This is a genomic window from Xanthomonas translucens pv. cerealis (assembly GCF_006838285.1).
In the GTDB taxonomy this organism is placed as follows: Bacteria; Pseudomonadota; Gammaproteobacteria; order Xanthomonadales; family Xanthomonadaceae; genus Xanthomonas_A; species Xanthomonas_A cerealis.
In genome coordinates this window covers 1,253,894-1,368,429 of the sequence record NZ_CP038228.1, presented here as the reverse complement: position 1 = coordinate 1,368,429, position 114,536 = coordinate 1,253,894, and the positions used below count along the sequence as shown (strand labels likewise).

Annotated in this window: 93 protein-coding genes and 3 pseudogenes (2 of these 96 running past the window's edge); 51 read left to right on the top strand and 45 right to left on the bottom strand. The window is 68.3% G+C overall.

All coding sequences use genetic code 11. The features are described 5' to 3' along the window. Positions 1-510, bottom strand: partial view of a formimidoylglutamate deiminase gene (locus tag E4A48_RS06065; RefSeq protein ID WP_142742047.1) — the 5' portion only. It extends 888 nt beyond the left edge of the window; the window shows 510 of its 1,398 coding nt (coding positions 1-510); its start codon is at positions 508-510; its stop codon lies off the left edge, out of view. A gap of 63 nt (positions 511-573) precedes the next feature. Here E4A48_RS06065 and hutI point away from each other — a divergent pair, with 63 nt between their 5' ends. The 7 genes from hutI to E4A48_RS06030 all read left to right on the top strand — a co-directional run bounded on the left by hutI (position 574) and on the right by E4A48_RS06030 (position 7,848). Then, complete coding sequence (gene hutI / locus E4A48_RS06060; protein WP_142743110.1) at positions 574-1,776, top strand: imidazolonepropionase; 1,203 nt, start codon at positions 574-576, stop codon at positions 1,774-1,776. Further along, entirely contained in the window at positions 1,773-3,314 is a 1,542-nt protein-coding gene (gene hutH, locus E4A48_RS06055; RefSeq protein WP_142742046.1) for a histidine ammonia-lyase, read from the top strand. Before hutI ends, hutH begins: the two co-directional genes overlap by 4 nt. Before the next feature lie 49 nt (positions 3,315-3,363). Next, positions 3,364-4,212 carry an N-formylglutamate deformylase gene (hutG, locus tag E4A48_RS06050; RefSeq protein WP_142742045.1) on the top strand — a complete coding sequence of 283 codons (849 nt, stop codon included), beginning with the start codon at positions 3,364-3,366 and terminating at the stop codon, positions 4,210-4,212. Further along, a complete protein-coding gene (hutU, locus tag E4A48_RS06045) occupies positions 4,209-5,876 on the top strand; it encodes a urocanate hydratase (RefSeq protein ID WP_142742044.1) in 1,668 nt (555 codons plus the stop codon). Before hutG ends, hutU begins: the two co-directional genes overlap by 4 nt. A gap of 233 nt (positions 5,877-6,109) precedes the next feature. After that, positions 6,110-6,841 (top strand): aldehyde dehydrogenase family protein, encoded by a 732-nt coding sequence (locus E4A48_RS06040; protein ID WP_039009704.1) that lies wholly within the window; start codon positions 6,110-6,112, stop codon positions 6,839-6,841. Between the two features lie 123 nt (positions 6,842-6,964). After that, the gene (locus E4A48_RS06035; RefSeq protein ID WP_039009703.1) at positions 6,965-7,222 is read left to right on the top strand and encodes an acyl-CoA-binding protein; all 258 of its coding nucleotides are present in this window, start codon (positions 6,965-6,967) and stop codon (positions 7,220-7,222) included. Next, on the top strand, positions 7,222-7,848 hold the full coding sequence (locus E4A48_RS06030; protein WP_142742043.1) for a TetR/AcrR family transcriptional regulator: 627 nt from the start codon (positions 7,222-7,224) through the stop codon (positions 7,846-7,848). Before E4A48_RS06035 ends, E4A48_RS06030 begins: the two co-directional genes overlap by 1 nt. 450 nt (positions 7,849-8,298) lie before the next feature. On the opposite strand, the gene E4A48_RS06025 is transcribed toward E4A48_RS06030, so the two are convergent. After that, complete coding sequence (locus tag E4A48_RS06025) at positions 8,299-8,706, bottom strand: hypothetical protein (protein ID WP_039009699.1); 408 nt, start codon at positions 8,704-8,706, stop codon at positions 8,299-8,301. Between the two features lie 143 nt (positions 8,707-8,849). Here E4A48_RS06025 and E4A48_RS06020 point away from each other — a divergent pair, with 143 nt between their 5' ends. Next, positions 8,850-9,704 (top strand): tetratricopeptide repeat protein, encoded by an 855-nt coding sequence (locus E4A48_RS06020; RefSeq protein ID WP_039009697.1) that lies wholly within the window; start codon positions 8,850-8,852, stop codon positions 9,702-9,704. Positions 9,705-9,918: 214 nt separating this feature from the next. Here E4A48_RS06020 and gyrA read toward each other — a convergent pair whose 3' ends face one another. The 5 genes from gyrA to ligA all read right to left on the bottom strand — a co-directional run bounded on the left by gyrA (position 9,919) and on the right by ligA (position 18,521). Beyond that, positions 9,919-12,753 carry a DNA gyrase subunit A gene (gyrA, locus tag E4A48_RS06015; protein ID WP_142742042.1) on the bottom strand — a complete coding sequence of 945 codons (2,835 nt, stop codon included), beginning with the start codon at positions 12,751-12,753 and terminating at the stop codon, positions 9,919-9,921. A 211-nt stretch (positions 12,754-12,964) separates the two neighbouring features. Next, positions 12,965-14,029 carry an S-methyl-5-thioribose-1-phosphate isomerase gene (mtnA, locus tag E4A48_RS06010; protein ID WP_039009693.1) on the bottom strand — a complete coding sequence of 355 codons (1,065 nt, stop codon included), beginning with the start codon at positions 14,027-14,029 and terminating at the stop codon, positions 12,965-12,967. Between the two features lie 120 nt (positions 14,030-14,149). Continuing rightward, positions 14,150-14,857: a DUF3011 domain-containing protein gene (locus tag E4A48_RS06005; protein WP_039009692.1), complete on the bottom strand. Its 708-nt coding sequence runs from the start codon at positions 14,855-14,857 to the stop codon at positions 14,150-14,152. 147 nt (positions 14,858-15,004) lie between these two features. Next, positions 15,005-15,964 carry an EF-P lysine aminoacylase EpmA gene (epmA, locus tag E4A48_RS06000; RefSeq protein ID WP_039009690.1) on the bottom strand — a complete coding sequence of 320 codons (960 nt, stop codon included), beginning with the start codon at positions 15,962-15,964 and terminating at the stop codon, positions 15,005-15,007. Positions 15,965-16,004: 40 nt separating this feature from the next. Beyond that, entirely contained in the window at positions 16,005-18,521 is a 2,517-nt protein-coding gene (gene ligA, locus E4A48_RS05995; RefSeq protein ID WP_058196359.1) for an NAD-dependent DNA ligase LigA, read from the bottom strand. A 250-nt stretch (positions 18,522-18,771) separates the two neighbouring features. On the opposite strand from ligA, the gene E4A48_RS05990 reads away from it, so the two are divergent. Then, positions 18,772-19,896, top strand: coding sequence for a pyridoxal phosphate-dependent aminotransferase (locus E4A48_RS05990; RefSeq protein WP_142742041.1), 1,125 nt, complete (start codon positions 18,772-18,774; stop codon positions 19,894-19,896). A gap of 194 nt (positions 19,897-20,090) precedes the next feature. Here the strand turns inward: E4A48_RS05990 and zipA are convergent, their stop codons facing one another. The 5 genes from zipA to rpsF form a co-directional block, all read right to left on the bottom strand. After that, entirely contained in the window at positions 20,091-20,828 is a 738-nt protein-coding gene (gene zipA / locus E4A48_RS05985) for a cell division protein ZipA (RefSeq protein WP_039009685.1), read from the bottom strand. Positions 20,829-20,887: 59 nt separating this feature from the next. Next, complete coding sequence (smc, locus tag E4A48_RS05980) at positions 20,888-24,391, bottom strand: chromosome segregation protein SMC (protein ID WP_039009684.1); 3,504 nt, start codon at positions 24,389-24,391, stop codon at positions 20,888-20,890. A 221-nt stretch (positions 24,392-24,612) separates the two neighbouring features. Then, a complete protein-coding gene (rplI, locus tag E4A48_RS05975) occupies positions 24,613-25,062 on the bottom strand; it encodes a 50S ribosomal protein L9 (protein ID WP_039009682.1) in 450 nt (149 codons plus the stop codon). A 115-nt stretch (positions 25,063-25,177) separates the two neighbouring features. Next, positions 25,178-25,408: a 30S ribosomal protein S18 gene (gene rpsR, locus E4A48_RS05970; RefSeq protein WP_003473336.1), complete on the bottom strand. Its 231-nt coding sequence runs from the start codon at positions 25,406-25,408 to the stop codon at positions 25,178-25,180. Between the two features lie 11 nt (positions 25,409-25,419). Further along, positions 25,420-25,854, bottom strand: coding sequence for a 30S ribosomal protein S6 (gene rpsF, locus E4A48_RS05965; RefSeq protein ID WP_039009680.1), 435 nt, complete (start codon positions 25,852-25,854; stop codon positions 25,420-25,422). A 430-nt stretch (positions 25,855-26,284) separates the two neighbouring features. Here rpsF and E4A48_RS05960 point away from each other — a divergent pair, with 430 nt between their 5' ends. Then, on the top strand, positions 26,285-27,067 hold the full coding sequence (locus tag E4A48_RS05960) for a 4'-phosphopantetheinyl transferase family protein (RefSeq protein ID WP_052235159.1): 783 nt from the start codon (positions 26,285-26,287) through the stop codon (positions 27,065-27,067). A 15-nt stretch (positions 27,068-27,082) separates the two neighbouring features. Here the strand turns inward: E4A48_RS05960 and E4A48_RS05955 are convergent, their stop codons facing one another. Beyond that, complete coding sequence (locus E4A48_RS05955; protein ID WP_039010098.1) at positions 27,083-27,436, bottom strand: HesB/IscA family protein; 354 nt, start codon at positions 27,434-27,436, stop codon at positions 27,083-27,085. Positions 27,437-27,577: 141 nt separating this feature from the next. On the opposite strand from E4A48_RS05955, the gene asnS reads away from it, so the two are divergent. The 4 genes and pseudogenes from asnS to E4A48_RS05935 all read left to right on the top strand — a co-directional run bounded on the left by asnS (position 27,578) and on the right by E4A48_RS05935 (position 30,263). Beyond that, positions 27,578-28,978, top strand: a complete 1,401-nt coding sequence (gene asnS / locus E4A48_RS05950; protein WP_039009678.1) for an asparagine--tRNA ligase — start codon at positions 27,578-27,580, stop codon at positions 28,976-28,978. Positions 28,979-28,997: 19 nt separating this feature from the next. Further along, entirely contained in the window at positions 28,998-29,303 is a 306-nt protein-coding gene (locus tag E4A48_RS05945) for a hypothetical protein (protein ID WP_039009677.1), read from the top strand. After that, the gene (locus E4A48_RS05940) at positions 29,300-29,614 is read left to right on the top strand and encodes a hypothetical protein (protein WP_039009675.1); all 315 of its coding nucleotides are present in this window, start codon (positions 29,300-29,302) and stop codon (positions 29,612-29,614) included. The genes E4A48_RS05945 and E4A48_RS05940 overlap by 4 nt, the downstream gene beginning before the upstream one ends. 18 nt (positions 29,615-29,632) lie before the next feature. Further along, a pseudogene (locus E4A48_RS05935) lies at positions 29,633-30,263 on the top strand (FMN-binding negative transcriptional regulator). A 259-nt stretch (positions 30,264-30,522) separates the two neighbouring features. Here the strand turns inward: E4A48_RS05935 and E4A48_RS05930 are convergent. From E4A48_RS05930 to E4A48_RS05890, 9 genes are all read right to left on the bottom strand, one after another. Then, entirely contained in the window at positions 30,523-31,233 is a 711-nt protein-coding gene (locus E4A48_RS05930; protein WP_058196874.1) for a response regulator, read from the bottom strand. 327 nt (positions 31,234-31,560) lie between these two features. After that, positions 31,561-32,466 carry a hypothetical protein gene (locus E4A48_RS05925; protein WP_221887399.1) on the bottom strand — a complete coding sequence of 302 codons (906 nt, stop codon included), beginning with the start codon at positions 32,464-32,466 and terminating at the stop codon, positions 31,561-31,563. Between the two features lie 208 nt (positions 32,467-32,674). After that, entirely contained in the window at positions 32,675-33,454 is a 780-nt protein-coding gene (locus E4A48_RS05920; protein ID WP_142742039.1) for a hypothetical protein, read from the bottom strand. A gap of 41 nt (positions 33,455-33,495) precedes the next feature. Further along, positions 33,496-33,690 carry a hypothetical protein gene (locus tag E4A48_RS05915; protein ID WP_039009668.1) on the bottom strand — a complete coding sequence of 65 codons (195 nt, stop codon included), beginning with the start codon at positions 33,688-33,690 and terminating at the stop codon, positions 33,496-33,498. Beyond that, positions 33,683-34,141, bottom strand: coding sequence for a hypothetical protein (locus E4A48_RS05910; RefSeq protein WP_039010097.1), 459 nt, complete (start codon positions 34,139-34,141; stop codon positions 33,683-33,685). Before E4A48_RS05910 ends, E4A48_RS05915 begins: the two co-directional genes overlap by 8 nt. Then, entirely contained in the window at positions 34,141-34,401 is a 261-nt protein-coding gene (locus E4A48_RS05905; RefSeq protein WP_003471826.1) for a hypothetical protein, read from the bottom strand. Before E4A48_RS05905 ends, E4A48_RS05910 begins: the two co-directional genes overlap by 1 nt. Positions 34,402-34,440: 39 nt before the next feature. Beyond that, entirely contained in the window at positions 34,441-35,070 is a 630-nt protein-coding gene (locus E4A48_RS05900; RefSeq protein WP_039009665.1) for a DUF2589 domain-containing protein, read from the bottom strand. Between the two features lie 12 nt (positions 35,071-35,082). Further along, complete coding sequence (locus E4A48_RS05895; protein ID WP_052235158.1) at positions 35,083-35,682, bottom strand: DUF2589 domain-containing protein; 600 nt, start codon at positions 35,680-35,682, stop codon at positions 35,083-35,085. 121 nt (positions 35,683-35,803) lie between these two features. After that, positions 35,804-36,343: a glycoside hydrolase family 108 protein gene (locus tag E4A48_RS05890; protein WP_058196872.1), complete on the bottom strand. Its 540-nt coding sequence runs from the start codon at positions 36,341-36,343 to the stop codon at positions 35,804-35,806. A 289-nt stretch (positions 36,344-36,632) separates the two neighbouring features. Between E4A48_RS05890 and can the strand changes: the two genes are divergently transcribed. From can to E4A48_RS05850, 8 genes are all read left to right on the top strand, one after another. Continuing rightward, a complete protein-coding gene (gene can / locus E4A48_RS05885; protein ID WP_058197164.1) occupies positions 36,633-37,295 on the top strand; it encodes a carbonate dehydratase in 663 nt (220 codons plus the stop codon). Positions 37,296-37,336: 41 nt separating this feature from the next. Further along, entirely contained in the window at positions 37,337-37,861 is a 525-nt protein-coding gene (locus E4A48_RS05880) for a 3-hydroxyanthranilate 3,4-dioxygenase (RefSeq protein WP_039009659.1), read from the top strand. 32 nt (positions 37,862-37,893) lie between these two features. Further along, positions 37,894-40,029 (top strand): FUSC family protein, encoded by a 2,136-nt coding sequence (locus tag E4A48_RS05875; RefSeq protein ID WP_142743109.1) that lies wholly within the window; start codon positions 37,894-37,896, stop codon positions 40,027-40,029. 30 nt (positions 40,030-40,059) lie between these two features. Continuing rightward, positions 40,060-41,331, top strand: coding sequence for a kynureninase (gene kynU, locus E4A48_RS05870; RefSeq protein ID WP_142742038.1), 1,272 nt, complete (start codon positions 40,060-40,062; stop codon positions 41,329-41,331). Between the two features lie 49 nt (positions 41,332-41,380). Continuing rightward, on the top strand, positions 41,381-42,745 hold the full coding sequence (locus E4A48_RS05865; protein ID WP_039009655.1) for an FAD-dependent oxidoreductase: 1,365 nt from the start codon (positions 41,381-41,383) through the stop codon (positions 42,743-42,745). Positions 42,746-42,860: 115 nt separating this feature from the next. Beyond that, positions 42,861-44,300, top strand: coding sequence for an exodeoxyribonuclease I (gene sbcB / locus E4A48_RS05860; RefSeq protein WP_039009653.1), 1,440 nt, complete (start codon positions 42,861-42,863; stop codon positions 44,298-44,300). Further along, positions 44,297-44,983: a DUF2461 domain-containing protein gene (locus tag E4A48_RS05855; RefSeq protein WP_142742037.1), complete on the top strand. Its 687-nt coding sequence runs from the start codon at positions 44,297-44,299 to the stop codon at positions 44,981-44,983. The genes sbcB and E4A48_RS05855 overlap by 4 nt, the downstream gene beginning before the upstream one ends. A gap of 275 nt (positions 44,984-45,258) precedes the next feature. Next, positions 45,259-45,795, top strand: a complete 537-nt coding sequence (locus tag E4A48_RS05850) for a DUF2939 domain-containing protein (RefSeq protein ID WP_142742036.1) — start codon at positions 45,259-45,261, stop codon at positions 45,793-45,795. A gap of 353 nt (positions 45,796-46,148) precedes the next feature. Here E4A48_RS05850 and E4A48_RS05845 read toward each other — a convergent pair whose 3' ends face one another. From E4A48_RS05845 to E4A48_RS05835, 3 genes are all read right to left on the bottom strand, one after another. After that, positions 46,149-46,967, bottom strand: a complete 819-nt coding sequence (locus E4A48_RS05845) for a spermine/spermidine synthase domain-containing protein (RefSeq protein WP_039009648.1) — start codon at positions 46,965-46,967, stop codon at positions 46,149-46,151. Continuing rightward, complete coding sequence (locus tag E4A48_RS05840; RefSeq protein WP_039009647.1) at positions 46,964-47,929, bottom strand: 5'-nucleotidase; 966 nt, start codon at positions 47,927-47,929, stop codon at positions 46,964-46,966. Before E4A48_RS05840 ends, E4A48_RS05845 begins: the two co-directional genes overlap by 4 nt. A gap of 158 nt (positions 47,930-48,087) precedes the next feature. Beyond that, entirely contained in the window at positions 48,088-48,858 is a 771-nt protein-coding gene (locus tag E4A48_RS05835; RefSeq protein ID WP_141696350.1) for an NAD kinase, read from the bottom strand. Between the two features lie 9 nt (positions 48,859-48,867). On the opposite strand from E4A48_RS05835, the pseudogene E4A48_RS05830 reads away from it, so the two are divergent. Both E4A48_RS05830 and avrBs3 read left to right on the top strand, forming a co-directional pair. Further along, positions 48,868-49,506, top strand: a pseudogene (locus E4A48_RS05830) (IS5 family transposase); the annotation flags it as partial. A gap of 247 nt (positions 49,507-49,753) precedes the next feature. Beyond that, complete coding sequence (gene avrBs3, locus E4A48_RS05825) at positions 49,754-53,095, top strand: type III secretion system effector avirulence protein AvrBs3 (protein ID WP_039009646.1); 3,342 nt, start codon at positions 49,754-49,756, stop codon at positions 53,093-53,095. Positions 53,096-53,649: 554 nt separating this feature from the next. Here avrBs3 and E4A48_RS05815 read toward each other — a convergent pair. After that, positions 53,650-58,710 (bottom strand): NAD-glutamate dehydrogenase, encoded by a 5,061-nt coding sequence (locus tag E4A48_RS05815; RefSeq protein ID WP_185910723.1) that lies wholly within the window; start codon positions 58,708-58,710, stop codon positions 53,650-53,652. A gap of 304 nt (positions 58,711-59,014) precedes the next feature. Here E4A48_RS05815 and E4A48_RS05810 point away from each other — a divergent pair, with 304 nt between their 5' ends. From E4A48_RS05810 to E4A48_RS05800, 3 genes are read left to right on the top strand one after another with little or no spacing between them, the layout of a single operon-like run. Continuing rightward, positions 59,015-59,674, top strand: a complete 660-nt coding sequence (locus tag E4A48_RS05810) for a TetR/AcrR family transcriptional regulator (protein ID WP_039009643.1) — start codon at positions 59,015-59,017, stop codon at positions 59,672-59,674. Beyond that, complete coding sequence (locus E4A48_RS05805; protein ID WP_142742035.1) at positions 59,671-60,948, top strand: efflux RND transporter periplasmic adaptor subunit; 1,278 nt, start codon at positions 59,671-59,673, stop codon at positions 60,946-60,948. Before E4A48_RS05810 ends, E4A48_RS05805 begins: the two co-directional genes overlap by 4 nt. Before the next feature lie 12 nt (positions 60,949-60,960). Further along, on the top strand, positions 60,961-64,134 hold the full coding sequence (locus E4A48_RS05800) for a multidrug efflux RND transporter permease subunit (RefSeq protein WP_142742034.1): 3,174 nt from the start codon (positions 60,961-60,963) through the stop codon (positions 64,132-64,134). A 179-nt stretch (positions 64,135-64,313) separates the two neighbouring features. Here the strand turns inward: E4A48_RS05800 and E4A48_RS05795 are convergent, their stop codons facing one another. Continuing rightward, the gene (locus E4A48_RS05795) at positions 64,314-65,495 is read right to left on the bottom strand and encodes an acyl-CoA dehydrogenase family protein (RefSeq protein ID WP_176717193.1); all 1,182 of its coding nucleotides are present in this window, start codon (positions 65,493-65,495) and stop codon (positions 64,314-64,316) included. 93 nt (positions 65,496-65,588) lie between these two features. On the opposite strand from E4A48_RS05795, the gene E4A48_RS05790 reads away from it, so the two are divergent. The 3 genes from E4A48_RS05790 (at position 65,589) to metH (ending at position 70,606) form a co-directional block, all read left to right on the top strand. Beyond that, on the top strand, positions 65,589-66,572 hold the full coding sequence (locus E4A48_RS05790; RefSeq protein ID WP_039009636.1) for an ArsR/SmtB family transcription factor: 984 nt from the start codon (positions 65,589-65,591) through the stop codon (positions 66,570-66,572). Then, the gene (locus tag E4A48_RS05785; protein ID WP_142742033.1) at positions 66,569-67,717 is read left to right on the top strand and encodes a homocysteine S-methyltransferase family protein; all 1,149 of its coding nucleotides are present in this window, start codon (positions 66,569-66,571) and stop codon (positions 67,715-67,717) included. The genes E4A48_RS05790 and E4A48_RS05785 overlap by 4 nt, the downstream gene beginning before the upstream one ends. A 108-nt stretch (positions 67,718-67,825) precedes the next feature. Then, a complete protein-coding gene (metH, locus tag E4A48_RS05780) occupies positions 67,826-70,606 on the top strand; it encodes a methionine synthase (RefSeq protein ID WP_039010089.1) in 2,781 nt (926 codons plus the stop codon). A gap of 152 nt (positions 70,607-70,758) precedes the next feature. Here metH and E4A48_RS05775 read toward each other — a convergent pair whose 3' ends face one another. The 7 genes from E4A48_RS05775 to E4A48_RS05745 form a co-directional block, all read right to left on the bottom strand. Next, entirely contained in the window at positions 70,759-71,562 is an 804-nt protein-coding gene (locus E4A48_RS05775; RefSeq protein ID WP_039009632.1) for a transporter, read from the bottom strand. 33 nt (positions 71,563-71,595) lie between these two features. Further along, complete coding sequence (locus tag E4A48_RS05770; protein ID WP_409976362.1) at positions 71,596-73,740, bottom strand: acyltransferase family protein; 2,145 nt, start codon at positions 73,738-73,740, stop codon at positions 71,596-71,598. A gap of 2 nt (positions 73,741-73,742) precedes the next feature. Continuing rightward, a complete protein-coding gene (locus E4A48_RS05765) occupies positions 73,743-74,537 on the bottom strand; it encodes a DUF2058 domain-containing protein (RefSeq protein WP_142742032.1) in 795 nt (264 codons plus the stop codon). A gap of 21 nt (positions 74,538-74,558) precedes the next feature. Next, on the bottom strand, positions 74,559-74,822 hold the full coding sequence (locus E4A48_RS05760) for a SlyX family protein (protein WP_052235175.1): 264 nt from the start codon (positions 74,820-74,822) through the stop codon (positions 74,559-74,561). Then, entirely contained in the window at positions 74,785-76,128 is a 1,344-nt protein-coding gene (locus E4A48_RS05755) for a UDP-glucose dehydrogenase family protein (RefSeq protein WP_039009627.1), read from the bottom strand. The genes E4A48_RS05760 and E4A48_RS05755 overlap by 38 nt, the downstream gene beginning before the upstream one ends. Positions 76,129-76,144: 16 nt before the next feature. Next, the gene (locus E4A48_RS05750) at positions 76,145-77,092 is read right to left on the bottom strand and encodes an FKBP-type peptidyl-prolyl cis-trans isomerase (protein ID WP_039009625.1); all 948 of its coding nucleotides are present in this window, start codon (positions 77,090-77,092) and stop codon (positions 76,145-76,147) included. Between the two features lie 87 nt (positions 77,093-77,179). Continuing rightward, positions 77,180-77,746: a glutathione peroxidase gene (locus E4A48_RS05745; RefSeq protein WP_039009623.1), complete on the bottom strand. Its 567-nt coding sequence runs from the start codon at positions 77,744-77,746 to the stop codon at positions 77,180-77,182. Between the two features lie 131 nt (positions 77,747-77,877). Between E4A48_RS05745 and E4A48_RS05740 the strand changes: the two genes are divergently transcribed. Genes E4A48_RS05740 through E4A48_RS05710 form a run of 7 tightly spaced genes read left to right on the top strand, consistent with a single transcriptional unit; the run spans position 77,878 to position 82,305 of the window. Continuing rightward, on the top strand, positions 77,878-78,114 hold the full coding sequence (locus tag E4A48_RS05740; protein WP_039009622.1) for a hypothetical protein: 237 nt from the start codon (positions 77,878-77,880) through the stop codon (positions 78,112-78,114). Between the two features lie 2 nt (positions 78,115-78,116). Beyond that, entirely contained in the window at positions 78,117-78,479 is a 363-nt protein-coding gene (locus E4A48_RS05735) for a GntR family transcriptional regulator (protein WP_039009620.1), read from the top strand. Next, entirely contained in the window at positions 78,476-79,357 is an 882-nt protein-coding gene (locus E4A48_RS05730) for an ABC transporter ATP-binding protein (RefSeq protein WP_039009618.1), read from the top strand. Before E4A48_RS05735 ends, E4A48_RS05730 begins: the two co-directional genes overlap by 4 nt. Then, the gene (locus E4A48_RS05725; RefSeq protein WP_142742031.1) at positions 79,354-80,334 is read left to right on the top strand and encodes an ABC transporter permease; all 981 of its coding nucleotides are present in this window, start codon (positions 79,354-79,356) and stop codon (positions 80,332-80,334) included. Before E4A48_RS05730 ends, E4A48_RS05725 begins: the two co-directional genes overlap by 4 nt. A gap of 53 nt (positions 80,335-80,387) precedes the next feature. Continuing rightward, the gene (locus E4A48_RS05720) at positions 80,388-81,212 is read left to right on the top strand and encodes a DUF4097 family beta strand repeat-containing protein (protein ID WP_039010087.1); all 825 of its coding nucleotides are present in this window, start codon (positions 80,388-80,390) and stop codon (positions 81,210-81,212) included. 38 nt (positions 81,213-81,250) lie between these two features. Continuing rightward, the gene (locus E4A48_RS05715; RefSeq protein WP_058196163.1) at positions 81,251-81,811 is read left to right on the top strand and encodes a DUF2884 family protein; all 561 of its coding nucleotides are present in this window, start codon (positions 81,251-81,253) and stop codon (positions 81,809-81,811) included. 53 nt (positions 81,812-81,864) lie between these two features. Next, positions 81,865-82,305 (top strand): hypothetical protein, encoded by a 441-nt coding sequence (locus E4A48_RS05710; RefSeq protein WP_039009611.1) that lies wholly within the window; start codon positions 81,865-81,867, stop codon positions 82,303-82,305. Positions 82,306-82,645: 340 nt separating this feature from the next. On the opposite strand, the gene E4A48_RS05705 is transcribed toward E4A48_RS05710, so the two are convergent. Beyond that, positions 82,646-84,058 (bottom strand): class II fumarate hydratase, encoded by a 1,413-nt coding sequence (locus E4A48_RS05705; protein WP_039009609.1) that lies wholly within the window; start codon positions 84,056-84,058, stop codon positions 82,646-82,648. Positions 84,059-84,507: 449 nt separating this feature from the next. After that, the gene (locus E4A48_RS05700; RefSeq protein ID WP_142742030.1) at positions 84,508-85,488 is read right to left on the bottom strand and encodes a YiiG family protein; all 981 of its coding nucleotides are present in this window, start codon (positions 85,486-85,488) and stop codon (positions 84,508-84,510) included. A gap of 228 nt (positions 85,489-85,716) precedes the next feature. Between E4A48_RS05700 and purB the strand changes: the two genes are divergently transcribed. From purB to E4A48_RS05660, 8 genes and pseudogenes are all read left to right on the top strand, one after another. Beyond that, positions 85,717-87,084 (top strand): adenylosuccinate lyase, encoded by a 1,368-nt coding sequence (gene purB / locus E4A48_RS05695; RefSeq protein WP_142742029.1) that lies wholly within the window; start codon positions 85,717-85,719, stop codon positions 87,082-87,084. A gap of 160 nt (positions 87,085-87,244) precedes the next feature. Further along, positions 87,245-88,483, top strand: a complete 1,239-nt coding sequence (locus tag E4A48_RS05690) for a ribosomal protein uL16 3-hydroxylase (RefSeq protein WP_039009603.1) — start codon at positions 87,245-87,247, stop codon at positions 88,481-88,483. 10 nt (positions 88,484-88,493) lie between these two features. Then, complete coding sequence (locus tag E4A48_RS05685; RefSeq protein WP_142742028.1) at positions 88,494-89,390, top strand: GNAT family N-acetyltransferase; 897 nt, start codon at positions 88,494-88,496, stop codon at positions 89,388-89,390. A gap of 182 nt (positions 89,391-89,572) precedes the next feature. Then, the gene (locus E4A48_RS05680) at positions 89,573-92,398 is read left to right on the top strand and encodes a 2-oxoglutarate dehydrogenase E1 component (protein WP_039009600.1); all 2,826 of its coding nucleotides are present in this window, start codon (positions 89,573-89,575) and stop codon (positions 92,396-92,398) included. Positions 92,399-92,442: 44 nt separating this feature from the next. Beyond that, positions 92,443-93,659, top strand: a pseudogene (sucB, locus tag E4A48_RS05675) (dihydrolipoyllysine-residue succinyltransferase). A gap of 176 nt (positions 93,660-93,835) precedes the next feature. Then, a complete protein-coding gene (lpdA, locus tag E4A48_RS05670; RefSeq protein WP_142742027.1) occupies positions 93,836-95,272 on the top strand; it encodes a dihydrolipoyl dehydrogenase in 1,437 nt (478 codons plus the stop codon). A gap of 81 nt (positions 95,273-95,353) precedes the next feature. Beyond that, a complete protein-coding gene (locus tag E4A48_RS05665; RefSeq protein WP_039009594.1) occupies positions 95,354-95,542 on the top strand; it encodes a hypothetical protein in 189 nt (62 codons plus the stop codon). Positions 95,543-95,576: 34 nt separating this feature from the next. Further along, positions 95,577-96,170, top strand: coding sequence for an LOG family protein (locus E4A48_RS05660; RefSeq protein WP_039009592.1), 594 nt, complete (start codon positions 95,577-95,579; stop codon positions 96,168-96,170). Positions 96,171-96,432: 262 nt separating this feature from the next. Here E4A48_RS05660 and E4A48_RS20935 read toward each other — a convergent pair whose 3' ends face one another. Together E4A48_RS20935 and E4A48_RS05650 are read right to left on the bottom strand one after the other, a co-directional pair. Beyond that, a complete protein-coding gene (locus tag E4A48_RS20935; RefSeq protein ID WP_160292297.1) occupies positions 96,433-96,798 on the bottom strand; it encodes a helix-turn-helix domain-containing protein in 366 nt (121 codons plus the stop codon). A gap of 79 nt (positions 96,799-96,877) precedes the next feature. After that, positions 96,878-99,751, bottom strand: coding sequence for a bifunctional diguanylate cyclase/phosphodiesterase (locus E4A48_RS05650; protein WP_039010085.1), 2,874 nt, complete (start codon positions 99,749-99,751; stop codon positions 96,878-96,880). 217 nt (positions 99,752-99,968) lie between these two features. On the opposite strand from E4A48_RS05650, the gene E4A48_RS05645 reads away from it, so the two are divergent. From E4A48_RS05645 to E4A48_RS05625, 5 genes are all read left to right on the top strand, one after another. Beyond that, a complete protein-coding gene (locus E4A48_RS05645; protein WP_039010083.1) occupies positions 99,969-100,523 on the top strand; it encodes an RNA polymerase sigma factor in 555 nt (184 codons plus the stop codon). 628 nt (positions 100,524-101,151) lie between these two features. Further along, positions 101,152-101,628: a hypothetical protein gene (locus E4A48_RS05640; RefSeq protein ID WP_142742026.1), complete on the top strand. Its 477-nt coding sequence runs from the start codon at positions 101,152-101,154 to the stop codon at positions 101,626-101,628. Between the two features lie 262 nt (positions 101,629-101,890). Beyond that, positions 101,891-102,484: an IMPACT family protein gene (locus E4A48_RS05635; RefSeq protein WP_039010081.1), complete on the top strand. Its 594-nt coding sequence runs from the start codon at positions 101,891-101,893 to the stop codon at positions 102,482-102,484. Continuing rightward, the gene (locus tag E4A48_RS05630; RefSeq protein WP_142742025.1) at positions 102,481-104,247 is read left to right on the top strand and encodes an ABC transporter transmembrane domain-containing protein; all 1,767 of its coding nucleotides are present in this window, start codon (positions 102,481-102,483) and stop codon (positions 104,245-104,247) included. Before E4A48_RS05635 ends, E4A48_RS05630 begins: the two co-directional genes overlap by 4 nt. A gap of 127 nt (positions 104,248-104,374) precedes the next feature. Next, positions 104,375-104,587 (top strand): hypothetical protein, encoded by a 213-nt coding sequence (locus tag E4A48_RS05625; RefSeq protein WP_058196417.1) that lies wholly within the window; start codon positions 104,375-104,377, stop codon positions 104,585-104,587. Between the two features lie 204 nt (positions 104,588-104,791). Here E4A48_RS05625 and E4A48_RS05620 read toward each other — a convergent pair whose 3' ends face one another. The 6 genes from E4A48_RS05620 to hrcA form a co-directional block, all read right to left on the bottom strand. After that, a complete protein-coding gene (locus E4A48_RS05620) occupies positions 104,792-105,904 on the bottom strand; it encodes a prephenate dehydrogenase (RefSeq protein WP_142742024.1) in 1,113 nt (370 codons plus the stop codon). Further along, a complete protein-coding gene (gene pdxY / locus E4A48_RS05615) occupies positions 105,901-106,809 on the bottom strand; it encodes a pyridoxal kinase (protein WP_142742023.1) in 909 nt (302 codons plus the stop codon). Before pdxY ends, E4A48_RS05620 begins: the two co-directional genes overlap by 4 nt. Positions 106,810-106,856: 47 nt before the next feature. Further along, positions 106,857-107,984, bottom strand: coding sequence for a molecular chaperone DnaJ (dnaJ, locus tag E4A48_RS05610; RefSeq protein ID WP_058196418.1), 1,128 nt, complete (start codon positions 107,982-107,984; stop codon positions 106,857-106,859). Positions 107,985-108,155: 171 nt separating this feature from the next. Beyond that, on the bottom strand, positions 108,156-110,072 hold the full coding sequence (gene dnaK, locus E4A48_RS05605; protein ID WP_058196419.1) for a molecular chaperone DnaK: 1,917 nt from the start codon (positions 110,070-110,072) through the stop codon (positions 108,156-108,158). Positions 110,073-110,221: 149 nt separating this feature from the next. Further along, positions 110,222-110,743 (bottom strand): nucleotide exchange factor GrpE, encoded by a 522-nt coding sequence (grpE, locus tag E4A48_RS05600; RefSeq protein ID WP_039009575.1) that lies wholly within the window; start codon positions 110,741-110,743, stop codon positions 110,222-110,224. Positions 110,744-110,934: 191 nt separating this feature from the next. Beyond that, complete coding sequence (gene hrcA, locus E4A48_RS05595) at positions 110,935-111,993, bottom strand: heat-inducible transcriptional repressor HrcA (protein ID WP_039009573.1); 1,059 nt, start codon at positions 111,991-111,993, stop codon at positions 110,935-110,937. A 112-nt stretch (positions 111,994-112,105) separates the two neighbouring features. Between hrcA and recN the strand changes: the two genes are divergently transcribed. Then, positions 112,106-113,776, top strand: coding sequence for a DNA repair protein RecN (recN, locus tag E4A48_RS05590; RefSeq protein ID WP_039009571.1), 1,671 nt, complete (start codon positions 112,106-112,108; stop codon positions 113,774-113,776). A gap of 369 nt (positions 113,777-114,145) precedes the next feature. On the opposite strand, the gene fur is transcribed toward recN, so the two are convergent. Continuing rightward, positions 114,146-114,536, bottom strand: the 3' portion of a protein-coding gene (fur, locus tag E4A48_RS05585) for a ferric iron uptake transcriptional regulator (RefSeq protein ID WP_039010079.1). 32 nt of this gene lie beyond the right edge of the window; 391 of the gene's 423 nt are visible here — the last part of the coding sequence; its start codon lies off the right edge, out of view; its stop codon occupies positions 114,146-114,148.

The window sequence follows — 114,536 nt, the reverse complement described above, 5'->3', positions numbered from 1 at the left end:
CACCGGCAGCAGGGTCAGGCCGATGCCGCTGCTCTGCGCGGCGGCGGCCAGGCGCTGCGCCATCTCCGCACGGTCGGCATACGGCCGGCCGTCGGCGGCATGGTGCAGGTAATGGAATTCGCCGACGCGGGTGAAACCGGCCTCGAGCATTTCCACGTAGGCCTGTTCGGCGATGGCCTGCATGCTGTCCGGGTCCAGCCGCTGCAGGAAGCGGTACATCAGCTCGCGCCAGCTCCAGAAACTGTCGCCGCTGCGGCCACCGACCTCGGTCAGCCCGGCCATGCCGCGCTGGAACGCGTGGCTGTGCAGGTTGCCCAGCCCGGGCACGGCGATCGCCAGCGCCTGGTCGCCGGACATCGCGGCCACGCCGGACTGCACCGCGGCGATGTGCCCGTCACGCACCTCGATCCGCACGTCGCGCGCCCAGCCCTCGGGCAGCAGCGCCTGCGCACACCAGAAACCGCTCGTCCTCTCGTTCCCGCCAGCCTGTTGCTGCGCCAGGGTCTGCACTGGACACCCTCCGTCGACCACAATATTGTATATACAAAATAACCGACGAGCCCGCTCGTGACCATGCCCTGCGACACGCTCTGGCACAACGCTCACCTGATGACCCTGGACGCCGACGACGGCGGGCTGGGGCAAGTCCGCGATGGCGTGGTCGCCTGCCGCGACGGGCGCATCGTCTATGCCGGCGCCGCCGCGGCGCTGCCGGCACCGTTGGCTGCGCAGCACAGCGTCGACTGCGGCGGGCGCTGGATCGGCCCGGGCCTGATCGATTGCCATACCCACCTGGTCTACGCCGGCAACCGCGCCGGCGAGTTCGAACAGCGCCTGCTCGGCGCGAGCTATGCCGACATCGCCCGCGCCGGCGGCGGCATCGTCGCCACCGTGCGCGCCACCCGCGCCGCCGACGAGGCCGCGCTGCTCGCCGCCAGCCTGCCGCGGTTGGATGCGCTGCTGGCCGAAGGCGTGACCACGGTGGAGATCAAGTCGGGTTACGGACTGACCCTGGACGACGAACTGCGCATGCTGCGCGTGGCGCGGCGCCTGGGCGAACTGCGCCCGGTCGCGGTGTCGCCCACCTTTCTCGGCGCGCACGCGGTGCCGCCCGGCGCCGAGGCGCAAGCCTACATCGACGAGGTCTGCGAACGGATGATTCCCGAAGTCGCCGCGCAAGGCCTGGCCGAGGCGGTGGACGTGTTCTGCGAGCACCTGGCCTTCACCCCGGCGCAGACCGAGCAGGTGTTCCAGGCCGCGCAACGGCACGGCCTGGCGCTGAAGATCCATGCCGAGCAGTTGTCCAACCAGGGCGGCGCGGCGCTGGCGGCGCGCTACGGCGCGCGCTCGGCCGACCACGTCGAGTACCTGGACGATGCCGGCGTCGCCGCGATGGCCGCCGCCGGCACCGTCGCGGTGCTGCTGCCTGGCGCGTTCTACTTTACCCGCGACACCCAGCTGCCGCCGATCGCCGCGCTGCGCGCCGCCGGCGTGCCGCGCGCGCTGGCCACCGACTGCAACCCCGGCACCTCGCCGCTGACCAGCCCGCTGCTGGCGATGAACCTGGCAGCGACGCTGTTCCGCATGAGCGTGGCCGAATGCATCGCCGGCTTCACCCGCGAGGCGGCGCGCGCGCTCGGACGCTACGAACAGGTCGGCCGGCTGCGCGCCGGGTTGCAGTGCGACCTGGCGATCTGGGACATCGAACAACCGGCCGAACTGGTCTACCGCATGGGCTTCAACCCGCTGCATGCGCGCATCTGGAGGGGACTATGAGCAACGAGATCGTGCTGCGCCCGGGCGCGGTGAGCCTGGCGCAGTGGCGCGCCGTGTACCGCGGCGCCGGCGTGCGCCTGGATCCCGGCTGCGCCGAAGCGGTGCTGCGCAGCGCGCAGACGGTGGAGGCGATCGTCGCCAGGGGCGCGCCGGTGTACGGCATCAACACCGGCTTCGGCAAGCTGGCCAGCGTGCGCATCGAGCGCGAGGACCTGGACACCTTGCAACGCAATATCGTGCTGTCGCATGCGGCCGGGGTCGGCGAGCCGATGCCGGTGCCGGTGGTGCGGCTGATGCTGGCGCTGAAGCTGGCCAGCCTGGCGCAGGGCGCGTCCGGTGTGCGACCGGCCACGCTGGCGCTGCTGGAAGCGCTGCTGCAGCACGACGTGGTGCCGGTGGTGCCGTGCCAGGGCTCGGTCGGCGCCTCCGGCGATCTGGCGCCGCTGGCGCACCTGGCCACGGTGATGATCGGCGTCGGCGAGGCCTTCGTCGGCGGCGAGCGCATGCCGGCCGCGCAGGCGCTGGCGCAGGCCGGGCTGCAGCCGCTGGCGCTGGGCGCGAAGGAAGGCCTGGCGCTGCTCAACGGCACCCAGTTCTCCACCGCCTACGCGTTGGCCGGGCTGTTCGAGATCGAACGCGTGTTCCATGCCGCGCTGGTCGCCGGCGCACTGTCCACCGAGGCAGCCAAAGGCTCGGATACCCCGTTCGATTCGCGCATCCACGCGCTGCGCGGCCAGCACGGGCAGATCGCCACCGCCGCGGCGCTGCGCGCGCTGATGCAGGGTTCGGCGATCCGCGACTCACACCGTGACAACGACGTGCGCGTGCAGGATCCGTACTGCCTGCGCTGCCAGCCGCAGGTGATGGGCGCGGCGCTGGACGTGATGCGCCAGGCAGCGACTACGCTGGCGATCGAGGCCAACGGCGTGTCCGACAATCCGCTGGTGTTCAGCGACACCGGTGAGGCGCTGTCCGGCGGCAACTTCCACGCCGAGCCAGTGGCCTTCGCCGCCGACATGCTGGCGCTGGCGATCTGCGAGATCGGCTCGATCAGCGAACGCCGCGTGGCCATGCTGGTGGATCCGGCGCTGTCCGGGCTGCCGGCGTTCCTGACTCCGAAGCCGGGGCTCAATTCCGGTTTCATGATCCCGCAGGTCACCGCCGCCGCACTGGTGTCGGAGAACAAGCAGCGCGCCTACCCGGCCAGCGTCGATTCAATCCCGACCTCGGCCAACCAGGAAGACCACGTATCGATGGCCGCGCACGGCGCGCGACGGCTGCTGGCGATGGCCGAGAACGCGGCCAACGTGGTCGGCATCGAACTGCTGGCCGCCGCGCAGGGCTGCGACTTCCACGCGCCGCTGACCTCCAGCGCCGCATTGGAAGCGGCACGCGCGCTGCTGCGCGCACAGGTGCCGGCGCTGCAGGACGACCGCTATTTCCATCCGGACATGCTCGCCGCCACGGCGTTGGTACGCGCTGGCGCGCTGGCGGCGGCCGTCGATGTGTCCCTGCCCGATGCAACGTACGGATCATGACCCTGTAGGCGCGGCCGAAGCTGGTCCTACAAAAAACGTGAGGCTCTGCATGACCACCCTGCCCGACTGGCTCACGCTGCACCGTGGCGATGCGCCCCTGATCGTCAGCTTCCCGCATACCGGCACCGAGCTGCCGGACGCACTAGCCGAGCGCTTCGTCTCGCCGTGGCTGGCTCGCCGCGATGCGGATTGGTGGGTGCATGAGCTGTACGCGTTCGCCCGCGACATGGGCGCCACCACGCTGCGTTCGGCGGTGTCGCGCTCGGTGATCGATCTCAACCGCGATCCGAGCGGCGCCTCGCTGTACCCGGGCCAGAACACCACCGGCCTGTGCCCGCTGACCACCTTCGACAACCAGCCGCTGTACCGCGACGGGCATGGCCCGGACGCGGCGGAGATCGCCCGCCGCCGCGACACCTGGTTCGCGCCCTACCACGCCGCGCTGGCCGCGCAGATCGCCCGCCTGCGCGCGCTCCACGGCACCGTGGTGGTGTACGACGCGCACTCGATCCGCTCGCACATCCCGCACCTGTTCGCCGGCGAGCTGCCGCAGTTCAACATCGGCAGCGCTGGTCCGTCCGGTGCGCCCGACAGCAGCTGCGACAACGCGCTCACCGACGCGGTCGAGACCGTGTGCGCGGCGAGCGGCATGCGCCATGTGCGCAATGGCCGCTTCAAGGGCGGCTACATCACCCGCCATTACAGCGACATCCACAGCGGCGTGCACACGCTGCAGATGGAGCTGGCCTGCCGCGGCTACATGCACGAACCCGAGTGCGTGGACGAGCGCAGCTGGCCCACGCCGCTGGACCCCGACCACGCCGCACCGCTGCGCCGCACGCTGCAGCAGGTGCTCGCGTCCTGCCTTGAATTCGCCCACTCCCGGAGTGCCGCATGACCCGTCTCGACCCCACCCGCCGCATCCACGCGCCCACCGGCAGCACTCTCAGCTGCAAGAGCTGGCTGACCGAAGCGCCGCTGCGCATGCTGATGAACAACCTGCATCCGGACGTGGCCGAGCGCCCGCAGGAACTGGTGGTGTACGGCGGCATCGGCCGCGCCGCGCGTGACTGGGAATCCTTCGACGCCATCGTGGCCGCGCTCAGGCGCCTGGACGACGACCAGACCCTGCTTGTGCAGTCAGGCAAGCCAGTCGGCGTGTTCCGCACCCACGCCGATGCGCCGCGCGTGCTGATCGCCAATTCCAACCTGGTGCCGCGCTGGGCCACCTGGGACCACTTCAACGAGTTGGATAAAAAGGGCCTGGCGATGTACGGGCAGATGACCGCCGGCAGCTGGATCTATATCGGCGCGCAGGGCATCGTCCAGGGCACCTACGAGACCTTCGTGGAGATGGGCCGCCAGCACTACAACGGCAGCCTGGCCGGCAAGTGGCTGTTCACCGGCGGGCTGGGCGGCATGGGCGGCGCGCAGCCGCTGGCCGCGGTGATGGCCGGCGCCTCGTGCCTGGCGGTGGAATGCCGCAAGAGCAGCATCGAGATGCGCCTGCGCACCGGCTATCTGGACACCTGGACCGACGACCTGGACGAGGCGCTGCGCCTGATCGAGGAATCGTGCACGGCGAAGAAGCCGCTGTCGGTCGGCCTGCTCGGTAACGTCGCCGACGTGCTGGACGAACTGCTGCTGCGTGGGGTCAAGCCGGACCTGCTGACGGATCAGACCTCCGCGCACGACCCAGTCAACGGTTACCTGCCGCAAGGCTGGACGGTTGAACAATGGGACGCAAAGCGCGCGAGCGCGCCGAAGGAGGTCGAGGCCGCCGCACGCGACTCGATGGCCAACCACATCCGCGCCATGCTCGCCTTCCACGCGCTGAGCGTGCCGACCGTGGACTACGGCAACAACCTGCGACAGATGGCGCTGGAGGAAGGCGTCGAGAATGCCTTCGACTTCCCCGGCTTCGTGCCCGCCTACATCCGCCCGCTGTTTTGCCGCGGCATCGGCCCGTTCCGCTGGGCCGCGCTCTCCGGCGATCCGGAAGACATCGCCAGGACCGATGCCAAGGTCAAGGAGCTGATCCCTGACAACCCGCACCTGCACCGCTGGCTGGACATGGCCGCCGAGAAGATCAAGTTCCAGGGCCTGCCGGCGCGCATCTGCTGGGTCGGCCTGGGCGATCGCGACCGGCTCGGCCTGGCGTTCAACGCGATGGTCGCCAGCGGCGAACTGAAGGCGCCGGTGGTGATCGGCCGCGACCATCTGGATTCAGGCAGCGTCGCCTCGCCCAACCGCGAAACCGAAGCGATGGCCGACGGCTCGGATGCGGTGTCAGACTGGCCGCTGCTCAACGCCCTGCTCAACACCGCCAGCGGCGCCACATGGGTCTCGCTGCACCACGGCGGCGGGGTCGGCATGGGCTTCTCCCAGCATGCCGGTATGGTCATCGTCTGCGATGGCAGCGAGGCGGCGGCCAAGCGCATTGCGCGCGTGCTGTGGAACGACCCGGCCAGCGGCGTGATGCGGCATGCCGATGCCGGCTACCCCATCGCGATCGACTGCGCCAGGGAAAAGGGACTGGATCTGCCGGGCCTCCTGGGCTGAGGCCGCTGCCTGGCGAACGGGGCCAAGCGTGACGGGCGGCCGGCACAGCGCCCGTCACGGACCCGATCTGCGCCGTTGCCGCGCGGGCGAATCGACTGCATCCGAGCCAGCGCCAACGCGGCGGTGCGCAGGCCGACGCACACGCAGTACGACCGCCGTCACGTATCGCCAGCGTTGCGCTCAAGTTCGCCGGCGCAGCGCCGAAAACAAAGGCAACGTTTCAAGGAGCCTTCATGGGCGTCCTGATCTACTTGGTTCCTGCCATCGGACTCTGGGCGCTCACCGCCTCGGTGCTGGCCTGGGTGTTTTTCGACCGTCTGCGCCGCGAGCAACAGGAGCAGGCCAGCGCGCAGGACACCATTGCGCGCTACCAGGCCGCGCTATCGCAGCTGAAGGCGCGGGCGGCGACCAGCGCGCGCGAATTGGAGACGCTGCAACAAGCCTATGCCGGCCTGCGGCAGACACTGGAAGAGACACAGGAACCGCACGCGGCGCAGGAAGCCGTGGAGCGGCCACCGGTGCCGATCCTGGTGATGGAGCGCCTGGACATTTCCGCAGAGATCGGCACGCTGCTCGCGCACGTGGCGCGGGTGGCCAGGAGCATCCGCCGCTACAGCGCCTATAGCCGCGGCCACAACGCACCGGAGTCGAGCAGCGCGCGCTACGACCTGCACTGGCTGTCCGACTGCCTGCACAGCCTGGACCAGATCGGCCACGCCTTGGCCAGGGGCAACGTGGATACCCTGACCGCCGCCTGCACCGAACTGCTGTCGATGTACGAGCAATACCTGAAGGACGGCTCCGGCTACGACAGCCGCGACACGTTCCAGCGCCTGAGCAGCCACGTCCCGCTCGCCGACGTGACAGACGCCATCCGCTCGATCGCGGCCAAGGCCTCGCTGGCCGGGCAGACGCAGACGCAGACGCAGGCCGGCGAGCCTGCGCACATGGCATCTCTGGCCTGACCCAGGCCCGCGCGCTGCCTGCGCACGCGGCAACGCCGCCACAGGCCGGGCCAGCATGCCGCAGCGTTGACCGGGCCGGTCGCGCGTGCTGTGATGCGTCCCGGTCAGGGCGGGAGCAGCAGCATGGCAGACATCAAGGCAGCCTTCGAGAAAGCGGCCAAGGACATCAGGCAGCGCGAGGAACGTCCCGACAACGATACCTTGCTGCGCCTGTACGCGCTGTACAAACAGGGCGCGGAAGGCGACGTCGCCGGCGCCAAGCCCGGCTTCTTCGATTTCGTCGGCACCGCCAAGTACGAGGCCTGGGCCAAGCTCAAGGGCATGCCGCAGGCCGAGGCGCAGAAGAAGTACGTGGACCTGGTGAAGAAGCTGCTGGCCTGATGGCACGCGATACCCGCCGGCGCATCCTCGACACCGCGCTGGCGATGTTCAACGCGCAAGGCGAGCCGCACGTCACCACCAACCATATCGCCGACGAGCTGGAGATCAGCCCAGGCAACCTGTACTACCACTTCCGCAACAAGGACGACATCATCGAGCACCTGTTCGCGCGCTACGAGGAGCGCATGGACGCGGCGCTGGAGTTGCCCAGCGCGCGCCTGCCAGGACTGGAGGACATCTGGCTGCAACTGCACCTGGTGTTCGAATGCATCTGGGACTACCGCTTCCTGTACCGCGACCTGATCGAGATCCTCAGCCGCAGCCGGCGCCTGCGCCTGCGCTTCGCGCGCATCCTGCGCCGCGCCGACGCCAGCACTCAGGCGGTGTTTCAGGGCCTGGCGCAGACCGGGGCGCTGCGCGCCACCACGCAGGAACTGGGCGGCATCGCCACCAATGTGCTGGTGGTGGCCACGTTCTGGCTCAACTACGCCGCCGCGCGCGGCGAGAAGGACGAGCAACTGGCGATCCGCCACGGCATCGTGCAGGTGATGCTGCTGATCAGCCCGTTGCTGCGCGAGGCCGAGCGCGCGCACCTAGCCACGCTGATGCAGGCCTATCTGGACTGAGCCGGCGCGGCTGCACGCGCTGACCCGACCCCAGACATCGAACGGCTGCGCCCCCAGTTGGACACGATCCCGGCGATGCCGATGGTCGCGATGAGCGCAGCGGCGGGCCTTCCGACTTCGGCAGTTGTCGCGGCTGAAGTTGCTCCTACAGTGCACCCAGCATGCTATCCACAGCGGTGTAGGAGCGCTTCAGCCGCGACAAGCGAAGTGGTGAATGTTCCGAACCGGCATGCAGTCGGGACTGAAGTCCCTCTCACAAGAGACCTCGCAGCTCCACGGCGCCGGTGGAATCCTTGTGGGAGCGACTTCAGTCGCGACGAGCGCAGCGGCAGGCCTTCCGGCTTCGGACGTTGTCGCGGCTTCAGCCGCGACAGAATCCAGCACACGACACTCGGATCGCGGTGCCAGCACCCGAAACGCTCCCACGTCCGGCGACAGTGCCGTTCGCTGTTACTGCGAGCGTGCGCTGCGCTTCGCCACGCGGCGCGGCGCAGCGGTCTTCTTGGTCGCGCGCTTGGCGGGCTCGGTCGCCGCCGGCCGTTTGCGCGGCGTGGCGCGCGGCTTGGGCTGCAGGCCGAGCTTGACCAGCACCGGCTGCAGCCGCGCCTCGACCTCGGCGCTGAGCGGTTGCACCTGGCCGCGCAGCGCCGCGGCGCCTTCGCGCACGTTGCTTTCGGCGTCGTCGGCCAACTGCGCCACCAGCGCCACCAGCGTGTTCGCGCCGCTGGCGGCATCGGCCGCGGCGGCCTGCACGCGCTTGCGGGTCAGCGACAGCAGGCCCAGGCCGGCCAGCCACAGGTGCCGCGGCGCCAGAGTCTCGGGCCTGGGTGCGGAAGTGGAACGCTTCTTGGTCGCCATTGCGGGTCTCCTTGGATGCCGGCAGCGGCACCGATGCGACGCATCCTGGCGGCAGCGGCTTGAGCAAACACACTATCTGCAGCGCCGCTTGCCAGGCGGCCATGGCGGCGCCATGCTCGCTGCGAACTCCAGGGAGGCCAGGCATGGCAACGACACCGACCGCGTGGGCGCCGTTTCCGCACGACGCCAAGGCCTACGCCTATCCGGGCGAGGCATTGAAGAAAGCCTGGCCCAAGCTGCACGCCGGCGACCGCGAGCCTTACCCCGATCTGGCGCGCGCGCAGGCGCTGCTCGCCGCCGCCGGCAAGGCCGGCGAGGCCCACGATGCGGAAACGTTGTCGGCCGCATTGGTCGAGGCGTGGCGCGCCTTCCACCAGGGCCAGTTCCAACAGGCCTATAGCGCCGGACAGGCGCTGGGCGTGTTCGGCGCCTCGGTCGCGACCAAGGCGCTGGGCATCCACGCCAGCTACCTGGTCGAGGACGACAAGCAAAAACTGCAGCGCCTGCAGCAGGCCGCGACGCTGGCCGAGGCGGCGATCGCCGCACTGCCGGACGAGGCCAACAGCCATTACCGCCACGCCTTCGCGCTGGGCCGCTACAGCCAGGGCCTGAGCATCGTCAAGGCGCTCAAGCAAGGCATCGCCGGCAAGGTGCGGCAATCGCTGGAGACCGCGCTGGAACTGGAACCCAAGCATGCCGAGGCGCACATGGCGCTGGCGCTGTACCACGCCGAGATCCTCGGCAAGGTCGGCGCGATGATCGGCGGGCTGACCTATGGCGCCAAGGCCGCGACTGCCGAGCAGCACATCCAGCAAGCGCTGAAGCTGACGCCGGATGCGCCGATCGCGCATGTCGAATACGCCAACGTGCTATTGCTGCTGCGCGGCGACAAGCACGAGGACGCCGCCGCCGGTGCATTCGAGAAAGCGTCCACGCTCAAGCCACGCGACGCGATGGAAGCGCTGGACGCGGCGTTCGCGCGCGAGCAGTTGGAGTAGCTGGGGCCGCGGGGCAATGCATGTGCCCTTCTCCCACCGCGACCATGGCCCCCTTTTCGGGGGAAGGTGGCCCGCAGGGCCGGAAAAGGGTACGGGGAGAGGAGCTAAAGCGGGCGTGTCTGCATTGCATCAGCGATATTGCAACGCCCTCCCCGCGCCGGAAACGACGACGCCGGCGTTGCGCCGGCGTCGTCCACCGCTCTCGCTCGCGCGATCAGTTTTCCGGCGGCAACTCGCTGACGGCCGCGACGCTGCCATCTTCGTCCACGATCGGCTCCACCGGCTCTTCTTCGGCCAGCGAACCGTCCAGGCGCTCCACCGCCTGCAACTTCTCGCCCTTGGACAGGCGGATCAGGGTCACGCCCTGGGTGTTGCGGCCGACACGGGAGATCTCCGAGGCGCGGGTGCGCACCAGGGTGCCGCCATCGGAGATCAGCAGCACTTCGTCCCTGATACTCAACAGCACCGCGCCGACCAGCTTGCCGTTACGCCCGCTGGTCTGGATGCCGATCACGCCCTGCGTGCCGCGGCCCTTGCGCGGGTACTCGGCCAGCGGGGTGCGCTTGCCGTAGCCGTTCTCGGTGGCGGTGAGGATGTAGGCATCGGGCTCGTCGCCGTTGCGCACCAAGACCTCGGCATCGGCGTCCACCTCCAGCGCCGGCTCCACGTCCTCGGCATCCTCGTCCTGGCCCTCGGCAGGCCCGGCCACGATCAGGCTGACCACGTACTCGCTCCTGGCCAGGCGGATGCCGCGTACGCCGCGGCTGCTGCGGCCGGTCGGCTTGACCCCGCCACGGCTCTTGCGGCGCGGGCTGCGCGCGTCGTCGCCGTCTTCCACCGCCTCGGCCAGCACGACGTCGTCGTCGCCGTTGTCCTCGCCCGCCCCCTCTTCGATGGCGCCGTCCTCGGCCTCATCGTCCTTGGGCCGTTCCGAGAAACGCACGGTCTTGCCGTTGGACGCGAACAACAGCACGTCGCGCTCGCCATCGGTCAGCGCCACGCCGACCAGGGCGTCGCCCTCGTCGAGATTGATCGCGACCTTGCCGCGTTTGAGCTGGAACGCGAACTCGCTGAGCGGGGTCTTCTTGACCATGCCGTTGCGGGTGGCGAAGAACACGTAGCGGCCGTCGGCATACTCGCGCACCGGCAGCACCGCCTGCACGCGCTCGCCGTTCTCAAGCGGGATCCAGTTGATGATCGGGCGGCCGCGCGCATTCGGGCCGGCCTCCGGCAGCTGGTACACCGGTAGCCAGAACACCTTGCCGCTGCTGGTGAAGGTCAGCAGCGTGTCGTGGGTGTTGACCAGCCACAGCTGGTCGATGAAATCCTCTTCCTTGGTCGCCGCCGCGCTGCGGCCGCGGCCGCCACGGCGCTGCGCACGGTAGGCGCTGACCGGCTGGCGCTTGGCGTAGCCGGCATGCGACAGCGTCACCACTACGTCTTCCGGTGCGATCAGGTCGAGGATGTCGAGGTCTTCCTCGCTGTGGCGGATCTCGGTGCGCCGCGCATCGCCGTATTCCTCGCGGATGCTGAGCAGTTCCTCGCGGATCACCTGCAGCAGCACGTCGGGGTTTTCCAGGATCCGGATCAGTCCGGCGATCGCGTCCAGCAGTTGCCTGTATTCCTCGGTCAGGCGCTCCTGCTCCAGCCCGGTCAAGCGGTGCAGGCGCATTTCCAGGATCTGCGTGGCCTGCACTTCGGTCAGCTGGTAGCCATCGGCGACCAGGCCGACGCCGGCCGGCAGGTCTTCCGGCTGCGATGCCTCGGCGCCGGCGGCGCCGAGCAGCGCGCCGACCAGGCCCGCATCCCAGCGCCTGCCGAGCATGCGCTCGCGCGCCTCGGTCGGGTTGGCCGAGGTCTTGATCAGCTCGATCATCTCGTCGATGTTGGCGAGCGCGACGGTCAGGCCTTCGAGGATGTGCGCGCGCGCGCGCGCCTTGCGCAGCTCGAAGATGGTGCGGCGGGTAACCACTTCGCGGCGGTGGCGGACGAACGCCTCCAGCATCTGCTTGAGGTTCATCAGCTGCGGGCGGCCATCGACCAGCGCCACCATGTTGATGCCGAATACCGACTCCATCTGAGTCTGCTGGTACAGGTTGTTCAGCACCACATCGGCGGCTTCGCCGCGCTTGATCTCGATGTAGATGCGCATGCCGTCCTTGTCGGACTCGTCGCGCAGTTCGCTGATGCCTTCGAGCTTTTTTTCCTTGACCAGCTCGGCGATCTTCTCGATCAGCCGCGCCTTGTTGACCTGGTACGGGATCTCGTTGACCACGATCGCTTCGCGGCCGTTGTCCTGTATCTCGATCTCGGCCTTGGCGCGCATGCGCACGCGGCCGCGGCCGGTGCGGTAGCCGGCGACGATGCCGCTGGTGCCGTTGACGATGCCGGCGGTGGGGAAATCCGGGCCGGGGATGTATTCCATCAGCCCGTCCACATCGATCTGCGGATTGTCGATCAAAGCGATGCAGGCGTTGATCGTCTCGGTCAGGTTATGCGGCGGGATGTTGGTCGCCATGCCCACCGCGATGCCGGCCGAACCGTTGACCAGCAGGTTCGGGAACCGGGTCGGCATGACTGTCGGCTCCAGTTCCTTCTCGTCGTAGTTGGGCTGGAAATCGACGGTTTCCTTGTCGATGTCGGCCATCAGCTCGTGGGTGAGCCGCGACATGCGCGCCTCGGTGTAGCGCATCGCCGCCGCGGAGTCGCCGTCGACCGAGCCGAAGTTGCCCTGCCCGTCCACCAGCAGATAGCGCAGCGAGAACGGCTGCGCCATGCGCACCAGCGTGTCGTACACCGACTGGTCGCCATGCGGGTGGTACTTGCCGATGACGTCGCCGACGATACGCGCCGACTTGTAATAGGGCTTGTTGCTGTGCGCGCCCAGCTCGTTCATCGCGAACAACACGCGGCGATGCACCGGCTTGAGGCCGTCGCGCGCATCCGGGAGGGCACGCCCCACGATCACGCTCATCGCGTAATCGAGGTAGCTCTTGCGCATCTCGTCTTCCAGGTTGACCTGGATGATTTCCTTGGCGGATTCTGCCATTCGGGTTCCGTAAGTCTGGTGGCTAATCGACCAGGACGCCGGCCCGCGGCAAGCGGGCCTGCCGGCACCGAAAATCTACGGCGCACAGCGGTCGATCGAACCGTAGGATTCTATCATGGCAGGCGTGCGGATGCCCGGCTTTTGCCGGCCCGAACAAGCACTTGCATGGATTTGCTGGACCCTGCCGGGAGTCCGGCGCGGCTGCCGCGGCTCAGCCGCCTAACGCGGCGCACATGCGTTCGGGATCCGGCCGCTCGATCACCCCGCGCTCGGTGACGATGGCATCGATCAGCGCAGCCGGGGTCACGTCGAACACCGGGTTCCAGGCGGCGATGCCCTCGGCCACGGTACGCACACCGCCCACCCCGAACAGCTCGCCCGGGTCGCGCTGCTCGATCTCGATCTGCGCGCCGTCGGCGGTGTCCATGTCCACCGTGGACCACGGCGCCACCACCATGAACTTGACGCCGTGGTGGCGCGCGGCGATCGCCAGCTGGTAGGTGCCGATCTTGTTGGCGGTGTCGCCATTGGCGCAGATACGGTCGGCGCCGACGATCACCCATTGCACCGCCCCGGTCTTCATCAGGTGCGCGGCGGCCGAATCGGCGATCAGGGTCGCGTCGATGCCGTCCTGCTGCAGTTCCCAGACGGTCAGCCGCGCGCCCTGCAGCCACGGTCGGGTCTCGCCGGCGAACACCTTGGCGATGCGGCCCTGGGCCATGCCGGCGCGGATCACGCCCAGCGCGGTGCCGAAGCCGGCGGTAGCCAGCGAGCCGGTATTGCAATGGGTCAGCACGCCGCTGCCGGGCGCGATCAGGGCCGCGCCGAGCGCGCCCATCTGGCGGTTGGCGGCAAGGTCTTGCTCGGCGATCGCCTGCGCCTGCCGCGCGATCGCCTCGCGCCAGTCGGCGCCGGCTGCAGCCAGCGTCTTGCGCATGCGCATCAGCGCCCAGGCCAGGTTGACCGCGGTCGGCCGCGCCGCATTGAGCCGCTGCAGCGCAGGTTCCAGCCTGGCCAGCGCCTGTACGCCATCGTCGGCCTGCACCTCGCGCGCGGCAAGCACCACGCCCCAGCCGGCAGCGATGCCGATCGCCGGCGCGCCGCGCACCGCCAGGGTGTGGATCGCCGCGGCGACCTGGTCGCTGTCGGTGCATTGCAAGTGCTCGACCACGAACGGCAGCTTGCGCTGGTCCAGCAGCTCCAGCGCGTCGCCGGTCCACAGGATCGGGCGGATGTGGTCGTAGCGAGCGTAATCGATATCGAGGGCGGCGTTCATCTAACCATTGTAAACGGCGCGGGATTCTTGCGGATGACCAACCATCCGGCTTTGGGAAAGCGCGGATTCGCACATGCAACGGCGGCCGCACCATGGAATGCCTGGACCTGCAGGCCGCGCTCAGTTGACGCTGAATTCCGCGCGGCAGCCCTTGTCAACCCAGATGCCGTCGCGGTCCCAGCCCCAGCTGTCGTCCTGTATGCAGGCGGTGCCGGACAGCTGCCGGCGCAGCTGCACGCCACTGTGGATGCTGACCCCGCAACGCCGCAGCGAACGGCCCTTGGACTCGCACAGCACCGGGCGCACGCCGACCGGAAAGCCGGACCCGTCGCTGGCGCCGATCTCGAACTCGCCGCGGCAGCCGCGCGACACCCAGATCTCGTTGCGGCGCACGCCCCAGCTGCGTTCTTCGCGGCACGGCACCGAGGACAGCTGGCGCATCAGCCGCACCGGCGCGCCGCGCAGCATCACCGCGCAGCTTTCGAGGCGGCCGTCGGATTCGCAACGCAGCACGCGGCGCATCGCGCTGCGCGTGGGCTCGGGCGGGTTGGAACGGAATTCGGCGCGGCAGCCCAGCGTCACCCACACCCCGGTGCTGTCCGACCCCCATTCGCTGCCGCGGATGCAGTCGTTGTCGGACAGTTGCCGGACCAGTTCCACGCCCTGCTCGGTCGGCATCGGGCAATGCACCCAGCTCATGTCGCGCGATTCGCAACGCACCACCGCGGCGTCGTAAGCGTCCGGCGCCTGCGCAAACGCCTTCGCCGGACACGTGGAAAGCGCCAATCCAAACCAACACCAGCCACCGAGCCCGTACGACCACTTCATGCTTGGCTCTGCCCCTGTGCGTAGAACCTGAACAACGAAGACCACTAGACCACACCATCGCCATGTCGCACCGAGCGCATGCTGGGCTGGATCAAACCATCATCGATGTCGACAAAGCAACAAAATGCTACATGAACGCCGCGCGGTTCAGGCTCGAGCGAAATCGTAGGCGAGCACATCGCCAATCGACGCGGTACCGTGCATCGCCATCAGCAGGCGATCCACGCCGACGGCGACGCCGGCGCAATCGGGCAGCGCCGGCAACGCCTGCAGCAAATGCTCGTCCAGCGGCGGCAGTCGGGCGCCGCGCTCGCGGCGCAGCGCGTGATCGTGCAGGAAGCGGCGGCGCTGTTCGGCGGCATCGTTGAGTTCGTGGTAGCCATTGGCCAGCTCGTAGCCGCCCAGGTACAGTTCGAAACGCTCGGCCATGGGCGGGTGCTCGTCGCGGATGCGCGCCAGCGCGCACTGCGTGGCCGGCCAGTCGTGGACCACGGTGATGCGCTCGGCCGGGAACGCCGGTTGCAGGCGATGGGTCATCAGCAGGTCGAGCCAGTCGTCGCGGGTCAGTCCCGCAGCGTCGATATGCACGTCGCGCAACGGCTGTTGCAGCGCCTCCAGCGGCGCCAGCAACGGATCCAGGCGCAGCATATCCATGAACAATTGCCGATAGGTGACCACGTGCAACGTCGCCGTGCGCGCGACCAGCGCCAGCGCCTCGCGCACCAGCGCCACGGTCTCGTCCACCAGCTGCAGATGATTCCAGCCGACCCGGTACCACTCGAGCATGGTGAACTCGGGATTGTGGCGGCCGCCGGCCTCGCCGTTGCGGAACACCCTGCCGAGCTCGTAACAGTCGCCGACGCCAGCGGCCAGCAGCCGTTTCAACGGATATTCGGGCGAGGTACGCAGCCAGCGCAGCGCCGGGCCGGCATCGACGTGGCCACTGAAGCGGGTCTGGAAACTGTCGATGTTGGGTTCGGTGTTGCCGGCCGCCGACAGCATCGGCGTCTCCACCTCGAGCACGTCGCGCGCGGCGAAGAAGGCGCGGATGCGCGCGTTGAGCGCGGCACGCAGGCGCAGCGCAGCGATGTCCACGGCGTGGCTCATCGCGGCGATCCGCCGAACCGGAATAACGCGTGCGGGCCGCTCATCCCTGCCCCTCGTGCTCGCCGAGCAAGGCTAGCAACGTCTCTTCGTCCCACACCGCAACACCCAGCGCCTGCGCCTTGTCCAGCTTGGAACCGGCCTCGGCGCCGGCAACGACGAAGCTGGTCTTCTTCGACACGCTGCCGGCGACCTTCGCGCCCAGCGCCTCCAACCGCGCCTTGGCCGCGTCGCGGCTGAGGTGCTGCAACGTCCCGGTCAGCACCACGGTCTGTCCGTCCAGCGGCGCGGCGCGGCGCTCGGCCTGCGCCGGCGCCGCGTCGAGCAGGCGCCGCATCGCCGCATTGGCCTGGCGCAAGGCCTGCACGTTCGCGTCATCGGCCAGATAGGCGGCCAGGTTGGCCGCGCCGGCCGCCGACAGCCCGGCACCGGTCCAGCCGCTTTCGTTGGCGCGCAGTAACGTATCGAGCGTGCCGTAGGTCGCGGCGAGCCGTTGCGCGCTCTTGCCGCCGAGCTTGTCCACCGGCAGCGTGGTCAACAGGTGCGCCAGGTCGAGGCGTTCGCGCAGTTCCGCTGGCGGCGCCCCTTCGTCGGCGAAGCGGATGCCGGCCTTGACCAGCGCATCGACCACAGCCGCGTTTCCGCGTTGCTCGAAAAAGGTCGCGATCGAACGCGCGACCTCGCCGCCGATATCGGGCAGCGCCTGCAGCAGCACCGCCGGCGTGCTGCGTACGAACCGCAGTGACCCCAGCCAATGCGCCAGCGCCTTGGCAGTGGTCTCGCCCAGGTGCGGAATGCCGAGTGCGAACAGGAACCGCGGCAATGTGGTGTTGCGGCTGGCGGCGATGCCGGCGACCAGGTTCTCGGCCCATTTCGTCGCCAGCTTGCCGCCCAGCTCCACGGCCAGGTGCGCGCGCAGGAAGTCGGCGCGCTTCCAGTCCGGTGATTCCTGCGCCAGCAGCGGCTGCGCTTGGGCACCGAGCGTCAGCGCGCCCTTGCTGTCGTTCACGGCCTGCACTAGGTCGGCGGCGGTCGCCGCGTCCAGCGCCGCCTTCATTCGCACCAGGTCCTCGACGCTCAGTGCGTACAGATCGGCCAGCGAATGCACGAAACCGAACTCGACCAAGGCATCGGCCTGGCGATCGCCCAGGCCCTCGATGTCCATGGCCCGGCGCGAGGCGAAGTGGCGCACGGCCTCCTTGCGCTGCGCCGCGCAGGCCAGGCCGCCGCTGCAGCGCCAGGCCACCGCGTCCTCTTCGCGCACGATGTGCGAACCGCACACCGGACACGTGGCCGGCATCGTCCACGGCAGCGTGCCGGCGGGACGGCGCTCTTCGATGACCCGCACCACCTCGGGAATCACATCGCCAGCGCGGCGCACGATCACGGTGTCGCCCTCGCGCACGTCCAACCGCGCGATCTGGTCGGCGTTGTGCAAGGTCGCGTTGGTGACGGTGACGCCGGCGACCTGCACCGGTTCCAGCCGCGCCACCGGGGTGACCGCGCCGGTGCGGCCGATCTGCACTTCGATCGCGCGCAGCACGGTGGACTGCTCCTGCGCCGGGAACTTGTGCGCCAGCGCCCAGCGCGGCGCGCGCGAGACGAAGCCCATCGCCGCCTGCTGGTCGTAGTCGTCGAGCTTGTAGACCACGCCGTCGATGTCGTACGGCAGCGTGTCGCGCCTGGCGCCGATACGGCGGAAATACGCGATCAGGCCGTCGAAGCCGGTCGCCGTCGCAGCCTCGGGCGCTACCGGGAAACCATAGCGGCGCAGCAGGGCCAGGGTCTGCGAATGGGTCTCGGGCAGTTCCAGGCCGCGCACTTCGCCGACCGAATAGGCGAAGAACGCCAGCGGCCGCCGCCGGGTGACCGCCGGATCGAGCTGGCGCAGCGAACCGGCGGCACCGTTGCGCGGGTTGGCGAGCAGCTTCTCGTTGCGTTCCAGCGCCCTGGCGTTCCAGGCAGCGAAAGCCGCGCGCGGCATGTAGATCTCGCCACGCACTTCGAGCACGGCCGGAAACGGCGTGCCCAGATCACGCAGCTTCAGCGGCACCGAGCGCACCTGGCGCAGGTTGGCGGTGACATCCTCGCCGGTGCTGCCGTCGCCGCGGGTGGCGCCCTGCACGAACACGCCGTCCTCGTAGCGCAGGCTGATCGCCAGGCCGTCCAGCTTCGGCTCGACCGAGAACACCGGCGCGACCAGGTCCAGCGCGCGCTCGATGCGGCGCTCGAAATCGGCGACTTCGGCGAAGCGTTCGCGGTCGTCGGCATCCTCGGCCACGCCCGGCATCTCGAACGCGTTGGCCAGCGACAGCATCGGCATCGCATGGCTCACTTCCGAGAAGCCGCCGTCGGGCCGCGCGCCGACCGTGCGGGTCGGCGAGTCGTCGCGCGCCAACTGCGGGTGCTCGGCTTCCAATGCCTCCAGCTCGCGCATCAGCGCATCGTACTCGGCATCGGTGATCGACGGATCGTCGTGCACGTAGTAGCGGTCGTTGGCGTCTTCGATGCGCTGGCGCAGCTCGGCGACGCGCTGCTGGAGATCGGATGAAGCGGTCATGCGCGGCAGCCAGAGTCCGGTGACGGAAAGGGAGCGATAGTAACTGGGTGCCTGGCCAGGGGAAATGTGGGGCGTCCGGCTTCGGGACAGGGGACCGGGGACGGGGACCCGGAAAAGCGCAACGTCGCGTTCGGAAGCTCTACCCACTTCCGTTCTTCGGGTCCCTGGTCCCATGCCCCAGCTTGCCCAAACGTTAAGAGAACGTTAGCTTCGCCCTTCCCCGCTACGTCGTTTCGTCTGGAGAGTGCCCGTGTCGCTACCGGTTTCGCGCCGTTCCTTCCTTTCCCTAGCCACCTCGGGCCTGGCGGTCGGTGCACTGGGCCTGGCGCCCGGCGCGGAGGCGGCAAAGCGCAAGGCGGCGGCCGTCGCGGCGCCTGGGATGGCAGCGGCCGCCGGTCCGGTGTACCTGAATCTCAACGAATGCCCGCTGGGTCCGACGCCGGCCGCGCTGGACGCGGCGCAGGCGATCCTGCCGCGCGCCGGACGCTACCTGTTCGAGCTGCAGAACGACCTGATCGCGTTGTTCGCCGGTGAGCAGCAATTGCCCAGCGATCACGTCGCGGTCTATCCCGGCTCCAGCGACCCGCTCAACCGCGCCGCACGTGCGTTCACCTCGGCCCGCGCCGGCGTGGTGGTGGCCGATCCGACCTTCGAAGCGGTGGCCGATGTCGCCGCCGCGCACGGCGCGCCGGTGCGGCGGGTGCCGCTGCGCGCCGACGGTGGGCACGACGTCCAGGCGATGGCCAGCGCCGATCCGAACGCCGGGCTGATCTATCTGTGCAACCCGAACAATCCGACCGGCTCGATCACCTCGCACGCCGACATCGAATGGCTGCTGGCCAACAAGCCCGCCTCCAGCGTGCTGCTGGTCGACGAGGCCTATATCCACTATAGCGATCAGCCGTCGGTGATCGATCTGATCGGCCAGCGCCAGGACCTGCTGGTGCTGCGCACCTTCTCCAAGCTGTACGGCATGGCCGGGCTGCGACTGGGCCTGGCAGTAGCCTCGCCGGGGCTGCTGACCAACCTGGCCGCGTTCGGCGAGAACCCGGCGGCCATCACTGCAGTGGCCGCCGGCATCGCCAGCCTGCGCGAGGTGCAACTGGTGCCGGCGCGGCGCGCGGACAACGCACGCATCCGCAACGAGACCATCGCCTGGCTGCAGAGCAAGGGCTACAAGTGCCTGCCATCGCAGGCAAATTGCTTCATGGTCGACGTCAAGCGCGACGGCAAGGCGTTCGCCGCGGCGATGGCCAGGCAGAGCGTGATGATCGGTCGCAGCTGGCCGATCTGGCCGAAGCTGGTGCGCGTCACCGTCGGCAGCGAGGCGGAGATGCTGCGGTTTCGTGAGGCGGTGTTGAAAGCGCGCAAGTAGCGCGCGCGCTGGGATTGGGGAGTCGGGATTGGGGATTCGTAAAAGCTGACTCCGCCACTTACCTCATCGGCCGGTAACTTCATCGGCCCTCGTACCCTCATCCGCCCCTTCGGGGCACCTTCTCCTGCAGGGAGAAGGGAAGCGCCAGCGGATTCGCTTTTACGAATCCCGACTCCCCAATCCCGGCGCCACACTTACCAGCGCGGCGCCTTGGTCAACGGGGGCGCCTGATGCTGGCGGTCGTAGGCGCGCAGTTCGTCGCGGATGTGGGCGATGCGCTGGCGGCCGAGGGCGTTGCGGCTGTCGTCCAGGACCACGCCGTCGAGCAGTTCGCCCATGCGCTGCACGGTCGGCAACATCTTTTCCCAGGCGTCGAGCGCGGTCAACGGCGCCGGCAGGGTCAGGAAGAACGCGATCGCCGGGGTCTCCATCTCGCGGATGTGGGCCATGTCGAAACTGCCCGGCTTCATGATGCTGGCCATGCTGAAGATCGGACCGCGCTCGGGGTGGCCTTCGACCAGGCGGTGGAACACGTTCATGTGGCCGAATACCAGCCCGGTCTTCTCGGCGGCGACGACGATGTCCTCGCCGCGCAGCACCTGGCCGGCGCGCGCGGCGACGTATAGCGAGACGATCTTGTCGAAGTCCTGGCTCGGCCGCTTGCCGAGGTCAGCAGTGGCCGCCTCGGCGGCGGACAGGCCCAGTTCGGATTGGCCGAGGGCGCCGTCCTGGTCGGGCGGGGCGATCGCGTCGCCGTCGGCGGCAACCGCGGCATCGCCGAGCGACGGCTCGCGCCGCGGCGCGGCCGGGTCGGCCGGGTCCACGCGCCGGCCCTGGGTCGGTTTTTTCGGGCGGCCGAACAGGAAGATCGCCGCGATCAGCAACAGACCGGCGGCGAGGATGCCGATGCGCAGCAGTGCCATGTCGGACATGACGGGGGTTACTCCGGCAGGGGTGCGTAGGGGGAAGACAAGATATTTAGCATGTCACGTCAGGCCGCGCCCGCCAAACGCGCGGCTTCCTCGAGGTCCACGCTGACCAGGCGGCTGACGCCCGGCTCGCGCATGGTGACGCCGCTGAGCTGGTGCGCCGCCTCCATCGTGGCCTTGTTGTGGCTGACGAACAGGAACTGCACTTTCTCGCTCATTTCCTTGACCATCGCCGCCAGGCGGCCGACGTTGGCTTCGTCCAGCGGTGCGTCGACCTCGTCGAGCAGGCAGAACGGCGCCGGGTTGAGCTGGAAGATCGCGAACACCAGCGCCACTGCGGTCATCGCCTTCTCGCCGCCGGACAGCAGCGAGATGCTGGACACGCGCTTGCCCGGCGGGCGCGCCATGATCGCCACGCCGGTGTCGAGCAGGTCTTCGCCGGTCAGTTCCAGATAGGCGTGGCCGCCGCCGAACAGGCGCGGATACAGCGCCTGCACGCCAGCATTGACCCGGTCGAAGGTGTCCTTGAACCGCCCGCGGGTCTCGCGGTCGATCTTGCGGATCGCATCCTCCAGGGTCTCCAGCGCGGTGTTCAGATCGACGTCCTGCGCTTCCAGGTATTCGGCGCGCTGCGCGGCCTCGCCGTATTCGCTGATCGCGGCCAGGTTGACCGGCTCCAGGCGGCGCATGCGTCCGTCGATCTGCTGCACCGCCTGCTCCCATTCGGCCGGATCGGCCTGTTCGGGCAGGCCGTTGATCACGTCTTCGAGCACGAAGCCGGCCTTGACCACGGCCGCCGACAGCTGCTCGGCGCTGAGCACCAGCGCCTGCTGGTCGAGGCGGCGCTGGGCGATGCGCTCGCGCTGTGCCAGGGCCTGTTCGTCGCGCTGCTGGCGGGTCTGTTCCAGGCCGCGCAATTCGTTGTCGATGCCGTCCAGCAGGGCACGCGCCTCGCCGAGCGCGCGGTCGGTACGCACGCGTTCGCTGAGCGCGGCCTGGTGCTCGGCTTCCAGCGCATGCACCGGCGAATCGCCTTCGCTCAGCTGCGCGCTGAGTTCGCCCAGGCGCGAATCCAGCTGCCCGCGCTGGTTGCCCATGCGCTCCAGCGCCTGGCTCAGCGAGGCGATCTGCGTGCGTTGCGATTCCAGGGTCAGGGCCAGCGCGTGCGATGCCTCGCGCACCCGGCGCGCGGCATCGCGGGCCAGATCGCGCGCTTCAGTGAGCTGGCGGCGCTCGCTCTCCAGCATGTGCCGGGTGCTTTCCAGGTCGCCCATGCTGGTGACCGCGTCTTCCAGCTTGGAACGCGCCTCGCGCGCCTGCTCGCGGCTGCCGTCCAGGGTTTCCAGCAGTTGCGCGATCTCCGTCTCGATGCGCTCGATGCGGGTGCGCGCGGCGTCCACCTTGCCCTGCTGGCTCTGCAACTGCCCGGCCAGTTCGGACACGCTGCGGTGCGCCTGGTACAGCTGGCGCTGCGCTTCCTCGCGCTGCTGCTCGGCGGCCAGCGACTGCTCGCGCAGGCTCGCCAGGCGTTGATCCAGTTCCGCTTCGCGGTCCTGCAGCGCGTCGATCTGGCCGCGCAGCGCCTGGATCTGGCGCTCACGCAGCAAGGCGCCCTGCTTGGCCGCGCCGGAGCGCGACACGCGCAGCCAGCCCTCGCCCAGGCGCGCGCCGTCGCGGGTGATGACCGAGTCGCCCTCGCCCAGCTGCGGCAGCAAGGCGCGGGCGGCGGCGAGATCCTCGGCCGCGTGCAGCCGCGACAGCAGCCGGCGGATCGCGATCGGCCCCTGCACCTTGGCGGCCAGCGAGGTCGGCGCGAAATTGCCGGCCTCCTTGTCGCTGCTGACCAGCGCGATGCGGCCTTCGCCGAGTTCGCCCAGCGCATCGACCAAGGTTTCCGGCGCATCGACCAACACGCCTTCGATCAATTGCCCGAGCGCGCCTTCGACCGCGTTTTCCCAGCCGCTTTCGACGCTGATGCGCTCGCCCACGCGCGCCGCCGAATCCAGCCCGCGCGCCTTCAGCCATGCCACCGCGGCACCCTGCTCCTGGCCGAGCGCGGCCTGCTGCAGGGTTTCCAGCGACGACAGCCGGCCGCGCGCGGCCTGCGCCTGCTTACGCACCTCGGCCAGCTCAGACTGCGCGCCGCGCTGCTGTTCCTGCAGCGCGGTCAGCGCCTGCTTGCGGGTTTCGACCTGTTCGTTGAGTCCGTCCAGCGCGGCGCGCTGGGTCTCGTGCTGAAGTTCCACCTGTTCGAAGGCGGCGGCCAGCGCGTCCAGGTCCAGCCCGGCGCGCTCGGCGGCCAGCGCTTCGCGGCGGCGCTCGGCTTCCAGCGATTGCCGGTCCAGGTAATCGACGCGGGTGCGCTCGACTTCGCCGGCGCGCGAGGCTTCGGCGGTGTAGCGCTGGTGGGTTTCCCAGCGCTGCTGCCAGTCGGCCAGCCTGGCCTCGGCCTCGCGCAGCGCTTCCTGTTTGTATTCGTTGTCTTCCTGCAACTGCTCCAGCTGCGGCCCGGCGATGTCCACCGACTCGCGCAACAGCACCAGCTTGGCCTCGTCGCCGCTGATGTGCCGGCCGAGTTCGGCCAGCGCCAGTTGCGCTTCATCGCGCGCCTTGTGCAGGCGCTGCGACAGGTCGCGCTGGTGCTGGATCTGCTGCTCGATGCGCGCCAGGGTGCTGCCGACCTGGTAGACCTCGGCCTGGGCCTTGCTCAAGGCATCGGCGGCTTCCTCGCGGCGCACGCGGCCGGTCTCGATCCGCGCTTCGGCGTCGCGCTGTTCGGCGATGAACTGCTGCAGGCGCGTCTCTTCCTGGCCCAGCGCCTCGCGCAGGCCTTGCAGGCGACTGTCCAGGCCGCGGTATTCCAGCGCCTTCCACTGCGCGTCCTTGACCCGACGCTCTTCCTGCAGCGCCTGGTATTGCTCGGCCTGACGCGCCTGGCGCTTGAGGTGCTCGAGCTGCTTGCCGATCTCCTCGCGCAGGTCGCCAAGCCGCTCCAGGTTCTCGCGGGTATGGCGGATGCGGGTCTCGGTCTCCTTGCGTCGCTCCTTGTACTTGGAGATGCCGGCGGCCTCTTCCAGGTAAACGCGCAGGTCTTCCGGGCGCGCCTCGATGATCTGGCTGATCATGCCCTGCTCGATGATCGAGTAGCTGCGCGGGCCCAAGCCGGTGCCCAGGAACAGGTCGGTGATGTCGCGACGCCGGCACTTGGTGCCGTTGAGGTAATAGCTGCTGCTGCCGTCGCGGCTGACCTGGCGCTTGACCGAGATCTCGTTGAACGAGGCGTACTCGCCGGAGATGGTGTGGTCGGAATTGTCGAAGATCAGCTCCACCGTCGCCTGCGACACCGGCTTGCGCGCCGAAGAGCCGGAGAAGATCACGTCGGTCAGCGAGTCGCCGCGCAGGCGGCTGGCCGAGCTTTCGCCCATCACCCAGCGCACCGCGTCGATGATGTTCGACTTGCCGCAGCCGTTCGGACCGACGATGCCGGTCATGTTGGTCGGCAGGTGCAGCGTGGTCGGATCGACGAAGGACTTGAAGCCGGACAGCTTGATGGTCGACAGGCGCATGGGGCAGACAATCCATGGCAGGCGCGGCCGGCATGCCGGCACGCGCTGCCGCTAATGAATATCCAGGTGAAGTCCCGCTTCCAAATCCTTGATACGACTACGATCGCCGAACAGGAAACAGGCACGAACCGGTGAGTATAACGGCACCCAGAGGGGGCTGGAGGCCGCAAACGAAACGGGCACCTTGCGGTGCCCGTTTCGGTACAGCATGACGCCGTGGATCAGGCTTCGGCTTCGACCACGACATTGACCGTGGTTTCGACGTCGGCGTGCAGGCGCACCAGCACCTCGTACTGCCCGATGTTGCGGAACGCGCCTTCGCTCAGCACCACTTCGCCCTTTTCCAGCGGCAGGCCGGCGGCGGTGAACGCCTCGGCGATGTCGCGGGGGCCGACCGAGCCGTACAGCTTGCCTTCGGTGGACGCGTTGGCCTTGACCGTCACGCTGGCGCCTTCCAGCTTGGCCGCACGGGCCTCGGCGTCGGCGTGGATCGACTGCGCCTTGGCTTCGTAGTCGGCGCGCTTGGCCTCGAACTCGGCGATGTTGGCAGCGGTGGCCGGCACGGCCTTGCCCTGCGGCACCAGGAAGTTGCGGCCATAGCCCGGCTTGACGTCGACCTTGTCGCCGAGGCCGCCCAGATTGGTCACTTTCTGCAGAAGAATCAGTTGCATGGTGTTGCTCCGTTATTCGTTAGCGCCGGCTCGCGACCGACGCAACGCACGCTGTCCGAATAGGACGGGGATGGGATTGCCGGGAATCGGGAATGGAAAAATCCCGCCGATCAAATTAAATATCGTGGTTGTCCGTGTACGGGATCAGCGCCAGGAAACGCGAGCGCTTGACCGCCGTGGCCAGCTGACGCTGGTACTTGGACTTGGTGCCGGTCACGCGGCTCGGCACGATCTTGCCGTTCTCGGTGAGGTACTGGCGCAGGGTGTTGAGATCCTTGTAGTCGATCTCTTTGACGCCCTCGGCGGTGAACTTGCAGAACTTGCGGCGACGGAAGAACTTGGACATGGCAGTGCTCCTTAGGCGGCTTCGGCGGCGTCGCCGTCGGTTTCGGTGGCGGCGGCAGGCGCATCGCCGTCCTCGTCGTCGCGGCGACGACGCTCGCTACGCTCGGGCTTGTCGCCCTTCTCGTCCTTGCTCTTCATGATCAGCGACTGCTCGGTGTCCGGGCCGTCGCGCTTGATCACCAGGTGGCGCAGCACAGCGTCGTTGAAGCGGAAGCTCTCGACCAGTTCGGCGAGGATGGCCTGGTCCACTTCGATGTTGAGCATGACGTAGTGCGCCTTCACCAGATTCTGGATCGGGTACGCCAGCTGGCGGCGGCCCCAGTCTTCCAGACGGTGGATGGTGCCGCTGCCGTTCTCGACCAGCGACTTGTAACGCTCGATCATGGCCGGGACCTGCTCGCTCTGGTCCGGATGGACCAGGAACACGATTTCGTAATGACGACTCATGTGGTTATACCTTTCGGATGTGGCCCGAGGGCCGGACAGCCCCCCGCGAGGCCCGGGACGGGTGCGGTGGGGCAAGGGTTCCCGCCACGACGGGCGCGGGAAGCCGGAAAGTATGGCAGCGCGGGCGCCGGGCCGCAAGTTGGGGTGCCTTATGCCCAGGCAGGTGGCGCCTCCCATGGCAGACGCTACGCCGGCCCGGGTGGCCGCTGCCACGCCGGCGCCGGTTTTGCGACACTGGATGGGTGAACCGCACACCGCCGGCGCCCTCAGCCACCGAAGCCACGCCTGTTCCTGCACGCCTGTGCGCGCGGCGGCCAGCCCTGCCCGCTGCCGCAGGCTGCGACCCCGAGGCCCGGCCTGCGCGGGTGCGCCGCGCCGAACGCCGCGCTGCGCGCGCCTGGCCCTGCGACACATCGTCCAGGCACGCGCGTTGAACGCTCACCTGCACCCCGCCCTGCGCGTCGGCCAGCCGCTGCAGCTGGACCTGCCGCCGGCAGTGGCCACGGCCCTGCGTAGCGCACGCCGCTACTTGCTGGACGACGGCACGCCGCTGTACGCGCTGGCCTTCGATGCCGAACGCTTCCAGCCGCAGGCCTTCGCCGCGGCCGCGATCGCCTGCCCAGACAGCGTCGCGCGCAGCGTGCGCAAGCGCCAGGCGGAATTCCTGTTCGGCCGCCTGGCCGCACGGCTGGCGCTGGGCGAAGCGCTGGGCCCGGCGCATGCGCAGGCCGAGATCGCGATCGGCGCGGCGCGCGCGCCGGGCTGGCCGGCCGGCAGCCTGGGCAGCATTTCCCATAGCGGCGGCTGCGCGGCGGCAGTGGCGCGGCCAGCCAGCCAGGCCCATGGCATCGGCATCGACCTGGAACGGCTGCTCGCGCCCGCCGCGCGCGAGGCGGTGCTGTGGGTGGCGATCGATACGGTGGAGGCGACCCTGCTGGCTGCCGCGGCCGACGCGCAATGGCCGCACGATGCGTTGCTGACTGCGCTGTTCTCGGCCAAGGAAAGCCTGTTCAAGGCCGCGTTCGGCGCGGTCGGGCGTTATTTCGATTTCGCCGCGGCCCGGGTGTGCGCGGTCGACCTGGTGCAGCAGCGCCTGTGCCTGCGGCTCACCGAGACGCTATGCGCGCAGTTCGTCGAGGAACAGGTCTGCGAGATTGGCTTCGCGCGCCTGGACCTGGATCCGCAGCTGGTACTGACCCACTACGCGTGGTGAGCTCGGCGCCGGCGCTCAGGATGCGGCGGCGGCCGCATGCTCGGCGTCGGTGGTGAAGCTCTCGCCGCAGCCGCATTCGGCGGTGGCGTTGGGATTGCGGAAGATGAAGGTCTCGCCCAGGCCCTGCTTGGCGAAATCGATCTCGGTGCCATCGACCAGCGGCAGGCTGGCGGCATCGACGTAGATGCGCACACCGTCCTGCTCGAACACCGCATCGTCCGGGTGCGCTTCGCGCGCCAGATCGGTGACGTGGCCCCAGCCAGAGCAGCCGGTGCGTTCGACGCCGAAGCGCAGACCCAGCGCGCCGGGGGTCTGGGCGACGAAGCGCTGCACGCGCTCGAAGGCGACGGGAGTGAGGTGGATGGCCATGGCGAACGACTCCGGGAACAGCGAACGGTCATTATAGGGAGGAAGCGCGGCGGCGGATGCGCGCCACGCCTCGCAAGCGCCGCGGTTCAGCCAGTACACTTGCCCGTTCCATATCGAGTCGCTGCGGCGAGGATTCAAGTCATGACGGTGGTGAGCGTTGAGCATGCGCTGGCCGGGAAGATCCCGGCGGGCGGCGAAGTGACGGTACGCGGCTGGGTCCGCACCCGGCGCGATTCCAAGGCGGGGCTGTCCTTCGTCAACGTCAGCGACGGCTCCTGCTTCGCGCCGATCCAGGTGGTGGCGCCGGCCGAGCTGCCCAACTACGAGTCGGACGTGAAGCGGCTGACCGCCGGCTGCGCGGTGATCGCGCGCGGGCGCCTGGTCGCCTCGCAGGGCCAGGGCCAGAGCTTCGAGATCCAGGCCGAGAGCATCGAGGTGGTGGGCTGGGTGGAGGACCCGGAGACCTACCCGATCCAGCCCAAGGCGCATTCGCTGGAATTCCTGCGCGAGGTCGCGCACCTGCGCCCGCGCACCAACCTGTTCGGCGCGGTGACCCGCATCCGCAACTGCCTGGCGCAGGCGGTGCACCGCTATTTCCACCACAACGGCTACAACTGGATCAGCACCCCGATCATCACCACCTCCGACGCCGAAGGCGCCGGGCAGATGTTCCGCGTGTCGACCCTGGACCTGGCCAACCTGCCGCGCGACGGCAAGGGCCAGGTCGATTTCGGCCGCGACTTCTTCGGCAAAGAAACCTTTCTGACCGTGTCCGGCCAGCTCAACGTCGAGGCCTACTGCCTGGCGCTGAGCAAGGTCTACACCTTCGGCCCGACCTTCCGCGCCGAGAACAGCCACACCACCCGGCACCTGGCCGAGTTCTGGATGATCGAGCCGGAGATCGCCTTCGCCGACCTGGCCGAGGACGCACGGGTGGCCGAGGACTTCCTCAAGTACCTGTTCCGCGCGGTGCTCGAGGAGCGCGGCGACGACCTGGCGTTCATCGCCGAGCGCGTGGACAAGACCGCGATCAGCAAGCTGGAAGCGTTCATCAACTCTCCGTTCGAGCGCATCGAGTACGGCGACGCGATCGCGCTGCTGCAGAAGTCCGGGCACAAGTTCGAATTCCCGGTGGAATGGGGCCTGGACCTGCAGACCGAGCACGAACGCTGGCTGACCGAGCAGCACGTCGGCCGTCCGGTGGTGGTGACCAACTACCCCGAGCACATCAAGGCCTTCTACATGCGCCTGAACGACGACGGCAAGACCGTGGCGGCGATGGACGTGCTGGCCCCGGGCATCGGCGAGATCATCGGCGGCAGCCAGCGCGAGGAGCGCCTGGACGTGCTGGACACGCGCATGGTGCAGTTCGGCCTGGATCCGCAGCACTACGGCTGGTACCGCGATTTCCGCCGCTACGGCACGGTGCCGCACGCCGGCTTCGGCCTTGGCTTCGAGCGCCTGGTGGTCTACGTCTGCGGGCTGAGCAACATCCGCGATGCGATCCCCTACCCGCGCGCGCCGGGCAGCGCCGAGTTCTGAGGCATTTGGAGGCCGCAGCATGATCCTGTTCTTCGCGCTGTGCTTCGTCGGCGTGGCCATCGCCGGGTTCAGCGCGTTCCTGATCTTCTGGCCGCTGACCCTGGTGCATATCCGCGACCGGCATCCGCCGCTGGTGGCCGCGTTCGGCCCAGGCGCCTTCCTCAGGCCGGTGGCGCTGGGCTGGTTGCTGGCGCGGCGCTACCGCCCGCTCGGCGACCGTTCGCTGTCCGGGCTGGCGACGCCGGCCTGGCTGTCGCTGCTGACCATCTTCTTCGGCCTGGGCATGGCCGCGCTGCTCTGGCTTCTTTCCCTGGTGATTCCATGACTTCAGACGCATCTGCCGCCGACCGCTGGTATTTGGCCAGCCTCGGCCGCATCCTGGTGTGGGCGCGCCTGCGCGTGCGCCAGGCCGGCACCGCCGAGGTGCTGGACAGCGACGGCAATACGCTCAGCTACGACAGCGAGGACACCGCACAAGCGGCGCTGTTCGACGCCGAGTTCGTCGCCTACGACGGCCTGGACGAAGACGATGCGCTGGCGCGCGGCTTCTCGCTGCATGACGTGGTGCCGCCGCAGGCCGACGACGATGCGGCGCTGCGCGGACGCATGACCCAGACCCTCGGCACGCGCCCCTGACGCGTGCCTGAGACACCGATGCACATCCCACCGGCGTTCGCCGAAACCGACCTGAGCGCGCTCGACGCGCTGATCGCGCGCGATCCATTCGCGACTCTGGTCACCGTCGGCGACGACGGCCTGCCCTGCGCCACCCCGCTGCCGGTGCTGTACCGCCGCGACGGCGCGCGCATCGTGATCGAGGGCCATTGGACGCGCGCCAATCCGCAGGCGCGGCACCGCGGCCAGGCGCTGCTGATCGTGCATGGATGGCCCGCATGCCTACGTGTCGCCGAGCTGGTATCCGGACAAGGAGGCGATGGCGCGGGTACCGACCTGGAACTACGCCACCGCGCAGCTGCATGGCCGGTTGCAGATCAGCGACGACGAAACCCTGCTAGCCGACCTGGTGGCGCGGCTCAGCGAACGCCACGAGCGCGCGCTCGGCAGCGACTGGCGCTTCGAACCGCACGACGACGCGCAACGGCACCAGTTGCGCGGCATCGTCGGCTTCCGTTTCGAAACGGAGCGGGTGGAACTGAAATTCAAACTCAGCCAGAACCATCCGTCCGCCAACGTGGAGGCGGTGCGCCAGGCGCTGCAGGCGCAGGCCGATCCCGGCGCGCAGGCGGTCGCCGCGCTGATGCGCGAACGCCTGCCGCACCGCTGAGCGGCGCAGGCGCCGACTGCTGGCGCCTTGCGCATGCCGGGTCGCCTCGCGTCGGGACTATGTCGTGGCCAGGGACGCGGAGCTGCTTCCTTCTCCCAGAACAGGCCGTTCCCTTCTCCCACCGGGAGAAGGTGGCGCGCAGCGCCGGATGAGGGTACGGGCGAAGCCCCGTGCACCCAACTCTGCGAGTCGCTTTCGCGCCGAGCCCTCACCCCACCAACCCCTCTCCCGAGCAGAGAGGGGCTTTTGCACGCGCTGCTCAGCCGCAGTTGCTGAGCAGCCGCTGCCGGTCGCTATCCGCCCGCCTGTTGTTCGCCATTCCGCCCTCCAGCGGCGACAGCCCTTCGCGGATCGCATAGCGGGTCAGTTGCGCGATGCCGTGCATGCCGAGCTTGAGCATGATGTGCTCGCGGTGGGTGCCGATGGTCTTCACGCTGATGTGCAGCCGCGCGGCGATTTCCTTGGTGGACAGGCCTTCGGACAGCAACTGTACGATTTCGCGTTCGCGCGAGGTCAGCAGCGTATAGGCGGAAACGGCGTCGCCCTGCGGGCAGCGGTACTCGCTGACCAGCGATTGCGACAGGCCCGGGCTGATGTACAACTGATCGTTGCTGACCTGCTGGATCGCCCGTAACAGTTCGCGGAAGGTGCTGTTGCGGGCCAGGTAGCCCTTGGCGCCGGCATCGATGACCGCGCGCACGTTGGCTGCCGCATCGGAGGCCGCGATGCAGATCGCCTTGCTGTGCGGGCTGCGCTGCAGCAGCCGGCGCGTGGCTTCGATCCCGTTCAGACCCGGCAGCATCACGTCCATCAGCACGATATCCGGCTGTCGCCTGGTCACCAGTTGCACGCATTCCAGTCCGTCGGCGGCATGGCCGACAACGTCGATGTCGGGCGTGTTGTTCAACAGGGCGACCATGCCCTCGAGCACGATGCTACGGTCGGCGGCAATTACGATACGTGTGTTCATTCTCTACCCGTTGTCCTCGCCATGGATCTCCCTACGCTCGCCGCCGCGCGAAAACACGCGTTCCCTGCGGCGCGACACGCCCCTTTTGAACCGATGCGACCGCGTTACGTCAATTACGCGGCGCAATCAGCTTGTCACGCCGCGCAATCGCAGCCATCGGCCTCGGGCTGATATGGGTGGCGGCCATACCTGAACTTGCAGGGATTCGCGCATTCGTCTCTCTGCGTAGACAGGCGCTATCGAAACGGCGCGCAATGTGTGCATTGCAGCGGAGAAAACGCCATGCCTGCGGCGCAACGGCATGCGGCAGCGGCGTGGCGGCGGCGATCAATCCGGCTTCGGCAGCGCGGCCGCAAGCGCCGGGTTGTCCGCCTGCAGCATGGCGCGGGCGACATCGGCAAGCCGCTGCTGGACTGCGGCAGGCGGCGTGCCGGCATCGATCGACTGCTGCAGCGCCATCAGCTGCGCGGCCAGTTCGCCCTGCCAGCGCATGCGTTCGGAATCGTTGCCGGCGCGCTGCACCTCCAGCGTCGCCTGGGTCTGCGCCACGGCGTCGCCACGTACCAGCGTTTCCATGGAATCGACCAGGCGCTGCAACAGCCGGTACACCGCGGTCGCGGAAAATCCACCCAGCATCGCCAGGGTCGGCTTGCCGAACGTGCGCATGCCGCCGCTCTCGAAAAGGTCGCCGGGCAGTACCTCGACCAGGATCAGCCCGGCGATCAGGCCCAGGATCATGCGCGCGCCGTAGGACGCGTCGAACTTGGGATCATAGGTGGCGTTGGCGACGTAGCGGTGCACCTGGAACAGGGACGAGAACGAAGCGCCCAGGCCGGCGCAGGACAGCAGGAACAAGGCATTCCACAGCAGCGCGCTGCCGGAGGAATCCAGGAACCCCAGGCGCACGTTGTCGGCGCTGACCTGGTCGGACAAGGCCGATGCCACCACTGCGAACAGGAATAGCAGTGAGGTGGTGGTCAGCGCGCGCACCAGCGGCAATGGGCCGAGCAAGGTCGCCCAATGCCGGCGGCGGCGCTCGGCATCGAGCAGGAACACCGCCTGCGGCGTCGCCGGGCGGATGATCTGCGCCAGCCGCCGATGCGTCACCGCCAACTCGTACGCGTTGTGCTCGCTGCCGGCGGCGCTGGGCGCGATGCCGTCCAGCAGCGCCGACAGGCGCGCGATCAGTTCCGGCGGAACCGCCATGCCGTGTTCAAGCGCGTAGCGCGCCATCGCCTCGCACTCCACCCGCAGCTGCGGCAGGATGCCCGGCGGCAGGACCCGCGCGGCGGCGACCATGCCGACGCCGGCAAGCCAGCGCCTTGCCGCCGCGCCCATGGCCTGGATCCATGCGTTCATCGGAGCACTCCGGGATGGGAACGGCGCCAACGGTGGCGGCTATGTCCTGCCACGCGTGTGGCGGTGGCGGCGGTCGCCGAGGCTAGGGACTACGCTGCAGGGTTCCGGCATCGGCGCGCGTGCCGAGGCGGTCGAAGATCTGCAGCAGGACGCCGCCGTCCGGCTGCGGCCGCAACTCGGCCTGGCCATCGCTGAGCCGCCCGCAATAGCCGGCGTCGTTCACCGTGAGCGACAGCACCAGCGTGGTGTCGCGGGTGCCCGCGTAGCGCGCCTCAAGCTGGCAGTCGCGTGGACTGCCATAGCGCAGCCTGGCCACGGCGATGTCTGGCGACAGCGGCGTGGCGGCGATCGCCACGGTCAGGGTGACCGGGTTGCGGCCACCGCTGCCGGCGCCAGCGAGCATGCGCCAGTTGCCCTGCAGCGTGCTGGCAGAACCCGGCAAGGTGTGCAGCAGTGCAGGCAACGGCATGCCGTCGATGCGCAGCTGCAGGTCGTCGGCAGCACTGCGCTGCACCGTCAGGGTCTTGCCCAGCAGCCTGTCACAATAGATGCCGCCGTTGATCGACTCCAGGCGATAGCCGCCTGCGTCCTGCGTCAGCAGCGCCAGCGTGCAGTTCAGTGGCGCGCCGAACTGCAGGCTGGTGTTGCCGGCTTGTTGCACAAGCCGCACCGCGGCGATGCGCCGCGCGTCCAGCGCCAGGCTGCCGCGCCAGTCGCCGGCCGGCAGTGGCGCGGGTGCCGTGGATGCTGCAGGTGCCGATGGCGGCAACGGTGCGGCGCTGGCGCTCAGCGGCAACGCCAGCGCCAGGCACAGCGCCGGCCAGCGGCGTGGAGGCGGCAAACGACGCGTTTGGATGGGCATGCGACTCTCCTGTTGGGAATGGATGGGACAGCGGCCGCCGCTCACCACGGCAGCGCGAAGAAATAGACGATGGCCAGCAACGCGGCGCATGCCGACAGCATCGCGAACAGCGCCGAGGCGATGCGCCGGCGCCGCCGCCGGCGCTGCGCGTGGGCCAGCGACAGCAGGTCGATCCGCAGCTCCCGGCACCATTGGTCGGTGTCGCGCCGCGACAGGACAAAACCGTGTCTACGCATGGTCTGGCTCCGTGGGCGGTTGCTGCGCGCCAGGCGGGCGCTGCAGGTTCCAGAGTTTCAGCCGCTGTCCGTCGAACAGCACTTCGCCCAGCGGCGCGTGCGTTCCCTCGAACACGATCTGCAGGCGGTGGCCGGGTCGACGCGACTTGCGCGGCAGCACCTGCAACAGCAAGCGCGGCGCTTCGTCGGGCATGTCCAGCACAGCCAGCTCGACCCCGAAGGCCAGCGTCAGCTGCCCGATCTGCGGGGTTTGCCAGGCGCGCAGCTCCCACAACGGGATCTGCAGCGACGGCGCGTCGTCCGTGGCCGCTGCCAGCGGCAGCGTGGCCTTGCCGCCGAAGCTGGCCCGCAACACCTGTTCGTGGCGGGCACGGCAGCGCTGTTGCGCATCCAGCAACGCCGCCGACAGGCCCTGCAGCAACAGATCGAACTCGCAGCGCAGCGCGCGCATCATTCGTCCTTCAGCCAGGCGGGCCTGCGCGGGAATCCCACGTGGTAGCACAGCCACTGCATCACCACCTGGTGCTCGCCGACCTGGAGCACGGCGAAATTCTTTTCGGTGCCGATAATCGCGCCCTTCGGCGTATCGCTCAGGCAGCGGTTGAGCAAGGCCCGGGCCGCTTCGACCTGCTCGGGCGTTTGCATCTGCGTCGGGTTGTCGCTGCCGACCACGACCCGCTTGACGAACTTGACTTCAGTGAGGTCGAACATCGTTGACGAGTCCCCCGACGAGATGGTCCAACTAGTGCCTTACGCGGCAACCGGTACCGGCGCGCCGACCTTGCGCGGCGCCACCGAGCTCTGCAGGATGTCCATCACCCTTGCCAGGCCTTCCGGCATGCCCCGGTCCTCGGCGTGCACCGAGACGTGGTACTTGGCCGCGTTGTCGGAGCTTCGGGTGTTCTCCTTGTGCGTGGCCACCGAGCCCTGGATGTGCACCTTGGCCTTGAACATGCCCCAGCCGAATTCCATGTCGGCCGACAGCGAGGCCGAGGCGTCGGTGGAGGACTTCTCGGAAAAGGACGACTTCACTTCCATGTCGAAGGTGACGTCCACGGTGCGGATGCTCAGGCTGGGCACATTGACGATCGCCAGCAACGGCACTTCCAGCTCCACTTCTTCTTCGGCGATGCCGCCGGCGGTGGTCGGGTCATCGACCGGCCGCTTGAAGCGGAAGCTCGCGGTGCGGGTGGCGCCGAGGGCTTGCGGATCGGTGCTGCCGGCGTCCGGCGGCAGGAAACCGATGACACGGATGAAATCGGCGGTGGCGCGGGCCAGCTTGACCTGCGCGTCGCAGGCCGCATCCAGCGGACCGCCGATCAGGTCGGCCATCGGCAGACCCTTGAACTGACTGGAGATGTTTACGAGTTCGTCAGCCATTGCAGTAACTCCTTAGGTAGGTGGATTGGTGACATCGTCCGTGCCCGCGGCGGTCGGCTTGTCGGCCATGACCGTCTTGAACACGCCCTGCGTCTGCGCCAGGTGATTCATCAGCCTGGCCGCTCCGTCAGTTGGTTCGGTCCCTTCCACGCGCAACACCACGTGGACGGCACTGTGGCGCTGGCTCTTCGCGCTGGCGCTGGTGTCCACGCGCACGCTGGACTTGGCCGCGGTACGCTTGGAGCGCCAGGCGCCTTGCGCCGCGGCGGGGTCGGTTGCCGGCGGCGGCGGCGGCGGCGCGAAGAAGCCTTCGCTGGACTGCAGCCCGCCCATGTCGCCGAGCTGCGCGTCGAAGCTGATCTCCACGTCCTTGATCCGCAGCACGTTGGTCGAGACCAGCGGCAGCAGCGGCGCGCGGTAGTAGTCCTCGTCGTCCTCGCCGGCCCGCGGGTGCTGCGACGGCAGGCGGATGATCACGCTCTTGGGACGGTGGAACTCGTCGAAGTAGTCGCCGAGGTTGGCCATCTGGTGCTGTTCGATGCGGTCCTGCGCCTCGATCACCGCACCGGCCAACGCTTCGATCAAGTCATTCAATGCGGTCTGCCCAGCCATGTTCGCTCCTGGAGAAAGGGGGCTGCCGTCGGCGACGGCAGCGGATCGGTGTCGCGCGACGCGCTGACGCACCCGCCGCGCCGGCATTGGCATGCGTGGGCGGCGGCGCGCCGGCGCATGCTCAGTTCAGATCGGGAAACGCGTCGACCCTGGCCAGCCAGCCCTTGAGGAACTTGCCGAGCGCGGGCTTGGCGTCGACCAGGCGCCGGTAGTAGTCGCGGCGGCCCTGTTTGTAGCGCGCGTACAGGTCGCGCTGGTCGGCGGCCAGCAGCGCCACCAGGGTGGCCGCGCCGAACTTGCCGTATGCGGGCAACTGCAGCGTCGGCTTCTGGTCGTTGAGCACGCGCTGCAGCAACTTGGTCGCGTTGCTGCCGGCGTTGACCTGGAAGTCGAACAGGATCTCGGCCAGCGGCTGCAGCGCGATCTCGTCGCCGTGCACCGCATTCCAGTAGCAGGTCTTGTAGATCACCGCGGCCTGGGCGTCGCTGAGCGCACGCAGATTGTCCAGGCTGGGTTCCAGTTGCAGCAGCGACTTGGCGTAGCGGCGGAAGGTACCCAGGGTGATGCCCTTGTTGGTGGCGCCGCCCGGATCCACCGGATCGTTGACGAAGCCACCCTCTTGCTGGAGCAATGTCGGGAAAAACACGGTGAAATCGGCCATGCGATCCTCCGGGAATGCGCCCGTCAGCGGGCTTGGAGCAAGTGTGGCGAGCGGGCGCAGGCGGCGGGATCGGCAAAAACCCGATACGGCGGCGCGCAGACGCTGAGCCTGCGTGCCCTGCCGGCGCGGTGTCGCCCGCACGCCCGCACGCCCGCCGCGCGCTGCGCCGCCCCATACGCAGGCGTGTGTGCCGGCGCCCGGCGCCCGGCGCGCTGGCCGATGAACCGATACGCCCGGCGCTGCCATCGCGGCTGCATCCGCGCGCCGGCTTCTGGAATAATGCGCGGCTATGAGCAAAATCGATCAGCTACTGCACAACAACCGCGCCTGGTCCGAGCGAATCAATCGCGAGGATCCGGACTTCTTCGGCCGCCTGTCCAAGCAGCAGACCCCGGAATACCTGTGGATCGGCTGCTCCGATTCGCGGGTGCCGGCCAACCAGATCATCGACATGGCGCCGGGCGAAGTGTTCGTCCACCGCAACATCGCCAACGTGGTCGTGCATACCGACCTCAACTGCCTGTCGGTGATCCAGTTCGCGGTCGAAGTGCTGAAGGTGCGGCACATCCTGGTGGTCGGCCACTATGGCTGCGGCGGCGTGCATGCCGGACTGACCCGTGCGCGCCTGGGTCTGGTCGACAACTGGATCCGCCATGTCACCGACGTGGCCGAAAAGCATGAAGGCTGCCTGCAGCAGGCCGGCGACCTGACCCTGCAGCACGCGCGGCTGTGCGAACTCAACGTGCTCGAGCAGGTGGTCAACGTCAGCCGTACCTCGATCGTGCGCGACGCCTGGGCCGCCGGCCAGGAACTGACCGTGCACGGCTGGGTCTACAGCCTGCGCGACGGCCGGGTGCACGACCTGGGCATGGAACTGGAGCGCATCGAGGACCTGGCGCCGCGTTACGATGCCGCACTGGCGCGGATCTGCCAGGACCGCGAGGATCGTTGATCCGGCGGCATCCGCGCCGCCGCGCCCCCCAAGGACACCGCATGCTGCCCGCCCCGCTGAACCTGCAAGCCTGGATCGAAGACCACCGACACTTGCTGAAACCGCCGGTGGGCAACAAGTGCATCTACGCCGGCGACTTCATCGTGATGGTGGTCGGCGGGCCGAACGCACGCGCGGACTTCCACTACGACGAAGGCCCGGAGTGGTTCTACCAGCTCGAAGGCGAGATGCTGCTGAAGGTCCAGGAAGACGGCGCGGTGCGTGAGATACCGATCCGCGCCGGCGAGACCTTCCTGCTGCCGCCGAAGGTGCCGCATTCGCCGCAGCGCGGGCCCGATTCGGTGGGCCTGGTGATCGAACGCCAGCGCCTGCCGCAAGAGAACGACGGCCTGCAGTGGTACTGCGAACGCTGCAATCACCTGCTGTACGCAGAATACTTCCCGCTGCGCAACATCGAGACCGATTTCCCACCGGTGTTCGCGCGCTTCTATGCCTCCGAGACGTTGCGCACCTGCGACCAATGCGGACAGCTGCACCCGCTGCCGGCGCCCGCCACCGCGCCGTGAGCGCCTTCGCCGACCGCGGTGCCGGGTCCGCGCTGCTGCACAGCCTGATCGCTCTGAAACCGCGCGACGTTCCGCTGCGCGTCGCCCTGCGCAACACCTTCGCGGTGGTCGCCCCGCTCGCCGTGGGCGTGGCCGGCGGCCATGCCGAACTCGGCCTGGCGATGGCCACCGGCGCGCTGAACACCATGTTCTCCGACCAGCCGGGGCCATACCGTGCGCGCATGCAACGCATGCTGATGGCGGCGCTGGCCGCCGGCGGCGCGGCGCTGCTGGGCATGCTGATCGGCGCGCATACCGCGGCGCTGGTGCTGGCGGCGCTGCTGCTGGGGCTGGGCGGCGGCCTGCTGGTGGCGCTGGGCCCGGTCGCGGCGCGGGTCGGGCTGACCAGCATGATCCTGCTGGTGGTCAGCGCCGACGTGCGCCTGCCGGCGGCGCAGAGCGTCGGCGTGGCCGCGCTGATCTTCGCCGGCGGCGTGCTGCAGATGCTGATGGCGCTGGCCGCCTGGCCGCTGCAGCGCTACCGCCCGGAGCGGTTCGCGCTGGCCGAACTGATGCGGCAGCTGGCCGGCATCGCCCGCCAGCGGCCGAGCGCGACGCTGGCGCCGCCGGCCACCGAGGCGGTGCTCAAGGCGATGGTGATGCTGCACGGCGAGCATCGCTCGCGTGGGCTGGCGGTGCAGTCGTTCCGGATCATCGCCGAGCTGTGCGAACGCGCGCGGCTGGAACTGCTGACCCTGGCCGACCTGCACGGGCGCCTGGACGAGGTGTCGCCCGCGCGGCTGCCGATCGAGCGCGTGCTGGAACGCAGCGCGGTGGTGCTGGACCAGCTCGCCTACGCGCTGGACAACGCCGAGGATCCTGCCGCGGCGGAAGCCTCGATGACCGGCTTCGACGATCTGGCCGACGCGCTGGCGCAAGCGCAGGCGCAGGCCGCGGACACCCGCGAGCGGCGCCTTCTGCGTATTGCCGTGGCCCGCGTGCAGAGCCTGGGCGGGCAGCTGCGCGCGCTGGTGCGCAACGGCCACTGGGCCAGCAGCCGCGGCGAGATCCAGGCCGAGCTGGCCGAGGCCAGGCTGCCGGCGGCGCTGCGTCCCCTGGCGCCGCTGCAGACCCTGCGCGCCAACCTCGGCTTCTGCTCGGTCGCGTTCCGGCATGCCTTGCGCTGCGGCGTGTGCCTGAGCCTGGCGGTGCTGTTCGCACGCTGGCAGGCGATCCCGCACGGCTACTGGATCCCGATGACCACCGCGATCGTGCTCAAACCGGATTTCGGCGGCACCCTCAGCTTCGGCGCGCTGCGCGTGGCCGGCACCTTCGCCGGACTGGTGCTGGCCACCGTGCTGGCCCACTTCACGATGGATGGCGCGGTGGTGCGGCTGCTGTTGCTGACCGTGTTCTGCCTGGGCTTCCGCCTGCTGACCCAGGTCAACTACGGCCTCGGCGTGGCCTCGCTGACCGGCATGCTGGTGTTGCTGCTGTCGTTCGAGGGCATGGCCCCGGGCGAGGCGATCGGCGAGCGCATCCAGGCCACCGTGCTCGGCAGCGCGCTGGCGTTACTCGCCTACGCACTGTGGCCGACCTGGGAGCGCCTGCATATCCGCGCCACCCTGGCCCAGCTGCTGCTGGCCTACCGCGACCATCTCGCCGCGCTGCTCGAGGGCCGCCTGCAGGCGCTGCCAGAGACCCGCGCCGCGTCGCGCACCGCACGCACCAACGTGCAGGCCTCGATCGAGCGCCTGCGCGGCGAGCCGCGGCGCACGCGCAACCTGCGCGAACTGACCCTGGCCGAATCGGCGCTGGCCAACGGCAACCGCCTGCTCCGCGCCTCGCTGGCGCTGGAGGCGGTGCTGCGCGACAGCCCGTCGCTGCCGCCGCTGCCGGAGCTGGAGCAGTTCCGGCAGCAGGCGCACGCGGCGCTGACCCAACTGGCCGACAGCCTGCGCAGCGGCACCGCGCCGGCGCAGGCGACCTTGCGCAACGACGAACGGCGCCTGGCCGAGGCGCTGGCCGCGCACCTGCAGGAGGCCGGCGACGGCGCGGCGCTGGCCGCGCTGGCCGACACCAGCGACCGCGTCGCCGACAGCGTCGGCACCCTCACTCACCTGCTGCGCGGCGCCATGCTGCCGGCCGCCGCCACGGCCGCCGACGAAGCGCCGCAGCGCGACCGGTAGACTGTGCCCTCGCCCTGCTGCCCGCTGCCGATGAACGAGATCCTGACCCGCCACCACGCCACCGCGCTCGACGCCGCCGACCCGCTGCGCGAACTGCGCGGCCAATTCCTGTTCCCCCAGCACCAGGGCGCCGACCAGACCTACCTCGTCGGCCATTCGCTCGGCCTGCAGCCGCGCGGCGCCCGCGCCGCGGTGCAGGAGGTGCTGGACAAATGGGCGGCGCTGGCGGTGGAAGGCCACTTCAGCGGCGACACGCAGTGGATGACCTACCACGAACTGCTGGCCGCGCCGCTGGCGCAGCTGGTCGGCGCGCTGCCGCACGAAGTGGTGGCGATGAATACGCTGACGGTGAACCTGCACCTGCTGATGGTCAGCTTCTACCGCCCCACCCGCGAGCGCCCGGCGATCCTGACCGAGGCCGGCGCGTTCCCGTCCGACCAGCATGCGCTGGCCTCGCAGATCCGCTTCCACGGCTTCGATCCGGCCACCGAGCTGATCGAAGTGCAGCCGGACGGCGCCGACGGCATCGTGTCGCTGGCGGCGATCGAACGCGCCATCGCCGAACACGGCCCGCGCCTGGCGCTGGTGCTGTGGCCGGGCGTTCAGTACCGCACCGGGCAGGCCTTCGACCTGGACGCGGTGGCGCGGCTGGCGCGCACGGCCGGCGCCGCGGTCGGCTTCGATCTGGCGCATGCGGTCGGCAACATCCCGCTGAGCCTGCACGACAGCGCGCCCGATTTCGCGGTGTGGTGCCACTACAAGTACCTCAACGCCGGCCCCGGCGCGGTCGCCGGCGCCTTCGTGCACGAACGCCACGGCCACGGCGACACCCCGCGCTTCGCCGGCTGGTGGGGCCACGACAAGCGCACCCGCTTCCAGATGCGGCAGGAGTTCGTCGCCGCACCCGGCGCGGACGGCTGGCAGCTGAGCAATCCGCCGATCCTGAGCATGGCGCCGCTGCGCGCCTCGTTGGAACTGTTCGAGCGCGCCGGGCTGCCGGCGCTGCGGCGCAAGTCGCTGCAGCTCACCGGCTACCTGGAGACGCTGATCCGCGCGCGCCTGGCCGCGACCTTGCAGATCCTCACCCCCGCCGACCCGGCGCAGCGCGGCTGCCAGCTGTCGCTGCGCGTGATCGGCGGGCGCGAGCGCGGCCGCGCGCTGTTCGAGTACCTGCAGTCGGTCGGCGTGCTCGGCGACTGGCGCGAGCCGGACGTGATCCGGATCAGCCCGGTGCCGCTGTACAACCGCTATTGCGATGTCTACCGCTTCGTCGAAGAAGTGGAAACCTGGGCCGGCGTCTGAGCCGCCCCCTCCTGCGCGGCCGAGGCCGCGCGTCTTGCCGGATCTTTCCTTGAGCGCCTCCCCCCGCAGCATCACCCTGATCGGCGCCGGCCTGGCCGGCTCCCTGCTCGCCATCCTGCTCTCGCGCCAGGGCTGGCGCGTCACCGTCTACGAGCGCCGCGGCGACCCGCGCATCCAGGACTACGAGCGCGGCCGCTCGATCAACCTGGCCCTGGCCGAGCGCGGCCTGCACGCGTTGCGCCAGGCCGGCGCCGATGCCGCGGTGATGGCCAAGGCGGTGATGATGCGCGGGCGCATGGTGCACTTCGCCGACGGCCGCCAGCAGTTGCAGCGCTATGGCCGCGACGATAGCGAGGTGATCTGGTCGGTGCACCGCAACGACCTCAACATCACCCTGCTGCAGCTGGCCGAACAGGCCGGCGCGCAGATCCACTTCTACCGGCGCCTGCATACGGTGGACTTCGACGCCGGCTACGCGCGCTTCATCGACGACCGCGACGACCAGCCGCACGACATCCGCTTCCACAGCATGATCGGCGCCGACGGTGCCGGCTCGGCGCTGCGCGCGGCGATGCAGCGCAAGTCGCCGATGGCCGAGCACACCGAGTTCCTGGACCATTCGTACAAGGAACTGGAAATCCCGCCCAACGCCGACGGCAGCTTCCGCATCGAGGCCAACGCGCTGCACATCTGGCCGCGCGGGCACTACATGTGCATCGCCCTGCCCAACGACGAAGGCACCTTCACCGTCACCCTGTTCCTGCCGAACGAAGGCGAGCCCAGTTTCGCCACCATACGCAGCGGCGCGGAAGCCATGGCGTTGTTCGAACGCGACTTCGCCGACGCGCTGCCGCTGATGCCGCAACTGGCCGAACACTGGGAACAGCACCCGCCTGGCCTGCTCGGCACGCTGCGGCTGCAGCGCTGGCACCTGGACGGGCGCGCGGTGCTGCTCGGCGACGCTGCGCACGCGATGGTGCCGTTCCACGGCCAGGGCATGAACTGCGCGTTCGAGGACTGCGTGGCGTTGGCGACGCACCTGCAGCGCGAACCAGACCTGGGCCGCGCCTATGCCGCGTTCGAAGCCCAGCGCAAGCCCAACGCCAGCGCGATCCAGCAGATGGCGCTGGAAAACTACATCGAGATGCGCGACCGCGTCGGCGATGCAGGCTTCCTGCTGCAGCGCCAGCTGGAGCACGCGCTGCAGACCCGCCACCCGACCTGCTTCGTGCCGCACTACACCATGGTCACCTTCCTGCGCACGCCGTATGCGTTGGCGTTGGAGCGCAGCGAGATCCAGCGCCAGATCCTGGTGCAGGCCACGCAGGGCCACAGCGATCTGTCGCGGATCGACTGGGCCTGGCTGGAACGTACCGTACACGCGCGCCTGGCACCGCTGGACGGCGCGCATTGAGGCGATCTTGCCTTACCCTGAAGGAGCGGCATTAGCGGTAGCCTTGGTCGCGGCTGAAGCCGCTCTTACGAAAAGCGAACCCACACGCACTCCCCCACACCGCTCTGGTCCAACCATGCCCGACAGCTTTCTGTTCTACGACCTGGAAACCTTCGGCGCCGATCCGCGGCGCACGCGCATCGCCCAATTCGCGGCGCTGCGCACCGATGCGGCGCTGCACCCGGTCGAAGAGCCGATCAGCTTCTTCGTGCAGCCTGCCGACGACCTGCTGCCCTCGCCGATCGCCACGCTGATCACCGGCATCGCCCCACAACAGGCCTTGCGCGACGGCATCAACGAGGCCGACGCGTTCGCGCGCATCGCCGAGCAGATGGCGCGGCCGCAGACCTGCACGCTGGGCTACAACTCGCTGCGCTTCGACGACGAATTCGTGCGCCACGGCCTGTTCCGCAATTTCCACGATCCGTACGAGCGCGAGTGGCGCGGCGGCAATTCGCGCTGGGACCTGCTGGACATGCTGCGGCTGATGCACGCGCTGCGCCCGGACGGCATCGTCTGGCCGCAACGCGAGGACGGCGCCACCTCGTTCAAGCTGGAACAGCTGGCGCTGGCCAACGGCGTGCGCGACGGCGACGCGCACGAGGCGCTGTCCGACGTCTACGCCACCATCGGCATGGCGCGGCTATTCCGCGAACACCAGCCGCGGCTGTGGGACTACGCGCTGAAACTGCGCGACAAACGCTTCTGCGGCGGCCTGCTCGACGTGGTGGCGATGCAACCGGTGCTGCACGTGTCGATGCGCTATCCGGCAACGCGCCTGTGCGCGGCGCCGGTGCTGCCGCTGGCGCGGCATCCGCGCATCGACAGCCGGGTGCTGGTGTTCGACCTGGAAGGCGATATCGAACCGCTGCTGCGCTATACGCCCGAGCAGATCGCCGACCGCCTGTACACGCCGCAGGCCGACCTGCCCGAAGGCGAACAGCGCATCCCGTTGAAGGAAGTGCACCTGAACAAGGCGCCGGCGCTGGTCGCCTGGGCGCATCTGCGCGATCCGGATTTCGCGCGCCTGCAGATCGACCCGGCGCAGATCCTGGCCAAAGCCGCGCGCCTGCGCGAGGCCGGGCCGGAACTGGCCGAGAAGGTGCGCCGCGTGTTCGGCAACGAACGCGCATCGGCCCCGGCCGACGTGGATGCCTCGCTGTACGACGGTTTCCTGGCCGACGCCGACAAGCGCGCGATGGCGCAGGTGCGCGCCACCCCGCCGGCGCAGCTGGCGCCGCTGGAATCCGGCTTCCGCGATCCGCGTCTGCCCGAACTGCTGTTCCGCTATCGCGCGCGCAACTGGCCGCAGACGCTATCGATCGCCGAGCAGGGCCGCTGGGACGACTACCGGCGCGGGCGCCTGCACGGCGACAGCGACCTGTCCGAACTGGGCTTCGACGCCTACCACGCGCAGCTGGCCGATTTACGCTCGGCTCACCCCGACGATGCTACCAAGCAAGCCCTGCTCGACCAGCTGGCCGCTTGGGGCCAGGACCTGCAACGCACCCTATGACCGCTTATTTCAGCGCCGCCAGCTTCAAGTTCCTGCGTGCCCTGGCGCGGCACAACGACAAGGTCTGGTTCAACGACAACCGGCACAAGTACGAGGAACACGTGCGCCAGCCGTTCCTGCGCCTGATCACCGACCTGCAGCCGGACCTGGCCCAGGTCAGCCAACATTTCCGCTCCGACCCGCGCGGGGTCGGCGGCTCGCTGTTTCGCATCCATCGCGACGCGCGCTTCTCCCACGACAAATCGCCGTACAAGACCTGGCAGGGCGCGCGCCTGTTCCATGAGCGGCGCAAGCAGGTGCCGGCGCCGTCGTTCTACCTCCACCTGCAGCCGGGCGAGAGCTTCGTCGGCGCCGGCCTGTGGCATCCGGAAGCGGACACGCAGCGCAAAGTGCGCCAGTTCATCTTCAACAACCCCGGCAGCTGGAAAGCCGCCGCGCACGCGCCGAAGCTGCGCCGCCGCTTCGATTTCGAGGCCACGGAAATACTGGTGCGGCCGCCGCGCGGCTTTCCCGCCGAGTTCGAATTCATTGACGACCTCAAGCACAAGAACTGGGTGTTCTGGCGCCAGCTCGACGACGCCACCATGACCGGGCCGAAACTACGCTCGCTGGTGGCCGCCGATCTGCAGACGCTGGCCCCGTTCGTGGATTACCTGTGCGCGGCGCTGGATCTGGAATTCTAGAGATGGCCGTGCTCCCACAGGCACAGGAACTTGCGGCCTGTTGGCAGGGTGCACTGTTGGAGGGACTTCAGTCACGACGCTGCCCAGTCGCGGCACGTCCACCGCTTCGTTCGTCGCGACTGAAGTCGCTCCTACAAGGTGCTTGCGGTTTGCTCCCAGGTTGCACTGCAGGAGCGGCTTCAGCCGCGACAGACAAGCAAAACCGCCAAGGTTCCTGGCGTCGTTCGTCGCGGCTGAAGCCGCTCCACAAAAGCTTGTGAACCACGAGGCACAGGATGAAAAAATGGCTGGCCTTGCTGTTCCTCGCCCTGCTCACGCTCGGCGGCTATGTCGTCGCCGGGCCCTACTTGGCGATCCGCGGTATCAGCCAGGCGCTGCAGCAGCGCGATGCGGCGGCGCTGGAGCGCTATGTCGACTTCCCCACCCTGCGGGTCAACCTGAAGGCACAGGTGAACGATGCGTTGCTGCGCCGCGCCGGGCCGGACCTGCAGTCCGGCCTGTTCGGCGGCGCGCTGCTGTCGCTGGCCGGCAGCGTCAGCGGCATCGGCGTGGATGCGATGGTCACCCCGGCCGGGATCGGCGCGCTGCTGCAAGGCGATGCGCTATGGAAACGCGCCAGCGGCGACACCGCCGGCGGCGACACCTACGCCGCGCCGCGTCCGCCGCAACCGTTGCGGCAGGCCGAACACCGCTTCGAATCGACCTCGCGCTTCGTCGCCACCCTCCACACCGCCGACGGCACCGCAGTACCCTGCGTGTTCACCCGCGACGGGCTGCGCTGGAAGCTCAGCAACATCCTGCTGCCGTTGTAGGAGCTGCGTCGGCCGCGACATCGGCGCCGGAAGAAACATCAGTCGCGACTGATGGTCCGAGGCCACCCAGAGTCACTACAGGAAGCTTGCGACCGAATCGGTGAGTGCAGGCTTCCCCCCCCCACAGATTGCCAACACCATAGCGGCTTCCCACTCCGCCCGTCGCGACTGAAGTCGCTCCCACAAGAGACTTGCGGCAAGCCGGCTGGCTGCACTGTGGGAGGGACTTCAGTCCAGACTGCTCGATGCATCCGCCCCAACAAGGGGCCGGAGCCAAGGTGCTATCCGCCTGCGCTCGTCGCGACTGAAGCCGCTCCCACTGCGACGGGCGGCATGTCGCAGCGACGCGCCGCTCAGCGGCGCCAGGCGGTCGTCTCAAGCGCGCGCTGCAGGCGCTGGAACGTGGGCCGCAGTTGCCAGCGCGCCGACCACGACAGGCGCGCCAGCGTAGCGCGCGCATCCAGCGCCTGCACATCGCCGGTCCAGGCGAACACCACATGGTTGTCAAGTTCCGGCTCGTCCATGCGCAGCACGCGGCCGCCGAAGATCTTGCGCAAGTGCGCCACGTGCTGGCGGGTGTCGGTGGCGTACAGGTTCACCGCCAGCACGCCGCCGGGCGTCAGCGCGGCGTGGCACGCATCGTAGAAACCGCGCGTGCGCAGCGCTGCGGGAATGCCCTCGGCATCGTAGGCATCGAGCAGCAACAGATCGTAGCGGCCGCGGCGCTGCGGCAGCAGCTGCGCGCCGTCGCCGTGCAGCGCCTGGAAGCGCGCATCGTCAGCCGGGATGTGGAAAGCGTCGCGCAGCGCCAGCACGTCGGCATCGGCCTCGATCGCCTCGATCCGCGCCTGTGGCAAGTGCCGGTAACAGAATTTGGCCTGCGAGCCGCCGCCCAGGCCGACGATGCCGATGCAGCGCGGCTCCGGCCGCAGCAGCAGCGCACCGAGCATGCTGCGGGTATAGCCCACCTCCAGCAGGTGCGGCCACCAGGTGAGCATCCGGCTCTGGGTCACTTCGCCCTTGAACTGCAGGCTGGTGTAGCGCCAGCCGCGTTCCAGATAGGGCTGTCCCGGATGCAGCGCGTGCGCCTGCGCCCGGTCGGGCCGCAGCAGCTGGCGCAGCGTGGCCCAGCGACCGCCTGCGCCGCGATTGCCGCCGGAGGCCGCGCTCACGGCTTGGCGATGAGGTTGGCCACGCCATGCGGCACGTGCCCGGCGGCCACGCGCTCGCGTGCGGCGCTGTCGATGTTGTGCTGCGAGTCGTCGAAGAAGATGTCGGCGCCGAACGCCTGCAGGAACGGCCCCTTGTGGCGGCCGCCGAGGAACAGCGCCTCGTCCAGGCGCACGCCCCACTCGCGCAACGTGCGGATCACCCGCTCGTGCGCCGGCGCCGAACGCGCGGTGACCAGCGCAGTGCGGATCGGCGAGGCCTCGCCGGCCGGGAACGCAGACTGCAAGGCATGCAGCGCGGACAGGAAATTGCGGAACGGCCCGCCGGTCAGCGGCTCGCGCGCATTCTCACGCTCGTAGCGGCCGAACGCTTCCACCCCCTGCTCGCGCGAGAAACGCTCGCCCTCGTCGCCGAAGATCACCGCATCGCCGTCGAAGGCGATGCGCAGCTGCGTGGACAGGCGCTCGGAATCGATCGCCCCGGCCGCCGCAGCCGCCTCTTGCGCATGTTCGCCCGGCGCCTTGGGCAAGATCGTCGCCGCGGCGATGCCGTGACTCAGCGCGCGCCGCACCGATTCCGGATTGGCCGACAGGAACAGGTCGGTGCCGAACGGCTTGACGTAGGGCCAGGTGGCCTCGCCGGAGGTGAAGGTGGCGCGGACGATGCCTAGCCCGTAGTGCTGGATCGAATTGAAGATGCGCAGCCCGGTGTCGGCGGAATTGCGCGACAGCAGGATCACCTCCACCGGCGGAGTCTCCGGCGGCGTGCCCTGGTTCAGCGCCAGCAGCTTGCGCACCACCGGAAACGCCACGCCTGGCGCCAGCACATCGTCCTCGCGCTCGCGCTGGTACGCGCTGTATGCCTCCACCCCTTCCTTCTCGAACAGGGCATGGCCCTCTTCCAGATCGAACAGGGCACGCGAGGTGATCGCGACGGTGAGCAGGCGGGGGGCGTTGTCGGACATTGGGGGTTCGCGGGCTGGGGCTGGGGCTGGGGCTCGGACGAGGGGACCAGGGAACGGGGACCGAAAAGCGTCTCACGGCAAAGTTTAGCCGAGCGCCGGCGGTGCATCAGATGAGCGGCGCCCGCATTTCACGGGTCCCTGGTCCCCGGTCCCGCAATTCACACCATGAACTGCTCGCTCAATATCCGCTCTTCCAGGTTGTGCTCCGGATCGAACAGCAAGGCGACCAGACGGTCGCGCGATTCGCGGATGGTGACTTCGACCACGTCGCGGGTCTCATGCGAGTCGGCGGTGACGCTGACCGGGCGCTTGTACGGATCGAGCACGCGCAGCCGCACTTCGATGTCGGCCTTGAGGATCGCGCCGCGCCAGCGCCGCGGCCGGTACGGGGCGATCGGGGTCAGCGCCAGCGTGTGCGAACCCAGCGGCAGGATCGGCCCGTGCGCCGAGGAGTTGTAGGCGGTACTGCCGGCTGGTGTGGCCACCATCACCCCGTCGCAGATCAGTTCATCGACCCGGGTCTGGCCGTTGAGGTCGATGCTGACATGCGCGGCCTGGCGGGTCTGCCGCAGCAGCGACACTTCGTTGTAGGCCAGCGAACCGGTGGTGGTGCCGGACTCGGTCTGCGCCAGCATCTCCAGCGGCCGCAGCTTGGCCGGCTCGGCGTGCGCCAGGCGCACGGCAAGATCGTCGTCGCGGAACTGGTTCATCAGGAAACCGACCGATCCCAGCTTCATGCCGAACACCGGTTTGCCCAGGCTGCCGTGGCGATGGAGGGTCTGCAGCATGAACCCGTCGCCGCCGAGCGCGCACAGCACGTCGGCCTCGGCCGGCGCGCAATCGCCATAGCGTGCGATCAGCTGATCGCGCGCCGCCCCCGCAGGCGGCGCGCTGCTGGCAAGAAAACAGATACGGGGAGCGGACGGCAGCACGGAAGTATTCATGGCCTTGATCATACCCGGCGCGCCGGTGACCCGCGCGCCCTCGCCCGCACGCTTGGACTCGAACAGTCGCAACGGCGAGCCGAACAAACTCGGCCCGCGCCATGCCGGCCGTGGAACGCCATGCTGACGCTGATCGAACCGCATTACCCGCTTTCGGGCCAGCCTTGGCGTCAGCCCTACCGGTTGGAGACGATGCTGCGGATCCACGTTCTGCAGCAGTGATACGCGCTGAGCGACCCTGGAGCGGAGGAGGCGCTGCACGACACGGTCGCGATACGCCGTTTTGACAAGATCGGCGGTCTGGATGACGTGCCGGAGGAGACCACGATCCTGAACTTTCGCCGGTTGCTGGAGAGGCACGATCTGGCGCGCCAGCTGTTCAACCGGGTGAACGCGTATCTGTCGCGCAAGGGCCAGAGCTTGCCGGGTGGGACCATCGTGGACGCAACGATTATCTGTGCACCCAGTTCGACCAATAGCAAGGACGGCGAACGCGATCCGCAGATGCACCAGACCAAGAAGAGTAATCAGTACGACTTCGGGATGAAGGCGCACCCTGGGGTGAACGATGACTCCGGAGTTGGTGCATCACCTGGAATGCACACGGCAGCCAACGTGGCCGACGTCGCACAGGTTTAGGAAGCGTTGATCAGAGCATCCCTAAAACGTGAAATCCCCGCTCTTCAGGCGAACCGCTGCCCAGTTGAGCCACGCATTGCAGCTTAGCATTGAGATTCTGAGGAAACCTCGGGGCCAGAGGAGATGTCTGATTCAAACGCATACTTCTCTCTGGCCCCGTTGTTTCAACCCTCATGCTCGGCGCGGACTGCCAACGTGTGTAGTTGCAAGTTATCCGCCTCCTTTGAAAGAGGAATGACAGATGGAGCCTATTCGCTCCCGCACGCCAAGTCCTGCTCGCGAGCTTCAGGCAGGATTTCAGCTGGAGGCGGTCCAGCCCATTGCGGATCGGTTGGTGTCTATGCCTGCCAACAGTCCCCTGGATGGCTTGCCCGCTCGGCGGATGGAGTCCCGGGCCAGTCCGCCGCCCTCCCCTGCACGCTCGCCTGCGTTTTCAGCGGGCAGCTTGAGCGACATGCTGCGTCAGCAGATTGATCCGTCGCTTTTTGCTGGATCGCCTTTTGATTTATTGCCTCCCTTCGCCGCTGCTCGTGCAGAGGCTGCTCCAGGAGAGGGGGATGAGGTGCAATCGGGTCTGCGTACAGCAGATGACCCGCAGCCCCCCGTGCGCGTAGCTGTCACTGCCGCGCGGCCGCAGCGCGCCAAGCCGGCCCGGCGGCCACGGCGTGCTGCGCAAACATCCGATGCTTCGCCTGCAGCACATGTGGATCTAAGCACGTTCGGCTACAGCCAGCAGCAGCAGGAGAAGATCAAACCGAAGGTGCGTTCGACAGTGGCGCAGCACCACGAGGCACTGGTCGGCCATGGGTTTACACACGCGCACATCGTTGAGCTCAGCAGACACGTGGCAGCGTTAGGGACCATCGCTGGCAGGTATCAAGACATAATCGCGGTGTTGCCAGAGGCGAAACACGAAGACATCGTCGGCGTTGGCAAACAGAAGTCGGGCGCACGGGCCCTGGAGGCCTTGCTAACGGTGGCGGAAGATTTGAGAGGTCCACCGTTACAGTTGGACACAGGCCAACTCCTCAAGATTGCAAAACGTGGCGGCGTGACCGCGGTGGAGGCCGTGCATGCATCGCGCAATGCGCTGACTGGCGCCCCCCTGCACCTGCTCCCGGACCAAGTGGTGGCCATCGTCAGCAATAATGGCGGCAAGCTGGCGCTGGGGACAGTGCAGCGGCTGTTGCCGGTGCTGTGCAAGCCCCCCTATGGCCTCACCCCGGAGCAGGTGGTGGCCATTGCCAGCAATAATGGCGGCAAGCAGGCGCTGGAGACGGTGCAGCGGCTGTTGCCCGTGCTGTGCAAGCCACCCTATAGCCTGACCCCGGACCAGGTGGTGGCCATCGCCAGCAAGATCGGGGGCAAACAGGCGCTGGAGACGGTGCAGCGGCTGTTGCCCGTGCTGTGCAAGCCACCCTATGGCCTGACCCCGGAGCAGGTGGTGGCCATCGCCAGCAATAATGGCGGCAAGCAGGCGCTGGAGACGGTGCAGCGGCTGTTGCCCGTGTTGTGCAAGCCCCCCTATGGCCTGACCCCGGACCAGGTGGTGACCATCGCCAGCCACGATGGCGGCAGGCAGGCGCTGGAGACGGTGCAGCGGCTGTTGCCGGTGCTGTGCAAGCCACCCTATGGCCTGACCCCGAACCAAGTGATAGCCATCGCCAGCAATGGCGGTGGCAAGCAGGCGCTGGAGACGGTGCAGCGGCTGTTGCCGGTGCTGTGCAAGCCCCCCTATGGCCTGACCCCGGACCAGGTGGTGGCCATCGCCAGCCATGATGGCGGCAAGCAGGCGCTGGAGACGGTGCAGCGGCTGTTGCCCGTGCTGTGCAAGCCACCCTATTGCCTGACCCCGGACCAGGTCGTGGCCATCGCCAGCAATGGCGGTGGCAAGCAGGCGCTGGAGACGGTGCGGCGGCTGTTGCCGGTGCTATGCAAGCCCCCCTATCGCCTGACACCGGACCAGGTCGTAGCCATCGCCAGCAATGGGGGTGGCAAGCAGGCGCTGAAGACGGTGCAGCGGCTGTTGCCCGTGCTGTGCAAGCCACCCTATAGCCTGACCCCAGAGCAGGTGGTGGCCATCGCCAGCAATAAGGGCGGCAAGCAGGCGCTGGAGACAGTGCAGCGGCTGTTGCCGGTGCTGCGCAAGCCCCCCTATGGCCTGACCCCGGAGCAGGTGGTGGCCATCGCCAGCCACGATGGCGGCAGGCAGGCGCTGGAGACGGTACAGCGGCTGTTGCCAGTGCTGTGCCAGCCCCCCCATCGCCTGACCCCGAACCAGGTGGTGGCTATCGCCAGCCACGATGGCGGCAAGCAAGCGCTGGAGACGGTGCAGCGGCTGTTGCCGGTGCTGCGCAAGCCCCCCTATGGCCTGACCCCGGAGCAGGTGGTGGCCATCGCCAGCAATAATGGCGGCAAGCAGGCACTGGAGACGGTGCAGCGGCTGTTGCCGGTGCTGTGCCAGGACCATGGCCTGACCCCGGACCAGGTGGTGGCCATCGCCAGCCAAGATGGCGGCAAGCAGGCGCTGGAGACGGTGCAGCAGCTGTTGCCGGTGCTGTGCAAGCCCCCCTATGGCCTGACCCCGGACCAGGTGGTGGCCATCGCCAGCAATGGCGGTGGCAAACAGGCGCTGGAGACGGTGCAGCGGCTGTTGCCGGTGCTGTGCCAGGACTATGGCCTGACCCCGGACCAGGTGGTGGCCATCGCCAGCCAAGATGGCGGCAAGCAGGCGCTGGAAAGTATTTTTGCCCAGTTATCCAGCCCTGATCCGGCCTTGGCCGTTTTGACCAACGACCGCCTCGTCGCCTTGGCCTGCCTCGGCGGACGTCCTGCGCTGGATGCGGTGAAAAAGGGATTGCCGCGCGCGCTGGCATTGATCACAAGAACCCGTAACCTTGTTCCCGAAGGCACGGCCCATCTGGTTGCCGATGCCGCGCAAGTGGTTCGCGTGCTGGGGTTTTTCCAGTGCCACTCCCACCCAGCGCAAGCATTTCATGAAGCCATGACGCGGTTTGAGATGAGCAGTGAAGGATTGTTGCAGCTATTTCGCCGTGTGGGCGTCACAGAACTCGAAGCCCGCAGTGGAACGCTCCCCCCAGCCTCCCAGCGTTGGCACCGCATCCTTCAAGCATTAGGGATGAAGGGGGCGAAACCATCCTCTGCTTCAGCTCAAACTCCTAGCCAGGAGTCCTTGCATGCATTCGCCGATTCCCTGAAGCGTGAACTGGACGCGCCCAACCCAATTCACGAGGCAGACCGGGCTCGGGCAAGCAACCGCAAACGGTCCCGATCGGATAGTGTTGTCAACCACTCCTCTGCACAGCAGGCTGCCGAGGTGTTCGTTCCCGAACAGCGCGATGCAGCGCGTCTGCTCCCCCTCAGTAGCTGGGGTGTAAAACGCCAGCGTACCAGGATCGGGGGCGGCCTCCCGGATCCTGGTACGCCCACGAACGCCGACCTGGCAGCTTCCAGCGCTGCGTTCTTGGAACAAGCTGCAGCCTTCTTCGGAGGCGCAGGGGAAGATCCCCTGAGATTCGAAGAAGAGGAAATCGCATGGTTGATGACGCTATTGCCTCATTGAGGCTCCGCCAAATCGGCATCAAGGGTCGACAGGAGTCCGCGAAAAATTCTTTAATGGCAGTGAGTTAGCTCAATGCTGGCTTTTTTGCTAGAATCCCCCCCGCTCCTCATTGTTGAGACGATGCTGCGGATCCACGTTCTGCAGCGCTCAAAAAATCGACGACCTTCTCGCAGGAAAGGGCCGCATTGTGCAGTGGCTGTAAGAGGCGGGCTTAGACTCAACTTTCAAGTGCGACACTCCACAATCAAGTAAGGCGCCCGTATGGGAAAACGCCATGCGCCAGGCTGCGCAGTTGAAGACGCGCAGTAGCTTGCCCACGCTCCCATCATCTTCCGCCGCTTCTCCAGCATCTTGTCGCGCTTGTATGCGGCTTTGGCCTTATCCGTTATCTCATGCGCAATCACCGCCTCGGACCGGTCATCGGGGAAGTCGGTGATCTCGCTCGCCCAGTCCTTAAGCGGGGCGCGGCAAAGCCGCGGGGGACAGGCGCGGCGTGGCCCACGGCGGCGCCAACCGTTTGCGCCGCAAACGGTTGGGTCAAGCGCCGTGTGATGTCACACGCCGTGCGCCGCCAGCTGCCCGAGACGCTGCACCGCCACCGACACGGTCGGGTAGTCCAGCGCCTTCTGCGCCGATAGCTCCTGCAGCATGTTCAAGGTGAAGCGCAGGCTGCTGTCGTCGCGCTGCAACCACTGCTGCACCTTGGCCTCGGCATTGCCGCCTGGCAACGCCAGAGCCTGTCCGGCCAGCGCGCTGTGGTGCTTGGCCAGTTCGTCGCGCAGCACGCCGCGGGCCACCGCATGCCAGCGGCCGTTGACCTCCAGCGCGTCGATCTGCTCGACGATCCACGGCAGCTGCAAGGCCTCGCCGAGGCGGAAATGCAGCTTCGACACCTCCACCGGCTTGAGCTTGCGGGTGCGCGCCATCTCGATGATGTCGAACGCCGGCTCCAGGAAGCGCAGTTCCGACAGCTGCTGCGCCAGCGCCGCCGGCAGGCCCTTGTCCTGCCATTCCTGCACCAGCGCTTCGTACAGCGGGCGCTGCGAGTCCGACAGCACGCCGGAGGCGACGCGGATGTCGTTGAACGGCTCGTGGTAGCGCTCCACCGCCGCGGTGATGCCGGGCATCGGGCCGGGGCGGAACAGCAGCCAGCGCACGAACGCGCGCTGCAGCTTCCAGATCACTTCCAGCGCATCGATCTGCACCGACTCGGGCACCTGCCCATCCAGCGCGTCGATCTGCGTCCACAGCGCGCGCGCGTCCAGCGTCTCGCGGCTGATCGTGTACGCCTTGGCGACCTCGCCGATGCTGCGCCCGGTGTCTTCCTGCATGCGCATCAGGAAGGTCGCGCCCATGCGGTTGATGGTGGTGTTGGTGACCGCGGTGGCGATGATCTCGCGCTTCAGCCGGTGCCGCTCCATCGCATCGGCGTACTTCTTCTGCAGCGGCTGCGGGAAGTAGCGCTGCAGCTCCTTGGACAGGTACGGATCCTCTGGGATGTCCGATTCCAGCAGCTGCTGGAACGCGACCAACTTGGAGTAGGACAGCAGCACCGCCAGCTCCGGCCGGGTCAGGCCCTGGCCGCGCGCCTTGCGTGCGGAGATCTCCGCATCCGAGGGCAAGTATTCGATCTGCCGGTCGAGCAGGCCCTGCGCTTCCAGGGTGCGGATGAAGTGCTGCTTGGAGCCCAGGCGCTTGACGCTCATCCGCTCCATCAGGCTCAGCGCCTGGTTCTGGCGGATGTTGTCCCACAGCACCAGCTCGGCGACCTCGTCGGTCATCGACGCCAGCAGCGTGTTGCGCGCCGCCACGCTCAGCTTCCTGGCCTGCACCACGTCGTTGAGCAGGATCTTGATGTTGACTTCGTGGTCGGAGGTGTCCACACCGGCCGAGTTGTCGATGAAGTCGGTGTTGAGCAGCACCCCGACCTGCGCGGCCTCGATGCGGCCGAGCTGGGTCAGGCCCAGGTTGCCGCCTTCGCCGACGATCCTGCAGCGCAGCTCGCCGCCGTTGACGCGCAGGCCGTTGTTGGCGCGGTCGCCGACGTCGCCGTGGCTCTCGCTGGCGGCCTTGACGTAGGTACCGATGCCGCCGTTCCAGAACAGGTCAACCGGCGCCTTGAGGATGGCGTTCATCAGTTCGTTCGGCGAGAGCTGCTTGACGTTCGCCTCCAGGCCCAGCGCCTCGCGCACCGGCGCGCTGATCTCGATCGACTTCAGCGTGCGCGGATACAGGCCGCCGCCGGCGCTGATCAGCTTGGCGTCGTAGTCGGCCCAGCTGGATCGCGGCAGCTTGAACAGGCGCTCGCGCTCGGCGAACGAGGCCGCGGGATCGGGCGTCGGATCCAGGAAGATGTGGCGGTGGTCGAACGCGGCCAGCAGGCGGATGTGCCGCGACAGCAGCATGCCGTTGCCGAACACGTCGCCGGACATGTCGCCGATGCCGACCACGCTAAAGTCTTCGCTCTGGCAATCGCGGCCCAGCGCGCGGAAGTGGCGCTTGACCGACTCCCAGGCGCCGCGCGCGGTGATGCCCATGCCCTTGTGGTCGTAGCCGACCGAGCCGCCGGAGGCGAACGCGTCGCCGAGCCAGAAGCCGTGGTCGATCGCCAGCCCGTTGGCGATGTCGGAGAAGGTGGCGGTGCCCTTGTCGGCGGCGACCACCAGGTACGGATCGTCCTGGTCGTGGCGCACCACCTGCGGCGGCGCCACGATCTTGCCGCCGACGATGTTGTCGGTGATGTCGAGCAGGCCCTGGATGAACAGCTTGTAGCAGGCGATGCCTTCGGCCAGCACCGCGTCGCGGTCGCCACCAGCGGGCGAGCGCTTGCAGAAGAAGCCGCCCTTGGCGCCGACCGGCACGATCACCGTGTTCTTGACCATCTGCGCCTTGACCAGGCCCAGCACCTCGGTGCGGAAATCCTCGCGCCGGTCCGACCAGCGCAGGCCACCGCGCGCCACCGCGCCGAAGCGCAGGTGCACGCCTTCCACGCGCGGGCCGTACACGAAGATCTCACGGTACGGGCGCGGTTTGGGCAGGTCCGGCACCTTGGCCGAATCGAGCTTGAAGCTGATGCAATGACCCAGGCTGCCATCCTTGCCGGTCTGGTAGTAGCTGGTGCGCAGGGTCGCTTCGATCACGCCCTTGAAGCTGCGCAGGATGCGGTCCTCGTCGAGGCTGGCGACCTGGTCGAACAGCTTCAGCAGCGCGGCGTTGGCCGCCTCCAGCTGCGCGGCGCGGTCGCCGCCGCGCGCGTCGATCACCGTGTGCACCGCCTTCAGCGCAGCGTCGTCGGCACCCGCCAGCAGGGTCAGTTGCGCCGCCAGCGCGGCCTGGCCATCGGCGATCTGCGCCTTGCTCTCGCTGCCGGTGGCCGGATCGAAACGCGCCTCGAACAGTTCCACCAACAGCCGCGCCAGCAGCGGATAGCGGCTGCAGGTTTCTTCGACGTAGGCCTGCGAGAACGGCACGCCAGTCTGCAGCAGGTACTTGCAGTAGCCGCGCAGGATCGCCACCTGGCGCCAGCGCAGTCCGGCGCCGACGATCAGGCGGTTGAAGCCGTCGTTCTCGGCGTCGCCGCGCCAGATGCGCACGAACGCTTCGCACAGCGGCGCATCGGCGCGTTCGACGTCGAGGCTGCCGGCCAGCGGCTCCACTTCGAAGTCCTGGATGTACAGCAGCGTGCCGTCCACGGTGAGCCGGTACGGGCGTTCGGAGATCACCCGCAGGCCCAGGTTCTCCATCATCGGCAGCACGTCCGACAGCGGCAGGTCGTCGCGCTGGCGGTACAACTTCAGGCGCAGGCTGTCGGCGCCGTCGCGGCGCAGCGCCTGCAGGCTCAGGTGCAGGTCGTCGGGACCGCGCAGCGCGGCCAGGCGTTCGACGTCGCGCGCGGCGATCTGCGCGGTCGATTCCTCGATGTAGCCGGCCGGCAGCGCGCGGCCGTAGCTGGACGACAGGCGCAGGCCGTCGCGCTCGCCGCGGCTGGCGACCAGCGCCTCGCGCAGGTCGTCCTGCCAGTTGCGCAGCAGGTGCGCCAGGCGCGCTTCCAGTTCGGTGGTGTCGAATTCCAGCGCCTCGCCCGGCTTGGGCCGCACGATCAGGTGCAGCTGCGCCAGCAGCGATTCACCCAGCACCACGCTGGAATCGATGTATTCGCCGTGCAGCGCGTCCTTCAGCAAGGCCTCGATGCGCAGGCGCACGTCGGTGTTGAAGCGCTCGCGCGGGAGGTAGACCAGCGCGGAAATGAAGCGGCCGTACTTGTCGCGGCGCAGGAACAGGCGGCTGCGCACCCGCTCCTGCAGGCCGAGGATGCCCATCGCGGTGCGGTACAACTCTTCCTCGTTGGACTGGAACAGCTCCTCGCGCGGCAGCGTCTCCAGGATGTGGCGCAGCGCCTTGCCGCTGTGGCTGCTCGGGGTCAGCCCGGAGCTGCGCATCACGTAGTCGTAGCGCTCGCGCACCAGCGGGATCTCCCACGGCCGGCGGTTGTAGGCGCTGGAGGTGAACAGGCCGAGGAAGCGCTGCTCGGCGACGATGCGGCCCTTGGCGTCGAATTCCAGCACGCCGATGTAGTCCATGTAGCCGCTGCGGTGCACCCGCGAGCGCGCATTGGTCTTGGTCAGGATCAGCGCTTCCTTGATCCCCGATTCGCTGAGGCCGTGCGCGGCCAGCGTGCGCACCGGCCGCGCCGGCGACTTGTCGTGGCCGCGCAACAGGCCCAGGCCGCTGTCCTCCAGCGGCGCCAGCACGTCTTCGCCGCCCTGCTTCTCGACCCGGTACTCGCGGTAGCCGAAGAAGGTGAAGTGGTCGGCCGCGGCCCAGCGCAGGAACTCCTGCGCCTCGCGCCGGCCCTTGTCGTCCACCGGCAGGCGCCGCGTGGTCAGGTCGTCGGCAAGGGTCAGCATCTTCTCGCGCATGCCGCTCCAGTCGCGCACGATGTTGCGCACCTCGCCGAGGATGCGCCGGATCGCCACATCCACCCGCGGCATGTCCTCCGGCGGCTGCCGGTCGATCTCCAGCAACATCAGCGATTCGGGCTTGCCCTCGCCGACCGTCTCCAGCGTGCCGGCCTTGTCGCGGCTCATGCGCAACACCGGGTGGCCGAGCACGTGCACGCCGATGCCCAGCTCCGACAGCGCCATGCTCACCGAATCGACCAGGAACGGCATGTCGTCGTTGACGATCTGCAGCAGCGTGCGCGAGGACTCCCAGCCGTCCTGCTTCAGGCTAGGATTGAACACCCGCACATTGACCGTGCCCGGCTTGCGCTTGCGCGCGAACTCCAGCATCGACGCCGCCAGCGCCGCCCACTCCTGCGCGCTGTGGTGGGGAAACTCGTCCTCCTCCATGCGCCTGTAGAACTCCTCGGCGAACAGCTGCGCCTCGGCCTGGCGGCCGCTCGGATAGCGCTGGCGCAGCGCTGCGTACACCGGCTCCAGGCTGAAGCCGCCAGCGGCCGCGGCCGGCACTGCCGCGCTCGCCCGCACCGTGGCGGCCGCACGCGGCGCGGTGCGCTTGGCGGCAACCGGGGCGGCCTTGGCCGCCTTGGCGGACTTGGACGAGGTGGGAGCGGGCTTGGACGCGGACTTGCTGGAGGATCCGGCCGAGGACATGCTGGAACGGGAGGCGTCTGATTTGGGTTTCATGACGGGGAGCAACAACGATGCTCATTGGGAAAGCCGGAATTGTACCGGTGACGTGTGCAACTCCCTTGCTGCATGGCGCAAACCGGGATGGGCAGCGAAACCACACGCCACGTCGCGCGACGTCGCCAGCACGCCGCCGTCACACGGCCATCACCTGTTGCGGGAGAGCGTCGCCGATGTCGCGACTTGTTGCGATCGACGCGCTTTGCGATCGACAGCGCTGCTGTCAAGGCTGTTCTAATTCTAAACTGGACGGTATAGTCCACATTCAATGACCGCCTCCCCAGCCCCGCTCCGCCAGTCCCAGGCGCGCGATCAACGCGTGTACGCCGCTGTGCGCGAACTGTTGGCCGAAGCCGGCATGCGCCTGAGCATGGATGCGGTGGCCGCCCGCGCCGGCTGCTCCAAGCAGACACTGTACAGCCGCTACCGCAGCAAGCAGGATCTGCTGCAGCGGGTGATCCAGGACCATACCGAACTGAGCGCCACCCACCTGGGTCCGGCGCAGGGCGAACTGCGCGGCAGCCTGCTGCGGTTCGCCCGCGAGCACCTGGAACAGCTGTCCGAGCCGCGCGTGCTGCAGAGCTGCCAGCTGATCGCGGCCGAATCGCGGCATTTCCCCGAGCAGGTGCGCGCCCTGTTCCGCGACAGCGCGCAGGCGCTGATGCAGCGCCTGAGCGAGCGCCTGCAGCTGGCGGTGGCCGACGGCCAGCTGCGCCGTGACGATCCGCACTGCATGGCCGAACTGCTGTTGAGCATGATCGTCGGCATGGATTTCGAGCGCCAGCGCTTCCATACGGCGCATCGCAGCGACGCCGCGGCGCAGCGCGCCTGGGCCGAATTCGCCGTCGATGGCTTCCTGCGCGCGTTCGCCGCGCCCGCCGCCGCTTCCCTTTCGTTTTCAACACCAGACCGGAGTACCACCCGATGACCTCCCCGTTGCGTTCCCTCGCCCTGGCCTGCGCCGTCATGGTGGTGTTGGCGTCCTGCAAGAAACAAGAGGAACCGCAGGCCATGCCGCCGCCGGAAGTGGGCGTACTGGAAGCCAGGCCGCAGACGCTGCCGCTGCAGCGCGACATGGTCGGGCGCCTGTCCGCGTACCGCAGCGCCGACGTGCGCGCCCGCGTGGCCGGGGTGCTGGAGAAGCGCCTGTACACCGAAGGCACCGACGTGAAGGAAGGCCAGCCGCTGTTCCAGATCGACCCGGCGCCGCTGCGCGCCTCGCTGGCCTCGGCGCAGGGCCAGCTGGCCGCGGCCGAAGCGACCTACGCCAACGCCAAGGTCGCTGCCGGCCGTGCGCGCAGCCTGGCGCCGCAAGCCTATGTGTCCAAGTCCGACCTGGACAGCGCCGAAGCCACCGAGCGCACCTCGGCCGCTTCGGTGCAGCAGGCGCGCGCTGCGGTGGAAAGCGCACGCATCAACCTGGGCTACGCCACCGTCACCGCGCCGATCGCCGGCCGCGCCGGCAAGCAGCAGGTCACCGAAGGCGCGCTGGTCGGCCAGGGCGACACCACCCTGCTGACCACGATCGACCAGCTCGACCCGCTGTACGTGAACTTCTCGATGAGTTCGGACGAACTGGCGCAGCTGCGCCAGGCGCAGACCCAGGGCAACGTGGCACTGAACGACGCTGGCAAATCGACCGTGCAGGTCAAGCTCGGCGACGGCAGCGTCTATGCGCAATCCGGCACGCTGGACTTCTCCGACACCGCGGTGGATCCGAGCACCGGTTCGGTGACCCTGCGCGCCCTGTTGCCCAATCCGGACCGGGTGCTACTGCCCGGCGCGTTCGTCAGCTTCGCCGCCAACCTGGGAAAGCGCAATAACGCCTACCTGATCCCGCAGCAGGCGATCCAGCGCGATGCCAAGGGCGCCTACGCGCTGGTGGTCGGCAAGGACGGCAAGGTAGCGCGCAAGGATGTGGTCACGGTCGGCCAGCAGGAAGGCAAGTGGATCGTCGGCTCCGGCCTGGCCGGCGGCGACCAGATCATCGTCTCCGGCCTGCAAAAGGCCAAGGAAGGCGCGCCGGCCAAGGCCACGCCGTGGAGCCCGGACGCAGCGGGCCAGGCGCCGGGCGGCGCCGCGCCGCAGGGCCAGGCGCCCGCTGCCGCCGCGTCGCAGGACCAGGCCGCCGGCCAACCGCAGGGCGCAGCGAGCGGCGACACGCCGGCCGCCGCGGCCGATTCCAAGCCCGAGCAGCAGTAACGGACCCCCGCCATGCCTAAGTTCTTCATCGAACACCCGGTCTTCGCCTGGGTGGTGGCGATCCTGATCTCGCTCAGCGGCGTGATCGCCATCCTCAACCTCGGCGTCGAATCCTATCCCTCGATCGCGCCACCGCAGGTCACCGTCACCGCGACCTACCCCGGTGCCAGCGCCGACACCACCGAACGCTCGGTCACCCAGGTGATCGAGCAGCAGCTGACCGGCATCGATCACCTGCTGTACTTCAACTCCTCGTCCTCCTCCAGCGGCACCGCCACCGTCACCCTGACCTTCGAGACCGGCACCAATGCCGACATCGCCCAGGTGCAGGTGCAGAACAAGGTGTCGCTGGCGACGCCGCGCCTGCCCTCGGAAGTGACCGCGCAGGGCGTGGTGGTGGCCAAGGCCAACGCCGGCTTCCTCAGCGTGATCGCGCTGCGTTCGGACAACCCGTCGATCGACCGCAGCGCGCTCAACGACATCGTCGGCTCGCGCGTGCTGGAGCAGATCTCGCGCGTGCCCGGCGTCGGCAGCACCCAGCAGTTCGGCGCCGAATACGCGATGGACATCTGGCTGAACCCGGAAAAGCTGCAGGGTTATCACCTGTCCCCAAGCCAGGTGTACAACGCGATCAGCGCGCAGAACGTGCAGTTCGCCGCCGGCTCGATCGGCTCCGATCCGGCCCCGTCGGGGCAGTCGTTCACCGCCACGGTCACCGCCGAAGGCCGCTTCAGCTCGCCCGAGCAGTTCGAGAACATCATCCTGCGCGCGGACGGCAACGGCAGCGTGGTGCGGCTGAAGGACGTGGCGCGGGTTGCGTTCGGCCCGACCAGCTTCGGCTTCGACACCCAGTACAACGGCAAGCCGACCGGCGCGTTCGCGATCCAGCTGCTGCCCGGCGCCAATGCGCTGAACGTGTCCGAGGCGGTCAAGGCCAAGATGGACGAGCTGCAGCCGAGCTTCCCGCAGGGCGTGAGCTGGTTTACCCCGTACGAAAGCACCACCTTCGTGCGGATCTCGATCGAGGAAGTGGTCAAGACCCTGGCCGAGGCGATCGTGCTGGTGTTCCTGGTGATGCTGGTGTTCCTGCAGAACTTCCGCGCCACCATCATCCCCACCCTGGTGATCCCGGTGGCGCTGCTGGGTACCTTCCTGGGCATGTGGGTGATCGGCTTCACCATCAACCAGCTGACCCTGTTCGCGATGGTGCTGGCGATCGGCATCGTGGTCGACGACGCGATCGTGGTGATCGAGAACGTCGAACGCATCATGTCCGAAGAACACCTGGCGCCGAAGGCGGCCACGCAGAAGGCGATGACCCAGATCACCGGCGCGGTGGTGGCGATCACCGTGGTGCTGGCGGCGGTGTTCACCCCCTCGGCGATGCAGCCCGGCGCAGCCGGCGCGATCTACAAGCAGTTCGCGATCACCATCGCCATGGCGATGGGGTTCTCGGCGTTCCTGGCGCTGAGCTTCACCCCGGCGCTGTGCGCGGCGTTCCTGAAGGCCACCCACAACGAGAACCCGAACTGGGTGTACCGCACCTTCAACAAGTACTACGACAAGCTGGCGCACCGCTACGTCGGCGCGGTCGGCAGCACCATCGGCCGCGCGCCGCGCTGGATGGCGGTGTTCGCGCTGCTGGTGGTGCTGTGCGGCTTCCTGTTCACGCGCATGCCCGGCAGCTTCCTGCCCGAGGAAGACCAGGGCTTCGCGCTGGCGATCGTGCAGCTGCCACCGGGCGCGACCAAGGCCCGCACCAACGACGTGTTCACGCAGATGCGCGGCGTGCTCGCCAATCAACCGGCCGTGGAAGGCATGCTGCAGGTGGCCGGCTTCAGTTTCCTGGGCCGCGGCGAGAACGTTGGCATGGGCTTCATCCGGCTCAAGCCGTGGGCCGACCGCGACGTCACCGCCACCGACCTGATCGGGCAGTTGAACGGGATGTTTTACGGCATCAAGGGCGCGCAGATCTTCGTGGTCAACCTGCCCACGGTGAACGGTCTGGGCCAGTTCGGCGGCTTCGACATGTGGCTGCAGGACCGCACCGGCGCTGGCGAGGAGGCGCTGATGCAGGCGCGCAACATCCTGCTCGGCAAGGCCGCCGCGCGCCAGGATGCGCTGGCCGGGGTCCGCCCCAACGGCCTGGAGAACGCGCCGCAGCTGCAGCTGAGCGTGGACCGGGTGCAGGCGCAGTCGATGGGCCTGTCGGTCAGCGACATCTACCAGTCGATCCAGATGATGCTGGCGCCGGTGTACGTCAACGACTTCTTCTATGAAGGCCGGATCAAGCGCGTCAACATGCAGGCCGACGCGCCGTTCCGCACCGGTCCGGAGTCGCTGCGCAACTTCTACGTGCCCAGCAGCAGCGCCACCGACAGCGACGGCCTGCCGCAGATGATCCCGTTGAGCACGGTGGTGAAGTCGAACTGGATCTACAGCTCGCCGTCGCTGAGCCGCTACAACGGCTATTCGGCGGTCAACGTGGTCGGCAATCCGGCCCCGGGCGGCAGTTCCGGCCAGGCGATGAGCGCGATGGAGGAGATCGTCAACAACGACCTGCCGCCGGGCTTCGGCTTCGACTGGAGCGGCATGTCGTACCAGGAGATCATCGCCGGCAACAGCGCCACGCTGCTGCTGGTGCTGTCGATCGTGGTGGTGTTCCTGTGCCTGGCGGCGCTGTACGAGAGCTGGTCGATCCCGGTGTCGGTGCTGCTGGTGGTGCCGATCGGCGTGCTCGGCGCGATCACCTTCTCGCTGCTGCGCGGCCTGCCGAACGACATCTACTTCAAGATCGGCATGATCACGGTGATCGGCCTGGCGGCAAAGAATGCGATCCTGATCGTGGAGTTCGCGGTGGAGCAGCGTGCGGCAGGCAAGACCCTGCGCGAAGCGGCCACCGAGGCGGCGCACCTGCGCTTCCGCCCGATTCTGATGACCTCGTTCGCGTTCATCCTCGGCGTACTGCCGATGGCGATCTCCAGCGGTGCCGGCGCCAACGCGCGCCACTCGATCGGCACCGGCGTGATCGGCGGCATGGTGTTCGCCACCCTGCTCGGCGTGCTGTTCATCCCGCTGTTCTTCGTAGTGGTGCGGCGCATGCTCGGCGACAAACTGGACGAACCGTCGAAGGAATACGTGGCGATCCAGCAGGAAGGGCAGAACCGGAAACAGCCGGATAGGTGAGGCTTTCGGAACCAAGGACCGGGGACCCGGGGACCCGGGGGTCAAAGGCTACCGGGTTGCCACCAACCTCCACACCGGCAGAAGCAAAAAAAGCGGCCTTTCGGCCGCTTTTTTTTGCGTTTGCCTCACGCTTTTCCGGGTCCCGGGTCCCGGGTCCCGGGTCCCCGGTCCCGGCTCCATCACCGCAACCCAGTCTCATTCCGCGCAATCACCAACCGCTGGATCTCCGAAGTGCCTTCATAGATCTCGGTGATCTTGGCGTCGCGGAAGTAGCGCTCCAGCGGCATTTCCTTGGAATAGCCCATGCCGCCGTGGATCTGCACCGCCTGGTGGGTGATCCACATCGCCGCTTCGGAGGCGGTCAGCTTGGCCACCGCGGCCTCGGTGGTGAAGCGCTGGCCCTGCCCCTTCACCCATGCCGCGCGCAGCGTAAGCAGCAGCGACGCGTCGAGCTTGCACTTCATGTCGGCGATCTTGGCCTGGGTCATTTGGAACGCGCCGATCGGCGAGCCGAACGCCTTGCGCTCCTTCACGTAGTCCAGGGTGGCCTGATAGGCGGCGCGGGCGATGCCGATGGCCTGCGAGGCGATGCCGATGCGGCCGGCGTCGAGCACGCTCATCGCGATCTTGAAGCCCTCGCCCGGCACGCCCAGCACCTCGTCCGGGCTCGCCACGTAATCCTGGAACTCGATCTCGCAAGTGGCCGAAGCGCGGATGCCGAGCTTGGGCTCGGTCTTGCCGCGGTGGAAACCCGGCTTGTCGGTGTCGACCACGAACGCGGTGATACCGCGCGAACCCTGCTCCGGATCGGTGACCGCGAACAGCACGATGTACTTGGCGACCGGGCCGGAGGTGATCCAGCTCTTCTTGCCGTTGATGACGAAGCTGCCGTCGTCCTGGCGCACCGCCCGGCACCGCATCGCGGTGGCGTCGGAGCCGGACTGCGGCTCGGTCAGCGCGAACGCGCCGATGTGGCTGCCGTCGGCGATCGCGCGCACGTACTTCTGCTTCTGCGCCTCGTCGCCGTTGTTCAGGATGCCGGCGCAGAACAGCGAGTTGTTGACCGACATGATGGTGGAATGGGCGGCGTCGCCGGCGGCGATCTCGACCATCGCCAGCACGTAGGCGATCGGGTCCATGCCGGCACCGCCGTATTGCTCCGGCACCTCGATGCCCATCAACCCGTTCTCGCCGAGCAGGCGGATGTTCTCCAGCGGGAACTCACCGGTGCGGTCATGATGCTCGGCGCTCGGGGCGATCCGTTCCTGGGCGATGCGTCGCGCCACGTCCTGGATCATCAATTGCTCTTCAGTAAAGCTGAAATCCACGTAGAACCCCTCCCGGGCTGTCTGGTGCGCCATTGTAGCCACCCAGACCATACGCTGGCGTGTGCACGACTTGACCCGATCCACCCGCAGGACCAGAATATCTCTATATCGCGATAGGAAGATATTATGGATCTGGAGGACTGGTCGACCCGGCTGAAGGTGTTCGCCGATGCGACCCGGGTGCGCCTGCTGGCCTTGCTGGAGCAGGAAGAGCTAACCGTGGCCGAGCTGTCGGCGATCACCCGCCTGGCGCAACCGCGCGTGTCCACCCACCTGGCCAAGCTGAAGGAAGCCGGGCTGGTGCGCGACCGCCGCGCCGGCGTGTCGGCCTACTACCGCTTCGACGAGGCGCAACTGGACCCGGCGCAGCGTGCGCTGTGGCTGGCGCTGAGCACCGGCAGCGACGATCCGCTGCTGCGCCAGGACGCCGAACGCGTGGCCGCGGTGCTGGCCAACCGCGCCGCCGACCAGAACTGGGCCGATTCGGTGGCCGGCGACATGGAACGCCACTACTCGCCCGGGCGCACCTGGGAAGCGCTGGCGCGCACCGCGCTGCCGCTGCTGGAGACCGGCGACGTGCTCGACATCGCCTCCGGCGACGGCGTGCTGGCCGAACTGGTGGCCCCGCATGCGCGCCGCTACGTGTGCATCGACACCAGCGCACGGGTGGTGGCCGCGGCCAGCGAACGCCTGCGCCGGCTGGGCAACGTGGAAGTGCGCGAAGGCGACATGCACGCGCTGCCGTTCGCCGACGCCAGCTTCGACCTGGTGGTGATGATGCACGCGCTGACCTACGCGGCCAAGCCGGCGCAGGCGGTGGCCGAATCGGCGCGGGTGCTGCGCGCCGGCGGGCGCCTGCTGCTGTGCAGCCTGGCCCGCCACGAACACAAGGCCGCGGTGCATGCCTACGGCCACGTCAACCTCGGCTTCGCCTCCAAGGAACTGCGCAAGTTCGTGCACAAAGCGGGGCTGGACGTGTCCAGCCTGGAAACCGTGACCCGCGAGAAGCGGCCGCCGCATTTCGAGGTGGTGTCGTTGATTGCGGTGAAGCCGGGACCGGGGATTGGGGACCCGGGACCCGGAAAGGCAAAAGCAGGAGCAACGGCATGAGCGCATCTTTCACTTCCCCGGTCCCCGGTCCCCGGTCCCCGGTCCCGGCACCTTGGCTACATCCCCAGCGCACGCAAAAACTCCTGCAGGCCCTAGCCGAACGCATCCTGATCATCGACGGGGCGATGGGCACCATGATCCAGCGCCATGATCTGCAGGAGGCCGACTACCGCGGCGAGCGCTTCGCCGCCGGCTACGACAGCGCGCACACCGGGCACGTGCACGGTCCCGGCTGCGACCACGCCGCGCCGCAGGGCCACGACCTGAAAGGCAACAACGACCTGTTGCTGCTGTCGCGGCCGGAGGTGATCGCGGGCATCCACCGCGCCTACCTCGACGCCGGCGCCGACCTGCTGGAAACCAACACGTTCAACGCCACCTCGATCAGCCAGGCCGACTACCACCTGGAACACCTGGTCTACGAATTGAACAAGGCCGGCGCGCGGGTCGCGCGCGACTGCTGCGACGCGGTAGAGGCGCTCACCCCGGACCAGCCGCGCTTCGTCATCGGCGTGCTCGGCCCGACCAGCCGCACCGCCTCGATCAGCCCCGACGTCAACGATCCCGGTTTCCGCAACACCAGCTTCGACGAACTGCGCGGCACTTACCGCGAAGCGGTCGAGGGCCTGATCGACGGCGGCGCCGACACGCTGATGGTGGAAACCATCTTCGACACGCTCAACGCCAAGGCGGCGCTGTACGCGATCGAGGAAGTGTTCGACGCGCGCGGCGGACGCCTGCCGGTGATGATCTCCGGCACCATCACTGACGCCTCCGGGCGCACCCTGTCCGGGCAGACCGCCGAAGCGTTCTACGCCTCGGTGGCGCACGGCCGGCCGCTGTCGGTGGGATTGAACTGCGCGCTCGGCGCCAGCGACCTGCGCCCGCACGTGGAGACACTGGCGCGGATCGCCGACAGCTACGTCAGCGCGCATCCCAACGCCGGCCTGCCCAACGCCTTCGGCGAGTACGACGAGACCCCGGAGGAAATGGCGGCGACGCTGAAGGAGTTCGCCGAATCCGGCCTGCTCAACCTGGTCGGCGGCTGCTGCGGCACCACCCCGGCGCACATCCAGGCGATCGCCGAGGCGATGCGCGGGCTGCGTCCGCGCACGCCGTTGGCGGCGCAGGCACAGGCGGCCTGAGATGCGCGCGCATCCGCTGCCGCTTCCTGCATGCGCGCGCGGCGCGGCGAGCGCCGCCCCCGCCGCTGGCGCACGTGCGCCCACCGCAACGACCCTGCAAGGCTGACCATGTCCGTGCGCATTACCCGTCTGTCCGGCCTGGAGCCGCTGCTGCTGACCCCGGACCTGCTGTTCGTCAACGTCGGCGAGCGCACCAACGTCACCGGCAGCGCGCAGTTCCGCAAGCTGGTCAAGGAAGAACGCTACGAGGAAGCGGTGGAGGTGGCGCGCCAGCAGGTCGCCAGCGGCGCACAGATCCTCGACGTCAACATGGACGAGGGCCTGATCGATTCGGAGAAGGCGATGACACGCTTTCTCAACCTGATCATGTCCGAGCCGGACATCGCGCGCATCCCGATCATGGTCGATTCCTCCAAGTGGAGCGTGATCGAGGCCGGGCTCAAGTGCCTGCAGGGCAAGAGCGTAGTCAACTCGATTTCGCTGAAGGAAGGCGAGGCGGTGTTCGTCGAGCACGCGCGCAAGGTGCTGCGCTACGGCGCCGCCGCGGTGGTGATGGCGTTCGACGAGCAGGGCCAGGCCGACACCTGCGCGCGCAAGGTCGAGATCTGCAGCCGCGCCTATCGGATCCTGACCGAGCAGGTCGGCTTCCCGCCGGAAGACATCATCTTCGACCCGAACATCTTCGCCGTGGCCACCGGCATCGAGGAGCACGACAACTACGCGGTAGACTTCATCGAGGCCACCCGCATCATCCGCAAGACGCTGCCGCACTGCCACGTGTCCGGCGGCGTGTCCAACGTGTCGTTCTCGTTCCGCGGCAACGAAACCGTACGCCAGGCGATCCACTCGGTGTTCCTGTACCACGCCATCGCCGCAGGCATGGACATGGGCATCGTCAACGCCGGCGGCATGCCGATCTACGACGACCTGGACCCGGACCTGCGCGAGCGCGTGGAGGACGTGATCCTCAACCGCCGCCGCGACGGCACCGAGCGCCTGCTGGAGATCGCAGAGCGCTACAAGGGCAAGAAGGGCCAGAGCAGCGTCGAGGACCTGAGCTGGCGCGAAAAGCCGGTACGCGCGCGGCTGGCGCACGCGCTGGTGCACGGCGTGGACGCCTATGTGGAATTGGACACCGAGGAAGCGCGGCAGCTGTCCACGCGCCCGCTGGATGTGATCGAAGGCCCGCTGATGGACGGCATGAACGTGGTCGGCGACCTGTTCGGCGCCGGCAAGATGTTTCTGCCGCAGGTGGTCAAGTCAGCGCGAGTGATGAAGAAGGCGGTGGCCTACCTGCTGCCGTATATCGAGGCGGAAAAGCTGCGCACCGGCGACACCGGCAAGTCCAACGGCAAGATCATCATGGCCACGGTCAAGGGCGACGTGCACGACATCGGCAAGAACATCGTCGGCGTGGTCCTGGCCTGCAACAATTTCGACGTGATCGACCTGGGGGTGATGGTGCCGACCCAGACCATCCTCGACCGCGCGCGTGCCGAGAACGCCGACATCGTCGGCCTGTCCGGGCTGATCACTCCATCGCTGGAGGAAATGAGCCACGTCGCCCGCGAGATGCAGCGGCAGGGCTTCTCGATACCGCTGCTGATCGGCGGCGCCACCACCTCGCGCGCGCACACTGCACTGAAGATCGATCCGCACTACGCCGCGCCGACGGTGTGGGTGAAAGACGCCTCGCGCGCGGTCGGCGTGGCGCAGTCGCTGATCTCCAAGGAGCTGCGCGCCGCGTTCGTGGCCGCCAACGACGCCGACTACGCCGAGATCCGCCAGCGTCACAAGAACCGTGGCGACGCCAAGCGCCTGGTATCGCTGGAAAAGGCGCGCGCGCAACGCTTCGACGGCGGCTGGGACGCCTATACGCCGCCGGTGCCGAAACAGCCAGGCCTGCACGTGTTCGACGACTATCCGCTGCCCGAGCTGATCGAACTGATCGACTGGACCCCGTTCTTCCAAGCCTGGGAACTGGCCGGCAAGTTCCCGGCGATCCTCAGCGACGCGGTGGTCGGCCAGCAGGCCAGCGACCTGTACCGCGACGCACGCGCGATGCTCAAGCGCATCGTCGCCGAGAAATGGCTGACTGCCAAGGCGGTGTTCGGGCTGTGGCCGGCGCAGGCGGTGGGGGATGATGTGGAGGTTTGGCTGGATCGGGACCGGGGACCGGGGACCGGGGACCCGGAACAGCCGGCAGCTGCATTGCCATCGGAAAAGGCCCCTGCTTTTTTCGGGTCCCCGGTCCCCGGTCCCCGGTCCCGGCATCTCCTGCACTTCCTGCGCCAACAAGTCGACAAACCCGTCGAGCGCCCCGATTTCTGCCTGACCGATTTCATCGCGCCCAAGCACAGCGGCAAGCAGGACTGGATCGGGGCGTTCGCGGTCACCGCCGGCATCGGCATCGAGCCGCACGTGGCGCGCTTCGAGGCGGCGCACGACGATTACAACGCGATCCTGCTCAAGGCCCTGGCCGATCGCCTGGCCGAGGCCTTGGCCGAGCGCCTGCATCAGCGCGTGCGCCGCGAATTCTGGGGCTATGCGGACAATGAGGTGTTGGACAACGAGGCGCTGATCGCCGAGAAGTACCGCGGCATCCGCCCTGCCCCCGGCTATCCTGCCTGCCCCGAACACAGCGAGAAGAAGACCCTGTTCGCGCTGCTAGACGCCGAACGCAACGCAGGCATGTCACTGACCGAAAGCTTCGCGATGCTGCCGACCGCGGCGGTATCCGGCTATTACTTCAGCCATCCGCAGAGTCAGTATTTCGTGGTCGGCCGGCTGGGCAAGGAACAGGTCGCCGACTACGCGCGGCGCAAGGGCGTGCCGCTGCTGCAGGCCGAGCGCTGGCTGGCCTCGAACCTGGACTACGATCCGGAGTGAGGGGCGGCGGTTCCTTCTCCCACCGGGAGAAGGTGGCGCGCAGCAGCGGATGAGGATACGGGCGTAGCCTCATGCACCCAAACTCCGCGACACGCTTCGCGCTGGACCCTCACCCCAACCCCTCTCCCGGCGGGAGAGGGGCTAACAGCAGCTCAGCGCAACAGCACCGACACGCCCAGCCCGCCCTGCCAATCCGAGGTCGGCGCGGACAGCCCGCGCAGCACCGACAGGTCCAGTTGCACACGCTGCGCGATCAACCAGGTCAGTCCTGTCCCGAGCGCGCGCATCTCGTCCTCGCCGCCGCCGATGCCGGCTTCGGCATAGGCGCTGAGGTTGCCCTGCGCGTAGAACGTATAGCTCGGCGACACGGTCCAGCCATGACCGTCATCGCTGTCGCTGAGGTTGGCGTACAACGCGACATTGCGCCCGCCGTCCAGATCCCAGCCGGCACTGACACCGAGGTCGTAGCGATGCCCGTCGTCGCCGTACGGCGCACGCCCCACCGGTAACGCGGCGGTACCGAGCAGCGCCCAGGAAAAGCTGTCGCGCGCGCTCGGCAGCGCCCATTTCAGGCCGACGCTGGCATCGCCGCCGCCGTGCCCGCGGAAATCCTCGCCGGTGCCGCGCACGCGCTGCCAGACCTGGCTGTCGAGGGCCAATTGCAGCTCCGCCCGCGCGCTCAGGCCGATCCGCAAGCGGCTGTCGGCCACGTACTCGGTGCTGCGCACGCCGCTGCTGCGGTCGTAGCTCACGTCCGACAGCGCCTGCTCCAAGGCGACGCTACCGGCCGGCAGGGTTTGCGAGGCGAAGCCGATGCCGGGACGATCGAAGGCCGGCGCGTCATCGGCGCGGGCGGCTCCGACCGCGCCCAGGCCGCCAAGCACAACCAGCGCGTACCCCGCGCGCCGGATGCGAACGTTCGCTCGCTGCGGGCCAACAGGAATGGCTATGATCATCGTCCGACTCCAAAAAATGGGCAACGCCGTGGCTCACTGCGTCGCCCCCGATTGTGACTGCAGCGCCTTGAAATGTGCGGTGAAGCTCGGCAACAACAGCCGATTGCCGTAGCCACTGAGGTGATCGGCATCGAAGAACAGCGGATGCCCGTCGCGCATGCCGGCGCAACGCTGCGGCTCGCACAGCACTGGCAACGGATCCCAGACCGAGGCATGCGGCAGCCGCGCGGCGATCCGCTGCAGGCTCTGCAGTACCGGCGCGCGGTAGCGCTCCATCGTGTCGCGCGGGATCTGCGTGGCGCGCGCGCAGATCGCGTTGCCGCGGTTGAACCAGTCCGAACAGCGATACGGCGGCGCGCGCAACAGCGGCTTGGGCGCTTCGAACACGATGCGCACGCCGCGCTGCGCCAGCGGTTGCAGCAGCGCCACCGCTGCGTCCTCGCCAGCTGCGCGTACCGCCTGCGCCTGCGCGCTATCCTGCTCGGACATCACCGCCGCCTCGTCGAACAACTGGGTCTGCTCGGCCAGACGCAGCAGCCGCAGCGCGGGCAGGAACAGCACGTCGCCGGCGCGCGCCTGCGCCTGCACGTCGGCCATGGTGCTGCGCTCGTACGCCTGACATCCAGCATGCGTCGCCTGCCAGGCCTGCAGGCCGACGATCGGACACCCGCCGACGCCGTACAGCCGTACCGCCACCCCGCTCTGTAGCGCGAAGCGGCGCAGCAGTTCGTTGTAGGCCAGCGCATGCGAATCGCCGGCGACGAACAGCTGCCCGCCATCGCGGTTATGCAAGTCGCAGTCGCCGCGCTCGACCAGCTTGGCGCTGCCGACATGCAGCTCCGCCCGTCCGGTCTTCAGCGTGCAATGCGGGAACTCCTTGCGCATGCCCTTGGCATACGCGTACCAGTCCAGCGGATGCCGGCTCACCGTGCTCAGCGAGTAGTAGCGCTGCGTGTCCAGCAGCAGCGCATGCATGCCGGCGGCGAGCAGGATCAGGCCCAGCCCGGTGGCGATGGTTCGCGCCGGGGTGCGCATCCTGCCGATGCGGCCGCTGCGCCACGGCAGTTCCACCCAGCGGTACGACGCGATCGCCAGCGCCGCCACCAGCAGCAGCGCCAGCGCTTTGGCCAGCGCCGATTCCAGGCCCACGGTCCAGCGGAACAGCACGAAGACCGGCCAATGCCAAAGGTATAGCGAATAGGACACGCGGCCGATCGCCACCACCGCGCGCTGCGACAGCGCCCGCTTGATCAAGCCGGCGGGCGCGCCGTGCAGCAGGGCCAGCAGGCCCAGCGTGCCGAGCACCGGCCACAGGCCATCGGGCCACGGCGAGTACCCGGGGCGTGCACGCCACAATCCGTAACCGACCGCCCCCAGCGCCAATGCCAGCAGCGGCGAACGCCAGTTCCAGGCGGCACACGGCGCTGGTGCAGCGCCGGCATCGAAACGCCCGCTCCGCGCCAGCGCCTGGTACAGCAGCACGCCGCTGCCCAGTTGCCAGAAGCGCGCGGTGGTCAGGTAGAACGCATCGCCGGCCTCGCCGCCGCCGCGGCTGCGCAGCAGCGCATACGCCAGCGAGCCGGCCGAGGCCAGTGCCACCAGCAGCAGCGACCACACGCGGCCGCGGCCGCCACGGTTCCAGGCCAGGAACAGCAGCGGGAACAGCAGGTAGAACTGTTCCTCCACGCACAGCGACCAGGTGTGCGTATACGGATTGAACTCGGCCTTCGGCGAGAAATAATCGTTGCCTGTCGCAGCCAGCACCCAGTTGCTGAGGCCGACGAAGGCCATGCGCCCGGTCTTGGCGCTGGTCTCGCTCAACCAGGAGTCGGGAATGAACAGGCCGCTGGCCAGCGCGGTGACCAGCAGGCAGGCCAGCAGCGCCGGCGCGATGCGGCGCATGCGCCGCGCGTAGAACTGCGCGAACACGCCGCAGCTGCCGGCCGCCGGCAAGCGCTGCAGCGAGGCGCTGACCACGAAACCGGAAATCACGAAGAACACATCGACGCCGGTGAACCCGCCCGGCAGCCAGGCCGGATCCAGGTGGTAGGCAATGACCGCCAGCACCGCGAACGCACGCAGTCCGTCGATATACGGCAGATAGCCGCCCGCTGCGTACGCGGGCGATGGCCGATGCAGGCGCTCGGTGCCTGCGCTCCCCATCCCTGGGAACGCCATGCTTACCAGACCAGATCGTCGGGGATCTGGTACTTCGGATCGGCGTAGGGATCTTCTTCGGCCGTGGCGTTCGGATCCACCCGCAGCGCCACCGACGCTGGGAAGATCGCCTCGGCCTGATCCAGCAGCGCCGCCGTCACCAGCAGGTAGCGGCCGTTCTGCTGCAGCACGCCCAGCTCGCCGGCATTGAGCGCCTTGAGCTGCTCGGCGGTGACGTAGATGCGCTTGATCTTGCCGCCATAGGGAAAATGGCGGGCGATGTCGGCCTCGGCGTGGTTCAGCGCCTGGTCCTTGAGCAGGTCGTCGAGCTTGGCCCGCGCCTCGCGGCGCAGCCGTGCCTGTTCCTGCTTGAGCCGCTCGGCCTCGATGCGCTCGTCCTTCTCGCGCTGCGCACGGATCGCATAGGCCTTGGCCAGATCGATGTCCTCGCGCGAGCGCGGCGGCCGTGCCGATTGCGGCCGCGCCGGTTGCTGGCCAGGCGCGCCCTGCGGACGGCTTGGCCCCTGCGACCTGCCCGCAGCCTGCGGACGGCCACGGCCGTCGCCTGCCGCATGCGGGCGAGCGGCGCCGTCGCCACGCGCACGGCCGGCGCCGTCATGCGCGCGTCCGCCACCGGGTTTGCCAGCGGCGTGCGGGCGTTCGCCACGCGCGCCTGACGGCTTGTGGCCATGCCCCTGATGCTGGCCGTGCCGCCCACGCGACGGCTGCGCGGGCGTGGCGTTGCGCTCTGGGCGTTCGGGTTTCGGCACAGGCTTGAAGCCCAGGCCCAGCAGCTGGTCGCGGAGGGTATCGCTCATCGTGGCAGGATCGGATCGGTATCAATAATGCGGAGGGGGTGGTTCGTCGGCGGCGTCGGCATACAGCGTGCTGCGCACCTTGCCCAGGTCTTCGAGCAGGTGGCGCAGCAGCGTGGCGTTGCGTTGGCTTTCGGCGCGTGCCTCGGCCAACGCATCGCTCACCTCGGACAGCGCCTGTTCCTGGAAGGACAGGCGCGTCTCCAGCTCGATCAACCGGTTCTCCAGCAATCGATCCTGGGTGGAGAAGTCATGCTTCACTGATCGAACGCCCTCGGCCGATGCCATAGTAAGCCAGGCCGAAGGTCTCGATTTCCTGCGGATCGTAGAGATTCCGGCCGTCGAACACCACCGCGTCGCCGAGCAGTTCCTTGATCCGGGTGAAATCCGGGCTGCGGAACTGCTTCCATTCGGTGACTACGACCAACGCATCTGCGCCTTCCAGCGCGGCGAAGGCGTCCTCGCAGAAGCTCAGGTCGTCGCGTTCGCCGAAGATGCGCTTGGCTTCCTCGGTCGCTTCCGGATCGTAGGCACGCACCGTCGCCCCCGCCTCCCACAGCTGCGCCAACAGACGACGGCTGGATGCGGCGCGCATGTCGTCGGTATTGGGCTTGAACGCCAGGCCCCACACCGCGAAGGTCTTGCCGGCTACGCTCTGGCCGCCGTAATGGCGCTGGATCAGCTCGTACAAGTGGCCCTTCTGCGCCTCGTTGACCGCTTCCACCGCATCCAGCAGCTTGGCCTCGTGGCCGTACTGGTGCGCGGTGCGCGCCAGCGCCTGCACGTCCTTGGGGAAGCACGAGCCGCCGTAGCCGGCGCCCGGATAGATGAAGTGCCAGCCGATGCGCGGATCCGAGCCAATGCCCTGGCGCACCTTCTCCACATCGGCGCCGACCCGTTCGGCGATGTTGGCGATCTCGTTCATGAAACTGATCTTGGTCGCCAGCATCGCGTTGGCCGCGTACTTGGTCAGCTCGGCCGAACGCACGTCCATCTCCACGATGCGGTCGTGGTTGCGGTTGAAAGGTGCGTACAGCCGGCGCAGGCGCGCGGCGGTGCCCGGCTTGCTGCTGCCGATCACGATGCGGTCCGGACGCATGCAGTCGGCGACCGCATCGCCTTCCTTCAGGAATTCCGGATTGGACACCACGTCGAACTCGATGCTCTCGCCGCGCTTGTCCAGCTCGGCGGCGATCGCCGCGCGCACCTTGTCTGCGGTCCCGACCGGCACCGTCGACTTGTTGACCACCACGGTCGGTCCCTGGATGTGCTGGCCGATGGTACGGGCCACAGCAAGCACGTACTGCAGATCGGCGCTACCGTCCTCGTCCGGCGGCGTGCCGACGGCAATGAACACGATATCTCCATGCGCAATGGCGCTGGCCGCGTCGGTAGTGAAAAACAGTCTCCGTGCGGCGTGATTGGCCTTGACCATCGGCGAGAGGCCAGGCTCGTAGATCGGGACCACGCCCTTGTTGAGCCCATCCACTTTGGCTTGGTCGATGTCCACGCACACCACGTGATGGCCTACCTCGGCCAGACAGGTTCCGGTGACAAGCCCGACATAGCCGGTGCCGAATATCGCTACACGCATGTAATCTCCCTTTCGGTTATTGAAGGATGCCCAACAGTTCCACGTCGAAGGTCAACATGGCATCCGGGCCGATCGGGCCGCCCGGGGTGCCCTGCGGGCCGTAGCCCAGGTTCGACGGAATCCAGAAACGGTATTTGGAACCGACCGGCATCAGCGCCACGCCCTCGCTCCAGCCAGGCACCACCTGGCTGAGCGAGAATTCGGCCGGCTGGCCGGTCTTGTACGAGCTGTCGAACACTTCGCCGTTGATCAGCTTGCCCTCGTAGTTCACCCGCACCTTGCTGGTCGGCATCGGCCGTTCGCCGCTGCCCTGGCGCAGCACCATGTACTGCAGGCCCGACGGCGTAGTGACCACGCCCTTCTGGGTCTTGTTCTGGGCAAGGAAGGCGTTGCCCTTCTCGCGGTTCTCGGTGGCCGCGGCGGCCTGCTTGGACGCGATGAACGCCTGCAGCGTGGCGGTCGCCTGCTCCTGGGTCAGCGCGGTGTCGCCCTTGGCGAACACGGTACGCACCGCGCCCATCAAGGTGGTCAAGTCGATCTCGTTCTGGATCCGCGCCAGCGACGGGCCGACCGCGCGATCGCCGAGCATCAGGCCGACGTTCTGCTTGGACACCGGTGGCGGCTGACTGCCCGGCGCTATGCCCGGCACCGGCTGCCCGCTGCGCGCGGCCATCTGCGTGCGCAATGCGGTGTCGGTGGCCTGCGCCTGCTCGTCGGACAGCAGCGGCTTGCCGCCCTTGAAGGCGTTCTCGATCGCGCGTTGCATGGCGTCCACATCGATGTCCTGGGCGATGGGCTCGAAGGAGCGCGCCACGTCCATGCCCATCGCGTAGCTGACCTTCTGCTTCTCGCTGCCCAACGCCGCCGGCTTGGCCGCCGCCGGCGCCTGCGCGGACGCGCCACCGGCCACCACCGCCATCCCCATCAACAGCGACGCCACTGCGCCGCGCATTCCCATCTTCATTCGCTACGTTCCTGGAAGTGAACTAGAGGCGCCGCGATGGCGCAGAGGCCGCATTGTCGCATGCGCGGCAACGATATCGACTTGGAATCAATGTGATCCCGACTGCGCTTTCAGTTCGCGTTCGATGGCCGCACGCAGCGCCGGATCGTCTGGCGCGATCTTGCTGGGGAACTGCGCGACCACGCGTCCGTCGCGCGCGATCAGGTACTTGTGGAAGTTCCAGCCCGGCGCCACGCGGGTAGCCTTGGTCAGTTGCTGGTACAGCGGCGTCGCCTCGGCCCCAAGCACATGTACCTTCTCGAACATCGGGAACTTGACCCCGTAGGTCAGCGTGCAGAATTCCTGGATCTGCTTCTCCGAGCCGGGTTCCTGACCCTTGAAGTCGTTGGACGGGAAACCAAGCACGCTGAAGCCCTGCGCGGCGTAGCGCTGCTGCAACTGCTCCAGGCCGTCGTACTGCGGGGTAAAGCCGCACTTGCTGGCGGTATTGACCACCAGCAGCACCTTGCCGCCGTAGGTCTTGTTCAGATTCACCTTATCCTTGCCGGCCAGCGGACGGTAGTCCAGGTCCAGCAATGACGCCGCCCAGGCACTGCCGACGGTGCCGGCAGCGGCAAGGATCGCGAGGAAAAACAAACGCTTGGATAGTTTCATCGGGGCACCTTAAAAGCTTAAAGAGGAACGCGCAGGCAGTAGGCCATGAGCTGGGTTGGTCGCTATGTTGACATGATGCGTGACGGTGTTATAGTTAAATACAACACCAATCATCCAGGGCGGGGCAAACGATGAACCTCCAACGCATGCAACGCGGCCTTCCGGCCATGGTCATCGTCGGCGCCCTGTTCTCGGTGAGTTGGGTCGGCGCCCAAGGTAGCCAGGGACGGTCGCCCGATTATGGCGCCAGCGAGCCGCAGGAAGACAGCCACGCCCCTCCTGCCGCGCCCGCGCCGGTACGGCGGATGCGTGCATCGTTGTCCATGCCCTATTTCTCCTTCGCGCACACGCTGCGCCCACGGAGCTGACCATGAACGATATCCACTGGAGCGATGGCGCTCCGATCTACCGCCAGCTGAAGGATCGCGTGATCGCGATGATGCTGGACGGGATCATCAAGCCCGGCGACGCACTGCCCTCGGTGCGCCAGGTCGCCGCCGAATACCAGCTCAACCCGATCACCGTGTCGCGCGCCTACCAGGAACTGGCCGACGAGGCCCTGGTCGAGAAGCGCCGCGGGCTGGGCATGTTCATGACCGAGGAAGCGGCCAGGAAGCTGCGCGGCAGCGAACGCAATCGCTTCCTCAACACAGAGTGGCCTTTGGTGCTGGAACGGATCCAGCGCCTGGGCCTGACATTGGAAGACTTGTTGCCACCGGGGAAAACACCATGACTGCCGCTGTCGCCGCATCCGAATCCGTCGTCTCCGCGCGCGCGCTGCGCAAGACCTACAACTACAAGCCGGCGCTGGCCGATACCTCCTTCGCGATCGCGCCGGGCCGCATCGTCGGCCTGATCGGTCCCAACGGCGCCGGCAAGACCACCGCTTTGAAAGCGGTGCTCGGCCTGACCGCAGTCGAGGGCGAACTGCGCGTGCTGGGCATGGACCCGCGCAAGCAGCGCAACGCACTGATGAACGACGTGTGCTTCATCGCCGATGTGGCGGTGCTGCCGCGCTGGATGCGGGTACGCGAGGCGATCGATTTCGTCGCCGGGGTGCATCCGCGCTTCGACCGCGCCAAGTGCGAGCGCTTCCTGGCCAACACCAAGCTGACGCCGAAGCTGCGCGTGCGCGAGATGTCCAAGGGCATGATCGTGCAACTGCACCTGGCGCTGGTGATGGCCATCGACGCGCGCCTGCTGGTGCTCGACGAACCCACCCTGGGCCTGGACATCCTGTACCGCAAGGAGTTCTACCAGCGCCTGCTGGAAGACTACTTCGACGAACAGAAGACCATCATCATCACTACCCACCAGGTCGAGGAGATCGAGCACATCCTCACCGACGTGCTGTTTATCCGCGACGGCCGCATCGTGCTCAGCGCCGACATGGAGCACATGGCCACGCGCTACACCGAACTGCTGGTGCCGGCCGAATGCGTCGACGCGGCCCGCGCGCTGCAGCCGATCGACGAACGTGGCCTGCCGTTCGGCAAGACCGTGTTCCTGTACGACGGCGTGCCGCAGGCGCAATTGGCCGCGCTCGGCGAAACCCGCACTCCCGGCCTGGCCGACCTGTTCGTTGCCATCATGAAGGGGACCTACGCATGAACGCACCTGCCAAGCAGATTTCCGCGCTGACCAGCTTCAAGTGGCTGCTCAAGCGCGAATACTGGGAACACCGCGGCGGCTTCCTGTGGGCACCGGTCATCGCCGGCAGCGTGATCACCGTGCTGTACACGCTGCTCGCGCTGATCGGCACCGTGGCCGGCCGCGGCGACGGCAGCAACGGCTTCAACATCGATGGCGGACCGGAGAAGCTGAACGAGATCATCGGCGCGGTCGGCGACGGCACCATGCTGGCCGGCGTGGTCCTGGCCTGCGTCGTGCTGGGGTTCGTGGTGTTCTTCTACGCACTGGGCTCGCTGTACGACGACCGCCGCGACCGCAGCGTGCTGTTCTGGAAATCGCTGCCGCTGTCGGATCTGAACACGGTGCTGTCCAAGGCCGCCTGGGCGCTGCTGCTGGCGCCGATCGTGGCGATCGGGATCGGCCTGCTGATCGGCATCTGCCTGTGGCTGGTCACCGCGCTGACCCTGTCGGTCAACGGCATCAGCCAGAGCAGCGCGGTGTTCACCCACTCGCATCCGCTGCGCATCATCGGCGCGGTGCTGTCCAACCTGCCGATCTACGTGATGTGGTCGCTGCCGACCATCGGCTGGCTGATGTTCTGCTCGGCCTGGGCGCGCACCAAGCCATTCCTGTGGGCGGTGCTGATCCCGGTCCTGGGCTGCGTGATGGCGAGCATGATGGGCATCCTGCCGATGCTGCACGTGAACCACAACGCGATCTGGTACACGGTGGTCTACCGCGGCCTGCTGAGCGTGCTGCCCGGCACCTGGCTGCCGGTGCTCAGCGAAAGCGCGCCGCCGGTGCAGATCGATGGCGCCCAGGACCTGGCCAACGCGATCCAACTCAGCGATGCCTGGCGCATCTTCCAGAGCACCGACATCTGGATCGGCGCGGCGATCGGAGTGGCCTTCATCGTCGCGGCGATCTATCTGCGCCGCTGGCGCGACGAAGCCTGATCCGCACCGTTTTCCGTTTCCCGATTCCCTCTTTGCCTATGGAGTTCACGATGATGCGCAAGACCTTGCTGCTGTCCGCGCTGCTGCTGGTCCCGGCCCTGGCCCTGGCCGACGAATGCAGGCATTCCGAGCCGCGCAACCTGAAACTGGACCTGACAGGCGCCAAGAATGTGATCTTCGACGCGCAGCAGAACAACCTCAAGCTGACCGGCGCCAGCGCCGCCGCGTTCGAGCTGCGCGGCCGCGCCTGCGCCTCCGATGCGGACATGCTCAAGGAGCTGACCGTGCGCCAGCGCCGCGAAGGCGACACGCTGATCGTGACCCTGCAGCACGACGGCAAGATCCACGGCATCAGCTCGGGCACCCGCTACGCCTACCTGGACCTGGCCGGCAGCGTGCCGAGTTCCCTGCCCGTGCAGTTGCGGCTGGGCTCCGGCGATGCCGACATCGGCGGCGTGGCGGCGCTCGACGCCAGCGTCGGCTCCGGCGATCTGCATGCGCACGGTGTGCGCGGCGTGGTCAGCGCCACAGTGGGATCGGGCGACATCGAGCTGCGCGACATCGGCAGCCTCAGCCTACCGACGCTGGGCTCGGGCGACGTCAAGGCGAGCCAGGTCGGCGGCGACGTCAAGATCGGCACGGTCGGCTCCGGCGACCTGACCGTGCACGGCGTGCGCGGTGCGGTGCAGATCGGCAGCATCGGCTCCGGCGATGCACAGCTGCGCGACGTGAGCGGCAGCGTGGCGCTGCAATCGATCGGTTCAGGCGACCTGGAAGTCAGCGGCGTCGGCGGCAATCTCAGCGTGGAGCGGATCGGCAGCGGCGACATCCACCACAGCGGCGTGCGCGGCAGCGTCAACGTGCCCAAGCGGCGCTGATCCGCGGCGCTCCCTTCGCTTCGATCGAGAACATACCCATGCAGCATCGTTCCCTGCCGTCGGCCGGCATCGCCCTGATCGCGCTATTGGCCCTGGCCGCCTGCCAGCCCTCGACGCCGCAGTCCGAACGGACCAGCAGCAACACGCCCAGCACGCGCAGCCTGAGCTTCGACAACGGCGACATCACCCTGAAGGTCTCCGGCCAGCCACCGGCGACCATCACCCGGAGCGGCGACCTGCTGATCGACGGCAAACAGATCGCGCTCGGCGCCGAGCAGCGCGCCTTGCTGGTGGCCTACCGCGCGCAGCTCGGCGCAGTCGGCATGCAGGGCCTGGAGGTCGGCAAGCAAGGCGCCGCGCTGGGCGTGAAAGCGGCCGGCGACGCGCTGGCCGGGGTCATCAGCGGCAACACCGACCATGTCGGCGAGCACATCGAGGCGCAGGCCGAGAAGCTCAAGCAGGAAGCGCTGAAGATCTGCGCGCAGGTGGCGACGCTGCGCCAGGCGCAGGACACGCTGGCGCAGCAGCTGCCGGCATTCCGTCCCTATGCCAGCCTCGATGCCAGCGACATCAGCGACTGCGACAAATCTGCCAAGTAATTGCGCCGGTCCCGGCCTAAAATGGCCGGGACCCTCCTGCTCCGAATCGATCGATGAAGAAGACGCTAGTCGCCTGGTTTTCCCTGATCGCGCTGTGCCTGCTGCTGGCGGCGTGCGGCGCGCGCGACGGCGCCGCCTCGTCCTCGCGCGCCGAACGCGGCAAGCCGCGCGTGTCGGTGGACAGCATGAGCGTGATGCTGCGCCGCGCCCCGGCCGCCAACGCCTCGATCGGCCCCGACGGCAGCCTGCGCATCGACGACATCGAACTGCCGCTGCCGCAGGCGCAGCGCACCCAGCTGCAACAGCTGTTCATGCAATTGCAGATGCAGCGCCAGCGCACCCTGGAAACCGCCGTACCTGATCCGAACATGCGCTCGGTCGGCTTTGCCACCACGCCGGAGATCAGCGCACTGCAGAGCGCGGTGCTGCACGATATCCCGTCGCTGCAGCCCTACCAGGAAAGCTTCGGCAACCTGCAGGCGGAGCGGCGCTGAGGCACGTCCTCTGCTCCTGCAGAGACGAGAAGCCGGTACGTGCCATCGTTGGGGGGATGGATGCCGCGAGGTCGGATCCTGTCGGGGCTGAAGCCCCTCCTACAGTGCACCTAGACATTCCATTGCGGGTTTGCCTGTAGAGCGGCTTCAGCGGCGACCGACGGAGCCGTGGGACTTTCCGACGAGACTGCGTCCGAGGCACCCGGACCTTCACTGCAACATCCCAGCGGATGAATTCGCGCTTCAGCGTCGGCATCTCCAGCTCGCCGGATTCGTTCGCAAACGCGACACGCCAGCTCCGCATGCCACGGCATCGGCCGCACCATGCGGGCACCACGCCTCAACCGCCGCCACCCGCGCCGGCGTGGATGCCGCCCTTGGTCAGCGCCGCCGGGTCGAGCAGCTTGCGTAGCTCGGCCTCGCCCACGCCGCTGTCCTCCAGCGCGATCTCCAGCACAGGGCGATTCTCCTTGTAGGCGCGCTTGGCGATCGCCGCCGCTTTTTCGTAGCCGATGATCGGATTCAGCGCGGTGACCAGGATCGGATTGCGGTCCAGCGTCTCGCGGACCCGATCCTCGCGCACCTTCAGCCCGGCGATCGCCGCATCGGCCAGCAGCCGCGACACGTTGGCCAGCAGGTTGATCGAATCCAGCAGGTTGGCCGCGATCAGCGGCAGCGCCACGTTCAACTGGAAGTTGCCGGTCTGCCCGGCCACGGTGATCGCGGTGTGGTGGCCGATGACCTGCGCGCAGACCATCACCGTGGCCTCGGGAATGACCGGATTGACCTTGCCGGGCATGATCGAGCTGCCCGGCTGCAAGGCCGGCAATTCGATCTCGCCGAGGCCGGCCAGCGGCCCGGCGTTCATCCAGCGCAGGTCGTTGGCGATCTTGATCAGCGCCACCGCCAGCGCATTGAGCTGGCCGGACAGTTCCACCGCATCGTCCTGCGCGGCCAGGCCTTCGAACTTGTTGTCGGCGCTGTCGAACTTGCTGCCGGTCAGCGCGGACAGGGCCTTGGCCACCTTGCCGCCGAAGCGCGGATCGGCGTTGATCCCGGTGCCGATCGCGGTGCCGCCCAACGGCAGCCGGCGCAGACGCGTGAGGCTGTCCTGCAGCCGCTTCTGCGCCGAGGACAATTGCGCCGACCACGCCCCGAATTCCTGACCGAAGGTGAGCGGCATCGCATCCATCAGGTGCGTGCGCCCGGTCTTGACCACCTTGTCCAGTTGCCTGGCGCGCTTGTCGATGACCTTGCGCAGGTGCTTCAACGCCGGCAGCAGCTGTTCCTGCGTGGCCAGCTGGGCGGAGACGCGGATCGCGGTCGGTACCACATCGTTGGAACTCTGGCCCAGGTTGACGTGGTCGTTCGGATGCACCGCCGGCGCGCCCGGTTTGCCCGCGCGCGAGGCCAGCGTGGCGATGACCTCGTTGGCATTCATGTTGGACGAGGTGCCCGAGCCGGTCTGGTAGATGTCGATCGGGAAGTGTGCGTCGTGCTTGCCGTCGGCCACCTCCAGCGCGGCCGCCTGCACCACCTTGGCCACGGCCTTGGGCAGCAGGTCCAGGTCGGCGTTGACCCCGGCCGCGGCGGCCTTGATCAAGCCCAGCGCGCGGATGAAGCCGCGCGGCATCGGCTGCCCGGACACCGGGAAATTCTGCACCGCACGCTGGGTCTGCGCGCCCCACAGCGCCTCGGCCGGCACCTGCAACTCGCCCATGCTGTCGTGCTCGACCCTGAATTTGTCGCTCATTGCGCACTCTCCACATCTGCATAAGAGGAATCCACCCGGCACTGTCGCAAGGGACGTCCGGGAAGGCAGGCTGGCGGAGCTGCGGCTGGCGTAGACATTATCCGCGGCACAGTGCCCGGCGTCAGCAGTGTGCGCCAGCAGTTGTTAGCAACGCCTGGAGAGGCGGCGCCGCGGCTGCACGGCGATGCGGACGGACCCCATCACCCCCGCCATGCCGCTGCCGGCACGCATGCCTCGCCGATACCGGCGTCGTGAAGCGCCCGCGCGGAGGAGGTGACGGCCACGCATTGGTCAGCGCGCCAATGCGCGCCTGGCGCGGATGCGACCGGACCGAGGCTGGCAATCGGCAGGCGGCGGCGCCAATGTCCTGGAGAGTCCGGCAACGTCGCGCGGCCGGGCTCCGATCCAGGCGCAGCGGCGGCTGCATTGCCGGCCACCGCGATCTGCGGTTACTGGCGGTTGCTCTGGAAGACCAGGTCGTTGTAGGTCTTCAGCAGCCGTCCCGGCGAACCTTCCGGCGCCAGCGTCGGGCTGTCCAGCCAGCCCTGTTCGATGCGGCTGTACGGGGTCTTTTCGACGACCCGCTTGATCCGCGCCTTGCCTTGCTTGCGGAAGTTCTCCGCGGCGGTTTCGAAACCGTTCCAGTCCAGCTTGCCCGGTTCCTGCTCGGCGACCTTGGCGCGGGCCTCGTCGGACAGCGTGTTGAAGCGGTCGAGCAAGGCGGTGGCCTTGGCCGTATCGAACGCGTCCTCCTGCAGCAGGGCCACGATGTCCTTGGCCTCGAGCATCATCGACAGCCGGTAGAAGTCGCGGGTGCGGCCTTCGGCCTGCTCCATCGCTTTCAGCTGTTCGCGCTGGGCGGCATCGTTCTGCGCATCCAGTTCGGCGCTGAACGCATGGCTCGCCTCGGCGAACTCGGACAAGGCGGCCATCAGCGGCGCATGCAGCTGCTTGCCCTTGGCGAACCCGTCGTCCTGATAGTCCTCGCGCTCGTAGTAATCGCGTGTCTGGTTGCCGAGCGGCTGCAACGTCTTCAGCGCAGTCAGGTAACGCTTCGCGGCCGCATCCAGGGCAGGCAGCAGTGGTCTGGCGGCGGCCGCCTGTAGCATCGGCGCATCGCAGACCTTCATGTCGTACTGGTCGATCTTGGCAGGTCCGTAGACGCTGGTTTCCTTGCCGGTCGGGCCGGCGGCAGGGTCCTTCATCCAGCCGACATAGGACTGGGCGCCGCGATGGATGTCCGCATCGACCTTGTTGAAGCACTCGATATACGCGTTGAGCTTGCTGGTCAGCGCTTCGTGCGCAGCGCTCGCCGCGTGCTCGGCAGGCGCCTTGCCGTCGGCCGCAGTGGCCGACGGCTTGCCGCCGCAGGCGACCAGGAAAACGCAGACAGCTGCGGCCAGCGCAGCCAGGCAGAAGCGGGAAGTCATGCGAGTACGTCCTTGTTGAAAACGATTACATCCTCGGATTGTAGCAACACGCATTGATCCAGCGCCAGCGCGCCCATGGCCGCGGAGGAACAGGGCTTCGACGCGGCGGTCACCTCGACGTGCCCACCCGCGCCGCTCCACGCCGATGTCCGGCCGCCACCGGCACGGCATAGCCGGTGCGCGGCCAGCTAGAATAGCCGCCCCACCGCTGCCGCCCTGCCCCTGCCCATGTCGGATTCCGCCCTGCTCGCCCTGTCCCCGCTCGATGGCCGCTACGCCGGCAAGGTCGATGCCCTGCGGCCGATCTTCTCCGAATACGGCCTGATCAAGGCGCGGGTGAAGGTGGAGATCGAATGGCTGCTGGCGCTGGGCGCCGAACCGGGCATTACCGAGCTACCCGCGTTTTCGGCGGCCGCCATGCAGCGGCTGCGCGGGCTGGCCGACGGCTTCGGCGTGGAGCACGCGGCGCGGGTCAAGCAGATCGAGCGCACCACCAACCACGACGTCAAGGCGGTGGAGTACTTCATCAAGGAGCAGCTCAAGGACGATGCCGAACTCGGCCCGGCGCTGGAATTCGTGCATTTCGCCTGCACCAGCGAGGACATCAACAACCTCAGCTACGGGCTGATGCTGGAGCAGGCGCGGCGCGAAGTGCTGCTGCCGACGCTGGACGGCGTCATCGCCTCGCTGCGCGCGCTGGCGCATGCGCAGGCCGCACAGCCGATGCTGTCGCGCACCCACGGCCAGACCGCCTCGCCGACCACCCTGGGCAAGGAGATCGCCAACGTGGTCGCGCGCCTTGAACGCCAGCGCCGGCAGATCGCCGCGGTCGAGCTGACCGGCAAGATCAACGGCGCAGTCGGCAACTACAACGCGCACGTGGCCAGCTATGCGGACGTGGACTGGCCGGCGTTCGCGCAGCGCTTCGTGGAGGGCCTGGGCCTGGTGTTCAACCCCTACACCACCCAGATCGAGCCACACGACAACATCGCCGAACTCGGCGACGCCACCCGCCGCGCCAACACCATCCTGATCGACCTGGCCCGCGACATCTGGGGCTACATCTCGCTGGGCTACTTCAAGCAGAAGCTCAAGGAAGGCGAAGTCGGTTCCTCGACCATGCCGCACAAGGTCAACCCGATCGACTTCGAGAACGCCGAAGGCAACTTCGGCATCGCCAACGCGCTGTTCGAGCATTTCAGCGCCAAGCTGCCGATCAGCCGCTGGCAACGCGACCTGACCGATTCCACCGTGCTGCGCGCGCTCGGCACCGCGTTCGGCCACAGCCAGGTGGCGCTGGATTCGCTGGCCAAGGGCCTGGGCAAGCTGACCATCAATCCGCAGCGCCTGGATGGCGACCTCGATGCGGCCTGGGAAGTGCTGGCCGAAGCGGTGCAGACGGTGATGCGTCGTCACGGCCTGCCCAACCCGTACGAGCAGCTCAAGGCGCTGACCCGCGGCCAGGGCATCACTGCCGCCTCGATGCAGGCCTTCGTCGAAACCCTGCAGTTGCCCGAGGACGCCAAGCAGCAACTGCGCACGCTGACCCCTGGCCGCTACACCGGCCTGGCCGAGCGCCTGGCGCGCGCGATCTGAGCCAGACGCGTCGGTCGACAGCGCGACGGCCGCGCGCCAGCGCAAGCACACTAGCGCAGCCGCCGCCATGCGCAGCGACAACGCATCGCGCAGCGGGCTGGGCGACAATGGCGGCCATCGCCGGCACCGTCGTCGGCCTCGCCCCTGCCGGACGCCCGCCATGAAGAAATCCACCCCGTTCCCCATCGAAATCGACGCCACCCGGCAACAGCCGCTGGGCATGCCCGCCGCGCGCTTCCTGCGCGACTACTGGCACAAGCGCCCGCTACTGATCCGCAACGCCTTCCCCGGCTTCGTCTCGCCGATCGAGCCGGGCGATCTGGCCGGCCTGGCCTGCGAAGAGGCCGCGCTGTCGCGGCTGATCGTGCACGACCGCGGCAATGACCGCTGGAGTGTGCGCAGCGGCCCGTTCCAGGAAAGCGAATTCCCCGGCATGCCCGACCATGACTGGACCCTGTTGGTGCAGGACGTGGACAAATGGGACCCGGACATCCGCGCCCTGCTCGAGCAGTTCCGCTTCCTGCCGCGCTGGCGCGTGGACGACGTGATGGTCAGCTTCGCCGCGCCGGGCGGCTCGGTCGGTGCGCACGTGGACCACTACGACGTGTTCCTGCTGCAGGCGCACGGCCAGCGCCGCTGGCAGATCGATGCCAGCGCGTCGATGGGCCGCAAAGCGCCGCCCACCGACTTCCGCGAGGATGTCGAACTGAAGCTGTTGCGCAGTTTCAGCCCCAGCCACGAGTGGGTGCTCGGCCCCGGCGACATGCTGTACCTGCCGCCGCTGGTGCCGCACCATGGCGTCGCCGAAGATGCCTGCCTGACCTTCTCGGTGGGCACGCGCGCGCCGTCCTCGGCCGAACTGATCGGCGACTACCTGGACACCCTGATCGACGGCGCCGACGAGACGCTGCGCTACCACGACGAGGACCTGCAGGTTCCGGCCGATCCGTACGAGATCGACGCGGCGGCGATGGGCCGCGTGGTCGAGGCGCTGAACGCACTGCGCATGAACGATACCGACCGCCTCGGCGCCTGGTTCGGCCGCTTCATCACCACCTACCGTGCCGCCGGCGAGATCCTGCCGCCGACCAACCCGCCGGCGCCGCAGGAAGTGGCCGCGGCGCTGCAACAGGGACTGGTCCTGCAACGCCACCCTTGGGCGCGGCTGGCCTGGCGCCGGGCCACGCGCGGCGCCACCCTGTTCTGCAGCGGCCTGGAATTCGCCCTGCCGATCAAGGACGCGCGGCGCCTGGCCGCGGCCGAGCACCTCGGTGGCAGCGACTACGCCGCGCTGTCCGTCGCCGGCCGCGACACCCTGCTGCAGCTGGTCGAGGCAGGCTTCTACCAGCCGCTGGACGCGGCCGAGCACGGCGACGAGGATGACGACGCGCAGGACTGAGCGGCCCGCCATGCCGGCCGCCCCAGGCTTGCGCATCGAAACGCTGGACCCGGCCCGCCAGGCCGGAGAACTGCGTGCGCTGCACGCGCAGGCCGACCGGGCAACGCCTGCGAATACGGTTGACCAAGCTCTGGATGCGCTGAGCTACCACGTGCTGGCGCGCGCCGACGACGGCCAGCCGATCGGTAGCGCGCAGCTCGGCCCCGAGCAGCGCATCGGCTGCATGGCGGTGCTGCCGGCCTGGCGCGGCCGTGGCGTCGGCAGCGCGCTGCTGGCCGCGTTGGTCGAGGAAGCGCGGCGCCGGCACTGGCCGCGGCTGGAGCTGCAGGCGCCGCCGGCCGCACTCGACTTCTATGCGCGGCACGGCTTCCTGCCGGTCGGCGCGCGCGGCGCCGCTGGCCAAGCACAGCCGATGCAGCGGCTGCTCAAGGGCGCCGCCGCGGTGAAGGACGCCGCCGCGGCGATCGCAGCCAGTACCGCGGTAGTCGCACAGGCGCGGCGCCAATTGCTGATCTGCAGCCGCGCGCTGGATCCGGGCCTGCTGGACAGTCCGCCGCTGCTCGCGCAACTGCGCCGCTTCGCGGTGGCCGCGCACGACAAGCAGGTGCGCGTGCTGTTGCACGATGCGGCCGCCGCACAGCGCGCCGCCGCGCCGTTGCTGGCCCTGGCGCAGCGCCTGCCCAGCGTATTCCGTTTCCGCGAAGTGGTCGATCCGGTCGATCGCGGCGATGCCACCGCCTACCTGGTCGACGATGGCGGCGGCTACTACTTCCGTGCGTTGGGGCACCGTTACGACGGCGAAACCGACCTGCTCGGCGGCGACCGCGCGCGCCAGCTACGGGACGCGTTCGCGCGGGCCTGGGAGCGTTCGCGCGACTGCAGCGAGCTGCGCGCGCTGGGCTGGTAGCACCGCGCCGCGGCGGCCAATGGCGCAGTGAATGAACCCGGCATCGCCCCTGTGTCTCCGAAATGCACACCCTGGCTACGTCATGGGGGTATAATTTTTCTGCTTGATTACGCCCGCGCGGGCCACGCGTCCGCCGGTTCCAGCCGTAAGCCAACCCACCAAAGCGACCCGACCCCACCATCGTGGACAATCTCCTAAAGCAGTTTGCGCAGTCATCGCAACTCGCCGGCGGCAATGCCGCCTATATAGAAGACCTGTACGAGCAGTACCTGGTCTCTCCCGACAGCATCGACCCCAAGTGGAAAAGCTACTTCGACGGCTTCCAAGGCCGCGATGCCGGTGACGTTCCCCACTCGGCGGTCATCGCCCACATCGCCAGCGCAGCGCGGCAGGCCGCCAACAGCGGCACCAGCCCCGGCGGCGACGAGCGCGAGCGCCATGTCGGCCGGCTGATCACCGCCTACCGCGCGCGCGGCCACCTCGGCGCGCGCCTGGACCCGCTGGGCCTGACCCCGCCAGTGAACCCACCGGACCTGGGCCTGCCGTTCCACAGTCTGTCGGAAAGCGACCTGGGCAGCGAGTTCAGCACCGGCGGCCTCGGCGGCCAGCCGCGGATGAAGCTGCGCGACCTGCTGGCACGGCTGAAAGCGACCTACACCGGGTCGATCGGCAGCGAATTCATGCACATCTCCGAATTCGAGCAGCGCCAGTGGATCTACCAGCGGCTGGAGAACGCCGGCGGCAACATCGCCGCCGACGCCGACAGCCGCCGACGCACGCTGGAGCGAATCACCGCCGCCGAAGGCCTGGAGCGCTACCTGCACACCAAGTACGTCGGCCAGAAGCGCTTCTCGCTGGAAGGCGGCGATGCGTTGATCCCGATGATGGACGTGGTGGTGCGCCGCGCCGGCGCCGATGCGGTCAAGGACATCGTGGTCGGCATGGCCCACCGCGGCCGCCTCAACGTGCTGGTCAACACCCTGGGCAAGAACCCGCGCAAGCTGTTCGACGAGTTCGAAGGCAAGTTCGAGCACGCTCACGACGATCGCGCGCACACCGGCGACGTCAAGTACCACATGGGCTTCTCGGCCGACGTGGCGGTGGCCGACGGCAACTCGGTGCATCTGGCGCTGGCGTTCAATCCCTCGCACCTGGAAATCGTCGACCCGGTCGTGGTCGGCAGCGTGCGTTCGCGCCAGGAACGCTACGGCGACGCCGCGCGCAAGACGGTGCTGCCGGTGGTGATCCACGGCGATGCCGCGTTCGCCGGCCAGGGCGTGGTGATGGAACTGTTCCAGATGTCGCAGGCGCGCGGCTTCGCGGTCGGCGGCACCGTGCACATCGTCATCAACAACCAGATCGGCTTCACCACCAGCGCCCGCGACGACGCACGCTCCACGCTGTACTGCACCGACGTGGCGAAGATGATCGGTGCGCCGGTGTTCCATGTGAACGGCGACGATCCGGACGCGGTAGCGTTCGTGGCCAACCTGGCCTACGACTTCCGCCAGCAGTTCAAGAAGGACGTGGTCATCGACCTGGTCTGCTACCGCCGCTGGGGCCACAACGAGGCCGACGAGCCGGCGGCGACGCAGCCGGTGATGTACCAGACCATCCGCAAGCACAAGACCACCCGCGAACTGTACGCCGCGCAGCTGGAAAGCGAAGGGGTGATCCAGGCGGGCGAGGCGCAGGCGCTGGTCGACAGCTACCGCAACAAGCTCGATTCGGGCGAATACACCACCGAGCTGGCGACCCGCAAGCCGGACGAGTTCGCCATCGACTGGTCCAATTATCTGTCCGGCAAGGTCACCGACAAGGTCGACACCACGGTCAAGCGCAAGACCCTGGACCACCTGGCCAAGATCATCACCACGATCCCGGCCGGCGTGGAGCTGCACCCGCGCGTAGGCAAGATCTACGAAGACCGGGTGAAGATGGCCGCCGGCGACCTGCCGGGCGACTGGGGCTTCGCCGAGAACCTGGCCTATGCCACGCTGCTCGGCGAGGGCCACAAGCTGCGCCTGGTCGGCCAGGACGCCGGCCGCGGCACGTTCTTCCACCGCCACGCGATCCTGCACGACCAGAAGACCGACAACTATTACCTGCCGCTGCGCCAGCTGGTCGAGAACCCCGAAGACGCCACCGTGATCGACTCGCTGCTCAGCGAGGAAGCGGTGATGGGCTTCGAGTACGGCTACTCGACCACCGATCCCAACGCCTTGTGCATCTGGGAAGCGCAGTTCGGCGATTTCGCCAATGGCGCGCAGGTGGTGATCGACCAGTTCATCGCCGCCGGCGAAGCCAAGTGGGGCCGTATCAGCGGCCTGTCGCTATTCCTGCCACACGGCTACGAAGGTCAAGGCCCGGAGCACAGTTCCGCGCGCCTGGAGCGCTTCCTGCAGCTGTGCGCGCTGGAGAACATGCTGGTGTGCGTGCCGACCACGCCGGCGCAGTGCTTCCACATGATCCGCCGGCAGATGCGCATGACCACGCGCAAGCCGCTGGTGGTGATGACGCCCAAGTCGCTGCTGCGCCACAAGCTGGCGGTGTCGAGCCTGGAAGAACTGGCCGACGGCGAGTTCCAGCACCTGATCCCGGATGCGAAGGCCGATCCCAAGCGGGTCAAGCGCGTGGTGGCCTGTTCGGGCAAGGTCTACTACGACCTGCTCGAGGACCAGACCAAGCGCGGCCAGGACGACGTCGCCATCCTGCGCGTGGAGCAGCTGTACCCGTTCCCGCGCGAGCTGCTGGCCGCGGAGCTGAAGCGCTACGGCAACGCCACCGACCTGGTCTGGTGCCAGGAAGAACCGCAGAACCAGGGCGCCTGGTACCAGATCAAGCACCACCTGCAGGCCTGCCTGGCCGACGGGCAGAGCCTGCACTACGCCGGCCGTCCGCGCTCGCCGTCTCCCGCTGCCGGCCATTTCGCCGAGCATCTGGAAGAGCAGCTGAAGCTGGTCGCCGACGCGCTATTGAATCCGTTCAACGACCAAGTCGCTGAATAACCCGCCTTTTCCTTCCAAAAGACCCCACTAGGACGCCCTCTGCAATGGCCACCGAAGTCAAAGTTCCGGTACTGCCCGAATCCGTATCCGATGCCACCATCGCCAGCTGGCACAAGAAAGCCGGCGACGCGGTCAAGCGCGACGAGAACCTGGTGGACCTGGAAACCGACAAGGTCGTGCTGGAAGTGCCCTCCCCGGTCGATGGCGTACTGAAGGAGATTAAGTTCGAGGCCGGCGCCACCGTGACCAGCTCGCAGCTGCTGGCGATCATCGAGGAAGGCGCCACCGCCGCTGCGGCTCCACCCGCCGCGGCCAAGGTCGCCGACGCACCGAAGGCGGAAGCACCGAAAGCCGCTGCCGCCGAAGCGCCGAAAGCGGCCAAGGTCGAGTCGGCCAAGGCCGCCGGCGACGTCTCCAGCCTGCCCCGGGCGCGCGCTTCTCGGCGATCACAGAAGGCGTGGATCCGGCCCAGGTCGACGGTACCGGCCGCCGCGGCGCGGTGACCAAGGAAGACATCCTCAACTACGCCAGGAACGGCGGTGCCGGCAAGGCCGCCGGCGCGCGCGCGGAAGAGCGTGTGCCGATGACCCGCGTGCGCAAGCGCATCGCCGAGCGCCTGATGCAGTCGAAGAACTCGACGGCGATGCTGACCACCTTCAACGAGGTCAACCTGGCCAAGGTCTCGGCCGCGCGCAAGGAACTGCAGGACGAATTCCAGAAGGCCCACGGCATCAAGCTCGGCTTCATGAGCTTCTTCGTCAAGGCCGCGGCCAACGCGCTGCAGCGCTTCCCGCTGGTCAATGCCTCGATCGACGGCGAGGACATCATCTATCACGGCTACAGTGACATCTCGATCGCGGTCTCGACCGAGAAGGGCCTGGTGACGCCGGTGCTGCGCAATGTCGAGCGGCAGTCGTTCGCCGAGATCGAGCAGGGCATCGCCGACTACGCCAAGAAGGCGCGCGACGGCAAGCTGAGCCTGGAAGAACTGCAGGGCGGCACCTTCACCGTGACCAACGGCGGTACCTTCGGCTCGCTGCTGTCCACCCCGATCATCAATCCGCCGCAGAGCGCGATCCTGGGCATGCACGCGATCAAGGAGCGACCGATCGCCGAGAACGGCCAGGTCGTGATCGCGCCGATGATGTTCCTGGCGCTGTCCTACGACCACCGCATCATCGACGGCAAGGACTCGGTGCAGTTCCTGGTCGACATCAAGAACCAGCTGGAAAACCCGGGCCGGATGCTGTTCGGCCTGTAAGCGCCTGAAGCCCCTTTCCCACCGGGAGAGGGGTTGGGGTGAGGGTACGACCGCACTGGACATCGCCGGCGCCCACCCTCGAAACACCCACGCAGCACTCCGCTCCGCCGCACCCTCATCCGGCACTACGCGCCACCTTCTCCCGGCGGGAGAAGGGAAAGGCAAAGGAATCTGAAATGGCTGAAAATTTCGACGTCGTCGTCATCGGTGCCGGTCCGGCCGGTTATCACGCGGCAATCCGCGCGGCGCAGCTGGGCCTGAAGGTCGCCTGCATCGACGCGGCGCTGGGCAAGGACGGCAAGCCGGCGCTTGGCGGCACCTGCCTGCGCGTGGGCTGCATCCCGTCCAAGGCGCTGCTGGATTCCTCGCGCCAGTTCTGGAACATGGGCCACCTGTTCGGCGAGCACGGCATCAGCTTCAACGACGCCAAGATCGACGTCGCGGCGATGGTCGGGCGCAAGGACAAGATCGTCAAGCAGTTCACCGGCGGCATCGCGATGCTGTTCAAGGCGAACAAGATCACCCCGTACTACGGCTTCGGCGAGCTGCACGCAGGCAACGTGGTCAAGGTCAAGCAGCACGACGGCAGCATCGTCGAGCTCAAGGGTACCAACGTGATCCTCGCCGCCGGTTCGGATTCGATCGAACTGCCGTTCGCCAAGTTCGACGGCGCCACCATCGTCGACAACGTCGGCGCGCTGGATTTCAGCGAAGTGCCCAAGCGCCTGGCGGTGATCGGCGCCGGCGTGATCGGCCTGGAACTGGGCAGCGTGTGGAAGCGGCTCGGCGCCGAGGTCACCATCCTCGAAGCGCTGCCCGACTTCCTGGCCCTGGCCGATGCCGAAGTGGCCAAGACCGCGCTGAAGGAATTCAAGAAACAGGGCCTGGACATCAAGCTGGGCGCCAAAGTCTCCAAGACCGAGGTCACCGGCAAGGGCAAGAAGCAGGAAGTCGTCGTCACCTATACCGATAGTGAAGGCGAGAAGAGCCTGACCGTGGACAAGCTGCTGGTGGCCGTGGGCCGCCGCGCCGCCACACAGGGCTTGCTGGCCGAAGGCACTGGGGTCAAGCTCAACGAACGCGGCCAGATCGAGGTCGACACGCACTGCCATACCGGTGTGGACGGCGTGTGGGCGATCGGCGACTGCGTGCGCGGACCGATGCTGGCGCACAAGGGCTTCGAGGAAGGCATCGCGGTCGCCGAACTGATCTCCGGCCTGCCCGGCCACGTCAACTTCGACACGATCCCCTGGGTCATCTATACCGAGCCGGAAATCGCCTGGGTCGGCAAGACCGAGCAGCAGCTCAAGGCCGAGAACGTGCCGTACAAGACCGGCAGCTTCCCCTTCGCCGCCATCGGCCGCGCCGTGGCGATGGGCGAGCCGGCCGGCTTCGTCAAGGTCATCGCGCATGCCGAGACCGACCGCGTGCTTGGCCTGCACATGGTCGGCGTCGGCGTCTCCGAATTGGTCCACGAAGGCGTGCTGGCGATGGAATTCAACGGCTCGGCCGACGACCTGGCGCGCATCTGCCACGCCCACCCGACCCTGTCCGAGGCGATCCACGACGCCGCGATGGCGGTGAGCAAGCGGGCCATCCATAAAGCCAATTGAGCGACCTCGGTGGCTCGTCGTTGCAGAAGGCTTCGTTTCGCAGCGAAGCCTTCTTTCGTTTCCCGGTGAAGGAATCCCGCTATGGCAGCTTCAATCCACACCTCCCTCGGCGGCATTGTGTTCGTCGCCGCCGGCCTGATGTTCTTCGCCGCCGCCGCAATCGGCAGGCAGCTGGCCTTCGCCGGATGCGGCGCGATGTTCGTCGCGATCGGCGTGGCGTGGCTGCTGCGCGCCAAAACCAAAAAACAAGAACGGGCACCGACTGAATGACCGACCTCTCGGTCGCATCGACGGAAAAAGCTCAATGAAATCGATCTGCGTTTACTGCGGCTCCAATGCCGGCAACAAACCCGCCTACGCCGAGCGCGCCACCGCGCTGGGCACGCGCATCGCCGAGCAGGGCCTGCGCCTGGTCTACGGCGGCGGCAACGTCGGGCTGATGGGTACCGTGGCCAATGCGGTACTCGCCGCCGGCGGCCACGTCACCGGGGTGATTCCCAAGCAACTGGCCGATTGGGAAGTGGCGCATCGCGGCCTCACCGAACTGGAAATCGTCGGATCGATGCACGAGCGCAAGTCGCGCATGTTCGACCTGTCCGACGGCTTCATCGCCCTGCCCGGCGGGTTCGGCACGATGGAAGAGATCTTCGAGATGCTGACCTGGCGCCAGCTCGGCATCGGCAACAAACCCTGCGCATTCCTGGACGTGGAAGCGTTCTACGCGCCACTGATCGGCATGATCGACCGCATGGTCGCCGAACGCTTCCTGCACCCGGACCAGCGCGCCGACCTGTGGTACGGCAACGACATCGACACCATGCTGGCGTGGATGCACGACTACACCCCGGCGCAAGCATCGAAGTGGATCGACGAAAAGCGCCGCAACGCGCTGCGCTGAAACCCACCGCTCTTAACCAGCCGCAAACCCGGGGCGCGTGGCCCGGTCGGTGCGCTGTGGACAGGCATCAGCCCAGGCCCGACCGAATCGAAGCCTGGAGATTTCCCACTGCGTTCGTCGCGACTGAAGTCGCTCCCACAAGGGGCTCTTGCTCAAGCAGCAGACGTACCTGACCCCACAGCGTGCTTCCCAGCGCCAGCTTGCGCGGGCACCGCGCCTGCCTGCGAACGCGGCGGCTACGCACGCCGGCTCGATGCGCATCCTAACCGCCAGCGATCCGGGGACGGCCGATCACCCCTTGATCGCACGCAGCCATGTAGCCATTGCGCCGCAACTCCCGCGTGATCGTGCTCGGCGCGCGTCCCAGCGCGCGCGCTATGGCACGGGCACTCGCATGTTCAAGCTTCATCGCCATCACTACACCCTGTTCTTCGGCATCCAATTGCAAAAAACATTGCTGCATCGGACGCTTCCAAGGAGTGTTGCGCTTCCCTATGGACTCCGCCGTTACTTTTCTTTGCACGAGCAAAGAAAAGTGACTCGCGCCCAAGCGCGAAAGCTTTTGCTTCGCCTCTAAGCCGTAGACAGCAGAAGAAGCAAAGCATCCATAACGGATAGATATCCACACTGTTCGCACCGCATTAGCCCTCAATGCGCATGCCGAAACCACGCGAGCCAAACCAACGCGCACGTACGCTCGCTCGCCATCAATCGTGCTGCGCAGGCCGTCCCAACAGATACCCCTGCCCATAGTCGCAACCCAGCTCACGCAGCGTATCCAGCTGCTGCTCGGTCTCGATGCCTTCGCCAATGGTCTCGATGCCGAGCGTACTGGCCAACGCCAGAATACTGCGCACCAGCGCATAACTGCCCGCACCGCTTTCGCCATGCAGGCCGGCGACGAAACTCTGATCGATCTTCAACGCCGAGATCGGAAACCGGTGCAGATACGAAAGCGCCGAAAACCCCGTGCCGAAATCGTCCAGCTGCGCCAATACCCCCCTATTGCGCAGCACCTGCAGAATCGTCAACGTGCGCGGCGCATCGTCGAGCAGCGCCACCTCGGTGATCTCCACCCGCAAGCGCTGCGGATCGGCGCCGGCGCTGTCGATCAGCCCGAATAACCGTTCGGTGAAGTCCGGCGAACGGAAATGCCGCGGCGAGACGTTGACCGACACGTAACCGCTGCCGCTCCGGGCCAGGCGCCGGATCACCTGCGCGTACAGCAACCAGTCCACCTGCTCGATCAGCCCGCTGTCCTGGCCCAGATCGATGAACTGGCTCGGCACCAGCAGGCCGCGGCTCTCGTGGCGCCAGCGCAGCAGCGCCTCGTGGCCGACCACCTCGCCGTCGACCAGACGCACGATCGGCTGGTAGAACGGCTCGAAATCGCCGCTTTTGATCGCCCGCCGCAGGTCCGCCTCCAGGTCCAGGCTGCGCAGCGCCGCCTCGCGCATCGCCTCGTCGAACACCGCGCACCGATCCTGGGTCTGCACCTTGGCTCGATACATCGCCGCGTCCGCATCGCGCAGCAGTTCCTCACCGCTGCTGTAGCGCGGATGCCAGGCGGCGATGCCCAGGCTGCCGGACGGGAACAGTTCGCGGCCGGCCACCCACATCGGCTGGCCGAGTACGCCGAGCAGGCGCTGCGCCAACTCGCGTACGCCCTCCAGCCCCTCTTCGCAGCTGACCAGGATCGCAAACTCGTCGCCGCCCAGGCGCGCCACCACATCGTCGCTGCGCAGTGTGGAAACGATGCGTTTGGCCACCTCCACCAGCATGTCGTCGCCGGCGGCATGGCCGATGCTGTCGTTGACCAGCTTGAACCGGTCCAGGTCCAGGAACAGCACCGCGAACGCCATGCCGTCGCCGTTGCGCGCGCGGTTGATCGCTTCGCCGAGCCGGTCCAGCAGATGCGAGCGGTTCGGCAGTCCGGTCAGCGCATCGTGCAGCGCCTGATGGGTCAGCCGCTGCTCGGCACGCCAGCGTTCGGCGATCTGCGCCAGCAACTGCTGGTTGACCTCGGCCAGTTCGCGGGTACGCTCGGCCACCCGCTGCTCCAGCTCGGCATGCGCCAGCCGCAGCCGCTCCTGCGCGCGCTGCCGCGCCAGGCCGCCACCGACATTGTGCGCGACGAAGGTCAGCAGGCGCTGATCGTATTCGGTGAAACGCACCTGCGTGGTGTAGCTCTGCACCACGATCGCACCGACCACCTCGCCCTCGTCGAACAGCGGCACGCCCAGCCAGCTGTGCGAGCGCGTGCCGTATTCCTGCACCTCGCCCTGCGCCACCAGCGCCTCGATCTCCGCCAGTTCCAGCAGCATCGGCCGGCGCTTGCGCATCACGTACTCGGTCAGGCCACGGCCCCGCCGCCGCAGCGGGCGCCGCGGGCTGTGCTCGTCCACCGAGTAGACGAATTCCAGCATCTTGGGGTCGTCGGACAACAAGGCGATGTACAGATTTCGCGCATCGATCAGCCCGCCGACGATGGCATGCACCTCGGCATAGAACTGCTCCAGGCTCTCCGTGCGGATCGCCAGCTCGGCGATGCGGAACAGGGCCAGTTGCAGGGTCTCGGCGCGCTTGCGCTCCTGGATCTCGTCCTGCAGGTCGTGGTTGGCGCGCTGCAGTTGCTGGGTGCGCAACTGCACGCGCCGCTCCAGTTGCACCTGCGCGTGACGCCGGTCCATCGCGGTCAGCACGTGCTGGGCGACGTAGGCCAGCAGCGCGCGGTCGGCATCGGTGTAATGCAGCGCGCGGTCGTAATTCTGCACAACGATCGCGCCGCAGACGTGGCCTTCGCGCAACATCGGCACGCCCAGCCAATCCTTGCTGTCCGGGCCATGCAGGGCGTCGTAGTCCACCCGCAGGCGGTCGCGCACCTGCGGCGACGGGCCGCGCACCGCCTGGCCGTGGCGCAGCAGGGCGAAGGTCAGGCTGTTGGGCATGTCGTGTTGGTAGTACAGCCGTTGCGGATCGGCGACGAAATCGTCGTGACGGTCGGAGAAATACAGGAAGCGCATGCTCTGCTGTTCTTCGTCGTACTCGACGATGTAGCAGTTCTCCGCGTACATCAGCGAGTCCAGCACCGAATGCACGTGCTGCAGCATCTGCCCCATTTCCAGATCCGCACCGGCCAGATCGGCGATCTCGTACAACGCCTGCTGCAGCTGCTTGGACTTCTCCAATCCCTCGATGCGCGCACGCATCCGCTCGGTTTCCAGCAACGCCAGGCCTAACGCGGCTGCCATCTCGCACCAGGCGGCGCGCTGCGGCTCGGACAACGGGTGTTGCAGCCGGGCGGCCACCGACACGCAGGCGCCGTCCGCCGTCTTGCGCACGTGCAGCAGCGCCTGCGCAGGCGCCGGCACGGTTTCGGCCAGGCAACGCCGTACCAGCGCCGGCAGCCACGCCGGCGCATCCGGCGTGGCGCCGAACAGGCGCCCGCCGACCGCGGCGTCGCCGCACGCGATGGCAACGTCGCTGCCAGGTGGCAGCAAGCCGCACAGTGTCACGGCGGTCTGCATGACGGTGCCGTCGGGGTGATCCTGGCGGACGATCGCGGACGGCTCGAACAACATCGACAACAACTCCTCCATGACGTCGGACCTGCCCCACGCCTCCCCCGTGGACGCCAGCATACATTTTACGTGAACAAGCGCACATGCGATGACCCCATGCACGCCCCTGGCGCGTTCACTGTCTATGATGTCCGCGACCCTCCCGCCCCTGCCCGCCACCACCGCCATGCACACGTCGCGCTATGCGCCGGCGCAGCGAACGCTTAGGCTTGCCGCCGTGGATGCCCTGGTCGAAACGAGCGACGAAGCCCTGATGCTGGCCTACGCGGCCGGCGACACCGGCGCGTTCGAGACCCTGTACGCGCGTCACCGCGGCCGCCTTTACCACTACCTGCTGCGCCAACTGCGCGACGTGGCGCTGGCCGAGGAGATGTTCCAAGACGTGTGGCAACGGGTCATCGCCGCGCGCCAGGGCTGGCAGCAGCAGGCCGCATTCAGTACCTGGCTGCTGCGCATCGCCCACAATCGGCTCGGCGACCACTGGCGTGCCGCCAAGCACCGCCCGGCGGCGCCGGCCGACGCCGAACTGCGCACGGCCAGCGTGCCGGACCCGGATACCCCGGAGCGGCAGCTGTCCGCGTTCGAACAGCGGCGCCAACTGCAGTTGGCGCTGGACGACCTGCCGGAGGACCAACGCGAAGTGCTGCTGCTGCGCCTGGAACAGGAACTGAGCCTGGAGGAGATCGCACAGATCACCGGGGTCGGCCGCGAGACGGTCAAGTCGCGGCTGCGCTATGCGATGGACAAACTGCGCGCAAGGCTGGGCGGATGAACGCCGACGAACCGCTGACCCAGGAAGAACGCGCCCTTGCCGAACGCCTGCGGCAGGGCCGGCAGGCGCTGCCGTCGGCGGCACTGGACGCATCGATCCTGGCCGCGGCGCACGCCGCGGTCGCCGCGTCCGCCGGAGCGGACACGCCGCAGCCGCACGCAGCCGCCACCGTGCCGGCGCCGCGCGCGGCATCGCCATTGGCGGCGGACGCGGCCGATCCCGGCGCACGGCCGCGGCGCCGGGCGGGCTGGCCGGCATGGACCGGGCTGGCGGCGTCGTTGACGCTGGCGGTCGGCATCGCCTGGCAACTGCGCACCCCCGCACCGCCCGTCGTGCCGGCCCCCCCGCTGCCGCAGCGACCGCCGACCAGGCCGCTGCCGAGCGATCGGCCGATCCGCAAGAGGCTGCAGCTGCGTCTGCCGCAGCTGCGGACGACGCACCCCAAATCGCCACCGCGAGGACGCCGCCCGCACCGCCGTCGGCACCTGCGCCGAAGCGGGCGCCGGCGGCCGCCGCCCGCGACGCGACGCGAGCCGCAGCCGCAGCCGCACCAGCGTCCGCGGACCTGCCCGCCGCGGCCGAACCGGCGCCGATGGTCGAGCCGCCCTCCCCGGCCGCGCCGCCGGCCGTGCCCGCCCCTGCGAAAGCGCTCGCGCAACCGCAGGCGCTGGCGAAGCCGGCAACGCACTCGCGCGAAGCGGATACCCCGCAGCGCGAAGACCACCGCCTGCTGCAGCAACGCCGCCAGGACCGCGACGCGAGTGCAGGCAACGCCGCGGCCAGCGCACAGGCATGGGAAGCGGACGGCGACAGCGCACGCGTCGAGGGCAACCTCAGCGCAGTGCCGGCGCCCGCAGCGGTCGCCGCGATGCCGGAAGCGCCTGTCGCAGCGGACGCGGCCGCAGACGCCTACGACGCCGATCCGGCGTTTTCGGCCGCCGTAGAGAGCGACGCAGGCCTGCCGCCACGACGCTGGCTGGCACGCATCCGCGAACGCCGCGCCGCCGGCGAGCACGCGGCCGCGCGCGCCAGCCTGCAACGGCTGCAACGCGAGCATCCACACACGCGCATCCCCGACGACCTGCGCGACCTGCTCGACCACTGAGTCGCATCCGCGCCCAACCGCGCTGGCGGCGCTACGGACCGATTCGGCGCCGTCGATCGCGGAACAGCATCCGCCTCGCGCATTCCTCGCACGCATGCGTCGCAACGCGAACCTGCACGCCTCCGTTTGCAACCGCGCGTACATCGGCGCAGTTGCCTTATTGCGCGCGATGCCCAATGGCGCACCTCACCGGCATCGCAAGCAACGCTCGCATCCACCCACATCCGCGGTCGGCTGCGGCGCCTCGTCTAGAATGGCGCCGATGCCCGATACGCTTCCCCACCCCGTCAGCCACAGCGTGGACATCAAGCACAGCCGCTTCCTGGCGCAGGCGGCGCCGATCGCCGACGCCGGCGCGGCGCTGGCATTCGTGCAGCAGGTCGCGGTGGCCGATGCCACCCACAACTGCTGGGCCTACCGGGTCGGCGACGACTACCGCTCCAGCGACGCTGGCGAACCGGCCGGCACCGCCGGCCGGCCGATCCTGGCGGCGATCGACGGCCAGGGCTTCGACCGCGTGGTGGTGGTGGTCACGCGCTGGTACGGCGGCATCAAGCTCGGCGCCGGCGGCCTGGTCCGCGCCTACGGTGGCACCGCCGCCGAATGCCTGCGGCTGGCGCCACGGCAGCCGCTGCTGGCCTTGAGCCTGATCAGGCTGCACTGCGGCTTCGACGATCTGGGCGCGGTGCATGCAACGCTGAGCGCCTGCGCCGCCGAAAAACTCGATGAACGCTTCGACGCCGACGGCGCCGAACTGCAGCTGCGATTGCCCAGCGATCGCGTGGATGCCTTGAAAACGCGACTGCGCGACGCCACACGGAACAGGGTCCGCTGTTCGGAAACCTCCCCCGCATGAACGATCCGTCGGCCGACCAGGCCAAGTCGCTGCGCAAACTCGGCAGCCTGCGCACCCTGTGGCCGTTCGTGCAGCGCCAGCGTGGCCTGTTCGGCGCCTGGCTGTTGGCGCTGGCGGTGTCGTCCAGCGCGACGCTGAGCCTGCCGGTGGCGGTCCGGCAGATGATCGACCACGGTTTCAGCGACAGCAGCAGGATCAACCAGTCCTTCGCGCTGCTGTTCGCGGTGGCGGTGGTGCTGGCGATCGCCACCGCGCTGCGCTTCTACTTCGTGTCGTTGCTGGGCGAGAAGGTCGTCGCCGACCTGCGCGGGCGCCTGTACGCGCACCTGATCGGCCTGCATGCCGGCTTCCACGACCGCAACCGCAGCGGCGAGCTGGTGTCGCGGCTGTCGGCCGACAGCGAACTGCTGCGCGGGGTGATCGGCAGCACCATGTCGGTGGCGCTGCGCAGCACGGTCACGGCGATCGGCAGTATCGTGATGCTGTTCGTGACCAGCCCGCACCTGGCCGCCTACGCGCTGCTCGGCATCCCGCTGGCGGTGTTGCCGATCGTGCTCGGCGCGCGCCGCCTGCAAAAGATCTCGCGCGCCAGCCAGGACCGCGTCGCCGACGCCAACACCCTGGCCGCCGAAACCCTGGGCGCGGTGCGCACGGTGCAGGCGCATGCGCGCGAGCCCTACGAGCGCGGCCGCTTCGGCCAGGCGCTTGCCCTGTCGGTGGACGTGGCGCGGCGCCGGGTGCGTGCGCAGGCGCTGATCACCGCGGTGGCGATCGTGCTGGTGTTCGGCGCGATCGTGCTGGTGCTGTGGTCCGGCGCGCACGAAGTGGCGGCCGGCGAGCTGAGTGCCGGCGCGCTCGGCCAGTTCGTGCTGTATGCGATGTTCGGCGGCGGCTCGGTGGCGTCGCTGGCCGAAGTCTGGAACGACCTGCAACGCGCCGCCGGCGGCATGGGCCGCATCGCCGAACTGTTCGCCGAACGCCCCGAAGTGCTGGCGCCTGCGCAGCCGCGTGCGCTGCCGCAGCCGCTGCGCGGCGAGGTGCGCTTCGAAAATGTGGTGTTCCGCTATCCGCAGCGCCCCGACTATCCCGCGCTGGACGGCTTCGACCTGCACGTGCGGCCCGGCGAGAGCGTGGCGCTGGTCGGCCCCTCCGGCGCCGGCAAGAGCACCGTTCTGTCGCTGCTGCTGCGCTTCCACGATCCGCAATCGGGGGTCGTGTGGGTGGACGGCGCCGACCTGCGCGAGCTGGACCCGGCGCAGCTGCGCGAAGGCATCGGCATGGTGCCGCAGCATCCGACCCTGTTCGCGGCCAGCGCCGCCGACAACATCCGCTACGGCCGGCTCGCGGCCAGCCATGCCGAGGTCGAAGCCGCGGCGCGCGCGGCCGAAGCAGACACCTTCATCGGCCAGTTGCCGGACGGTTATGCCAGCGAACTGGGCGAGCGCGGCGCGCGCCTGTCCGGCGGCCAGCAGCAGCGCATCGCCATCGCCCGCGCCCTGCTCAAGGACGCACCGATCCTGCTGCTGGACGAAGCCACCAGCGCGCTGGACGCGCAGAGCGAACACGCCGTGCAGCAGGCATTGGAACGGCTGATGGCCGGGCGCACCACATTGGTGATCGCGCACCGCCTGGCGACGGTGCTCAAGGCCGACCGCATCGTGGTGATGGACAACGGCCGCATCGTCGCTCAGGGCACCCATGCCGAGCTGCTGGCGCAAGGCGGCTTGTACGCGGAACTGGCACGGCTGCAATTCATCGACTGAGCACGCCGCGCTAACACCGGCGGGACTACGGTCCCGCTGCGCCCCATGCAACGGCGGCGGCGCAAGGCGCCGGCAGCGTTTCCGGCGCAATCCGGTTCGATGAATCGCCTTCGACAGGAGACACGTCATGTCCTTTCGCCAACTGCCCGCCCTCGGCCCCGACGGTGAGGCCTATCTGATCACCGAGTTTCAGGACGAAACCCAACGCCAGCAGCAGGCACAGCACAACACGGCGTCCACGCCGGCGCTGCGCTACGAACTGGCCGATGGCCGCAAGCTGATCCGCCGCGGCCAGCAGTTCACCAGCACCGGCGGCGAGCTGACCCTGACCGCGGTGTGAGCGCGCACACGTGCGGCTAGTGGTCAATTATTGACCAAGCCTCTTGACACGCCCGCCCAGCAAGGCGCGCAGGCACTTATCCACATGCTTGCGCGCATTCCATCCACACTGCCTGTGGATGAAGCACAGCCACGCGAGCGGTTTCACCCACGACAGGCGTTATCGGCAACGCCCCGGTCGTGGCTTCAGGGGCAACACCGCTGGCTAGCGCGGCAACACCCGGCCGATGCCGCTGGCGTCGATCTCCGCCGCTGCCGCGTCCAATGCTGTGGTCACGGTCGCCGGATCGAAACCGATGCGGAAATGCAGCTCGCCGGCCGGTGTGCGCGAAGAATGGATCGACGCCAGGCTGACGCCGTGGCGTTCGAACACGTACAGCAAACTGCGTAGCGATCCGGCGCGGTCTTCAGGCAAATAGACGCTGAGGGCCAGCTGTTCGGTCAGATCGGCGAGCAGATAACCGACCCGTTCGTAGCTGTAGTTGCCGTGCGCGATCGCCGCCTCGCCCAGAGCATGGCGGTTGGCGTCGAGGAACTCGGCGCGGAACTGCGCGCGCGCCGTATCGTCGCCGCACGCGACCTGCCCGCGCAGCCGCGCCAGTTGCGCGATCAAGCCATCGAGCACGCCGCCGACATGCGGGTTGCCGAACTGGATGTCTTCATAGATAGCCGGATTCAAGGCCAGGATGCGCGCGATGATTGCGGTGTCCAGTTCGAACGAGGCCGAGCGATACGGCATCAGCGCCTCCAGCGATCCCAGCGTCGGCGCATGCGCGCGCAGCACGCCGGCCTGGGCCAGATGGCTGGCGTGCACCATCGCCTGCACCAACGCCATCACCCGGTCGTGGTGGTCGGGCGTGCTGCGCACGCATTCGGCTTCCAGCGCCGTGCACAGCTGTTGCAGCCACGCGCTCCAGCGGGACAACCGCGCTTCGCACACCACCAGCACGCGGCCCTTGAGCGTCGGCGATTTCGGCGGCGCGGTCATCGGATGCAGGCCGGCCACCTCCGCCTGCGAGGCCAGCATCGCCGCCACCGGCTCGCGCTTGACCGAAGTCACGTCCAGCCACAGTTGCCCGTGTTCGCGCCCGGCGGCGCGGCGCACGTAGTCGCCGATCAGCGCCGGCGTGTGCCGAATCGGCGCGGAGAAGATCAGCACATGCGCGCGTTGCAGCAAGACGTCGGGGTCCAGCGACTGCGGATCGGCCGGATCGTGGCCGATCACCTCCAAGTGCATGCGCTCGCGGAAGAACCGGCTCAGCCAGCGGCCATAGGCGCCGACGCTGCCGACGATGCCGACGACCGGGCGCAGGCTCACGCCAAACGCTCGGTGGCGAAGCGCAGCGGCGTGGCCAGCGCCGCGGGCGCGGCGGCGAGCACGTCCAGTTCCTCGTAGCCACTGGCCAAGGTTGCTTCCAGCGCCGCATGCACGCCGGCGATGGCACGGCCGATCGCCAGCTCGAATGCATCGCCGCGCAACAGGAACGCGACCAGCAACGCCGTCAGCACGTCGCCGGTGCCGGCCACGTCCACCGGCAACAGCGGCGAACACCAGCGGTAAACCGCCGCGCGGCTCACCGCCAGGGTCACCAGCTGGCCCGCGTCGCCGCTGACGCTGTGCGCCAGCACCCACTGCGGCCCACTCGCCAGCAACACGCGCGCCGCGGCGATGGCATCGTCCTGGGCCAGCGCCGGCAGGCCGGTCAGGCGGCCGAGTTCGAACGCATTCGGCGTGACCAGCCAGGCATGCGGCAGCAGGCGTTCGGCGAACACGCGCTCCAGCCCCGGCTCGACGTAGGGCCCGGTATGCGTATCGCCGATCACCGGATCCAGGCAGTAGCGCAGCGCCGGGCACTGCGGCAGCGTGGTGTCGAGCCAATCGGCGAACGCCGTGCCGTTGCCGACGCTGCCGAAATAGCCGGACACCAGCATCCGTGCGCGCTGCGGCAGGCCACGCTCGCTGGCGCCGAGCAATAGCTCGGCGAACCAGTCTGCCGGCAGCACCTTGCCGTGCAGCGTGGCGTAGAACGGCGCATTGCTCAGCAAGGTGGTCGGGATCTCGGCCACGCGCAAGCCCAGCGCACGCAGCGGCGGCACCGCCGCGCTGTTGCCGGCATGGCCGTAGACCAGTTGCGATTGCACGGAAATGACATCGACCGGAACCGGCCCGTCGGGGCGCTGGCGACGGCCGTGGATCAGATGGCTTTCGGCGGATAGCGTCATCGCCGCAGTTTAACGCTTGGGACTCGGGACCCCGAGTCCCAAGCACCTCACGACGTCATCCGGTCCCAGAACCCCTTGACACCGTCGATGAAGGTCGCCGACTTCGGCGAATGCTTGCGCGCGTCCTCGCCGTTGAAGGTGGATTCGAACTGTTCCAGCAGCTTGCGCTGGTCGGCGGTGAGGTTGACCGGGGTTTCGACCACCACGCGGCAATACAGATCGCCTTCGCTGCGGCTGCGCACCGAACGCACGCCCTTGCCGCGTAGCCGGAACAGCTTGCCGGTCTGAGTTTCGGCGGGGATTCGGATCTCCGCCTCGCCGCCCAGGGTGGCCACGCGCACGGTGTCGCCGAGCGCGGCCTGGGAAATGCGGATAGGCACTTCGCAGTGCAGGTCGTCGCCGTCGCGCTGGAAGATCGCGTGCTCGCGCACCCGCACCTCCACGTACAGGTCGCCAGGTGGGGTGCCGGCCGGACCGGCCTCGCCTTCGCCGGACAGGCGGATGCGGTCGCCGTTGTCCACGCCAGGCGGAATCTTCACCGACAGCACCTTGGTTTCCTCGACGCGGCCGGCGCCGTGACAGATGCCGCACGGGTTCTGCACGATCTGGCCGCGCCCGCCGCAATGCGGGCAGCTCTGCTGCATCGCGAAGATGCCGCGCTGGATCCGCACCTGGCCGCGGCCCTGGCAGGTGCTGCAGGTCTCGACCTTGCCGTCTTCCGAACCGCTGCCGTGGCAGTGCTCGCATTCGCCCAGGGTCGGGATGTCGATGCGGCGCTCGGTCCCGGCCACCGCCTCTTCCAGATCCAGTTCCAGCACGTAGCCGATGTCGGCGCCGCGCCGCGCCGCACGGCCGCCGCCACCGGCACCGCCGAAGATGTTGCCGAAGATATCGCCGAAGATGTCCCCCATGTCCGGGCCGCCAGGACCGCCACCGCCGCCCATGCCGTGCTCGAACGCGGCATGGCCGTGCGCGTCGTACATGCGCCGCTTGTTGCCGTCGGACAGGACCTCGTAGGCCTCCTTGCACTCCTTGAACGCGGCCTCCGCGGCGTGGTCGCCCGGGTTGCGATCGGGGTGGTGCTTCATCGCGCAACGGCGATAGGCCTTCTTGAGCTCGTCGTCGCTGACGGTACGGGCCACGCCCAGCACTTCGTAGTAGTCGCGTTTGCTCATAGATCGGGACTCGGGACTCGGGACTCGGGACCCGGCAGGAAGGGGAAGTGATTCAAAGCAGCTACTCCAGGCGATAACGGCAGGACCGGAAAAAAATGGCGGCACCGGAAAACATCGGGACCCGGCAAGTCGCCTTGCCGAGTCCCGGGTCCCGAGCCCCGAGTCCCGGTCTTACTTCTTGTCGTCCTTGACCTCGGTGAACTCGGCGTCGACCACGTCGTCGCCGGCGGCCTGCGCGCCGCCCGGGGCGGCGCCCGGCTGCTGTTCGCCGGCAGCCGCGGCCGCGTACAGCGACTGGCCCGCTTCTTCCAGCGCCTTGGTCTTTGCCTCGATTTGGCCCTTGTCGTCGCCCTTCATCGCCGTTTCCAGGTCCGCCAGCGCCGACTCGACCTTGCCGATCACATCGCCGCCGACCTTGCTGCCGTGCTCGGTGATCGCGCTGCGGGTGGCGTGGATCAGGCCGTCGGCCTGGTTGCGCGCCTGCACCAGCTCGTGGAACTTCTTGTCTTCCTCGCGGTTGGCTTCCGCGTCGGCGACCATCCGCTGGATCTCGTCGTCCGACAGGCCGGAGCCGGCCTTGATCTCGACCTTCTGTTCCTTGTTGGTCTTCTTGTCCTTGGCCGACACGTGCAGGATGCCGTTGGCGTCGATGTCGAAGGACACCTCCACCTGCGGCAGGCCGCGCGGCGCCGGCTCGATCCCGGACAGGTCGAACTTGGCCAGCGACTTGTTGTAGCGGGCCTGCTCACGCTCGCCTTGCAGCACGTGCACGGTGACCGCGGACTGGTTGTCCTCGGCGGTGGAGAAGGTCTGCGAAGCCTTGGTCGGGATCGTGGTGTTCTTCTCGATGATCTTGGTGAACACGCCGCCCAGGGTCTCGATGCCCAGGCTCAACGGAGTCACGTCGAGCAGCAGCACGTCTTTGACGTCGCCGGCCAGCACGCCGCCCTGGATCGCCGCACCCAGCGCCACGGCCTCATCGGGGTTGACGTCCTTGCGCGGTTCCTTGCCGAAGAACTCCGACACCGCCTGCTGCACCTTGGGCATGCGGGTCTGGCCACCGACCAGGATCACCTCGGTCACGTCGCTGGCGCGCAGGCCGGCGTCGTTGAGCGCGGTGCGGCACGGCTCGATGGTGCGCTTGACCAGATCCTCGACCAGCGCCTCGAGCTTGGCCCGGGTCAGCTTGATGTTGAGGTGCTTCGGGCCCGACGCGTCGGCGGTGACGTACGGCAGGTTGACTTCGGTCTGCTGCGAGGACGACAGCTCGATCTTGGCTCGCTCGGCCGCATCCTTCAGGCGCTGCAGCGCCAGCGGATCCTTGCGCAGGTCGATGCCCTGATCCTTGTTGAATTCCTCGACCAGATAGTCGATGACGCGCTTGTCGAAGTCTTCGCCGCCCAGGAAGGTGTCGCCGTTGGTGGCCAGCACTTCGAACTGCTTCTCGCCGTCGACGTTGGCGATCTCGATGATCGAAACGTCGAAGGTGCCGCCGCCCAGGTCGTACACCGCGATCTTGCGGTCGCCGCCCTTGCCCTTGTCCAGGCCGTAGGCCAGCGCCGCGGCGGTTGGCTCGTTGATGATGCGCTTGACGTCCAGGCCGGCGATGCGGCCGGCGTCCTTGGTCGCCTGGCGCTGGCTGTCGTTGAAGTACGCCGGCACGGTGATGACCGCCTCGGTGACGGTCTCGCCCAGGAACGCCTCGGCGGTCTTCTTCATCTTCTCCAGCACCTGCGCGGAGATTTCCTGCGAGGCCAGCTTGCGGCCGTCGGCGGTGGCCACCCAGGCGTCGCCGTTGTCGTGCTGGACGATGCCGTACGGCACCAGGCCGATGTCCTTCTGCACTTCGGCGTCGGTGAACTTGCGGCCGATCAGGCGCTTCACCGCGTAGAAGGTGTTCTTCGGATTGGTGACCGCCTGGCGCTTGGCCGAGGCGCCCACCAGCACTTCGCCGTCCTTGGTGTATGCCACGATCGAGGGCGTGGTGCGGTCACCCTCGGAATTTTCGATGACGCGGGCCTTGCCGCCGTCCATGATCGCCACGCACGAGTTGGTCGTGCCCAGGTCGATACCGATGATCTTGCCCATTGGATGACTCCTGAAAATTTCTGGTGTCCGGCCGCTGCCGGGGTCTGGTTCGGATATAGGGATGGCCGCAGGTCATTCAAGCCATCACCGCAAATTAGCGTTGCGCCGCGGCCGCGCCCGATTCAGGCGCCGCGCACCGGCGGCGCGCGTCAATCGTGCTTGGCGACCACCACGAGCGCCGGCCGCAGCAGGCGTTCGTTGAGCAGGTAGCCCTTCTGGAACACCTGCACCACGTGGCCCGGAGCGATGCCGTCGGCCTCGGCCTGGCTGATCGCCTGGTGGTGCTCCGGGTTGAACGGCTGCCCGGTCGGGTCGAGCAGGGTCAGGCCGTTGTCGGCGGCGACCTTGAGCAGCTGCTTGTAGGTCAGCTCCAGGCCATCGCGCAGCGGGCTGGGCTCGCTGCCGGCGGCGCTCAGGCCGGCGTCCAGGCTGTCGAACACCGGCAGCAGGTCGCCGAGCAGGCGTTCGTTGGCGAACTTGCGCGCCTGTTCGACGTCGCGGGCGATGCGCTTGCGCTGGTTTTCCAGGTCGGCGCGCTCGCGCAGCGTGTCGGCCTTGACCAGCGCCAGCTCGCTGCGCAGCGTCTCGATCTCCGCCTGTAGCGGATCGGAGGCCGGCTGCTGTGCCTCGGAGAGGTGTTCAGAATCGAATTCAGGGTGATCTTGGTTCATTTCCGGTTCCCTGGCGGGAGATACACCCGCCCTACCGCACCACCTATGTGGGCGTGTGCGGCGGATTCAAGATGCTGTGTTGCGTGTTCGGGACTCGGGACCGGGGACCCTGGAGGGGGACACGCGGCCTGGGGCTTGGCTGGCTGGCGGAAAGCAGGGACTGGCGCTGGCCCTGTGCGGGCGCTTGGCGGTCAGCGTTCGCTCGGTGGGGTCGGGTCCAGGGCCGCGCCCAGCACTTCGGCGGCGGTCTGCACCAGCGGGATCACCCGGTCGTAGTCCATGCGCTTGGGGCCGATCACGCCCAGCACGCCCAGCACCTGGCCGCCGGCCATGTACGGCGCGGTGACCAGCGACACGCTCTCCAGGGGCACCACCCCGGTTTCCTCGCCGATGAAGATGCGCACCCCCGGCGCGCGGATGGTGCGCTCCAGCAGTTGCAGGATCTCGCGCTTGCTGGCGAAGATCTCGAACAGCTCGCGCAGCCGCTCCAGGTCCGACAGGTCCTGCACCCCCATCAGCTTGGTCTGCCCGGCCAGCACCATGTCGTCGCCGGCCGGAGCCAGCGCCTGCTCGGCCAGCTCCACGCTGTGTGCCAGCAGCAGCTCCATCTCGTCGCGCGCATGGCGCAGGTCGCGCACCAGGCTGGCGCGGATGTCGGCCAGCGCGCGCCCGGCGAAATGCGCGTTCAGATAATTGGCCACCCGTTCCAGCTCGGCCGGCTCGTAGGCCTTGCGCGGTTCGATGACCCGGTTCTGCACCTCGTTGTCGGCGAACACCAGGATCGCCAGCACCCGGCGCGCGTCCAGCGGCACGAAGTCGATATGCCGGAACGCGAACTGCTCGCGCTTGGGCGCGCTGACCACGCCGACGAAGTGGGTCATCGCCGACAGCAGCTCCGAGGCGCTGCCGAGCAGTGCCTGGGTGCCTGCGGCGTTGCTCATCTCCGCGCGCAGCCGCGCCACCTCGCCCTCCCCCGGCGGACGCATCTGCACCAGGCTGTCGACGAACACCCGGTAGCCGGTGGCGGTGGGAATGCGCCCGGCCGAGGTGTGCGGCGAGCTGAGCAGGCCGGCGTCCTCCAGGTCGGCCAGGATGTTGCGGATCGTCGCCGGGCTCAGGTCCAGCCCGGCATGGCGGGCCAGGGTCTGCGAGCCGACCGGCTCGCCGTCGCGGATGTAGCGCGAGATCAGCGTGCGCAACAGCTGCCGGGCACGTGGGTCGAGCGAGGAGTGGACCGGGGAGGCGCGCATGCAATCAATCCGTGAGACTGGACACTAGATAATGGCTGCATGCCGGCTTGGCAAGTGATTGGCCCACTTACCCGCGCGTGATAGCGTTGCGCGGCCCTGGATTGCGACCCCCATGCTCACACATCTCTCGATCAAGGATTTCGCGGTCGTGCGCGGGACCGAACTGGAACTGGGCCCTGGCATGACCGTGGTGTCGGGCGAAACCGGCGCTGGCAAGTCGCTGATGGTGGACGCGCTCGGCTTCCTGTCCGGGCTGCGCGCCGACAGCGGCGTGGTCCGCCACGGCGCCGACCGCGCCGAGCTGTCGGCCGAATTCGCCGTGCCCGAGGCCGCCCCGGCGCGCGCCTGGCTGCGCGAAAACGAACTCGACGACGACGAACAATGCCAGCTGCGCCGGGTGATCCGCGCCGACGGCGGCTCGCGCGCCTGGATCAATGGCCGTCCGGTGACCCTGTCGCAGCTGGCCGAACTGGCCGGCCACCTGGTCGAAATCCACGGCCAGCACGAACATCAGGCGCTGCTCTCGCGCGGCAGCCAGCTCGGCCTGCTCGACGCCTACGCCCGCAACGAAGCCGAACGCGCCGCGGTGCGCGCCGCCGCCGCCCGCTGGCAGGCACTGCTGGGCGAGCGCGAAACGCTGCTGGCGCAGGGCGACGTGTCCGACCGCATCGGCTTTCTCGAACACCAGCTGGCCGAGCTGCAGCGCGAGGACCTGGCCCCGGCGGCGATCGCCGCGCTGGACGCCAACCATCGCCGCCAGGCCCACGCCGCGGCGCTGATCGGCGCCTGCGAGGGCGCCGCGCAGCGGCTCAATGGCGACGAGGCGCCGGCGGTGCTGGCTCTGCTGCAGCAGACCCGCCACGAACTCGGCAAGGTCGGCGAATACGAACCGCGCCTGGCCGAGGTCGAAGCGCTGATCGACAGCGCTACGATCCAGTTGGAAGAGGCGCTGGCGCTGCTCGACCGGGTGCGCGACGACCTCGACGCCGATCCGGCGCAGTTCGAGGAGATGGAACGCAAGCTGGGCCGGCTGCACGACCTGGCGCGCAAACACCGTGTCACCCCGGACACGCTGGGCGAGCACCGCGACGCGCTGCTGGCTGAGGTCGAGGGTCTGCGCGGGGCCGGCGAACGGCTGGACGTGCTGGATGCGGAAATCGCCCGCGCCACCCAGGCCTGGCGCGACGCCGCCGCCACGCTCAGCGGCACCCGCCAGCGCGGCGCACAGGCGCTGTCGCGCGACACCACGGCATTGATCGGCGAACTGGGCATGGGCGGCGGGCGCTTCGAAATCCAGCTCGAGCCGCACGAGGCCGAGCGCCCCGACCCGGCCGGCGCCGAGCGCGTCGAGTTCCTGGTCGCCGCCAACGCCGGGCAGCCGCCGCGGGCGCTGCGCAAGGTCGCCTCCGGCGGCGAGCTGTCGCGCATCTCGCTGGCGATCGAGGTCGCCGCACTGGGCCTGGACGCGGTGCCGACGATGGTGTTCGACGAAGTGGATTCGGGCATCGGCGGCGCGGTCGCCGACATCGTCGGCAAGAAGCTGCGCGCGCTCGGCGCGCAGCGCCAAGTGCTGTGCGTGACCCACCTGCCGCAGGTCGCTGCCCAGGGCCACGCCCATTACCGGGTCAGCAAGGCGCCGGTCGAGGGCATGACCCAGAGCTCGGTCGAACTGCTGGCGCCGCGCCAGCGCGAGGAAGAACTGGCGCGGATGCTGGGCGGGGTCGAGGTCAGCAAGGAAGCCCGCGCCGCGGCCAAGCGGCTGCTGCAGAGCGCCGCTGGCTGAGACGCCGCCAACAGCACCCAGGACCCGGCGTCGCGGAGGTGCTGCTGCGCCGTTGCAGGAGCGGCTTGGCTTGGCGCCATCGTCGATGACGAGCGCAGGAGAAACCTGCAGCCTTCGGATCGGTCGGGTCGGGGCTGAAAGCCCCTCCTACAGTGCACCCGACCGGCTCGCCGCAAGCCCTGTGAGCGCCCCTTGTGGGAGCGACTTCAGTCGCGACGCACGAAACGGTGAACGCGATGGCTGTGAACAGCACCGTAGCGATGACCCGAGGCCATCCGGAAACTTTCTCTAGCTCAGGCAACCGGCGACAAGCGCCACTGCCCATAGCGCAGCACCCATCAAGCCGATGCCGCCGCCATGCCAGTCTGCTCAGCCCTTCTTGGCGCTCGGGCGCTTGCTGCGCACGTACAGCACCAGCGAGTGCTCTTCCAGCTCGTAGCCATGCTCGGCGGCGATCTTGCGCTGCAGTTCCTCGATCTCGGCGCTCTCGAACTCGATGACGTTGCCGGTATCCACGTCCACCATGTGGTCGTGGTGGCCGCCGCGGTCCAGCTCGTACACCGCCTGGCCGCCTTCGAAATTGTGCTTGAGCACCAGCCCGGCCGCCTCGAACTGGGTAAGGACGCGGTACACCGTGGCCAGGCCGATCTCGTCGCCATGGTCAAGCAGTTGGCGGTAGATCTCTTCTGCAGTCATGTGGTGACGCGCCGACTTCTGCTCGAGCAGCTCCAGGATGCGCATCCGGGGATGCGTGACCTTC

What these genes read in the sequence shown, in the direction of transcription:
- hutI (WP_142743110.1), top strand. Translation starts at nt 574, where the DNA reads ATGCCCTGCGACACGCTCTGGCACAACGCTCACCTGATGACCCTGGAC.
- hutH (WP_142742046.1), top strand. Translation starts at nt 1,773, where the DNA reads ATGAGCAACGAGATCGTGCTGCGCCCGGGCGCGGTGAGCCTGGCGCAG.
- hutG (WP_142742045.1), top strand. Translation starts at nt 3,364, where the DNA reads ATGACCACCCTGCCCGACTGGCTCACGCTGCACCGTGGCGATGCGCCC.
- hutU (WP_142742044.1), top strand. Translation starts at nt 4,209, where the DNA reads ATGACCCGTCTCGACCCCACCCGCCGCATCCACGCGCCCACCGGCAGC.
- E4A48_RS06040 (WP_039009704.1), top strand. Translation starts at nt 6,110, where the DNA reads ATGGGCGTCCTGATCTACTTGGTTCCTGCCATCGGACTCTGGGCGCTC.
- E4A48_RS06035 (WP_039009703.1), top strand. Translation starts at nt 6,965, where the DNA reads ATGGCAGACATCAAGGCAGCCTTCGAGAAAGCGGCCAAGGACATCAGG.
- E4A48_RS06030 (WP_142742043.1), top strand. Translation starts at nt 7,222, where the DNA reads ATGGCACGCGATACCCGCCGGCGCATCCTCGACACCGCGCTGGCGATG.
- E4A48_RS06025 (WP_039009699.1), bottom strand. Translation starts at nt 8,706, where the DNA reads ATGGCGACCAAGAAGCGTTCCACTTCCGCACCCAGGCCCGAGACTCTG.
- E4A48_RS06020 (WP_039009697.1), top strand. Translation starts at nt 8,850, where the DNA reads ATGGCAACGACACCGACCGCGTGGGCGCCGTTTCCGCACGACGCCAAG.
- gyrA (WP_142742042.1), bottom strand. Translation starts at nt 12,753, where the DNA reads ATGGCAGAATCCGCCAAGGAAATCATCCAGGTCAACCTGGAAGACGAG.
- mtnA (WP_039009693.1), bottom strand. Translation starts at nt 14,029, where the DNA reads ATGAACGCCGCCCTCGATATCGATTACGCTCGCTACGACCACATCCGC.
- E4A48_RS06005 (WP_039009692.1), bottom strand. Translation starts at nt 14,857, where the DNA reads ATGAAGTGGTCGTACGGGCTCGGTGGCTGGTGTTGGTTTGGATTGGCG.
- epmA (WP_039009690.1), bottom strand. Translation starts at nt 15,964, where the DNA reads ATGAGCCACGCCGTGGACATCGCTGCGCTGCGCCTGCGTGCCGCGCTC.
- ligA (WP_058196359.1), bottom strand. Translation starts at nt 18,521, where the DNA reads ATGACCGCTTCATCCGATCTCCAGCAGCGCGTCGCCGAGCTGCGCCAG.
- zipA (WP_039009685.1), bottom strand. Translation starts at nt 20,828, where the DNA reads ATGTCCGACATGGCACTGCTGCGCATCGGCATCCTCGCCGCCGGTCTG.
- smc (WP_039009684.1), bottom strand. Translation starts at nt 24,391, where the DNA reads ATGCGCCTGTCGACCATCAAGCTGTCCGGCTTCAAGTCCTTCGTCGAT.
- rplI (WP_039009682.1), bottom strand. Translation starts at nt 25,062, where the DNA reads ATGCAACTGATTCTTCTGCAGAAAGTGACCAATCTGGGCGGCCTCGGC.
- rpsR (WP_003473336.1), bottom strand. Translation starts at nt 25,408, where the DNA reads ATGTCCAAGTTCTTCCGTCGCCGCAAGTTCTGCAAGTTCACCGCCGAG.
- rpsF (WP_039009680.1), bottom strand. Translation starts at nt 25,854, where the DNA reads ATGAGTCGTCATTACGAAATCGTGTTCCTGGTCCATCCGGACCAGAGC.
- E4A48_RS05955 (WP_039010098.1), bottom strand. Translation starts at nt 27,436, where the DNA reads ATGGCCATCCACCTCACTCCCGTCGCCTTCGAGCGCGTGCAGCGCTTC.
- asnS (WP_039009678.1), top strand. Translation starts at nt 27,578, where the DNA reads ATGACGGTGGTGAGCGTTGAGCATGCGCTGGCCGGGAAGATCCCGGCG.
- E4A48_RS05945 (WP_039009677.1), top strand. Translation starts at nt 28,998, where the DNA reads ATGATCCTGTTCTTCGCGCTGTGCTTCGTCGGCGTGGCCATCGCCGGG.
- E4A48_RS05940 (WP_039009675.1), top strand. Translation starts at nt 29,300, where the DNA reads ATGACTTCAGACGCATCTGCCGCCGACCGCTGGTATTTGGCCAGCCTC.
- E4A48_RS05930 (WP_058196874.1), bottom strand. Translation starts at nt 31,233, where the DNA reads ATGAACACACGTATCGTAATTGCCGCCGACCGTAGCATCGTGCTCGAG.
- E4A48_RS05925 (WP_221887399.1), bottom strand. Translation starts at nt 32,466, where the DNA reads ATGGCGCGCTACGCGCTTGAACACGGCATGGCGGTTCCGCCGGAACTG.
- E4A48_RS05920 (WP_142742039.1), bottom strand. Translation starts at nt 33,454, where the DNA reads ATGCCCATCCAAACGCGTCGTTTGCCGCCTCCACGCCGCTGGCCGGCG.
- E4A48_RS05915 (WP_039009668.1), bottom strand. Translation starts at nt 33,690, where the DNA reads ATGCGTAGACACGGTTTTGTCCTGTCGCGGCGCGACACCGACCAATGG.
- E4A48_RS05910 (WP_039010097.1), bottom strand. Translation starts at nt 34,141, where the DNA reads ATGCGCGCGCTGCGCTGCGAGTTCGATCTGTTGCTGCAGGGCCTGTCG.
- E4A48_RS05905 (WP_003471826.1), bottom strand. Translation starts at nt 34,401, where the DNA reads ATGTTCGACCTCACTGAAGTCAAGTTCGTCAAGCGGGTCGTGGTCGGC.
- E4A48_RS05900 (WP_039009665.1), bottom strand. Translation starts at nt 35,070, where the DNA reads ATGGCTGACGAACTCGTAAACATCTCCAGTCAGTTCAAGGGTCTGCCG.
- E4A48_RS05895 (WP_052235158.1), bottom strand. Translation starts at nt 35,682, where the DNA reads ATGGCTGGGCAGACCGCATTGAATGACTTGATCGAAGCGTTGGCCGGT.
- E4A48_RS05890 (WP_058196872.1), bottom strand. Translation starts at nt 36,343, where the DNA reads ATGGCCGATTTCACCGTGTTTTTCCCGACATTGCTCCAGCAAGAGGGT.
- can (WP_058197164.1), top strand. Translation starts at nt 36,633, where the DNA reads ATGAGCAAAATCGATCAGCTACTGCACAACAACCGCGCCTGGTCCGAG.
- E4A48_RS05880 (WP_039009659.1), top strand. Translation starts at nt 37,337, where the DNA reads ATGCTGCCCGCCCCGCTGAACCTGCAAGCCTGGATCGAAGACCACCGA.
- kynU (WP_142742038.1), top strand. Translation starts at nt 40,060, where the DNA reads ATGAACGAGATCCTGACCCGCCACCACGCCACCGCGCTCGACGCCGCC.
- sbcB (WP_039009653.1), top strand. Translation starts at nt 42,861, where the DNA reads ATGCCCGACAGCTTTCTGTTCTACGACCTGGAAACCTTCGGCGCCGAT.
- E4A48_RS05855 (WP_142742037.1), top strand. Translation starts at nt 44,297, where the DNA reads ATGACCGCTTATTTCAGCGCCGCCAGCTTCAAGTTCCTGCGTGCCCTG.
- E4A48_RS05850 (WP_142742036.1), top strand. Translation starts at nt 45,259, where the DNA reads ATGAAAAAATGGCTGGCCTTGCTGTTCCTCGCCCTGCTCACGCTCGGC.
- E4A48_RS05840 (WP_039009647.1), bottom strand. Translation starts at nt 47,929, where the DNA reads ATGTCCGACAACGCCCCCCGCCTGCTCACCGTCGCGATCACCTCGCGT.
- avrBs3 (WP_039009646.1), top strand. Translation starts at nt 49,754, where the DNA reads ATGGAGCCTATTCGCTCCCGCACGCCAAGTCCTGCTCGCGAGCTTCAG.
- E4A48_RS05815 (WP_185910723.1), bottom strand. Translation starts at nt 58,710, where the DNA reads ATGTCCTCGGCCGGATCCTCCAGCAAGTCCGCGTCCAAGCCCGCTCCC.
- E4A48_RS05810 (WP_039009643.1), top strand. Translation starts at nt 59,015, where the DNA reads ATGACCGCCTCCCCAGCCCCGCTCCGCCAGTCCCAGGCGCGCGATCAA.
- E4A48_RS05805 (WP_142742035.1), top strand. Translation starts at nt 59,671, where the DNA reads ATGACCTCCCCGTTGCGTTCCCTCGCCCTGGCCTGCGCCGTCATGGTG.
- E4A48_RS05800 (WP_142742034.1), top strand. Translation starts at nt 60,961, where the DNA reads ATGCCTAAGTTCTTCATCGAACACCCGGTCTTCGCCTGGGTGGTGGCG.
- E4A48_RS05795 (WP_176717193.1), bottom strand. Translation starts at nt 65,495, where the DNA reads ATGGCGCACCAGACAGCCCGGGAGGGGTTCTACGTGGATTTCAGCTTT.
- E4A48_RS05790 (WP_039009636.1), top strand. Translation starts at nt 65,589, where the DNA reads ATGGATCTGGAGGACTGGTCGACCCGGCTGAAGGTGTTCGCCGATGCG.
- E4A48_RS05785 (WP_142742033.1), top strand. Translation starts at nt 66,569, where the DNA reads ATGAGCGCATCTTTCACTTCCCCGGTCCCCGGTCCCCGGTCCCCGGTC.
- metH (WP_039010089.1), top strand. Translation starts at nt 67,826, where the DNA reads ATGTCCGTGCGCATTACCCGTCTGTCCGGCCTGGAGCCGCTGCTGCTG.
- E4A48_RS05775 (WP_039009632.1), bottom strand. Translation starts at nt 71,562, where the DNA reads ATGATCATAGCCATTCCTGTTGGCCCGCAGCGAGCGAACGTTCGCATC.
- E4A48_RS05770 (WP_409976362.1), bottom strand. Translation starts at nt 73,740, where the DNA reads ATGGCGTTCCCAGGGATGGGGAGCGCAGGCACCGAGCGCCTGCATCGG.
- E4A48_RS05765 (WP_142742032.1), bottom strand. Translation starts at nt 74,537, where the DNA reads ATGAGCGATACCCTCCGCGACCAGCTGCTGGGCCTGGGCTTCAAGCCT.
- E4A48_RS05760 (WP_052235175.1), bottom strand. Translation starts at nt 74,822, where the DNA reads ATGGCATCGGCCGAGGGCGTTCGATCAGTGAAGCATGACTTCTCCACC.
- E4A48_RS05755 (WP_039009627.1), bottom strand. Translation starts at nt 76,128, where the DNA reads ATGCGTGTAGCGATATTCGGCACCGGCTATGTCGGGCTTGTCACCGGA.
- E4A48_RS05750 (WP_039009625.1), bottom strand. Translation starts at nt 77,092, where the DNA reads ATGAAGATGGGAATGCGCGGCGCAGTGGCGTCGCTGTTGATGGGGATG.
- E4A48_RS05745 (WP_039009623.1), bottom strand. Translation starts at nt 77,746, where the DNA reads ATGAAACTATCCAAGCGTTTGTTTTTCCTCGCGATCCTTGCCGCTGCC.
- E4A48_RS05740 (WP_039009622.1), top strand. Translation starts at nt 77,878, where the DNA reads ATGAACCTCCAACGCATGCAACGCGGCCTTCCGGCCATGGTCATCGTC.
- E4A48_RS05735 (WP_039009620.1), top strand. Translation starts at nt 78,117, where the DNA reads ATGAACGATATCCACTGGAGCGATGGCGCTCCGATCTACCGCCAGCTG.
- E4A48_RS05730 (WP_039009618.1), top strand. Translation starts at nt 78,476, where the DNA reads ATGACTGCCGCTGTCGCCGCATCCGAATCCGTCGTCTCCGCGCGCGCG.
- E4A48_RS05725 (WP_142742031.1), top strand. Translation starts at nt 79,354, where the DNA reads ATGAACGCACCTGCCAAGCAGATTTCCGCGCTGACCAGCTTCAAGTGG.
- E4A48_RS05720 (WP_039010087.1), top strand. Translation starts at nt 80,388, where the DNA reads ATGCGCAAGACCTTGCTGCTGTCCGCGCTGCTGCTGGTCCCGGCCCTG.
- E4A48_RS05715 (WP_058196163.1), top strand. Translation starts at nt 81,251, where the DNA reads ATGCAGCATCGTTCCCTGCCGTCGGCCGGCATCGCCCTGATCGCGCTA.
- E4A48_RS05710 (WP_039009611.1), top strand. Translation starts at nt 81,865, where the DNA reads ATGAAGAAGACGCTAGTCGCCTGGTTTTCCCTGATCGCGCTGTGCCTG.
- E4A48_RS05705 (WP_039009609.1), bottom strand. Translation starts at nt 84,058, where the DNA reads ATGAGCGACAAATTCAGGGTCGAGCACGACAGCATGGGCGAGTTGCAG.
- E4A48_RS05700 (WP_142742030.1), bottom strand. Translation starts at nt 85,488, where the DNA reads ATGACTTCCCGCTTCTGCCTGGCTGCGCTGGCCGCAGCTGTCTGCGTT.
- purB (WP_142742029.1), top strand. Translation starts at nt 85,717, where the DNA reads ATGTCGGATTCCGCCCTGCTCGCCCTGTCCCCGCTCGATGGCCGCTAC.
- E4A48_RS05690 (WP_039009603.1), top strand. Translation starts at nt 87,245, where the DNA reads ATGAAGAAATCCACCCCGTTCCCCATCGAAATCGACGCCACCCGGCAA.
- E4A48_RS05685 (WP_142742028.1), top strand. Translation starts at nt 88,494, where the DNA reads ATGCCGGCCGCCCCAGGCTTGCGCATCGAAACGCTGGACCCGGCCCGC.
- lpdA (WP_142742027.1), top strand. Translation starts at nt 93,836, where the DNA reads ATGGCTGAAAATTTCGACGTCGTCGTCATCGGTGCCGGTCCGGCCGGT.
- E4A48_RS05665 (WP_039009594.1), top strand. Translation starts at nt 95,354, where the DNA reads ATGGCAGCTTCAATCCACACCTCCCTCGGCGGCATTGTGTTCGTCGCC.
- E4A48_RS05660 (WP_039009592.1), top strand. Translation starts at nt 95,577, where the DNA reads ATGAAATCGATCTGCGTTTACTGCGGCTCCAATGCCGGCAACAAACCC.
- E4A48_RS05650 (WP_039010085.1), bottom strand. Translation starts at nt 99,751, where the DNA reads ATGTTGTTCGAGCCGTCCGCGATCGTCCGCCAGGATCACCCCGACGGC.
- E4A48_RS05635 (WP_039010081.1), top strand. Translation starts at nt 101,891, where the DNA reads ATGCCCGATACGCTTCCCCACCCCGTCAGCCACAGCGTGGACATCAAG.
- E4A48_RS05630 (WP_142742025.1), top strand. Translation starts at nt 102,481, where the DNA reads ATGAACGATCCGTCGGCCGACCAGGCCAAGTCGCTGCGCAAACTCGGC.
- E4A48_RS05625 (WP_058196417.1), top strand. Translation starts at nt 104,375, where the DNA reads ATGTCCTTTCGCCAACTGCCCGCCCTCGGCCCCGACGGTGAGGCCTAT.
- pdxY (WP_142742023.1), bottom strand. Translation starts at nt 106,809, where the DNA reads ATGACGCTATCCGCCGAAAGCCATCTGATCCACGGCCGTCGCCAGCGC.
- dnaJ (WP_058196418.1), bottom strand. Translation starts at nt 107,984, where the DNA reads ATGAGCAAACGCGACTACTACGAAGTGCTGGGCGTGGCCCGTACCGTC.
- dnaK (WP_058196419.1), bottom strand. Translation starts at nt 110,072, where the DNA reads ATGGGCAAGATCATCGGTATCGACCTGGGCACGACCAACTCGTGCGTG.
- grpE (WP_039009575.1), bottom strand. Translation starts at nt 110,743, where the DNA reads ATGAACCAAGATCACCCTGAATTCGATTCTGAACACCTCTCCGAGGCA.
- hrcA (WP_039009573.1), bottom strand. Translation starts at nt 111,993, where the DNA reads ATGCGCGCCTCCCCGGTCCACTCCTCGCTCGACCCACGTGCCCGGCAG.
- recN (WP_039009571.1), top strand. Translation starts at nt 112,106, where the DNA reads ATGCTCACACATCTCTCGATCAAGGATTTCGCGGTCGTGCGCGGGACC.